Annotated in this window: 108 protein-coding genes, 3 pseudogenes and 2 riboswitches (2 of these 113 cut by a window edge); of the genes and pseudogenes, 32 read left to right on the top strand and 79 right to left on the bottom strand. The window is 47.4% G+C overall.

Annotation, left to right across the window (positions count from 1 at the left end; translation table 11 throughout):
* A protein-coding gene (locus AC6EJC_RS07135) for an exo-alpha-sialidase (protein WP_444953351.1) crosses the window boundary here: on the bottom strand, positions 1-457 show its beginning. The gene continues 785 nt to the left of window position 1, outside the view; the window shows 457 of its 1,242 coding nt (coding positions 1-457); it begins with the start codon at positions 455-457; its stop codon lies beyond the left edge, outside the window.
* A gap of 173 nt (positions 458-630) precedes the next feature.
* Between AC6EJC_RS07135 and AC6EJC_RS07130 the strand changes: the two genes are divergently transcribed.
* Entirely contained in the window at positions 631-1,008 is a 378-nt protein-coding gene (locus AC6EJC_RS07130) for a hypothetical protein (RefSeq protein WP_444953350.1), read from the top strand.
* Here the strand turns inward: AC6EJC_RS07130 and AC6EJC_RS07125 are convergent.
* The 18 genes from AC6EJC_RS07125 to AC6EJC_RS07040 form a co-directional block, all read right to left on the bottom strand.
* Complete coding sequence (locus tag AC6EJC_RS07125) at positions 1,005-2,204, bottom strand: glycosyltransferase (protein WP_444953349.1); 1,200 nt, start codon at positions 2,202-2,204, stop codon at positions 1,005-1,007. The genes AC6EJC_RS07130 and AC6EJC_RS07125 overlap by 4 nt on opposite strands.
* 28 nt (positions 2,205-2,232) lie before the next feature.
* Complete coding sequence (locus tag AC6EJC_RS07120; RefSeq protein ID WP_444953348.1) at positions 2,233-2,949, bottom strand: glycosyltransferase; 717 nt, start codon at positions 2,947-2,949, stop codon at positions 2,233-2,235.
* A complete protein-coding gene (locus AC6EJC_RS07115) occupies positions 2,946-3,944 on the bottom strand; it encodes an NAD-dependent epimerase/dehydratase family protein (protein WP_444953347.1) in 999 nt (332 codons plus the stop codon). Before AC6EJC_RS07115 ends, AC6EJC_RS07120 begins: the two co-directional genes overlap by 4 nt.
* Entirely contained in the window at positions 3,905-4,759 is an 855-nt protein-coding gene (locus tag AC6EJC_RS07110) for a dTDP-4-dehydrorhamnose reductase family protein (protein ID WP_444953346.1), read from the bottom strand. The genes AC6EJC_RS07115 and AC6EJC_RS07110 overlap by 40 nt, the downstream gene beginning before the upstream one ends.
* Positions 4,756-5,742, bottom strand: a complete 987-nt coding sequence (locus AC6EJC_RS07105) for a polysaccharide biosynthesis protein (RefSeq protein WP_444953345.1) — start codon at positions 5,740-5,742, stop codon at positions 4,756-4,758. Before AC6EJC_RS07105 ends, AC6EJC_RS07110 begins: the two co-directional genes overlap by 4 nt.
* Positions 5,735-6,826, bottom strand: a complete 1,092-nt coding sequence (gene wecB / locus AC6EJC_RS07100; RefSeq protein ID WP_444953344.1) for a non-hydrolyzing UDP-N-acetylglucosamine 2-epimerase — start codon at positions 6,824-6,826, stop codon at positions 5,735-5,737. The genes AC6EJC_RS07105 and wecB overlap by 8 nt, the downstream gene beginning before the upstream one ends.
* A 121-nt stretch (positions 6,827-6,947) precedes the next feature.
* Entirely contained in the window at positions 6,948-8,606 is a 1,659-nt protein-coding gene (locus tag AC6EJC_RS07095) for a glycosyltransferase (protein ID WP_444953343.1), read from the bottom strand.
* Between the two features lie 60 nt (positions 8,607-8,666).
* Positions 8,667-9,800 (bottom strand): CgeB family protein, encoded by a 1,134-nt coding sequence (locus AC6EJC_RS07090; protein WP_444953342.1) that lies wholly within the window; start codon positions 9,798-9,800, stop codon positions 8,667-8,669.
* 33 nt (positions 9,801-9,833) lie between these two features.
* On the bottom strand, positions 9,834-10,925 hold the full coding sequence (locus AC6EJC_RS07085) for a CgeB family protein (RefSeq protein WP_444953341.1): 1,092 nt from the start codon (positions 10,923-10,925) through the stop codon (positions 9,834-9,836).
* Positions 10,926-11,106: 181 nt separating this feature from the next.
* Entirely contained in the window at positions 11,107-11,466 is a 360-nt protein-coding gene (locus AC6EJC_RS07080) for a FliH/SctL family protein (RefSeq protein ID WP_444953340.1), read from the bottom strand.
* On the bottom strand, positions 11,414-11,764 hold the full coding sequence (locus AC6EJC_RS07075) for a hypothetical protein (protein ID WP_444953339.1): 351 nt from the start codon (positions 11,762-11,764) through the stop codon (positions 11,414-11,416). The genes AC6EJC_RS07080 and AC6EJC_RS07075 overlap by 53 nt, the downstream gene beginning before the upstream one ends.
* Positions 11,764-12,093 (bottom strand): alpha-helical endospore appendage domain-containing protein, encoded by a 330-nt coding sequence (locus AC6EJC_RS07070; protein ID WP_444953338.1) that lies wholly within the window; start codon positions 12,091-12,093, stop codon positions 11,764-11,766. The genes AC6EJC_RS07075 and AC6EJC_RS07070 overlap by 1 nt, the downstream gene beginning before the upstream one ends.
* Before the next feature lie 29 nt (positions 12,094-12,122).
* The gene (locus tag AC6EJC_RS07065; protein WP_444953337.1) at positions 12,123-12,410 is read right to left on the bottom strand and encodes a nucleoside-diphosphate sugar epimerase; all 288 of its coding nucleotides are present in this window, start codon (positions 12,408-12,410) and stop codon (positions 12,123-12,125) included.
* Between the two features lie 116 nt (positions 12,411-12,526).
* Positions 12,527-13,987 carry a glycosyltransferase family 2 protein gene (locus tag AC6EJC_RS07060; protein WP_444953336.1) on the bottom strand — a complete coding sequence of 487 codons (1,461 nt, stop codon included), beginning with the start codon at positions 13,985-13,987 and terminating at the stop codon, positions 12,527-12,529.
* 72 nt (positions 13,988-14,059) lie between these two features.
* A complete protein-coding gene (locus AC6EJC_RS07055) occupies positions 14,060-14,791 on the bottom strand; it encodes a sugar phosphate nucleotidyltransferase (protein ID WP_444953335.1) in 732 nt (243 codons plus the stop codon).
* Positions 14,788-15,588: a glycosyltransferase family 2 protein gene (locus tag AC6EJC_RS07050; protein ID WP_444953334.1), complete on the bottom strand. Its 801-nt coding sequence runs from the start codon at positions 15,586-15,588 to the stop codon at positions 14,788-14,790. Before AC6EJC_RS07050 ends, AC6EJC_RS07055 begins: the two co-directional genes overlap by 4 nt.
* A complete protein-coding gene (locus tag AC6EJC_RS07045) occupies positions 15,585-16,520 on the bottom strand; it encodes a glycosyltransferase family 2 protein (RefSeq protein ID WP_444953333.1) in 936 nt (311 codons plus the stop codon). Before AC6EJC_RS07045 ends, AC6EJC_RS07050 begins: the two co-directional genes overlap by 4 nt.
* Positions 16,517-17,455 carry a glycosyltransferase family 2 protein gene (locus tag AC6EJC_RS07040; protein WP_444953332.1) on the bottom strand — a complete coding sequence of 313 codons (939 nt, stop codon included), beginning with the start codon at positions 17,453-17,455 and terminating at the stop codon, positions 16,517-16,519. The genes AC6EJC_RS07045 and AC6EJC_RS07040 overlap by 4 nt, the downstream gene beginning before the upstream one ends.
* A gap of 557 nt (positions 17,456-18,012) precedes the next feature.
* On the opposite strand from AC6EJC_RS07040, the gene AC6EJC_RS07035 reads away from it, so the two are divergent.
* Positions 18,013-19,791 (top strand): M4 family metallopeptidase, encoded by a 1,779-nt coding sequence (locus AC6EJC_RS07035; protein ID WP_444953331.1) that lies wholly within the window; start codon positions 18,013-18,015, stop codon positions 19,789-19,791.
* A 264-nt stretch (positions 19,792-20,055) separates the two neighbouring features.
* Here AC6EJC_RS07035 and AC6EJC_RS07030 read toward each other — a convergent pair whose 3' ends face one another.
* Both AC6EJC_RS07030 and AC6EJC_RS07025 read right to left on the bottom strand, forming a co-directional pair.
* Positions 20,056-21,846 (bottom strand): response regulator, encoded by a 1,791-nt coding sequence (locus AC6EJC_RS07030; protein WP_444953330.1) that lies wholly within the window; start codon positions 21,844-21,846, stop codon positions 20,056-20,058.
* 4 nt (positions 21,847-21,850) lie between these two features.
* On the bottom strand, positions 21,851-22,441 hold the full coding sequence (locus AC6EJC_RS07025; protein WP_444953329.1) for a sensor domain-containing protein: 591 nt from the start codon (positions 22,439-22,441) through the stop codon (positions 21,851-21,853).
* A gap of 290 nt (positions 22,442-22,731) precedes the next feature.
* Here AC6EJC_RS07025 and AC6EJC_RS07020 point away from each other — a divergent pair.
* Positions 22,732-24,740 (top strand): annotated as a pseudogene (locus tag AC6EJC_RS07020) (serine hydrolase domain-containing protein).
* A gap of 457 nt (positions 24,741-25,197) precedes the next feature.
* A complete protein-coding gene (locus tag AC6EJC_RS07015; protein WP_444953328.1) occupies positions 25,198-26,997 on the top strand; it encodes a M4 family metallopeptidase in 1,800 nt (599 codons plus the stop codon).
* Positions 26,998-27,121: 124 nt separating this feature from the next.
* Here AC6EJC_RS07015 and AC6EJC_RS07010 read toward each other — a convergent pair whose 3' ends face one another.
* Positions 27,122-27,904: a WIAG-tail domain gene (locus AC6EJC_RS07010; protein WP_444953327.1), complete on the bottom strand. Its 783-nt coding sequence runs from the start codon at positions 27,902-27,904 to the stop codon at positions 27,122-27,124.
* 113 nt (positions 27,905-28,017) lie between these two features.
* Positions 28,018-29,181, bottom strand: a complete 1,164-nt coding sequence (locus AC6EJC_RS07005) for a glycosyltransferase family 4 protein (RefSeq protein WP_444953326.1) — start codon at positions 29,179-29,181, stop codon at positions 28,018-28,020.
* Between the two features lie 205 nt (positions 29,182-29,386).
* Between AC6EJC_RS07005 and AC6EJC_RS07000 the strand changes: the two genes are divergently transcribed.
* Together AC6EJC_RS07000 and asd are read left to right on the top strand one after the other, a co-directional pair.
* On the top strand, positions 29,387-30,514 hold the full coding sequence (locus tag AC6EJC_RS07000) for a YheC/YheD family endospore coat-associated protein (RefSeq protein WP_444953325.1): 1,128 nt from the start codon (positions 29,387-29,389) through the stop codon (positions 30,512-30,514).
* A gap of 88 nt (positions 30,515-30,602) precedes the next feature.
* Positions 30,603-31,400 carry an archaetidylserine decarboxylase gene (gene asd / locus AC6EJC_RS06995; RefSeq protein WP_444953324.1) on the top strand — a complete coding sequence of 266 codons (798 nt, stop codon included), beginning with the start codon at positions 30,603-30,605 and terminating at the stop codon, positions 31,398-31,400.
* Between the two features lie 185 nt (positions 31,401-31,585).
* On the opposite strand, the gene AC6EJC_RS06990 is transcribed toward asd, so the two are convergent.
* Positions 31,586-32,371, bottom strand: a complete 786-nt coding sequence (locus tag AC6EJC_RS06990) for a helix-turn-helix domain-containing protein (RefSeq protein WP_444953323.1) — start codon at positions 32,369-32,371, stop codon at positions 31,586-31,588.
* 179 nt (positions 32,372-32,550) lie between these two features.
* Between AC6EJC_RS06990 and AC6EJC_RS06985 the strand changes: the two genes are divergently transcribed.
* The gene (locus tag AC6EJC_RS06985; protein ID WP_444953322.1) at positions 32,551-33,849 is read left to right on the top strand and encodes an aminotransferase class I/II-fold pyridoxal phosphate-dependent enzyme; all 1,299 of its coding nucleotides are present in this window, start codon (positions 32,551-32,553) and stop codon (positions 33,847-33,849) included.
* A gap of 102 nt (positions 33,850-33,951) precedes the next feature.
* Here AC6EJC_RS06985 and AC6EJC_RS06980 read toward each other — a convergent pair whose 3' ends face one another.
* A complete protein-coding gene (locus AC6EJC_RS06980; protein WP_444953321.1) occupies positions 33,952-35,229 on the bottom strand; it encodes a sensor histidine kinase in 1,278 nt (425 codons plus the stop codon).
* Between the two features lie 206 nt (positions 35,230-35,435).
* Between AC6EJC_RS06980 and AC6EJC_RS06975 the strand changes: the two genes are divergently transcribed.
* Complete coding sequence (locus AC6EJC_RS06975; RefSeq protein WP_013372853.1) at positions 35,436-35,552, top strand: hypothetical protein; 117 nt, start codon at positions 35,436-35,438, stop codon at positions 35,550-35,552.
* Positions 35,553-35,670: 118 nt separating this feature from the next.
* Here AC6EJC_RS06975 and AC6EJC_RS06970 read toward each other — a convergent pair whose 3' ends face one another.
* The 5 genes from AC6EJC_RS06970 to AC6EJC_RS06950 all read right to left on the bottom strand — a co-directional run bounded on the left by AC6EJC_RS06970 (position 35,671) and on the right by AC6EJC_RS06950 (position 40,453).
* Positions 35,671-36,894, bottom strand: coding sequence for an ABC transporter permease (locus AC6EJC_RS06970; protein WP_444953320.1), 1,224 nt, complete (start codon positions 36,892-36,894; stop codon positions 35,671-35,673).
* A gap of 2 nt (positions 36,895-36,896) precedes the next feature.
* On the bottom strand, positions 36,897-37,643 hold the full coding sequence (locus tag AC6EJC_RS06965) for an ABC transporter ATP-binding protein (protein ID WP_013311782.1): 747 nt from the start codon (positions 37,641-37,643) through the stop codon (positions 36,897-36,899).
* Positions 37,644-37,661: 18 nt separating this feature from the next.
* Positions 37,662-39,053 carry a DEAD/DEAH box helicase gene (locus AC6EJC_RS06960; protein WP_444953319.1) on the bottom strand — a complete coding sequence of 464 codons (1,392 nt, stop codon included), beginning with the start codon at positions 39,051-39,053 and terminating at the stop codon, positions 37,662-37,664.
* 122 nt (positions 39,054-39,175) lie between these two features.
* The gene (locus AC6EJC_RS06955; protein WP_444953318.1) at positions 39,176-39,955 is read right to left on the bottom strand and encodes an SDR family NAD(P)-dependent oxidoreductase; all 780 of its coding nucleotides are present in this window, start codon (positions 39,953-39,955) and stop codon (positions 39,176-39,178) included.
* Between the two features lie 39 nt (positions 39,956-39,994).
* Positions 39,995-40,453, bottom strand: a complete 459-nt coding sequence (locus AC6EJC_RS06950; RefSeq protein ID WP_444953317.1) for a chemotaxis protein CheX — start codon at positions 40,451-40,453, stop codon at positions 39,995-39,997.
* A 428-nt stretch (positions 40,454-40,881) separates the two neighbouring features.
* Here AC6EJC_RS06950 and AC6EJC_RS06945 point away from each other — a divergent pair, with 428 nt between their 5' ends.
* From AC6EJC_RS06945 to AC6EJC_RS06935, 3 genes are all read left to right on the top strand, one after another.
* Entirely contained in the window at positions 40,882-41,784 is a 903-nt protein-coding gene (locus AC6EJC_RS06945; RefSeq protein WP_023990132.1) for a LysR family transcriptional regulator, read from the top strand.
* Positions 41,785-41,844: 60 nt separating this feature from the next.
* Positions 41,845-42,654: a histidinol-phosphatase gene (locus AC6EJC_RS06940; protein WP_444953316.1), complete on the top strand. Its 810-nt coding sequence runs from the start codon at positions 41,845-41,847 to the stop codon at positions 42,652-42,654.
* A gap of 224 nt (positions 42,655-42,878) precedes the next feature.
* Positions 42,879-43,619 carry a GTP pyrophosphokinase gene (locus AC6EJC_RS06935; protein WP_444953315.1) on the top strand — a complete coding sequence of 247 codons (741 nt, stop codon included), beginning with the start codon at positions 42,879-42,881 and terminating at the stop codon, positions 43,617-43,619.
* Between the two features lie 120 nt (positions 43,620-43,739).
* Here the strand turns inward: AC6EJC_RS06935 and AC6EJC_RS06930 are convergent, their stop codons facing one another.
* Entirely contained in the window at positions 43,740-44,549 is an 810-nt protein-coding gene (locus tag AC6EJC_RS06930; protein WP_444953314.1) for a Cof-type HAD-IIB family hydrolase, read from the bottom strand.
* Positions 44,546-45,322 (bottom strand): DeoR/GlpR family DNA-binding transcription regulator, encoded by a 777-nt coding sequence (locus AC6EJC_RS06925; RefSeq protein WP_444953313.1) that lies wholly within the window; start codon positions 45,320-45,322, stop codon positions 44,546-44,548. Before AC6EJC_RS06925 ends, AC6EJC_RS06930 begins: the two co-directional genes overlap by 4 nt.
* 192 nt (positions 45,323-45,514) lie before the next feature.
* On the opposite strand from AC6EJC_RS06925, the gene AC6EJC_RS06920 reads away from it, so the two are divergent.
* The gene (locus AC6EJC_RS06920; RefSeq protein WP_444953312.1) at positions 45,515-46,402 is read left to right on the top strand and encodes an NAD-dependent epimerase/dehydratase family protein; all 888 of its coding nucleotides are present in this window, start codon (positions 45,515-45,517) and stop codon (positions 46,400-46,402) included.
* Between the two features lie 197 nt (positions 46,403-46,599).
* Here AC6EJC_RS06920 and AC6EJC_RS06915 read toward each other — a convergent pair whose 3' ends face one another.
* The 7 genes from AC6EJC_RS06915 to AC6EJC_RS06885 form a co-directional block, all read right to left on the bottom strand.
* Positions 46,600-47,208: a GNAT family N-acetyltransferase gene (locus AC6EJC_RS06915; protein WP_444953311.1), complete on the bottom strand. Its 609-nt coding sequence runs from the start codon at positions 47,206-47,208 to the stop codon at positions 46,600-46,602.
* Positions 47,209-47,259: 51 nt separating this feature from the next.
* Positions 47,260-48,000 (bottom strand): metallophosphoesterase family protein, encoded by a 741-nt coding sequence (locus tag AC6EJC_RS06910; protein ID WP_444953310.1) that lies wholly within the window; start codon positions 47,998-48,000, stop codon positions 47,260-47,262.
* A gap of 105 nt (positions 48,001-48,105) precedes the next feature.
* Positions 48,106-49,050: a metallophosphoesterase gene (locus AC6EJC_RS06905; RefSeq protein ID WP_444953309.1), complete on the bottom strand. Its 945-nt coding sequence runs from the start codon at positions 49,048-49,050 to the stop codon at positions 48,106-48,108.
* Between the two features lie 63 nt (positions 49,051-49,113).
* On the bottom strand, positions 49,114-49,923 hold the full coding sequence (locus AC6EJC_RS06900) for an AAC(3) family N-acetyltransferase (RefSeq protein ID WP_444953308.1): 810 nt from the start codon (positions 49,921-49,923) through the stop codon (positions 49,114-49,116).
* A gap of 172 nt (positions 49,924-50,095) precedes the next feature.
* On the bottom strand, positions 50,096-50,863 hold the full coding sequence (gene sdhB, locus AC6EJC_RS06895; RefSeq protein ID WP_444953307.1) for a succinate dehydrogenase iron-sulfur subunit: 768 nt from the start codon (positions 50,861-50,863) through the stop codon (positions 50,096-50,098).
* Between the two features lie 20 nt (positions 50,864-50,883).
* Complete coding sequence (gene sdhA / locus AC6EJC_RS06890; RefSeq protein WP_444953306.1) at positions 50,884-52,629, bottom strand: succinate dehydrogenase flavoprotein subunit; 1,746 nt, start codon at positions 52,627-52,629, stop codon at positions 50,884-50,886.
* Positions 52,630-52,722: 93 nt separating this feature from the next.
* Complete coding sequence (locus AC6EJC_RS06885) at positions 52,723-53,397, bottom strand: succinate dehydrogenase cytochrome b558 subunit (RefSeq protein ID WP_103050010.1); 675 nt, start codon at positions 53,395-53,397, stop codon at positions 52,723-52,725.
* A 226-nt stretch (positions 53,398-53,623) separates the two neighbouring features.
* Here AC6EJC_RS06885 and AC6EJC_RS06880 point away from each other — a divergent pair, with 226 nt between their 5' ends.
* Positions 53,624-54,529, top strand: coding sequence for a LysR family transcriptional regulator (locus AC6EJC_RS06880; protein WP_444953305.1), 906 nt, complete (start codon positions 53,624-53,626; stop codon positions 54,527-54,529).
* Positions 54,530-54,534: 5 nt separating this feature from the next.
* On the opposite strand, the gene AC6EJC_RS06875 is transcribed toward AC6EJC_RS06880, so the two are convergent.
* A complete protein-coding gene (locus AC6EJC_RS06875) occupies positions 54,535-55,212 on the bottom strand; it encodes a potassium channel family protein (protein WP_444953304.1) in 678 nt (225 codons plus the stop codon).
* A gap of 140 nt (positions 55,213-55,352) precedes the next feature.
* Positions 55,353-56,693 carry a TrkH family potassium uptake protein gene (locus AC6EJC_RS06870; RefSeq protein WP_444953303.1) on the bottom strand — a complete coding sequence of 447 codons (1,341 nt, stop codon included), beginning with the start codon at positions 56,691-56,693 and terminating at the stop codon, positions 55,353-55,355.
* Between the two features lie 321 nt (positions 56,694-57,014).
* Positions 57,015-57,165: riboswitch (cyclic di-AMP (ydaO/yuaA leader) on the bottom strand.
* Positions 57,166-57,427: 262 nt separating this feature from the next.
* Between AC6EJC_RS06870 and AC6EJC_RS06865 the strand changes: the two genes are divergently transcribed.
* Positions 57,428-59,158 carry a CPBP family intramembrane glutamic endopeptidase gene (locus tag AC6EJC_RS06865; RefSeq protein ID WP_444953302.1) on the top strand — a complete coding sequence of 577 codons (1,731 nt, stop codon included), beginning with the start codon at positions 57,428-57,430 and terminating at the stop codon, positions 59,156-59,158.
* Here the strand turns inward: AC6EJC_RS06865 and uvrC are convergent.
* The 4 genes from uvrC to AC6EJC_RS06845 all read right to left on the bottom strand — a co-directional run bounded on the left by uvrC (position 59,127) and on the right by AC6EJC_RS06845 (position 64,528).
* Positions 59,127-61,211: an excinuclease ABC subunit UvrC gene (gene uvrC, locus AC6EJC_RS06860; protein ID WP_444953301.1), complete on the bottom strand. Its 2,085-nt coding sequence runs from the start codon at positions 61,209-61,211 to the stop codon at positions 59,127-59,129. The two genes, AC6EJC_RS06865 and uvrC, sit on opposite strands and share 32 nt — an antisense overlap.
* 160 nt (positions 61,212-61,371) lie before the next feature.
* A complete protein-coding gene (gene trxA, locus AC6EJC_RS06855) occupies positions 61,372-61,689 on the bottom strand; it encodes a thioredoxin (protein WP_010347861.1) in 318 nt (105 codons plus the stop codon).
* 125 nt (positions 61,690-61,814) lie between these two features.
* Complete coding sequence (dnaI, locus tag AC6EJC_RS06850; protein ID WP_444953300.1) at positions 61,815-62,762, bottom strand: primosomal protein DnaI; 948 nt, start codon at positions 62,760-62,762, stop codon at positions 61,815-61,817.
* Positions 62,763-63,010: 248 nt separating this feature from the next.
* On the bottom strand, positions 63,011-64,528 hold the full coding sequence (locus AC6EJC_RS06845) for a replication initiation and membrane attachment family protein (protein WP_444953299.1): 1,518 nt from the start codon (positions 64,526-64,528) through the stop codon (positions 63,011-63,013).
* A 346-nt stretch (positions 64,529-64,874) separates the two neighbouring features.
* On the opposite strand from AC6EJC_RS06845, the gene hemQ reads away from it, so the two are divergent.
* A complete protein-coding gene (gene hemQ, locus AC6EJC_RS06840) occupies positions 64,875-65,654 on the top strand; it encodes a hydrogen peroxide-dependent heme synthase (protein ID WP_444953298.1) in 780 nt (259 codons plus the stop codon).
* A gap of 189 nt (positions 65,655-65,843) precedes the next feature.
* Here hemQ and AC6EJC_RS06835 read toward each other — a convergent pair.
* Positions 65,844-66,227: pseudogene (locus tag AC6EJC_RS06835) on the bottom strand (ABC transporter permease); the annotation flags it as partial.
* Positions 66,228-66,294: 67 nt separating this feature from the next.
* The gene (locus tag AC6EJC_RS06830) at positions 66,295-67,485 is read right to left on the bottom strand and encodes an NAD(P)/FAD-dependent oxidoreductase (RefSeq protein WP_444953297.1); all 1,191 of its coding nucleotides are present in this window, start codon (positions 67,483-67,485) and stop codon (positions 66,295-66,297) included.
* 233 nt (positions 67,486-67,718) lie between these two features.
* Here AC6EJC_RS06830 and AC6EJC_RS06825 point away from each other — a divergent pair, with 233 nt between their 5' ends.
* Complete coding sequence (locus AC6EJC_RS06825; RefSeq protein ID WP_444953296.1) at positions 67,719-68,723, top strand: NAD(P)/FAD-dependent oxidoreductase; 1,005 nt, start codon at positions 67,719-67,721, stop codon at positions 68,721-68,723.
* A 160-nt stretch (positions 68,724-68,883) separates the two neighbouring features.
* Here AC6EJC_RS06825 and AC6EJC_RS06820 read toward each other — a convergent pair whose 3' ends face one another.
* Both AC6EJC_RS06820 and AC6EJC_RS06815 read right to left on the bottom strand, forming a co-directional pair.
* Positions 68,884-69,027 (bottom strand): sporulation histidine kinase inhibitor Sda, encoded by a 144-nt coding sequence (locus AC6EJC_RS06820; RefSeq protein ID WP_007431918.1) that lies wholly within the window; start codon positions 69,025-69,027, stop codon positions 68,884-68,886.
* Positions 69,028-69,309: 282 nt separating this feature from the next.
* The gene (locus tag AC6EJC_RS06815) at positions 69,310-69,966 is read right to left on the bottom strand and encodes a YheC/YheD family protein (RefSeq protein ID WP_444953295.1); all 657 of its coding nucleotides are present in this window, start codon (positions 69,964-69,966) and stop codon (positions 69,310-69,312) included.
* Positions 69,967-70,182: 216 nt separating this feature from the next.
* Between AC6EJC_RS06815 and AC6EJC_RS06810 the strand changes: the two genes are divergently transcribed.
* The gene (locus AC6EJC_RS06810; protein ID WP_444953294.1) at positions 70,183-71,718 is read left to right on the top strand and encodes a Ppx/GppA phosphatase family protein; all 1,536 of its coding nucleotides are present in this window, start codon (positions 70,183-70,185) and stop codon (positions 71,716-71,718) included.
* Here the strand turns inward: AC6EJC_RS06810 and ppk1 are convergent.
* Complete coding sequence (gene ppk1 / locus AC6EJC_RS06805) at positions 71,678-73,786, bottom strand: polyphosphate kinase 1 (RefSeq protein WP_025724043.1); 2,109 nt, start codon at positions 73,784-73,786, stop codon at positions 71,678-71,680. The genes AC6EJC_RS06810 and ppk1 overlap by 41 nt on opposite strands.
* A gap of 307 nt (positions 73,787-74,093) precedes the next feature.
* Here ppk1 and AC6EJC_RS06800 point away from each other — a divergent pair, with 307 nt between their 5' ends.
* The 3 genes from AC6EJC_RS06800 (at position 74,094) to AC6EJC_RS06790 (ending at position 76,057) form a co-directional block, all read left to right on the top strand.
* Positions 74,094-74,339, top strand: coding sequence for a hypothetical protein (locus AC6EJC_RS06800; RefSeq protein WP_007431922.1), 246 nt, complete (start codon positions 74,094-74,096; stop codon positions 74,337-74,339).
* A 203-nt stretch (positions 74,340-74,542) separates the two neighbouring features.
* Positions 74,543-75,202 carry a futalosine hydrolase gene (locus tag AC6EJC_RS06795; protein ID WP_444953293.1) on the top strand — a complete coding sequence of 220 codons (660 nt, stop codon included), beginning with the start codon at positions 74,543-74,545 and terminating at the stop codon, positions 75,200-75,202.
* Complete coding sequence (locus tag AC6EJC_RS06790; RefSeq protein ID WP_444953292.1) at positions 75,203-76,057, top strand: 1,4-dihydroxy-6-naphtoate synthase; 855 nt, start codon at positions 75,203-75,205, stop codon at positions 76,055-76,057.
* 151 nt (positions 76,058-76,208) lie between these two features.
* Here the strand turns inward: AC6EJC_RS06790 and AC6EJC_RS06785 are convergent, their stop codons facing one another.
* The 6 genes from AC6EJC_RS06785 to AC6EJC_RS06760 all read right to left on the bottom strand — a co-directional run bounded on the left by AC6EJC_RS06785 (position 76,209) and on the right by AC6EJC_RS06760 (position 79,490).
* Positions 76,209-76,529 carry a hypothetical protein gene (locus tag AC6EJC_RS06785; RefSeq protein WP_014277849.1) on the bottom strand — a complete coding sequence of 107 codons (321 nt, stop codon included), beginning with the start codon at positions 76,527-76,529 and terminating at the stop codon, positions 76,209-76,211.
* A 312-nt stretch (positions 76,530-76,841) separates the two neighbouring features.
* Positions 76,842-77,132: a hypothetical protein gene (locus AC6EJC_RS06780; RefSeq protein WP_444953291.1), complete on the bottom strand. Its 291-nt coding sequence runs from the start codon at positions 77,130-77,132 to the stop codon at positions 76,842-76,844.
* 18 nt (positions 77,133-77,150) lie between these two features.
* Positions 77,151-77,477 (bottom strand): hypothetical protein, encoded by a 327-nt coding sequence (locus AC6EJC_RS06775; protein ID WP_444953290.1) that lies wholly within the window; start codon positions 77,475-77,477, stop codon positions 77,151-77,153.
* Positions 77,478-77,507: 30 nt separating this feature from the next.
* Positions 77,508-77,852 carry a YkvA family protein gene (locus AC6EJC_RS06770; RefSeq protein WP_235308429.1) on the bottom strand — a complete coding sequence of 115 codons (345 nt, stop codon included), beginning with the start codon at positions 77,850-77,852 and terminating at the stop codon, positions 77,508-77,510.
* A 9-nt stretch (positions 77,853-77,861) separates the two neighbouring features.
* A complete protein-coding gene (locus tag AC6EJC_RS06765) occupies positions 77,862-78,476 on the bottom strand; it encodes a hypothetical protein (protein WP_254326714.1) in 615 nt (204 codons plus the stop codon).
* Positions 78,477-78,560: 84 nt separating this feature from the next.
* The gene (locus AC6EJC_RS06760) at positions 78,561-79,490 is read right to left on the bottom strand and encodes a DMT family transporter (RefSeq protein ID WP_444953289.1); all 930 of its coding nucleotides are present in this window, start codon (positions 79,488-79,490) and stop codon (positions 78,561-78,563) included.
* Positions 79,491-79,638: 148 nt separating this feature from the next.
* Between AC6EJC_RS06760 and AC6EJC_RS06755 the strand changes: the two genes are divergently transcribed.
* Positions 79,639-80,517: a LysR family transcriptional regulator gene (locus AC6EJC_RS06755; RefSeq protein ID WP_444953288.1), complete on the top strand. Its 879-nt coding sequence runs from the start codon at positions 79,639-79,641 to the stop codon at positions 80,515-80,517.
* Positions 80,518-80,756: 239 nt separating this feature from the next.
* Here the strand turns inward: AC6EJC_RS06755 and AC6EJC_RS06750 are convergent, their stop codons facing one another.
* Positions 80,757-82,331 carry a sigma-70 family RNA polymerase sigma factor gene (locus tag AC6EJC_RS06750; RefSeq protein WP_444953287.1) on the bottom strand — a complete coding sequence of 525 codons (1,575 nt, stop codon included), beginning with the start codon at positions 82,329-82,331 and terminating at the stop codon, positions 80,757-80,759.
* Positions 82,332-82,524: 193 nt separating this feature from the next.
* Positions 82,525-82,891, bottom strand: a pseudogene (locus AC6EJC_RS06745) (hypothetical protein).
* A gap of 213 nt (positions 82,892-83,104) precedes the next feature.
* On the opposite strand from AC6EJC_RS06745, the gene AC6EJC_RS06740 reads away from it, so the two are divergent.
* The gene (locus AC6EJC_RS06740; RefSeq protein WP_103049988.1) at positions 83,105-83,341 is read left to right on the top strand and encodes a helix-turn-helix domain-containing protein; all 237 of its coding nucleotides are present in this window, start codon (positions 83,105-83,107) and stop codon (positions 83,339-83,341) included.
* A 667-nt stretch (positions 83,342-84,008) separates the two neighbouring features.
* Here the strand turns inward: AC6EJC_RS06740 and AC6EJC_RS06735 are convergent.
* A complete protein-coding gene (locus AC6EJC_RS06735; RefSeq protein WP_444953286.1) occupies positions 84,009-84,779 on the bottom strand; it encodes an S-layer homology domain-containing protein in 771 nt (256 codons plus the stop codon).
* A 240-nt stretch (positions 84,780-85,019) separates the two neighbouring features.
* Positions 85,020-85,379, bottom strand: coding sequence for a HesB/IscA family protein (locus tag AC6EJC_RS06730; protein ID WP_014277861.1), 360 nt, complete (start codon positions 85,377-85,379; stop codon positions 85,020-85,022).
* Between the two features lie 373 nt (positions 85,380-85,752).
* Between AC6EJC_RS06730 and mqnE the strand changes: the two genes are divergently transcribed.
* Together mqnE and AC6EJC_RS06720 are read left to right on the top strand one after the other, a co-directional pair.
* The gene (gene mqnE / locus AC6EJC_RS06725) at positions 85,753-86,859 is read left to right on the top strand and encodes an aminofutalosine synthase MqnE (RefSeq protein ID WP_254326707.1); all 1,107 of its coding nucleotides are present in this window, start codon (positions 85,753-85,755) and stop codon (positions 86,857-86,859) included.
* A 204-nt stretch (positions 86,860-87,063) separates the two neighbouring features.
* Positions 87,064-88,131 carry an NAD(P)/FAD-dependent oxidoreductase gene (locus AC6EJC_RS06720; RefSeq protein WP_444953285.1) on the top strand — a complete coding sequence of 356 codons (1,068 nt, stop codon included), beginning with the start codon at positions 87,064-87,066 and terminating at the stop codon, positions 88,129-88,131.
* A gap of 85 nt (positions 88,132-88,216) precedes the next feature.
* On the opposite strand, the gene AC6EJC_RS06715 is transcribed toward AC6EJC_RS06720, so the two are convergent.
* Positions 88,217-88,474 (bottom strand): YuzB family protein, encoded by a 258-nt coding sequence (locus AC6EJC_RS06715; protein ID WP_322156962.1) that lies wholly within the window; start codon positions 88,472-88,474, stop codon positions 88,217-88,219.
* An 87-nt stretch (positions 88,475-88,561) separates the two neighbouring features.
* Between AC6EJC_RS06715 and AC6EJC_RS06710 the strand changes: the two genes are divergently transcribed.
* Positions 88,562-88,807: a NifU family protein gene (locus AC6EJC_RS06710; protein WP_025684715.1), complete on the top strand. Its 246-nt coding sequence runs from the start codon at positions 88,562-88,564 to the stop codon at positions 88,805-88,807.
* A 92-nt stretch (positions 88,808-88,899) separates the two neighbouring features.
* Here AC6EJC_RS06710 and AC6EJC_RS06705 read toward each other — a convergent pair whose 3' ends face one another.
* From AC6EJC_RS06705 to AC6EJC_RS06670, 8 genes are all read right to left on the bottom strand, one after another.
* Complete coding sequence (locus tag AC6EJC_RS06705) at positions 88,900-89,664, bottom strand: SDR family oxidoreductase (RefSeq protein WP_444953284.1); 765 nt, start codon at positions 89,662-89,664, stop codon at positions 88,900-88,902.
* Positions 89,665-89,805: 141 nt separating this feature from the next.
* Positions 89,806-90,648: a MetQ/NlpA family ABC transporter substrate-binding protein gene (locus tag AC6EJC_RS06700; RefSeq protein WP_444953283.1), complete on the bottom strand. Its 843-nt coding sequence runs from the start codon at positions 90,646-90,648 to the stop codon at positions 89,806-89,808.
* A gap of 74 nt (positions 90,649-90,722) precedes the next feature.
* Entirely contained in the window at positions 90,723-91,391 is a 669-nt protein-coding gene (locus AC6EJC_RS06695) for a methionine ABC transporter permease (RefSeq protein WP_190297916.1), read from the bottom strand.
* Positions 91,388-92,410 carry a methionine ABC transporter ATP-binding protein gene (locus AC6EJC_RS06690; protein WP_444953282.1) on the bottom strand — a complete coding sequence of 341 codons (1,023 nt, stop codon included), beginning with the start codon at positions 92,408-92,410 and terminating at the stop codon, positions 91,388-91,390. Before AC6EJC_RS06690 ends, AC6EJC_RS06695 begins: the two co-directional genes overlap by 4 nt.
* 136 nt (positions 92,411-92,546) lie before the next feature.
* Positions 92,547-92,686, bottom strand: a riboswitch (SAM riboswitch).
* A gap of 131 nt (positions 92,687-92,817) precedes the next feature.
* The gene (locus AC6EJC_RS06685) at positions 92,818-93,537 is read right to left on the bottom strand and encodes a Cthe_2314 family HEPN domain-containing protein (RefSeq protein WP_444953281.1); all 720 of its coding nucleotides are present in this window, start codon (positions 93,535-93,537) and stop codon (positions 92,818-92,820) included.
* Between the two features lie 51 nt (positions 93,538-93,588).
* A complete protein-coding gene (locus AC6EJC_RS06680) occupies positions 93,589-95,355 on the bottom strand; it encodes a UbiD family decarboxylase (protein WP_444953280.1) in 1,767 nt (588 codons plus the stop codon).
* A 130-nt stretch (positions 95,356-95,485) separates the two neighbouring features.
* Entirely contained in the window at positions 95,486-96,418 is a 933-nt protein-coding gene (locus AC6EJC_RS06675) for a COX15/CtaA family protein (RefSeq protein ID WP_444953279.1), read from the bottom strand.
* A 216-nt stretch (positions 96,419-96,634) separates the two neighbouring features.
* A complete protein-coding gene (locus AC6EJC_RS06670) occupies positions 96,635-96,979 on the bottom strand; it encodes a thioredoxin family protein (protein WP_444953278.1) in 345 nt (114 codons plus the stop codon).
* Between the two features lie 236 nt (positions 96,980-97,215).
* On the opposite strand from AC6EJC_RS06670, the gene AC6EJC_RS06665 reads away from it, so the two are divergent.
* Positions 97,216-98,505: a DUF2515 family protein gene (locus AC6EJC_RS06665; protein WP_444953277.1), complete on the top strand. Its 1,290-nt coding sequence runs from the start codon at positions 97,216-97,218 to the stop codon at positions 98,503-98,505.
* Positions 98,506-98,522: 17 nt separating this feature from the next.
* On the opposite strand, the gene AC6EJC_RS06660 is transcribed toward AC6EJC_RS06665, so the two are convergent.
* The 7 genes from AC6EJC_RS06660 to AC6EJC_RS06630 form a co-directional block, all read right to left on the bottom strand.
* Positions 98,523-100,157: a putative polysaccharide biosynthesis protein gene (locus tag AC6EJC_RS06660; protein WP_444953276.1), complete on the bottom strand. Its 1,635-nt coding sequence runs from the start codon at positions 100,155-100,157 to the stop codon at positions 98,523-98,525.
* 132 nt (positions 100,158-100,289) lie between these two features.
* Positions 100,290-100,769, bottom strand: a complete 480-nt coding sequence (locus AC6EJC_RS06655) for a DUF456 domain-containing protein (protein WP_061829850.1) — start codon at positions 100,767-100,769, stop codon at positions 100,290-100,292.
* 50 nt (positions 100,770-100,819) lie between these two features.
* Complete coding sequence (locus AC6EJC_RS06650) at positions 100,820-101,569, bottom strand: Cof-type HAD-IIB family hydrolase (protein WP_444953275.1); 750 nt, start codon at positions 101,567-101,569, stop codon at positions 100,820-100,822.
* A gap of 80 nt (positions 101,570-101,649) precedes the next feature.
* Positions 101,650-103,728: a peptidoglycan D,D-transpeptidase FtsI family protein gene (locus tag AC6EJC_RS06645; RefSeq protein ID WP_444953274.1), complete on the bottom strand. Its 2,079-nt coding sequence runs from the start codon at positions 103,726-103,728 to the stop codon at positions 101,650-101,652.
* Positions 103,729-103,911: 183 nt separating this feature from the next.
* Complete coding sequence (locus AC6EJC_RS06640) at positions 103,912-105,993, bottom strand: peptidoglycan D,D-transpeptidase FtsI family protein (protein ID WP_444953273.1); 2,082 nt, start codon at positions 105,991-105,993, stop codon at positions 103,912-103,914.
* A gap of 20 nt (positions 105,994-106,013) precedes the next feature.
* Positions 106,014-107,165 carry a transglutaminase domain-containing protein gene (locus AC6EJC_RS06635; RefSeq protein WP_444953272.1) on the bottom strand — a complete coding sequence of 384 codons (1,152 nt, stop codon included), beginning with the start codon at positions 107,163-107,165 and terminating at the stop codon, positions 106,014-106,016.
* A gap of 16 nt (positions 107,166-107,181) precedes the next feature.
* Positions 107,182-107,664, bottom strand: coding sequence for a hypothetical protein (locus AC6EJC_RS06630; protein WP_444953271.1), 483 nt, complete (start codon positions 107,662-107,664; stop codon positions 107,182-107,184).
* Between the two features lie 223 nt (positions 107,665-107,887).
* Here AC6EJC_RS06630 and AC6EJC_RS06625 point away from each other — a divergent pair, with 223 nt between their 5' ends.
* A complete protein-coding gene (locus AC6EJC_RS06625; RefSeq protein ID WP_444953270.1) occupies positions 107,888-109,057 on the top strand; it encodes an MFS transporter in 1,170 nt (389 codons plus the stop codon).
* A gap of 402 nt (positions 109,058-109,459) precedes the next feature.
* Positions 109,460-109,804, top strand: a complete 345-nt coding sequence (locus AC6EJC_RS06620; RefSeq protein WP_444953269.1) for a toprim domain-containing protein — start codon at positions 109,460-109,462, stop codon at positions 109,802-109,804.
* 94 nt (positions 109,805-109,898) lie between these two features.
* Here AC6EJC_RS06620 and cyoE read toward each other — a convergent pair whose 3' ends face one another.
* Complete coding sequence (gene cyoE / locus AC6EJC_RS06615; protein ID WP_444953268.1) at positions 109,899-110,843, bottom strand: heme o synthase; 945 nt, start codon at positions 110,841-110,843, stop codon at positions 109,899-109,901.
* Between the two features lie 203 nt (positions 110,844-111,046).
* Here cyoE and AC6EJC_RS06610 point away from each other — a divergent pair, with 203 nt between their 5' ends.
* Complete coding sequence (locus AC6EJC_RS06610; protein ID WP_444953267.1) at positions 111,047-112,030, top strand: metal-dependent hydrolase; 984 nt, start codon at positions 111,047-111,049, stop codon at positions 112,028-112,030.
* Between the two features lie 252 nt (positions 112,031-112,282).
* On the opposite strand, the gene AC6EJC_RS06605 is transcribed toward AC6EJC_RS06610, so the two are convergent.
* Positions 112,283-112,504, bottom strand: a complete 222-nt coding sequence (locus AC6EJC_RS06605; protein WP_226001721.1) for an alpha/beta-type small acid-soluble spore protein — start codon at positions 112,502-112,504, stop codon at positions 112,283-112,285.
* A gap of 121 nt (positions 112,505-112,625) precedes the next feature.
* On the opposite strand from AC6EJC_RS06605, the gene AC6EJC_RS06600 reads away from it, so the two are divergent.
* A complete protein-coding gene (locus AC6EJC_RS06600; RefSeq protein WP_016324694.1) occupies positions 112,626-112,793 on the top strand; it encodes a hypothetical protein in 168 nt (55 codons plus the stop codon).
* A 28-nt stretch (positions 112,794-112,821) separates the two neighbouring features.
* Here AC6EJC_RS06600 and trpS read toward each other — a convergent pair whose 3' ends face one another.
* The gene (trpS, locus tag AC6EJC_RS06595) at positions 112,822-113,811 is read right to left on the bottom strand and encodes a tryptophan--tRNA ligase (RefSeq protein WP_444953266.1); all 990 of its coding nucleotides are present in this window, start codon (positions 113,809-113,811) and stop codon (positions 112,822-112,824) included.
* 453 nt (positions 113,812-114,264) lie between these two features.
* Here trpS and AC6EJC_RS06590 point away from each other — a divergent pair, with 453 nt between their 5' ends.
* Both AC6EJC_RS06590 and AC6EJC_RS06585 read left to right on the top strand, forming a co-directional pair.
* Positions 114,265-115,230 carry an aldose 1-epimerase gene (locus tag AC6EJC_RS06590; RefSeq protein WP_444953265.1) on the top strand — a complete coding sequence of 322 codons (966 nt, stop codon included), beginning with the start codon at positions 114,265-114,267 and terminating at the stop codon, positions 115,228-115,230.
* A gap of 90 nt (positions 115,231-115,320) precedes the next feature.
* Positions 115,321-115,343: the 5' end (the start) of an alpha/beta-type small acid-soluble spore protein gene (locus AC6EJC_RS06585; protein WP_444953264.1), read on the top strand. The gene runs 214 nt beyond the window's last position; the window shows 23 of its 237 coding nt (coding positions 1-23); its start codon is at positions 115,321-115,323; the stop codon falls past the right edge of the window.

Here is a 115,343-nt window from a genome sequence, read left to right as displayed (position 1 = left end):
TGTATTGACGGTTATACGTGACATAGACATGCCCAAGATAGGGACTTGCCCCTGCATTATCCGTCGTAATATTGGTCCAGTCATTATTAATGTAATCTCCAAAGCCCGAATTAATGACCACCGGAGGATCAAAGGTTGCTCCATCGTCCGTAGAACGGTAGATCGCGACAGCCCCGTTCTCATTTCCCGGAAACACATGTGCCGATATGATAAAAATATTGGGGAAGAGATAAGCAACCATTCCTGCCTCGGCCCCTGTATATCCTGGTGGAATCGGCAGTAAAGAATTAGTCCAGTTCGCTCCAGCGTCCAATGAACGATACAGTCCAATGAGCGGGGGCCCGCTACTAAAGTCAACAGCGACAGCCACAACAATATTCGGATTCAACAAATTAACAGCGACACTGGGCTCAAATTTGGGCAAACCGCTGGGTGTTACCTGAAAATTAAAGGGCATCGTGAGCATTCCCTTCATTAGAAAATGAATATATCCAAAGTGTTTCTATTAAAATGTACCTTTTTCGGCATACCTTACCGACAAGCATACAAGCTTTCTTTTCAATAGATTCATAGTATAGAAGCATCCCTTCAGGGGTTTTCCAATATTCTGTTTTTGAGAGGATGGTTCGATTGGCTTTTACAACCGGCTATATGACCAACACCAGAGATTTTGGTACAGCCTGCTCCAATGTTGTTGTGAATGTGGTCAATGAGGATACGGTGAACGCAGCAACCGTGACGGTACAAATTTTTTTCTCGCTCGTACCGGATACCAAGATCCCCTTGTACGTGACATCGATTAACGTACCTGCAAACTCCATTGCCCGACGTACCTTCTTTATACAAGGGGTACTTGCCTATGAGGTTCAATACAACGTAGTCTCCGCTGTACCTTCCAATGTTGTGCTTTCGAACTTTGGTTTGGACCAGTTTGGTAATGTTGTACAGGAGCATCGTGTTCTTCAGTCGGAGCTGACCACAATTCCGGCGCTGTCTCCTGTCAGCTAAAAACAGCCCTGCTCCAGGGCCTGATGCAATCTGTGCGTGTAATATACGTAATTCCATTCCGGCGGTACCGACTGCACTCCTAGACCGCTGCCGATGTTTGAATGATCATCTGTATAGTAGGAAAAGGCATGTGTATCCTGTTGTGGACGCAGCAAATCCGTCAGATATAGCAAATCGGTCACGGCAATATAAGGTTTGACACCAAAGCATACAACAAAGCGGGTCGTCGTTTCACCAATGGCCTGAATCAGTGCTTCCTTGATAGAATAATGCGGCCTCGGCGTTACCATTAGCCGAGGATCAGGCATCATCGACAGGAAAGAGGCAGCCCTCTGTTCCGGCGTTAAATCCAGCAAACGTACCACAGAGTTGCTGTAGTGCTGCTCCAGCAGGTTATCCAGCAACGGCTCAGCTTGAGTCATGTCCATGACAGGCATTAAAATGGTCATCTCAAGCGGGATCCCCCGGCGCGCTCTCGCCTCATGCTTGGCGATTTGAAATGCGTGCCGCCAGCGTCGATGTTCCATTTGGCTGTGCAAGCTGGCCGATACACTAAAAGCAGAATTCACCCGGTAATCCATCAGGATCTCCGGGATGAATTTCATGCTGCACGTCTCGGTCAGCCGCAGCCAATAATCATAATCCTCCACAGGTTGTAGCCGATAACTCCCAATCTGACGGGCATATTGGCTTTTGTACATAAATGAAACCCCAACAATGCTGGCGTTCAGCAATTCGTGATCCGGCTGACTTTGGTAACGGATCAACGCTTGTTGATGCTGCTCGTCGTACAACGGGTTACCCGCAGCGTCAATCTGGCGGAAGGTGGAGAATACAAGCCCGAGCGAATCTGGCCCCTGCTCCAGCTCCCACCGTAATCGTTCGATAAAGGATGAATTATAAACATTGTCGCTGGATACCCAGGTCACATACGTGATCGCCGGATCTTTAAACAACTCGTCGAATCCCCGGTTAAGAGCATGGGATACTCCTTTGTTCTGAGGGAGTGTAACCAACTGAACGCGCGGGTCCCCCATTGCTGCGTTGAGCGCCGGCCCTACCATTTCCGGCGCTCCGTCAATAACAATGATAAAGCGAAATGCCCTGTAGCTCTGGGCTAGTACGGATGAGATCGCAGCTTGTAGATAACCGATATCCTGTTTGTACAGCGGCATAACAATCCCCGTATCTACCATATCAATCCCCCCTGACAAACTTCCGGCTTCATGAGGATAAACCGCTCAACAGCTGACTGAAGCGATCTTGATAACGTGCTTGGGTTATGTTGTACTCCCGTTCAACAGCGGGCCAATGTTTTTTGGTTCCCATTTCATCATGCCAGCGGTAGTTAACCAAGGATTCGTTCAGAAAAGGAAATGGATATCCCGCCAGCATCACTCTGTACCACATATCCAGATCATGTGTGTACGGCAGCAGTTCATCGAACAAACCGATATGTGTGAACAGTTCCTTTTTAAACATAACCGTGCATCCATTGACCGGATTTCCCTGCTGGAAAAAGCGGTAAAACTCCGCCATAGACGGGAATACTGCCGCTGCCTGGTAGCTTGTGATTTGGCTGTATTGATTGATGAAATTGAAATTGGTGTGGGAGATGTACGCTCCATTTTCCACCATAAAAGAAACCTGATTATTAATTTTGTCTGTATGGTAGGTATCATCGGAGCTGAGCCACGCAATGTATTCGCCGCTGGCATGCCGGATACCGTGATTCAGTGCGCTGGCTGTTCCGCCATTGGATTTGCCCAAATAATGTATATATGGACGATAGGGCTGAAGCATTTCGACATGTGTCGTGGACCCGTCATCGACGACAATAATCTCAAGGGGCCCATAAGTCTGCTCCAATGCACTTTGCAAAGCCTGGTCCACGTATGCACAGTTATAAAAGGGAATGACGATCGTTACTTTCGGTCTCATATCGTTCCTTCCTTTCCAGCTCGGCGGTATTGAATCATATCCTCCAGAGATTGCCCCAGCTGTATGGTCGGCTTCCAGCCCATGTCCTCCAGCTCCTTTGCCCGATATGCCTCGGTGGACGCTGGCTCTGCCACATCCCCCCATTGTATGGGAATAGATATTTTCGCCAGCGCAACCATACGTTCCACGATATTGCCCAGTTCCACAATGCGGCCTGTGCAGACCGAGTAAACCCGGCCTGGCACCCCCTGTTCCAATAGCACACCATAGGCGCGTACAGCATCGCGAACGTCGAGAAAATCACGTTGCGCATGTCGGGAAGATACCCGGAACGGGGCAGCTTCAGTTGCGGACTGCCCTTTCATGCATTCCGTCCGAACGATATACCCCGCGAGTAATGCACAAAAGCCGGTGGATGGACCCGGGCCGATCAAGTTGCAAGGCTCTGCCATCATGACGGATTGTTCGAACAGTGCGCCCCACGAGAGCGCGACTGCCTCTTGAAGGCTTTTGCTAAGGCTGTACGGATGCGTTGGATGATACGGAGCCTGCAAAGCCGTCTTTAGCCGAGAACCTGCCACGACAATTCGTGCTTTGGGGAAAGGGCGCAATACATCCAGCAGATACAGGGTGGATAGTACATTGGATTCCATGTACAGCAATGGACTCTGCCAGGATTCAGGTACCGAATTTTTACCGCCCAGGTGAAGTACATAATCCGGAGCAATCTGGCGAATCACCTCGCCTAGACGTTTCTTGTCGAGCAAGTCGCACACATAAGGCGTAATACAGCCACGGGTGTCCACATCCGGGCTGAGGTTCTCATCATCGCGAGCCAGTAAGGTCAGTTCTGAGACGGAAGCGGCAGTGCGAGTCAGCGCCGCTACCTCCCAACCGAGCTTTGCAAAATGGCGACAGGCATGCATCCCGGTATAGCCCGCCGCTCCGGTAATTACTATGACTGGACGACGTTGTTCCGCTGTGCTTCTGTCCATTCCAGCAGCTCCTTCAGCATGATGCTGTAGTGAGGAACATCGTAGAGCAGATCGGCCCGGGTAGAACGAAGCGTCCGGTCCTGCACCGGCTCATCTTTCGGCACGATCCGAATATCCTCTCTCTTCCAGATGTCTTTGAACAGCAGCAGCAAATCATGCTTGCTGATCGGTTCAGGGTGAACCAGATGAATGAGTCCGTCCAGCGGCTCATTCATCAGCACCTGTATCGCTTTCGCTAATTCCAGTGTCGTGACCCCGTTCCAAAAGACACGGCGATATCCGTCAACGTCTCCGCTTTGCTGCAAGAACCAGTGCAGCAGACCAATGCCTCCCGGCCGAATCTCCGGCCCGATAATGGAGGTACGGATGGTCAGATGCCCTGTCGCCTTTACTTCTCCGAGTATTTTCGTCAAAGCATAGGCACTTGTCCCATCCGGTTGATCCGTCTCCTTATATAAACCAGGTACCCGCTTTCCTTCGAATACGCAATCCGTGCTGATATGAATGAATCGGGCACCGATACTGTCCGCCGTCCGCCGGAGAAGATGCGGCAGCAATCCATTGATTTGGTATGCTGCAATCTGATCCTCCCCGGCATGCTGATTCAGTACGCCTACCGCGTTAATAATTACGTCTGGCCGTACACTCCGTACCAGCTGCTCCACCATAAAGCTATCCTTTACATCCAGCAGCAGACCGCCATTATTTTCAGGATCACGGGTGGTGTAGAACACGTTATACCCGCTCTGGTTTTGGAAATAATCAACCAGAACATGGCCTGCCATGCCGTTACCACCCAAAATAAGCAGCTTCATTTGATGAACCCCCCGCTCTGGAGAATGCTTCGAATCTCCTCTTTCGACATCAGATTGAACTCTGAACTAAAGCTGCTGAACGACACCGGAGGGCACTGATTATAGCGGTCCTTTAATTGAGGAATGTTCAGTGTTGGGAGAATGACCAAATATTGCTCGTCATATACAACCGTCGTCAGGCTTTCAAAGTCACTCATCAAAATCTCATGAATTTTCTCGCCGGGACGGACACCCTTTTCTACAATTTCTACGTTTTCCACGCCCGAGTCCTCAATGAGCACCTCAGCCAAATCCAGAATACGGCAGGTTGGCATGGTCATGATAAAAATTTCCCCACCCACACTTTCCACGGAGGCTTTGAACAGGAGACTGATCGCATCACGCAGGGTCAGGAAAAAGCGAGTCATGTTCATATCTGTGATAGAAACCTTGCCCTTTTGGCGAATCTGGCTTTGGAACAGATGCACCACGCTTCCGTTTGTGCCCAAAACATTACCGCCGCGCACCGTCACAAAACGTGTATCGCTATTCAGCAGATTGGCGTAAACAATCAGTTTTTCTCCAATCGCTTTCGTCATGCCGTAAAAATTGGACGGATTCGCGGCCTTGTCAGTCGATATATAAATGACTTTCTTTACCTGATTAGCGACAGCAGCCTCGATCACATTTTGGGTGCCTACGACATTGGTTTTGAGTGCCTCATAGGGCTGATCCTCACAGACAGGCACGTGCTTGAGAGCCGCCAAATGAAACACATAGTCCACACCCTGACAAGCGGTAGTCAGCGCTTCCTTATCCCGAATATCTCCAATACAGAAGCTGAGTCGTTCATCCTCAAACTGCCTGTTCATTGCAACCTGACTCGATTCTCCGCGTGAAAAGATAATGACCTCTTTGGGGTTACGCGGCAGTAACTGGGTAACCAGCTCATGTCCCCAGGAGCCGGTACCGCCGGTAACCAAGATACGTTGGTTTTCAAACATGCCGTTTCCCTCCAAGCAGAAATTTAACTACCTTATCCGACACATCTTCCGCCAGATAACCTGTGGGACATTGCCACTTGTGGGTCATCCCGGTCATTAAGGCTACCGCGTTCGCTATAACCTCGCCATCAAGACCAGATACGATATTGCTTCCGCAATCTACCGTTTCCGGCCGTTCGGTCGTCCGGCGCATCGTGACCGTCGGCACCCCCATGACACAGCATTCTTCCTGTACGGTACCGCTGTCCGTCAAAGCGCAGCGCGCATGCCGCTCCAGCAGAACGAAGTCAAAAAAACCGAACGGTTCGTGAAATTCCACCAGCGGATCCAGCTGGATCGGCGGGTGGCTTGCGATCCGGGCGGCGGTGCGGGGATGAATACTGCAAATGACCCGCTGCCCGAACTGCTGGGCTACCCGGTTAAGACCATCCAAAATAGCCAGCAAATGCGGCGGATGGTCGACATTTTCAGCTCTGTGGGCAGTGACCAGGAAATATTCCCCAGGCGACAGTCCCAACTTTTTCAAAATTCCACTGCCGGATACCTCTTTCTCATAGTGCTGCATCACTTCGTAGATCGGATTTCCAGTCAGTATAATTCGTTGGCTCGGAAAACCTTCGCGCAGTAGGTGCTGCTTGCTTTGCTCCGTATAAGGCATATTAATGGTAGAAATCGCATCAATGACGCGCCGATTCTTTTCCTCCGGCACATCCAGATCATAACAGCGGTTCCCCGCCTCCATATGCACGACGGGGTAACCCATACGTTCCGCAAGCAAGGCACATAAGGCGCTGTTCGTATCACCGAGCAACAGCACATGATCAGGGCGTTCCTTGTTTAAAATGTCCTCCATCTGCGAGTACATGGCAGACAGCTGTTTACCCAGTGTCCCCGCTTTCTCCTGAAGTACATAATCCGGGGCACGCAGTCCCAGTTCACGGAAGAATTGCCCGCTCAGGCTTTCCGTGTAGTTTTGGCCCGTATGCACAAGCACATGCTCATCTGCATGGCGGTCCAGCTTCGGAATAATCAGGCTGAGCCGTATAATCTCCGGTCTTGTGCCGAGCACGGTTAATATTTTCATGGTTTTGGAACCCACCTTTGCTGTCGTTGTTTCATTAAACTATGGAGTTCAATGAATGATAGCCATCCAGCAGACTGGCTGTGCTCCAGCTTAGCGTTCATCTCAACGGTCCGGTGTACGTTCACCCGGACCGTTGTCTTGTATGCTGTCCAGCCTTGAGCGTGACTCGCTTCTGCTTGCGCGCGTGTTGTCGCCGTGACTGGTTCTTGATTTTCCGCTTAAGCTTCTGTCTGGACTTGGATCTCGGATAAAGTCCCGGCGACATCGGGAACCTGTGAATTTTCTTGCGACGGCTCCTGCTACTTCTCTTAGACCTGTGATTACGCAGTCTGGTATGCTTCCGGCCCTTCGGCCATCTCGCCCGAATACTACGCTTGCTGCGGGGCAATTCGGATTGTGACTCAGGTAAAGGGGGAGCTGGTTGTGGCAGACCCTGAATGGCTGCATATTCGATTGGCGGCAGACCCAGCACAGGCAGTTGACAAACCACCGATTCGGGAAATTCTCGAATGGTGCTGGTATAAGCCTCCGGTATATCGGTGACCTGACGCAGCCCTTCGCCTTCCCTCATCCATACAGGTCCACCTGGCTGCTGAATCAGCGGGAACCAATGCGGATGATAATATAGCCATTGACTGACCATAACGTGCAGACTGCTTCGGTAGGAATCAGGTCCGTATACACGCGTAGCCGCACTGTTGTTACGCACACCAATTCGTTCCACTTCTTCGGGATGATCGAGCAGATAACCCACTTTTTGCGCCAGCATGTCGCTGTTTCCCGGCTCTACCAAAAAATCTGTATTTCCGGTCGCCTCCATCAATTCCACCAGTCCGCCCTGCGCAAAGGCTACCACGGGCTTGCCGTAAACCAGACCCTCCAGGGCCGTCATACCAAAGCCTTCCTCCACCATACTGGGGATCACAACAATATCCATTGCGCTATAGGCAGTTGACACGGATTCCTCGAATGAATTGAACTGGAAGCGGCGGCTATAAGGGGATTGGCGGATTAAAGAGACACATTTTAAGTAATATTCCGAGTCCACCGAGCTGCCGATGATCCAGAAACGACACCGCGAATTGGTTTCACACAGCTTTAGAGCCATTTGGACAAAAGGCAACAGCCCTTTGGCTTCGTAGATAAAGGAAGAAATATAACCAATGCAAATATGAAAATCCCGCAGTCCAAGCTTTTCACGTTTCTTTTTTCGTTCCAGCGCATGCTCTTTGGGAGGTGGCATATCCATATCCCGGCAAGGAGACAACACCGTATGCGGACGTGTTAGTCCCCCGCCATGCAAAGGGCGCATAACGGCTTGCGAAATGCCGATGACCCATTGGCTATAACGCTCAATGATGGAAACAGAGACTGGCGTATGCTCATTCTGGTTAATGACCTCGGTTATTTTCCAGATCACCGGAATATTAAGCTCCTGGGCAGCTATTGCAGGCATAACGTTCACACAGGTATTGACCAGCACCACATCAGGCCGAGCTTGCCGGAGCATCTGGAGCAACGGTCCATACGCGACATGGTTCCGCAAATTCTCCGCATCCTGCGCCAATCCCTCATACGGGGTGTACATGCCATGCAGCATGAACAGGTTCTGAATATGAACAGTGATCCCACGCTTGCGGGCCATTGAGGTTAGCCGTCCTTCACCAGGCGTTACCAAAATGCAATCGAAGTACGTACGAATATCTAAACAAAATTGCAGTAGCAGCTTCTCCGCTCCCGTAATACTGCGGACGTTGCTGACATGGCTGAATAGCATCATTTTCGGCTTGATCGGAGTTCACCTCCTTTAAAATAGCAACCATCGGACGTGTGAATCGCATTATGGAGATATGATCGACAGCAGTTGGTCAATTCGGTGACCATACGTGTGCTCCCGCAAGGTTCGTTCCAGAGCACGCAGGGCAATCTCACGGCGCTCCTTTTCATGCGTCAAATAAAACTCAATCTTCTCCAGCAGTTCCTGCTGAGAGCTGTAAGTCTCAATCTCTTCCCCCGGCTTATAAAAACGTGCCAGATCATCCCTTGTATCCGTCAGTTGCAACGTGCCGCTGGCAGAAATTTCGAATGTGCGCGGATTCGGCGAAGCCCCCGGAATTTTCAGCATGTTGTTGTTCACCGAATCATCCTGATGCGAACGATGAAGATTAATTACGATTTTGCTGCCGTTATACGAATCATTCGTCTCGACCGGAGACATCCAGCGGCCCAGCTCAATTTTGTCACCATACGACTGATAATCCGGGAGACGATCCCACCAGATACCGTTGATTTTAATGTTACGTGCCATGAGCTGCGGCATAATCGGATTGAAGAAATAGATGCGATTCCAGTAGGCTGAACCTGTAAATCCAATCTCACGTCTTACTGAAGCGGGCGAGCTAAGCGGGAAATAGTGAGTCAAAAATGCCCCAAAGGGCAAATAGTGCACAGACGAGCAACCCAACTGACGGTACAGTTCCATGCAATTCATTTCCAGCGTGAACACATAATCATAATTCGTAACAATTTTGGTCGTCGTGTCGGTGTAATAAGGATCGTCCGTTAACCAGATGGCGGTGGGAATGCCCAACTGGCGTACCGCAGTAACCTGCTCCAGCGGAAGATCCATTCCATCCAGTGCCAGCATCAGGTTCGGACGGAGCTGAGCGGCAATATCTCCTATCGGCTGGCGCGGGTCTGTTACGGTAACCTGAGCCGTCATGCTTTGCAACGTGGTAATGACCGCCTCATCCAGCGGAGAATACGGAAGGCCTTTGCCCGAGACGACATACAGTACATGGATTTGTCGAAAAGGGAAAACTGCTTTCGTTCGGGCAACAATCGCGTTAGCACGTCCGCGCAGATATCCTTCGTCGTATCCGTCATGGACTCCCGCAGCTCTCCCCTTTTCCCAGGAGGCTGCCGCCGCCTGGTGAACAGCCGGGTCATACGGTCCTGTCGTAGATATCGTCATCACTTTCACTCCTCACTGTTTTTGGTGTTAACTTTAGGCCATCGCCTTGTCCAGCAATTCTTCCATACGATTCGAGTACATATGCTTTTGCATGGTCGTGTGCAGTGCGCGCCAAGCCATGCGTTCGCGTTCCCAGTCATGCTTGAGATAGTAGTCCAGCTTAACTTTCAGTTCCTCTGCTCCCGAGAAGGTTTCAATGTCATAGCCTGGTCGGTAATAACGGTTCAGATCCTTCCGAACATCCGTCATTTGAAGTGTGCCGCAAGCAGAAATTTCGTATGTCCGAGGATTGATGGACTCCGCTGAAAGCTGATGTGTATTCCGGTTATCCAGTCCGGGGTCTGTCGGGCGGTGCATATTGATGACAATTTTGGAGCCGTTATAGTATTGAGCGGTCTCCTCCGGCTCCATAAAACCCGGACGGATAAAGCGTTCCAGCACATCCCGTCGGGTCAGCCGATCCCAGTGCCCACCTACGATCAGCACTCTTTTGTCCGCCAAGAAGGGAGCGAGGTGGTCAAACAGCTTCACACGGTTCCAGAAGGCATTTCCAATGAAGCAAATATCATGCTGATGCTCCCGCTCTACCCGCCGGGGATAAAAGATACGGGCTGACGCAGCAAGCGGCAAATAGTGTACCCTCGTTACTCCCCGATCGCGATAAAACGACAGGCAAGAAATTTCGTGCGTAAATACGACATCGTAGGATTGACAGATCAACGCCGTATCCTCCGTAAAGTAAGGATCATCTACAAACCATATGGCCGTCCGAATGCCTAGGGCTCGTATTTGTTGCACCTGCTCCAGATGATCCGCCGGAAAAACATGCAGTCCGTTCATGACCAGCACGAGATCTGGACGGTGAGCCTCGGCGTCAGCCAGCATTGTGGCAGGAGTACCGATGGCGTATGAGCTGCATATTTGGCTTAATGCCTCTTGCACCCCTGTGTCTATAGCTGCGAAACCTTGCGGAATATACAACACTTTTAAATGGCGAACAGCAGGCTGTATGGCCACGACCTGTGACAGAGCAGCCGTGCAACCACCCATTCTGCGTCCTTCCCGATAGCCGCATCGGTATGCTTCGCGTTCATTTCCACTTCGTTGATCGTTCACATCCTTCACCCTGTCCTGTTGTAGGATAAACTTCTGTCACTCCTAAACTATATGCGGAGGGGTCAAACGCATCATGGACGACTGCCACTGCCCGGACAAAATTGGCGTTTGCCCGTCCAACTGCCGAACCGCAAATAACCCCGAAGCTGTTAGCTTCGGGGGATGAGCAGTAATAGATAATTTGCACAGTTTACTGAGCCTTGTAAGCGACCTGGTGGCCATCTTCATAACCTTTGGCAAAGCCTGAATTGAAACCCTCGTTGTAAGCTGCATCATAACCTTGCTGAAATGCCTGCGGATCATGCTCCAATGCAACAGGCTCTGGCTGTGGATTCTCCGTAAAAGGGGCTGCCTCCGGGATAGCTTGAGGTTTTTTCCGCCGCCGCAGATGAGGATGTCTTCTACGTGCAGAATGAAGTCCCCTTTTACGGCGTTTTAGAGCAAGCAGACGTCTTCTTCTCCGTTTTAATCTGCGAATGCTGGAACGCCGGGCATCCTTACGTCTTTTGCGGGCTTTGTCCCGAGTGGTGCGTTCCCACCTTGTACTCATTTTCATTCCTCCTTTGCTTTCTCGTAATGGTTTCATTTTTCTGAACAGGGACATGGAGCCACGGCTTAGTCGGTTTCCCGTATACCTGCCGTCTTAATGGAATACCCGCCAACATTTGCGTGATTTCTCCCTGGTAGTTGCTGAGTATACGAATGGTCTCTTCCAGACGGGTAGCCGACATATCCGCATGGGGCGTCAAGTCCGCAAGACTGGTCAGCATCCGGGCAACGGCTTGCTGGCTGGCAGCAATAGACTCCATTATATCCAGCTTGATCTCACGTTCACGCCTCATGCTCATTAGTTCATATCTCCCGAGCCCATTCCTCCCATCATCCCTTCCATTCCGCCACCCTGCTCATCCTGATCCAGTAATGCTTTAAGATTGCTGCAAAGTCCAGTCTGAAGCCGAGTTAGTCCCTCCAACATTTCCACCATCTGCTCGTGAACTTCCAAAGGCCGTCCCAGCTGCTCTTCATCGGTATCAAATGCGTTGGGCTCCAGATGGTTCAGCGCCCAATTACGCATCTTTTCCGCTTCGACCGCCTTGGCTTCCAGGATCATGGACACGTTCCGTTGCATTTTGGAAGCTGCATCCAGCATATGAATCATTGCTTTTTCCCTACTCATGTGTTCACTCCCTACCCTCGGTTGATACGTTACTCCTCTTCTGGGTATGCCGTCTCTTTCACGACACGAACGAGCATTTCAGCCATTGCTTCCTGAAGATCGGCAATACCGTTCAAGTAGGCAACAATGCTTTTGTTTACTTGTCCCGAGCTTTCCAGAATGCCCGGAATTCCGTCAAAACGTGGCTCCTCATCCGGCAGTTCATTAATGATCTGCGCCATACGCACGACCACCTGCCGTTCCGCATCCAGCAGCCTTGACATTTGCTGCTGCGAATGCGAAATATGAATTAGCAAATCATCTACCTCGTTATGCATAAGCCCCTCCTTTATGTGCTCCGCCTTGCGGAACCCACGAATACTACGGGCTTTCCGCTACTACAGCGTATGCCGCAGCGAGTAGTCGGTTCCGCCTAAAAGCGCCTATTCGATCATTACAGATGCCCTTGCAGCATCGGTGGAGCAATAATAGGCCGCTGCTCCACCAAAGCCGACAAATCTCCAGGGGACAAAAACTGAATTCGGTAGTCCTCCGCCCGCCAGCTCATCGCAGCGTAGAGGGTAAGGAACGGCCTTTTCCAGCCGTTCCCGATTTGATACAGTTGCTCGCCTTCAGCATACAGTACCTCGATCCATCGTTTGCGTTGAGCCGGGATATTAAGTGTGGGCAGCATGGACATGTTCTCCAGCTCAGGAGCCGCCAGCACAGGAATGGATTCCTCTGGCGCCACAGCTACAGATGCGTCAATGCCACCGGAAACCGTGGCCTCCGGCTTTCCTACCAAGGGAAGCGCCAATAAATCAAGCTGAGACACTCTAACGGGGCGCACGTATTCACCTCCCGCAGCACTGACCCCATGCAGCAACCGCCTACTTCCCGGCTCTAACCGAAATATTGCACCGGACGGTCCCTGAACAAGCGCTCCAACGGGATAAAAGCTTGCCACTGATACGTGTGTTTCCTTACTTGGTGATACCTGGCCGTCCGGCTCTGCTGTACTGAGTTTCAAGCTCTGGAACAGCTTATCCGCGTCCCCCCACTTTTGGACAAAAAAGGATCGGTTCCGGCTGCTTTCCTCCATTGAACCGCTTTTTTCGGCCGTTTGAGGAAAACCATAAACCGTATCCCGATCACTTTCTTCATAATGGATAAAAGCATCTCCGGCAATTGCCATACATTTCCCCAGCAAGCGCACACGCAGCAGCCAATCTGCATGGGCTTCCTGACTACTGTGGCAGCCTTCGTCCCAGTATCCCGTCTTTTCCAAAGTTTCTCTGCGCAGTAGTAAACAAAATCCGCCCAGGCTTTCGGTCTCCCGCCATGCATCCGGGTTGGAGATATTATAGGTCATGGCAAATTGACGTGCTCCATTTTCGTCCATATAAGGAACCTCAACCTGCTGTTCTCCGAATGGACCATTCGTTACAGGCCCGACAACACCAATACGCGGATCGCTGTATAAACACTCCAGCAACCGATCCAGCCAGCCGGAGGTCACCATGGAATTTTGATCCAGTACCGCTATAGTCGTGCCTTTTGCCATCATCAGCCCCTGATTCAGACTGCCTATCATATGAACATCCTTTTTTAACAGCGCATAACGCACAGCGATGCTTTTACGGAGCAAATAGGTGGGTGTCCCGTCCGTCGAGCCGCAGTCCACCACAATAATTTCGTGAGGATGGCTCGTATTCTCCTCAATACGGTGAATACATGCACGGAGTTGTTGAAGCTGATTGCAGGACGGAATGATAATACTTACGCCTTCAAAAACCTTGCCGAACGAAGCCTGACCCAACCTGCTGCCTTGCTCCTGGCCCCTTTTATATCCTGACCAATAGCCTTTCTTTCCGAGCCGCTTGCTGTGTTTCCTTTGTATACTCAGGCGTTTCATGCCGTTCACTCCTCCGGGTGGCATTATGCCTATACTATATGCCTGGCCCGGCCGGATGGTGTTTCATTGAGATTAGGGTAGAAGTCCCTTCATTTTCACTCCAGCTTCCTGAAGGGAATCGAAGGTTCCTGCGTCGCTCCAATAGCGCCGTAAAATATCATATTCCAGCTTGCCTTCAGCGGCATAACAGTTGTTAACATCCGTGATCTCAAGCTCACCGCGTGCCGAAGGCGTAATTTGCCGGATCTTATCGAACACGGCAGTATCGTACATATAGATACCAGTAACGCAATATTTGGACTGGGGATGCTGCGGCTTTTCTTCAATCCGCGTAATGCTCTCTGGACGCTCGGGATCAAACACGGGTACCCCGTAGCGACGGGCATCTGCCACCTTTTTCAACAACACTCTGGCGCTCCCGGGGGGCTGTTGCTTGAACCGTTCGATGACAGGTCCCAAGTCTTCCTTGAACAAATTATCACCTAACAAAACAGTGAATTTCTCTTCTGACTGCATATAGCTTTTTGCCAGTTCGAGTGCTTCCGCAATGCCGCCCGCTTTTTCTTGAATCCGGTATGTCAGTTGGACACCATAATCACTACCGCTGCCCAAAAAATCGGTGTACATTCCGGCCGATTGTTTACCAATAATAATAAGCATATCAGTAATCCCCGCCTGTCGCAGCCTTTCGATACCATATACGATCATGGGATACTTGCCGACCGGAAGCAGATGCTTGTTGAGTAATGTAGTCAACGGATGAAGGCGCGACCCAGTTCCTCCTGCGAGAATAACCCCTTTCATATCTTCCTTCCTCCTTCGACAGCATATTCAGTGCATGCAACCCCAGCGTTTCCAGTTTCGATAAACATTCTGGGATCTATGCTCCATTTCTCTATAAACAAACGATAGTTCCGTTCGATCAGCTCTTCGTTCCAGGAAGTGTCTTCGCGTGAGAAGCTGGCATTTCCCTGGTGATAAACAAAACAGTCATTACACATCAGCAGCTTGTAGCCATGCACGCGTGCGCGCAGGCAATAATCGTCATCCTCATAATGTCCGGGACTGAACCGTTCATCCAGCAATCCGATCCGTTCCATCAGCTCGCGCCGGAACAACAAACAAAACCCGACCAACCGCTTGACCTCCTGCCATCTGGAGGGATTACTTGCATTATTCTGCTCCGCATATCTCAGACAGCTGGCCAAATCTCCTTCTAATCCGTGAATCTGCTGAATACCGCTGACGTAATTCGTCACCGGTCCCACCAGTCCCACTATGCTTTCGCTCTGCAATGCAGCCAACATATTCGATAGCCATCCCCGCGTAACCGTCACATCATTGTTTAAAATGACGAGCTGGTCACCCGAAGCCAGCCGGAGCCCCATATTACAAGCTGCTGGAAAGCCCCTGTTTTCAGGAAGACGTATGCTGATCAGCCGCTCGGATGCGCAAAAATCATCCGTTCCGTCATTCGAAGCGTTGTCCACAACAATGATTTCATACGGTACATCTATCGTATGTGTCCGAATCGCCTCAATGCACGGCTTCAACAGATGCAGGCCGTTATAAGTCGGAATAATGATGCTCGTCAGACTCATCGTGCATTCCTCCCTTTGGCAACGTCTACCCGTGTTGGAACAGGTCCGAACGGGGAATACCCGGCTACCTGAAACACCGCCGTCAGCGCCTCCGCATGATCGCCGACGATCAACTGCTCCATAGCGTTCCCTTTGCCGACATTGAAGGTCCGCTTACGGTTTGCTTTAATGACATCGACAGCATGTACTGCCGCCACGATCATGCCATGCATTATCGCCATGGCGTGGGCTTTCGGCGGGACTGCAAGTATAGCTGGGCCAAGCTGATCCAGTGAACGCCGTGATAATGCATGCGGTACAGCGGTCAATGAGCTTGCTCCAAGATCCGGCCTGCGCAGTACGCGGTTCAGGAATCCTTTGCACCGTGTCACGCTGTCTTGTTGGGCATAGGGTGGCAAATGTCTGCCCAGATCATTAAGCGCCACATCCGTTCCCTGATCCACCGCTTGGAGAAAAGGCAGCAAATCAGACGCTGGAATCGGCAAATCTCCGTCCACGAACAGCACGATATCAGCCTGCGTCATACGCGCGCCTACCGCACGGCCAACATCATGCCCAAGCCGATCCGGCACGTTGACGAGAGTCACACTGGGATGATCTTTTGCTACGGTGGAGCGCGTGCCGTCCGTACAGCCGTTCAATACGACAATGATATCCGTAAGCGGAAGTTTTTCCAGCTCGCCCAGTACCCGGTCTATCGTAGACTCCTCATTACAGGCGCTGACCACGGCCGCTGCAGTTCCCTGTAACAGAATATCCCTCGGAATTTCGCGTTCCTCAGGCGGATTCACTTCAGTCATTTCTTTCGCCCGAGGTGTGGGCTTTCTCACCCTGCGGCTATGCATCGAAGTCGTCGTTCCTCGTTTTCGCTGAACGCGTCTTATCCCCCAGTTCGGGTCTTCACGTTTCCCTCTGCGATACTCTCTACTCACGGTTTCACCTCGTCTCTGATCCGTCTGCGCTCCAAATCCGTATATCCCGCACGCGTTCCCAGACGTGATGTAAGCCAGGCAATGGCATCCAGGTGATCCTGAACGATTACATCCACCAGCGGGTCCTTGCCGTTCTGTTTTTTACGTGTCGCATTCATTTTACCGACAGCTATTCCATATACAGTCACCACTCGTAACCCGGAGACAATGGACATAGCCTGAAATAACGGAGGTTTTTCCAAGGACTTTAGACCTATTTTTTTTAGAGCCTTTTGACTTATGGCGTGTGGAATGCCAGTCATGGACGCTCCTCCTAAATCAGCACGATTCGACAAAATATTCAATACATGCTTTGCCTCAACTACAGGATGTACGGGCGTACGATTCACAGGTCCATGGTAATCATTCAGCACCACATCCGCTCCCGCACATACAGCCTGTATAAACGGCCGGAGTCTGACGCAGGGAATGACGATATCACCATCCAGAAAAAGCAGGATCTGTCCGGATGCCGCCTCCGCTCCAATACGACGGCCAACATCATGGCCCAACGGTTCCGAGAAGGAAAGTACACGTGCCCCCGCCGCTACTGCCACCTTCGCCGTTTTGTCGTGTGATCCGTTCTCAACCACGATAACCTCAGTATGTGGATGGACACGGCGCGCTTCACGAACCACAGCTCCGATTGTTTTTTGCTCATTCATGGCCGGAATAATGACAGATACGAGCAACTTTCCCACCGATGACGGTTCAGATGGCCGGTCTTCGCCAATCTGTGCCCCTCTCTCCGTATCGAGTGCCTCCCTGATGGCAGGGGCTATCGGGTTCTTAAGCACGTTCGGCATGCGTAACGGCAGCCACATCTTGGAATGATGGTAAGCGCCGGAATGCCGCCTCCGATTGATCTTTAATCCAGCTCTTCCCTGCTTCTTCATGCTCCCGTCTCACCTCCCTTGCTGCTGTATAGATGGACAGCATGATTAGGACAGTTCAACATAACCTATGCGGTCCAAAAGCCGTGTGTAACGGCAAGCGTGGAGCCTTTTCAACAAAGCAATTTTCGACTTTATTTTACAAAACTCATTAATCCTATTAAATAAATGAGTTATTAGGGTCTAAAGAATCATTTTGGATAAATTTGTGACATACATCTTCTCGTCCGTCATTCTCTGTGCTAATATCAGAGCCAGATGATGGGAGTTCAAAAAATCAACATTTGTTTTTTTTGCATAAGGAAACCTTTTTCCATTATCCGCCATTTTTCCACTTTCTTTTTATACGACAGGAAAGGAGGAGTTTGTCACCTTTTAGGCTACATGCTTCACATGCAGTACCCTCATTTCACGTACACTTCATGAAAAACACTTCGGTATTTCTCTTCACGTTCCATTTTCTTCTATTCCAGACGACAACACGACCTACATAAATGGCGCAATGCCTATTCAAGACAGGATGATTCATCCTGACATTAATCGGGGAGAGTGAATTTTTAATGAAAAAAGTATGGGTTTCGCTTCTTGGAGGAGCTATGTTATTAGGGTCTGTCGCGTCTGGTGCATCAGCGGAGAGTTCCGTTTCGGAGCCAACTCAGCTTACACCGACCTTCCACGCCGAGCAATGGAAAGCCCCTTCATCGGTATCGGGGGACGACATCGTATGGAGCTATTTGAATCGGCAAAAGAAAACGTTGCTGGGTGCGGACAGCACCAGTGTACGTGAACAATTCCGAATCGTTGATCGCACAAGCGACAAGTCCGGTGTGAGCCATTATCGGCTAAAGCAGTATGTAAACGGGATTCCCGTATATGGAGCTGAACAGACTATTCATGTGGGCAAATCTGGTGAGGTCACCTCTTATCTAGGAGCGGTGATTACTGAGGATCAGCAAGAAGAAGCTACGCAAGGTACAACTCCAAAAATCAGCGCTTCTGAAGCGGTCTACACCGCATATCAGGAAGCAGCTGCACGGATTCAAGCCCTCCCTACCTCCGACGATACAATTTCTAAAGATGCTGAGGAGCAAAGCAGTGTAAGTAAAGACACTTACGCCGAAGCAGCTAACAACGACATTACGACTCCTGTCGATAAGGACGAGCTTAGTCTTGATAAAGCTTCTGCCCTGAAAGATAGCAAAATTGAAGCGGTGGAGACAGAGCAAAGTTCCATTGCCAAAATCGCTAATCTGCAGCCTGAAGTAGATCCTAAAGCCGATCTGTACTTCTATCCTAATGGGGATGCCCTGCAGCTGGTTTATGTGACAGAAGTCAATGTGTTAGAGCCTGCGCCACTGCGCACTCGCTACATCATTGATGCCAATGATGGCAAAATCGTATTCCAATATGACATCATTAATGAAGCAACAGGCACAGGTAAAGGCGTGCTTGGTGATACCAAGTCGTTCACCACTACCGCTTCCGGTAGTAGCTATCAGTTAAGAGATACAACTCGCGGTAACGGTATCGTGACCTACACGGCCTCCAACCGTCAAACCATTCCAGGCTCAATTCTGACGGATGCTGATAACGCATGGAATGATCCAGCCGGAGTGGATGCCCATGCGTATGCCGCAAAAACGTATGACTATTATAAAGACAAATTCGGACGCAACAGCATTGACGGACGCGGCCTGCAACTCCGTTCGACGGTCCATTACGGTAGCCGCTACAATAACGCCTTCTGGAACGGCAGCCAAATGACTTATGGAGATGGGGACGGTAGCACATTTATTGCATTCAGCGGGGACCCCGATGTGGTAGGGCATGAACTTACTCACGGTGTCACAGAGTATACTTCGAATTTGGAATATTACGGAGAATCCGGTGCATTGAACGAGGCTTTCTCGGACATCATCGGCAATGACATTCAGCGTAAAAACTGGCTTGTAGGCGATGATATTTATACGCCAAGCATCGCGGGCGATGCACTTCGCTCTATGTCCAATCCTACTCTATACGATCAACCAGATCACTATTCAAACTTGTATAAAGGCAGCTCCGATAACGGTGGCGTTCATACGAACAGCGGTATTATCAATAAAGCCTACTATCTGTTGGCACAAGGTGGTACTTTCCATGGCGTAACTGTAAATGGAATTGGCCGCGATGCAGCGGTCCAAATTTACTATAGTGCCTTTACGAACTACCTGACTTCTTCTTCCGACTTCTCCAACGCACGCGCTGCTGTTATCCAAGCGGCAAAAGATCTCTACGGTGCGAGCTCAGCACAAGCAACTGCAGCTGCCAAATCTTTTGACGCTGTAGGTGTTAACTAAATCATATACGCTATCCTCCTCAATATTCTCGTCCATAGACCTTTGCCGTTGTGCAACTGTCATGTGGCCCTGGCTCATTCAATGGACGAATAATAGGGGTGCAGTATACAAGTCTGCGCCCCTCCCCCCCTTATTTATGGCGTCCCCTCAAAGGGACGCCCTTTTCTTGTTCATTGAGTCCCTCAAAAAAAGAAAATATGTGAACGATTCGGGGAATGAAGGCCAATCTGGAAATTAAATCCACAAACAAAGATTAAACAGCTCTTACAAAAGTAATCCTATATCTCTTGCTTTTTGCACGGCTTCTTCTCGATTGTTGACTCCCAGCTTGTCATAGAGAGTGGAGGCGTAATTTCTTACTGTGCCGTTTGATAAGTAAAGTTTCGAAGAAATTGTTTTATAACGGATTCCTTGAGACAAAAGATTCAAAACCTCTAATTCGCGTTTCGTTAAGCCATACTCTTTTCCAACTGACTTCGATCCGACTGACTCTTCTTCATCATTTTCGTTCCACATTCTTCGGAACAAATCTTGGTCAATTATCGTGCCTCCCCGATAGACGAGGCGAACCGTTTCAGCCAGTTCACGCGACTCTATGGATTTCAGCAAATAGCCGTCAGCACCGCTTCGCATGATTTCCTTCACCCTCTCTGTATCCTGAAACGTTGACAGGATGAGGACACGAATGTCAGGCCATGTTTCCTTGATTATTTTGGTCGCACGAATCCCATCCTGATTGGGCATCTCCAAATCCATTAATATCAAATCTGGATTCAGGCTTCCGCACAATTCCACAGCTTGTTCTCCATCTTCAGCCACCCCCACTACCTGCAAGTCCTCCTGTCCGTCCAGGATTGTATGGAGACTGTCTCGAATAAACGATTGATCATCGACGATACACAAGCGGATTCGTTCATCAGACAATTGTACCAGTCTGGGTAACACACATGAGATGAACGTCCCTTCGCCTTTTTCGGAGTATACAGTGACTCTCCCTTGTAACTGTGTCGCACGTTCTTTCATCGTAGTTAATCCGAAGCCATCCTTCCACTCCTCCACTCCGCCGCCATTATCCTGCACATCCAATCTCGTCTGTTGCGGCTCAAAATGCAGTGACACAATGATTTCGGTGGATTGTCCGTGGCGCACGGCATTAGTCAGCGATTCCTGCAAGCTCCGATAAAGCGTCATTTTCGCTTGTTTGGAGACCATGTACTCTTCCCCTATTATTCGAGTGCGTACATTTACTTTTGCATGTTTCTGGAACTCCTCTGCTAATTGTTGCAAAGTAACAGTCAAGGGAAGCGATTCTTGTGGTGAATCTATTTGATGCAAATAGGCTCTCACTTCCTCCATACTGTTACGGGCCAATTGCAATAATGAGTCGAGTTTTTGCTCTCCATCTTTTGTCGCTAATTCCGTACGCAATATTTCCATCCCCATAATGATCGAGGTATAGGAATGCCCCATCGTATCATGCAAATCTTTGGAGAGTCTATCGCGCTCCTCTAACAAAGTAATCCGCTCAATCTGAGATAGGTACTGTTCCAACACAAGCTTCTGATTGCGAATAATTTCATTTTGGCGATAATTAAAAACTAGTAAATGAAAGGAAAATCCTATCGCAAAAGCCAGACCGATTTGTAGGATAATCGCCCATAGATCTATTCCGGGGGAAAATATTGCAATGAGCAACGGAAACAAAACAATTGTGATAGAACCCGACCAACGGAATGATTTATGAGCACTATTTGCCGCGATCATGAAAGTCGGCATTAAAAATGCAAGATACGCCGCCGGAAATAATAAGGTTAGGTAGAAGCACACTCCGCCAAACAAAACCATCTCAGTAAACAGATAGTAGCGATAACTGAACATTAAACAAATCCAAGGTACTGAAAATGAGGCGACTTCCCAAAGAATGATGATCCAAAGGGGCACAGTTAAATGGTCTTGGTGTTGGATAGTAGTTAACATCAATGAGAGCCAGATGACAAAACGTATACAAAGCAATACCCAGTCATACCAGAGCCATTGTTTCAAGGTTGTAAACAAATTATCACCCCTTAATAGCTTTGAACATGGAACGCGTGTACATTCCAACTATTTGAACTAAGCTGTTTCCAATACGAGTACGTATCCAGACGAGAAAACACCCAGCAATCATAACACATATAGCCTTTTCCCAAGAATTAACATAAAATCCTAATAAGTATATCTTAAGATATTGAAAAAGTATTGGTGTAACGATAAATGCGAGCGGAGCTACGTACAATATAACCGCACATATGAGGCTAATCACCCCAATAAAAAATTTCTGCATGAGCCAAAAAACGGCCCTCCAATTGCTACTATTAAGAATTGCTTCTCTCGCTTTAATCCATTTATCCCTTCCACCTTTTGTCCTTGTCAGGATTGGCTCTATCGATATATCCGTATAAACCTTCGTCTGAATGCGTTCATACTGGACAAACGTGTGAGTTGTTCGCAACACACTCGCCAACAAGGGAATACCTACGAAGATAACCGTCATCACCAACGCAAATGTAATGCTGGCCAAATAGAAGCAAAAGTAAAACAGTCCAGATCCGAAGGTAAACAACAAAAAGTAGAAATCTTGTAACCTTTTTCGAGCTGATTCTTTCGTCATTTGATTCTCTCCTACTCTTTCTTTTCTTTGCTAATACGTTATGCGATTCTAACTTTTTGTCTATCACATACGGTAGTGTCAAAGTGTCATGATTTGTAGGTCATGGCTATAAAATCAGACGTACTTCGCTCTATTTTTTAATGTCATGCATTAGAAGACAAAAGGTCACTAGCTACTATGACTTGCCGCTTGCTACACTCGGTTCATACACTGGTGAGCCGACAACTCGGTGTGCTGACAACTCGGTGTGCTGACAAGAAAATTTCAGTCAAAAAAAGGAGAGTTCGAAAATGAAAAAAGTAATGAATAAAGTAAGCCTCGCAATTCTGCTCATTTCTACTAGCATGATTTCTGCGTGTTCCCAACAATCATTAGAAGTTGGAGAATCAAAACCATCGACATCCACGACCAATATTTAAATGACGAAAGCTCCCAATAACGCAAAAGAAGTAGAATCTTTTGCTGATCCGTTATTTGCGGAAAAAATGAAGAAGTACAATGTGAACGGTTCAAGTTTTGTCGTCGTCCATGATGGAAAGGTCGTCGTCAATAAAGGGTACGGTTATGCAGATAAAGAAAAGAAGATTTCCGTCAATAAGGACACGGTCTTCCAAATCGCTTCAGTCTCGAAAACTTTTACCGCCTTGGCCGTGATGCAACAAGTCGATAAAGGAAAGCTTAAACTAGATCAAGATGTACAACGGTATCTCGGTGGATTGAAAATACCCAATAAAACAGGAAAAACCTCACCCTGTTTGATATGTTGACCTATACCAGCGGTGTAGATTTTCCCGATATCACCACGATAACCGGACCCGAATACGTTAATCAAAATATATCGATGAAGGAGTTTATTCCTAAACATATGCCGACAGTAGTACGGCCGCCCGGTGAAGCTTATACGTATGACAACTTCTCATTTTTACTCGCAGGATATGCAGTGGAGAATGTTACGGGCATACCTTTCTCACGATATATGGAAAAGAATATCTTTAAACCATTAGGCATGAAATCTACCAGTGTGCGCTTTACGTCTGACCTTCTCAAGAGAATGGCTACACATTACGGTCCCACTGGCGATCCTCATCCAACATATGGGCACGCTCCAACTGATGGACCACAAGGAAGCATTTTGTCTACTGGAGAAGACATGTCAAAGTACATGATTATGCAGCTACAGAATGGAAAGTTTGGAGGTAAAGAAATCGTAAGTAAAAAAAGCATGGATATGATGCATGCCTACCAAGTTTTCGCAGATAAGACGATTCCTATTGCGACAGTTGGATTTGAGACGTATTTCAACGACTTTGCCAACGGTCAACACGTGGTATTAAAAGGCGGAAACATGCCGGGACATTCTTCGTTGATGGTTTTGGTGCCTGAACAAAAAACCGCATTTTTCATGTCTTACAATAATGATTCCATGATGAGTCTAGAGGTGTACGATGCGTTCATGAATCATTATTTCCCTCGAGCTATCACTGTGAAGAAACCAACGTACCACCAGTTAGAGGAAAAAGAAGCGCAAAAGTACGTGGGTCTGTATCAAAATACACGTGTATTCGCGATTCGTACCCACTTTTCCTATGAGAATGGGGCGTTGGTCATGGAAGATGAAACTGCTGGAAAACAAGTACTCAAAATGATTCACCCATTGTTGTTTGAAGATGCAGAAGGGAACAAGCTCGCTTTCCAGAAAAACAGGACTGGAGAAATCACGTATTTTTATTACACCAGCCCTAAAGGCCTAGGCGTTGTTGCTCAATCTCAGAAAATCAATATAAAACCATCTTTTGCAGACGTCCCGCAAAAGAGTAACTATAGAAGCCATATAGACAATCTTCATGCTTTAGACATCATGAATGCTAAAACAGGTAATCTATTTAATCCAATGGGCACGATGACACAAGGGGAATTTGCTGACGCCTTGTTGCTTGCACACGGAGGGTACATTTTCCCAGACGAAACCGAAAAAATCAAGAAGCAATTCATAGTAGGCATACCGGGATATGACCGTGCGACTCCGATTACCAGACAAGTCGCAGCAACCATGATTCAAAACTTGAAGCAGATTCAACCTGACCAAGCCACTCAGGTGAAATTGCTCGACGCTGCGGATACCTGGGCGGTCCAGTCCATTCAAGCCCTTGCCTCACAAGGAATCGTAGACCCGGATACCATCATCAATACTGATGGCTCCTTTACCTTCCGTCCAAAGAATTTATTGCTGCGTCAAGAAGCGAGCGCCTTGCTCGATTTGGCTTTTGGCTATCATGCTCTGCCTATTAAACAGAAGTAAGCATCCATCCAACATAAATCATGGCAAACATTAGGGATCGTGTTCCATCAGCATCAAGCTAAAGCAAAATGGCATCCATAAAACGAAAAAACACGCTGTTCTTTCTGTATAATTATAGGAAAGAATGGCGTTTTTTTATCCCTGTTTCAGCCTCTGAGGTGTTCTAACATTTCCCTAAACATAACAGCTGTTATTTCTCCACTCATACATTTTTGAATGAGGTTCTTCTATATATTTCGACTAGATACGACAATCTCATTAATATTTTGGGACTAAAGATTCATTTTGGAGTATTTTGTAAAATTAACCTTCTCGTTCGACAACCTCTGTGCTAATATCAGAGCCGAGACGATGAAATTGCAAAAAGATAGAGCAACAAGACATACATACATGACGCAACGCTTCTTCAAACAGGGTGTTTTTTATCCTGACATTAACTAGGGAGAGTGAGTATGAATTGAAAAAAGTATGGGTTTCACTTCTAGGAGGAGCTATGTTATTAGGATCTATAGCGCCCGGGGCTTCCGCAGCTGAAAATTCTGTTCCCGATCCGACTCAGTTTACGCCAACATTCCAGACGGTAAACTGGAAGTCTCCTTCAACGGTAACAGGCGACAATCTGGTCTGGAGCTTTTTAAATCGACAACAGAAAACATTAATAAGTCTGGACGATACCAACAGCGGCACCAATATCCGTGAGCAATTTCGTATCGTGGATCGAACTAGTGACAAATTTGGTACGAAGCATTATCGGTTAAAGCAATATGTAGACGGAATTCCCGTATTTGGAGCCGAACAGACCATCCATGTAAACAAGTCTGGTCAAATCACCTCTTATTTGGGAGCGGTCATTTCAGAAGATCAGCAAGCCGATGCTAAAGAAAATACAACTCCAAAAATCAGCGCTACTGAGGCTGTATATACCGCGTATGAAGATGCAGCTATACGGATTCAATCTCTTTCTTCCTCCGTCCATATCGTTTCTGAACCTTCCGAGGATACAAGTAGTGTAAGTAAAGACACTTACAAAAAATCATCTAACAACGAATTATCGATTTCTACCGATAAGGATTCCTTGGATTTGGATAAAGAAGCTGAACTGAAGAACAGCAAATTGGAAGTGGTAGAGTCTGCTTCCTCTATCGCCAAGATCGCCAATTTGGAACCAAGCGTGGACCCTAAAGCAGAACTGTATATCTATCCCGATGGAGACACAACACGTCTAGTCTATGTAACCGAAGTTAATATTTTGCAGCCTACTCTGCTGCGCACACGTTACTTTATTGACGCTAATGACGGAAAAATCGTATTCAAATATGACATCCTCAACGAGGTAATCGGGACAGGGCGCGGCGTATTTGGGGATACTAAAACGTTCGAAACGACAGCTTCCGGTAAAAAGTATCAATTAAAAGACACGACTCGCGGTAAAGGCATCTTAACTTATAACGTTCATAATACCGAGACGCTTCCGGGCACTCTGTATACAGATTCAGATAACATATGGGAAGATCCGGCTGCGGTGGATGCCCATGCTTACGCCATTCGCACCTATGATTATTATAAAGAAAAATTTGGACGCGATAGCATTGACGGACACGGCATGACTATTGCTTCGGCAGTCCATTATGGCGATAAGAATCTCAACAATGCATACTGGGGCGGCACCCATATGCTCTATGGAGACGGAGACGGCACCTTGTTTGCTCCATTCAGCAGTGACCTTGAAATTGTTGCTCATGAGCTGACGCACGGCGTGACTGAGCATTCATCTGGTCTGGTGTATTTCGCTGAATCCGGTGCATTAAGTGAAGCCATCTCAGATATTATAGGTAACGACATTGAGCGTACCAATTGGGATTTTGGCAAAGTCGCTTATACGCCTAATATTAAGGGCGACGCAATCCGCTCCCTTTCCGATCCTGTCAAATATGGTCAAGTCGATCACTACAGCAATCTCTTTCCTGACCCTAACAATGAGGATTTCGGTGGAGCCCACATTAATAGCGGTATTATTAATAAAGCCTACTATCTACTGGCACAAGGAGGTACCTTCCATGGTGTCAAGGTAGATGGAATCGGACGTGATGCAGCTGTATATATTTATTATAATGCCTTCACCAATTATCTGACCTCCACGTCTAACTTCTCCACCGCGCGTGCCGCTGTTATCCAAGCGGCCAAAGATAGCTATGGTGAGAATTCAATAGCGGTAACCTCTGCTATTAAGTCTTTTGACGCTGTAGGTGTGAAATAAGTCAAATCATACACACTTCCCCGATATTACAAGTTTACCCCCTACCCTCTTATGTATACGGCGTCCCACTATGGGACGCCTTTTTCTAGTATGAAGTTGATTTGCAACTTACATTCCTGGCTTCTTATGAATGCCCCAGCGCAATCCAAAAGACCACCCCCTCACATGTCGGACCCGAGTGTATGCGTTCCACAGTAAGCACTGCCGAATACCTCTGATGTTGTGTGACGGATACCATCACTCCTGGTACGCTCGCATTGGCGGTGATTGCATATTGTGTGTCTATAAAAGGCTTCTCAAATATAACGCTCACTTCACCCCTATCCACTTGTGCAGGAAGGTGAAAAGAAATGCTGCCAAATTGAGGTGAAGTCACTTCATCGTCAGAAGTCTCGTCACCAATCGTCGCTCTGTCGTGAATGGCATTCAAGCCTAATTCTTTGTCCGTATGGAAAGCTAGATCGGTATCTTGCTCGGGCAAGACCACCCGCTGCTTGGGGCGACGTCTTCCTTCCGCAATGTGAATACTGGTTATGGAACAATCCAATAACGAATCTTGCTGTGCCTGACCTTCCGATGTGATAGAGGGTATGTCGTTATCCGTCCTGTATTCCGTATCTGACTCAGGCACAGACAACAGCAGCACAGATGCTCGATTCATCTGCATCGCTTCCTCTAGCGTTTTGGGAAGCTTATGCTTTTTCCATGCCGCTTCCTCTATGGCTTGAACCGGGGTATCCTTCTCTACGGGGGCAGGTACAGTTGCCGTTCCACGCTGGATCGGTCTATGACTGCCAGAAGTCGAAGTCGTTTTCTCCTTGTTTACACGGGGGGAGGGAACCGCATTGGAAGGGTTGCGCCGCGCTGTTCTTTTATCCTTAGGGCTATGGTTCGTACGATGGTTCATGGTGACCGCTCCTTTGGCACAGGAGTGAACCAGCGGTCGCTCCGCTTCATTCACCCGGCTGGGAATCATGGCTAATGCCTATAAGATAGCCTATGCGTGTAACAGCGCCCACGTCACTCGGTTGCGCAATCCGTTATGATTTGTGCCCAGCGTTGTGCTGAGTGCTGCCATAAAAATTGTCTCCGTACCTCGCCAAGCCCAGCTTCCCCCATCTGTCGCCGCAAGCCAGGTTGCTGGAGCAACCTGATGATGGCATCGGCCATTTCTTGCTCATCGGGAGACGGATAAACGAGCCAGCCTGTCTCGCCGTGTTGTACAACCTCTGGAATACCACCGATTCGTGAAGCGACCACAGGCACTCCTGCCGCCATGGCTTCCAGATTGACCAGCCCGAAGGCCTCATCCTCCACCGAAGGAACAACAGTCACATCAGCTAGCTGATATAGCGAGGCCAATGCTGGATGCGGAACATAGTCCAGGAATTGCACGTGCTTCTCCAACCTTAGTTTACGCATCTGCCGACGCAACGACGCCGTGTACGGCGTGAGGCGGTCATGACCGTAATAGGCACTACCTGCAATGAGCAGCAGTACGTCCGGGCAGGCACGGACGACACGCCGCAGGGCCTTGAGCAGCCGGTGAACGCCCTTCCCTGGCATCAGTCTGCCCGCGTATAACACGATTTGGCGGCCTGACCAGCCGAAATCGTCTAATCGCGCCGACCTGACCGCTTCTGCTGCCGGAGTCCACCGTGGCAGGAAATCGCCGGGATGGATACCCAGCTTGTTTATAACGATGCGTTCTCTGACCGCGTCTGGACTGTCAGAGGCTACGATTGCTCCCAAATACGCACTGTTCACGATAATGCGATCCATCGACAACAGCAGTCGGCCCAGGTCCTCCCGTTTGAGGTGGGGCTCCCGGATGAATGTGGTCGAATGCAAAGTCAGCACAACTCGGCTATCGGGCAAAGCCTCGCGAATTGCATACGCAACAGCCGGACGGTTGTGTACATCTACTACCGCAGGTAACCATCTCTTCAAATCAGCAATCACCTCGGAAATATAACCCGCTCCCCGCGTATAACGCATGCAGGGAACTCCATCGACATCACCATGATCCGGTGCCTCTGCTCCCCTTATGCCATAGATCTGTGCTTGAAGCTCATGACTGGCCAACGGTACCATGCGGGCAATTACCCGCTCCACAGAACTGCTGCGGGGCGAAGGTATAACAAAGGAGCCCGGTGTAACGACAGCTACCTTCGGCCTCTGCATCACCTCACCTACTTTCTCACCTTATTCCCATACCCTTCAACACTCATCTTGTATCATATCGTCTTCCCCCCTGAAAGGTGCCTGGCTTCTAACTTTAGGCTTACCGCAAGGCTAGCGTCCATGCCTGGCCGATCTTTGATACATATGATGGACTAGAATCACAGTATGATCAGTTGGAGTGACTACAAGGAGGGCGGACATACTCATGTTGCATGTCGGCGTCATGCTCAACCCGGCAACCTACCGGGGCATTCCCGCCATGAGGACGCGATATGAATCCATCGCCAATTACGAGGACGCCGGGTTAAGCTACGAGCTAATCCCCTGCTTTCTTCGTCTGGGTGATATTCATATATCGACCGGAACATGCCGGGCTTTTGTTAAACACGGCAACGAGTATCGGCAGATGACTCTTCCGTTGCCGCCGGTCATCCACAATCGGACTCTCTATCGGCAAAATGAAAATGCTAGCGACATCAACAGACTGGCAAAAAAGGGATTCTATATTTTTAATGAACAAAACCGTTTCGGCAAAGACCATATACATGCAATTTTGCAGGAAGACCCTTTGTTACGTATCCACCTCCCCAAAACATTGCAAGGCAACCTGTCCTCTATCCATACCTTGATGGAGCAAACCGGGGATATTGTAATTAAGCCCAGTAGCGGTAGCGTTGGTAGAGGAATTATGCGTCTGCGGCATTCACACGGAAGCTGGACTTTGCAATGTGCTCATCCTGCTATACCTGAGCGTTGGTCCACACTACGTTTGAAGGTCGGGCAACTACCTTTATTTCTGCACAAGCGACTGCTGCGTGTGCCTCATATCGTACAGGAAACCATACCGCTTGCTTTGTACAACAATCGTCCGTTTGATGTCCGTGTGTCGGTTCAGCGCGGATATGGCGGTATCTGGGGTGTGACAGGCATGTATGCTAAAATTGCTCCTTCTCACACCTTCGTCTCCAATGTGGCACAGGGCGGTACGGCTCGTTCCTTACTGGAGGTATTATCACAAACAGAGACGGTTCAGACTTCTAACGTAGCCCGGCTGATGAATGAACTAGAGAGACTCTCGTTACAAATCGTCCACCGACTGGCACAAAGCCTTCCCCGTCTCGCCGACGTAGGTCTGGATCTGGGAATTACCCATGAAGGCAAGATTGTTTTTATCGAATGCAACGGTCGTGACCAGCGCTACGGCTTCAGTCAGGCCGGCATGAACAATGTCTGGAAAGAAACGTACACTCAGCCGATGGCTTACGCTCGTTGGCTTCTCGAACGAATGCCTTCGTCAGACACCGAACGTTCACTCGACCGTCCACTGTATTGATTTACGTCACATTCTGTGTCAATATAGTTCAGAGCGGCCGGACAGGTTCCGGCCAAGACGGCTCGGAAATGAACAAGGGGGATCTGTAATGGCAAAACAGTGGCTGCGGCTTATGACGGAGCTATCATCGCGCAAGTGGGTGTGCCGGATTGTGGGCTCCTTCGCGCAAAGCGGTGCAAGCCGATTTTTTATCCCCACCTTTATACGTACGTACCAGATCCAGACGCATGAGGCGGAACAGGAATGGAAGGAATACCGTTCCCTGAACGCCTATTTTACACGCAAATTAAAAGCGGGCATGCGCCCGATTGATACGAACGCCGAGGTGATGACCAGTCCGGTGGATGCACGGATTACTTTCACTGGTCCAATTACGTCCGGCACTCTTTTGAACGTCAAAGGGCAGGACTATACGCTGGAAGAGCTTCTTAACCGCTCTCCGCGTCTTGAGAAGTACACACACGGCTATGCTTTTGTGCTCTATCTCAGCCCGACGGATTATCATCGCATTCATGCACCGGTATCCGGTACGCTGGTAGAAAAGGAGCATCTGCGCGGCAAGGTATACCCAGTGAATGACTTCGGCTTGCAGCATATGCGAGCAGTTCTTAGTCGCAATGAACGACAGATTACGTACATTGCCCACGAATATGGCGAGGTGGCGGTCGTCAAGGTTGGGGCAATGAACGTGAGTAGCATCAAATATACGGATGATAAAGCCGTCTCATGGACAAAAGGTGACGATCTCGCATATTTCGAATTTGGCTCAACCGTCGTTTTGCTGACTGAAAACGGCACATTTGAGCCAGACCCCGCATTGAAGCCGGGGGATGCGGTGAAAATGGGACAACGTCTCGGTTGCTTTCGACACGATTCCAAAGCATAAGTGAATTTACCGTTACAACATTATATCTACACATATGAGCATTGGGATCGAATGATGCAAAATGATCATATGAAAAAGGACCCGGCGTAACTGCTCGGGTCCTTCTTTGACTTTATCCTTTATATTCGTCATACGTTAATCCCATTACGCCAAAATCCGAAACAGCTTGTCCACCGTCCATAGCTTTACCGGATCTCAGACGGACTTTTTCCCGTATACTGCTTGAATTGGCGGCTGAAGAAAAAGATATCACGGTATCCCAAAGCCTCTGCCACCTCGGTCACATTCATTCCGGCATGTAGCAATAGATGCTGTGCGCGCTCAATCCGCATGCTGATAATATGAGATTGCGCGGAAACACCCAGCAGCTCCTTGAATTTGATCGAAAAATAACGCGGTGACAGCCCCGCCCGTGCTGCCAAATCCTCGACGCGATGAGGAAGTCCCGGATGCTGACGCACGTAGTTGGCCGTTTCCCGAATGACCTCGGTGAGCTGATTACTGGCCTGTTGCTCCTGCGGCTCCTTACGGTCAGCACGCAGCAGATGAATCATCAGTTGTTTCAAGATCAGCTTGCCTTCCTCGTCAGCTCCGTAAGCACGCTCCAGGCGCAGTCGGACATATCTGGCAAGCATATGCTCCACCTCGAACGTTTCTTCCAGTATACGATAGCTTGCAGGGATTAGCTTTGGTTGTTCGGTGAGATCAAAATGAATATAGGTAAGTATGAGCGGCTTTTGCGGGTTATGTGTGGCACGGGTATCATCCCCCGGCTTGAACAGGAAGCAACTCCCCTTGCTCACAGAATACGATTTCCCGTTTAAGACAACCGTTCCTTCTCCGCTCCATACATAAAATAAATCATAGTTTGGCATCGGCTTCTCGCGCACCTGCCATTTCCAGCCCGGCTCGCACACAATTTTGGCAAAGGCCGGCAACAGGATAAACGAGGACGCAGATGTATCCAGCAAAATCTGCACCTCCTTTTGTTAATCTTTGGTTGTCCTCTATCCCGTTAATTTATAATATAAGCGCAGCGCCGCCATTAAGCAAAAAAATGCGCTTTTTGTTCCCGGATGCTTTTGCGTGACGCTTACCGTGTGTAATGCTATAATATGTAATCAAAATGACTTGGAAGGATGAAACGGGAATGAATCCACTGGCAGCACAGTTAAACCAAAACATTCAGACAGGCAACGAGCATGTATATCAAATGCTTTCTCTTTTAGGTAAAGAAATCTATTTTCCAAAAGAAGGAATTTTGAGTCAATCGGCAGAGGCAGGGAAACTTGCTAAAAAGTATAACGCTACGATTGGTATTGCTACTGAAGGCAATGGTCCTATGCATTTGGAGGTTATTCAGGAGAAGCTGTCCGCTTACAGTCCCAAGGATTTATACCCTTACGCTCCCCCTGCGGGCAAGCCTGAACTTCGCAGCGTATGGCGTGACAAAATGCTGAAGGAAAACCCTTCGCTGGCTGGAAAAAGCTACGGCCTTCCCGTAGTTACGAACGCGCTAACTCACGGTTTGAGCATCGTTGCCGACCTGTTTACGGATGAAGGGGATGCTGTCATTTATCCGGACAAAAACTGGGAAAACTATGAGCTGACTTTCGGTATTCGCCGTCATGGACGCTTGGTGAATTTCCCGTTGTTCACAGAGGATCAACGTTTTAATAGTGAAGGGTTACGCGAGGCATTATTGGCGCAGAAAGAATACGGCAAAGCGATCGTTGTACTGAACTTCCCGAACAACCCGACGGGCTACACACCGGGTATTGAAGAGGGTAAAGCGATTGTCGCCGCCATTCAGGAAGCTGCGGAAGCAGGCATCAACGTCGTAGTTGTCACAGATGACGCTTATTTTGGTCTGTTCTTCGAGGACTCCCTGCATGAATCACTATTCGGCCAGTTAGCTGGACTTCATCCGAGAATTCTACCAGTCAAAATTGACGGAGCTACCAAAGAAGAATTCGTTTGGGGCTTCCGTGTCGGATTTATTACCTTTGCTTCGGAACATCAGGATGTATTGAGCGCACTGGAACAAAAAACATTAGGGATTATCCGGGCAACGATTTCGAGCGGTCCTCACCCATCTCAAACCTTCGTACTGGATGCCCTCAAATCAACGGATTTTGAACAACAGAAGAACGAAAAGTTCCAAATTATGAAGGGGCGAGCTAATAAAGTCAAAGCGTTGCTCGATAGTGGAAAATACGGAGATGTATGGAGCTACTATCCTTTCAATTCGGGTTATTTTATGTGCCTCAAGCTGAACGGCTTATCCGCTGAACGACTGCGCACACATTTGCTGGAACAATATGGGGTAGGAACGATTGCGCTGGGTGAATATGACCTCCGAATCGCGTTCTCATGTATCGAGGAAGAGTATCTGGAAGACCTGTATGACATTGTTTACCGTGGCGCACAAGATTTGTTGAACGCCTAATATGTAATAGTTAAATATATAGCATAATTAGCGGTATGCCGGATGTTGCGGCATACCGCTTTTTGATTGGCTGAACCATTGTTAATTACACTTCAGGACAGATTATCCTTCAGCAGCGAGCAAAGATTCCCGTGCGAGTGGCAGCAGGATGACTACCTCCGTCCCGACTCCGGGCTCACTGTCATAGTGTATACTCCCGTTCATTGCTTCAATGATTCGAAAGGAGACGACCGTTCCCAGTCCCGTTCCTACCTCTTTGGTTGAAAAAAACAAAGTACCCACTCGCTCCAGATGCTCCTGGCTCATGCCTTTTCCAGTATCCCTAATATTCAGACATGCCTTCTCTTCCTGAATCCCCAGCTTTATGTACACCCTACCTCCATCTTCCGCAGCCTCGATCGCATTTTTCGTCACATGTATTAACGCCTGTAACAGCTGGTTACGATCCGTATGTACGTATATTTCCTTCCCTAGCTCTGTATGCAATCTTACGCCTTGTTTAGTCGCCATCGGCTTCAAAAGCAAAACGATCTGTTGAACCATGCCAGACAGATCCATCAGTTCTGTGTTTCCAATCTGCGGTCTGGATAAGTTCAGATAGTCGCTAATAATTCTTTCGGCCCGTTCTACTTCTGCCAGTGCCAAAGCAATATATCTGCGATTTTTCCCTTCTAACCCTGATTGAACCATTTGCAGGAACCCTTTAACAACGGTCAACGGATTCCGTACTTCATGAGCCATAGAGGCAGCCAGTTCACCTAACGTATTCAGACGCTCGGCATATTTAATCTTTCTTCTCATCTCTTCCCGTTCCAAACTAAACTCCATCCAGAAAGAGGAGGCTCCAATACTTAGGAATTGAATCACACCGAACCAGAGAATTGCCCGGATCAGCTCGATCTCATCCTTATCCAGCCTGCCATTGGCCCAGGAATGTATTAAAAGAAAGATCAGCATGACAACATTGGTCCATATACTCATTAGCATATTCATGCCCACCCGAAGTAACATACTTTTGAGCTGCATAAACTTTTTTCTCACCAAAAGAGGCCCTAAATAACACAACATCATGCTGGGAAGGCCTACCACCAAAGACTCAGGACCTACATACATACGAGCCATCACCATCAGCGTTATATTCAGCAGCCCTGCCTTAGGACCAAAATATAAAACAGAAAGGATCAGAGGAACATATCGGAGATCCCAATATAATCCATACCAGATGTACGAAAACATAAGGCAAAGCACAGAAGACACACCCAGCACCCCTCCCATAAGCAACGGGGTATGTTTCATATGCCGATGATCTGACAAAGCGCTATATACTAATAACGGTACAAACACAAGAAATATGTTCACGAGCAGCTTATCTACCAGCATCTCGTCTTTCCCACTTTCCAAGTGATAATGATTGCGTACTTCTTCTATTCTCGATAATACGTGTCTTTTCCTCTCTCCTCCCCTACATCTGATGAAAAATATAAGGCGATTCGGCAACACACCTGAGCATTGGCCCACGCAATCTGAAAATCCACTTCATAAGATACGATGTATCCTTTATCACAATGACCGAGAGGAGAATGAGCATGGGAGCAGAAGAAACAAGAGGCGGTTACGGTGGTTACGGCGCATTCACAAGCACAGGAACAATTCTGGTACTGTTCATTTTATTAGTTATCATCAGCAAAACGATCTTCGTATAAGCAGACGGATATCTGCACCCACGGCTGACGATAGCAGCAAACGTACGAAAAAAGGCTAATTCGCAGACAGCTCTTGCTGCTTGCGAATTAGCCTTTACTTTATCCATACAGATACAGATCACACTTCTTCTTCATCCTGTCCGTCCAAACGCCATTTTTTCGCTTGAGCGCCTCGGAGCAGGAACACTACAACAACTCCCCCCACCAGCGTGAGCAGTGTAGACAGTAGATCTTCCGTCCCTTTTGCCAAAAAAGGAAGCCACAGGACCACAGCAGCCGGCAACGTCAACCGAACAACAAAGTCGAGAAAAGACGCACGACGACTATGCGCAGGAATTGGATATAACTGAAGCCACAACGAATCCTTGTGATACTGCCTTAGTGAAGTAACCTGTACACCAATGAGGAATATGAAAAATAAATATACCGCGATACCAATCCAGCTAGCATGGGTGATATATATAATTAACAAACCCAGAATACCAAGCCGAATGACAATACCTGCTGGCTCTGTACGCAAGAACGTCTTAAACAGCAGGTAACGATACGCTCCCCTTCTGTTCCAAGGTATGTTACCACCCAGCCAGGACAGCCAGCGGCGCGGCGTCACTCTCTGCGTAAGGGCAGGCACATCGACGAACCAACCCAAAGTGCGCATCACTCGAGCGGCCTGCATGCCCTCTGTGCGGATCAGCTTTTCCCAAGCGACTAGCAGCTTGACCGGAAAACGCAGGACAAGCACGTATACCACGCTGACCAATACGATAAATGGCAAGCTGCGTAACGGAGGCTGCCATAGCCATGCGGCTACCATCAGCACAGCCAACACCCACCGCAGCAGACGATAGCCTACACTCCCGCCAACCGATACCATGCGAAGCTCTTGCCAGCCGCCGTAGCTGAATAGCAGCTTCAGCAGCACGAACAGCAGCAGGGTCAGTAGCAGCGGCTTAGGCGCGGCATCACTGCGGATATACAGCGGCCACACGATAATAGACAGCAACAGCAGACCAAATATTTTATACACCACGCCCCGAATCCGACTGGCCTTAAAATAATGGTGCATCGCGTGCTCCTGCGGACGGAGAAAGACAATATCCGCCGCATTCAAATACGTACGAAAGCTCGCATGAGCAATCGGAATAGCTACAATAAGCATGATCCAGCGGATGGGCAAATCCGGCGGAGTATGCATCAGCAGCGACGTGTACCATGCGGCAAAGGCAATCAGCGCAAAGCCGAAAACCACCGCCAGGCCGCTCTGAATGACATAGCCCAGATAAGGCAGCACCTGTCCCCAGAACGCTACACGTCTTTCTTTATGCAAACGTTGCAAATCCATGCTCATTCCCTGCCCTGTACCAGCTCATAAAATGCATCTTCCAGCGGCATGCCCGGCTTACCCGCCTGTGCTGTCACTTCGTCCAGTGTACCCTGTGCAATGATGGCACCCTGATGAAGCACAATGAAACGATCACAATAATTTTCAATCGTGGACAAAATATGAGAGCTGAGCAAAATGGACGAACCCGAACGCTTCATCTCCAACATAAAGTCAAGCAGGGAACGAATACCGAGCGGGTCCAAACCCAAAAAAGGCTCATCTATGACATACAACGGCGGTCCCGCTAAAAATGCGCACATAATCATCACTTTCTGACGCATCCCTTTGGAGAGATGCATCGACATACTTCCGCTCTTATCCCGCATACGGAACAAGTCCAGCATTTGATCACTGCGCGTGCGGAAATCTGCTTCGCTGACTCCGTACGCTCTGGCCGTGAACTCCATATGTTCCATTACCGTCATTTCAGGATACAGTTCTGGAGATTCGGGTACAAAAGCAATGGCTCCCTGATACTCCTCGGGATTCTCATCCTGCTTATGCCCTTGCACGCGAATTTCTCCGGCCTGCGGTGTCATTAGACCCAAAATATGCTTCATGGTCGTGCTTTTCCCGGCCCCGTTCAGACCGATCAGTCCCACCATTTCGCCCGGCTTCACATCCAGCGAAATCTGATGCAGCACCGGGCGCTTGGCGCTGTATCCGCCGGTCAGTCCGTTAATTTGCAACACAGGCTGTTGTTCCATGGCTTCCCCTCTTCTCCCTTACTCGTTCGGTTTTGATCCTTTTTCCTTCAGCCATCTTGGCGCACCCTTGTTTTTACGATCACGCTCGCGCTGTGCTTTTCCTGCTTTGGACAAGGCTGCTCCTTTGCTCTTGCCTGGAGCTGAACCGTTCGCGGAATTCCGACCAGGACGTCCGTTTTCGGCACGAACAGGTGCCTTACGGTTTTCCGCCGATGCTCCGTCAGAAATAGATCTGGCCTCGGCTGGCCTTACAGGTGCCCGCTTGGCATCCGCCGGACGTGGCACGACAACTCGACCTCCATGCAACGCACGCTCTGCGATGTCGATGCCCAGTTCGCGGGAGAACTTACGCATGATGAACGTTTCGCGGTCGGTGACAACCGACGCCACCAATCCTTTGCGTCCCATCCGTCCTGTCCGTCCTGCACGGTGAACATAAGCTTGACTATCCGTAGCCGGGTCAAAATGAATGACCATTTCAAGTCCCTCAATATCCAGACCACGGGCTGCCACATCGGAAGCGACCAGCACTTTGAGCTTGTCCTCACGGAATCGGGCCAACACGTTGCTGCGTGTAACTTTATCCGCATCTCCATACAAGGATGCCGTAGTCAGCCCCATATGCTTGAGCTTGGCCTCAATCTCCCCGATGGCATTCGTTGTATTCACGAACACCAGCGCTTTTCTCGGATTAAAATGACGTACCAGACGGCGCAGCATATCCACCTTATCCCGTTCTTCGGATACAAAGTAATAGTGTTCCAGTCCACTGGCCGTCTTCTGGTCGGGATCAATCCCGATTTCTACGTAATCATGCATCTCCCGTTTCGCCAGCGACTGAATCTCATCGTTCAGCGTTGCGGACAGGAATACCAATTGACGATCACGTTGGGCGGTGCCCAATATGTTTGTCACATCGCCTGCTCCGCCGAGCTGGAACATCTGATCCACCTCATCGATGACAATGGCTGTAATATTGTGCATTTTCAACTTTTTCGAAGCGATGAGTTCCCGTACACGTCCTGGTGTGCCCACGACAAGCTGTGGATGATCCTTTAGCTTTTCGATTTGACGTTTGATTGCCGCTCCACCAATCAGACCGAGCACACGGATTCCGCGATGCTCTCCATAGCGCTGACCCTCACGTACAATTTGCATTGCCAGCTCCTGGCTTGGAGCCAGTATCAGCTTTTGCGTAGCCTTTTTCTGTGGGTCAATCGCTTGCAACAGTGGAAGCAAATAAGCCAGTGTCTTACCTGTGCCAGTTTGCGAGCGCGCCAATACATGCTTTCCCTTCATTATTTCCGGTATAGCCTCTGCCTGAACCGGCGAAGGCTGTGTAATTTCATGCTCAGCCAGTTTGTTCAACAGATCTTGTTCAACGCCGAGCGATTCAAAATTCAATGTCATGAAAAGGTCCAACCCCTATACGTAAATTCGTTACTCTCCATTATATGCGAAAATAGCCCTGTTACCAAATCACAAAAATAAAAGATGTCCCTCACCATGCCTAATGGCTTACGGGACATCTTTTATTTCTTATTCATCACACCATGACCCAGCCTGTCGGTTAGTCTGGGAGCTAACTGATAAAGCTTGAGAAAAGGAGATACCCATCGTGGCAGATTGACCTCCTCCTTACGAAGCTCCATCGCTCTTACGATATGTTGTGCTACCTTATCTGGTTTTAGCATAAACCAGCCTACATTCCGAACATACCCTCCTGAAGGATCTGCAAGATCAAAAAACGGCGTGTCGATCGGCCCGGGGTTAATCGTCGTTACAGTCACTCCACTCCCGCGCAGCTCTTGCCGGAGCGCATTGCTGAAACCGAGCAACGCATGCTTTGTTGCCGTGTAGGAAGCCGATTTGGCTGTCCCGATTTTCCCGGCCATCGATGCTACATTAACAATCTGTCCATGGCCCCGCTCTGTCATTTGCGGTAGAAACGCCTTGATGCAGCGAACAACCCCCAAGTAGTTCACGTCCATCATTTGTTCAAATTCCGTCAGGTCGGTTTCATGAAAATACTCAAACTTTCCGTAGCCCGCATTGTTGAGCAATATATCGACCCGTCCGTACTGTTCCAATACACGTGCAGCAACAGCCTCTACCTGTTCCTGGCGGGTGACGTCCAGTGGGATAAGCTCATGCCTGCCGCTAATTCCCGCAGATACTTGCTTCAGTCGCTCCTGCGAGCGTGCTGTTAAAATAGGAATCGCACCCTTTTCGCTCAACAACTGTGCGCAAAGGGCGCCAATCCCACTGGATGCACCTGTAATCACAACTACCTTATCCTGCAATATACTCACGGTCATCCCTCCACATTAAAGAAACTTGCTCCTTTAATATTATGAGATCATCACCTGAATATCCAGCTCACCGATTCCTTCCACCGTAAGCGGAATATAAAGGGCACGCTGTGGCACAAAAGTGGTCAAGTTTTCTGATTTCATGACCTGCGGAGGCGTAATATCCACGACAATTCCCTGACTGGACAAAATCGTACTGGCATTACCACTAATCATATTGCCCAATTCCGAAATTGCGCTTTTTCCCATCTCATCAATTTCAGTCAACACAAATCCGCCCATCATCGCTGATACCATACGTAGCGCCACCTGTTCATTTAGGCCGAACACAATATTTCCGCTAAGCTGTCCGGTCATCCCGATCATAATCCAGATGTAGTCGTCCACCAGCTCGACATTTTTCACACCGAGATTTCCGGGTGAGGGAGATACTTGGATCAATTGTTCAATGACCCGTCGCGCCGACTCCAAAAAAGGATTTATCACTTCTGCCTTCACGATCAAAGCGCCCCTTTACGATGGGCTTTTAGACATACAACAAAAGTCCCATTTAAATTAGAATTTTTTAATTAATATTACTGTAAAACGAAACGATCCTCAATAAAATGCTCTCTCTATCACTTATCGACAGCTGCCCGGTAATTTTTTATAGCTAAACCACAAAAAATGTGAATAATGTCCTATATCTTTACTTCTTACCGGTTTTAGATTGATTATTTTTGAAGTATATCAGGACTTTAGTCTTTATTTCCCAATATACCACACTTTAAGGTGCTCTGCTTCGATTCATTGCCCTTCCTGCCCGAATAACCTATAATTTAATGAAATAAAGCATAACGACGGTTTTACATATGAACATGTGGATTGGCTAAAAATACTCAGTCTATATAGCTGCGATAAAATTAAGAAAAGAGAGGAGGAACTTCATGAACATCAGTCAACTTGAAACGCTTATCATGATTTCCAAAACGATGAGCTTCCGCAAAGCCGGAGAACTTCTCAATTTGACGCAGCCGGCGGTGTCCGCCCAAATCAAAAGTTTGGAGGATGAGTTCAAAACCATTCTGATTGACCGCAACCAGCCTGTCACCCTGACCGACCGGGGAGCTGTTTTTTTGGAGCACGCCGAGCGCATATTAGAGGTTGTTGAGGAATTAAGACAGAAATTGTACGATCTAAACGAAACACCGCAGGGTCATATTGCGCTGGGTACCACAACATCCATCGCCATTCAAATTTTACCACGCGTGCTTTCCTACTTTCAGGATCAGTTCCCTCTCATCAAAACCTCCATTCAATCCATGGCTTCCTCGATGATCTATCAGCAGGTGGAGAACGGACTTATTGATGTTGGCATCGGCTATCTGATCGAACGTAATCCCAATTTAAGCACTTCGGTCCTGTATTACGATTCCTTTGAGCTTGTCGTGTCCCCTACTCATCCGCTGGCTTCGCAACCACATGCTACCATTGAAGCCCTTCGGGAAATTCCGCTCATTCTGCTCTCTCCCGATACGGTAGGGCGAAAATTCGTGGACGATGTATTTAAAAAGCACCAAATTGTGCCCCATGTCGTAATCGAGTTGTCCAGCAGTGAGGAAGTCAAACGGATGGTCGAAATTAATCTCGGTGCTGCCATTATTTCCAGACTATCGGTCACTTCTGAACTGCGTGCAGGCACATTAAAAATGATCCATATTCCCGAGCTGGAAGTTAGTCATCCGGTAGGAGTGATTTATAAATCCGGCCGATATCTAAACTCAGCCATGCAACAATTTTTAAGTGATCTGAAGGGGATGCCGGAGACGAATTTTACCAGTTCTGAATAACGTAATTCGCTATGAACACCATACGAAATATAAACCTTGATTACGAAAGGAAGACAGGCGATGAAATTTGATCTGCACACCCATCATTTCCGCTGCGGTCATGCAGACGGAAACATTCGAGATTACATTGAAGCAGGCATTCAGTCGGGCTTACAAGCGATTGGTATTTCGGACCATTCCCCTTTCCTGGGCAGCGAACAGGATCAGGCTTTTCCGAAAATTTATATGGCAAAATCCCAGCTTGCCGAGTACGTAGAAGAGGTACAACAGCTTAAAAAGGAATACGAAGGCCGCATTGATGTGCTGCTCGGATTGGAGACGGATTATTTTCCTGATTATGCGGAACTGTATCGTTTCACTCTGGCTCCTTATCCATTTGATTACCTCATTGGGTCGATTCACAATGTCGAAGGGGACAGCATTTTTAACCGTAACCGTTGGAAAAAATTAAGTGACGCTCGTAAAATCGAGGTCAAGCAAGCCTACTATTCGCTCATTCAGGAATCTGCACGAAGCGGCATGTTTCAGATCTTAGGCCATATTGACGCAATGAAGGGGAATTTCCCTGCCTTTTCAGACATCCCTGCCGATGAAGCCATTGACGAAACCTTGCGGGTGATTGCGGAATCCAATGTGGCGATTGAAATTAACACTTCGGGTAAAACCAAGCTGAGTGGCGGATGGTACCCGTCTGCTTCTATTTTAGAAAGAGCGCACCATTTTGGTGTGGAGGTCACTTTTGGTTCGGATGCCCATAAGCCTTCGCGAGTAGGCGATGATTGGGAAGAAGTAAAAGCGATGCTGAAGGATATCGGCTTCCGGGAATGGGTTTATTTTAAAGAAAAACGTAGAATTCCGGTGACACTTTAAAATTTATTTAGGGTGTGAATTGCCGCTCCGCAAATCATTTGATCTTACGATCGCTGTTGCAATGGGATTCTTCGAAATTGTAAATTATAAGGTAATAATCCCATTGCAAAGGCGAACGCTAGCGCTTCTCCAGATTCAAATCCTTCGCTCCGCTACCAACCATCTTAAACCGTACAGCTCCATTATTTTAAATTAACGACATCTATGTGTGAGGAGAATTACATATGCATTTGGAAGATCCTATGGACAAGTTCAAAAAGCTAAAGCATGACATCACGCGATTTATGCTAATCTATAAATTTGCGCTCGACGAAATGGAAACCAAGATTGAAATATTAAAGCAGGAATTTCAAGCGTTACATGATTACAGCCCTATTGAGCACACCAAATCACGCCTTAAATCCCCTGAGAGCATCATGAACAAAATGGTTCGTAAAAATAGCGAGTTATCCCTGGATGCTGTCAAAGATCATATTAAGGATATCGCGGGCTTGCGTATTACTTGCTCTTTTATATCTGATATTTATGATGTCAGTAACATGCTTCAGAGACAGAGTGACTTAAAGGTGCTGGAAATCAAGGATTACATCAAGAATCCCAAGCCGAACGGTTACCAGAGTCTACACTTGCTGGTTCAAGTTCCAGTATTCATGTCGAACTGTGAGGAGCTAGTCTGCGTGGAGGTGCAAATTCGGACCATTGCGATGGATTTCTGGGCAAGCCTGGAGCATAAAATCTTTTATAAATACAACCAGTCTGTTCCCGAAAGCCTGACACGTGAATTAAAGAACGCAGCGGATTCCGCTAATGCGCTCGATCTCCAAATGGAACGGCTGCATCGTGAAATCAAGGAGATTAAAGACGCCCGAGGTGAAGAAGACTCCATGGAAGAGCTTCGGAAGATTATGATTAATAATCAGCAAATTACGGTGCCAGCCAATTTCTTGAAGCTTCTCGGAGAGTAAGATTAGGCAGTGATCTACCGCTATGTGAATGATTTCATCTTATGATCGCTGTTGCAACGGGATTCTCTGGATTGTATAAGCCCTTTAAAGGGTAGAATCCCATTGCAAAGGCGAACGCCTTTAGGTGATGACGTTCTCTTCTAAACTCAAACTTAATCCTTCTTCATCATTGCTGTATGTCACTTGGTTCGCATACTTTTTAACTTCGTCAGGCGCATTCCCCATTGCGATGCCTAGCCCTGCAAATTTCAGCATATCAATATCATTGAAATTATCACCGATTGCCATGATTTCTTCCTTTTTGAAATTATAATGGCTGATTATCTGCTGAATGGCTTTAGATTTAGATGCATCTCCAGACATAATTTCCAGATAAGTGTCTTTTGATTTGTAGATGGTTAGAGCGGCGTTGTCTTTCTTTAATACTTCTTCAAGCTCTTCGATTTGTTCAGTCGGACCTATACAGAGGATTTTATGCACTTCAGGGTTTGTGTTTATGAAGGTTTTAAGGTTCGCCTGAGTAGGCTGAGCCCCTGTGATATCTTGCTCTTGAACAATCCATTCGTTTTGTGGATTTTCAACAACCCATTGATCATGGCTGTAGATGTTAATATGAATGTTTGAGAATTTGCTTTTTACAGCCTCATAAATGCCAATAACATTCTCTTGAGGTAAGCTTTTGCTGAAAATAGTGGTATTGCTCCTACAATCTATTACCAGAGAACCACTGTAGCAAATAATCGGTGAATCGATTTCTAATTCTTTTTGGAGTGGCAAGATTCCACTTGGCATTCTAGCAGAAACAAGGACAAATGGTACACCCAGGTTGGTTGCTTTTTGGACTGCAAGCTTTGTTTTCTCGGTTATAACATGATTAGAATTAATTAAAGTCCCGTCTATGTCACTGAAAACTGCTTTTATCTTTGTCATATTAGCCCCCCTCGAAGTAATCTTTGACTGCCTTTCCCTCCATTAATAAGTCTGATCTCAATGTTATTTTCCTCAAAATGCTTTCTAAAGCTATCTGGTGGCTTTTCATTGGTAATGATCATGTCAATATCACTAAAATTAACACCTTTATAGGAGCTGATTTGATTAAATTTCCGTGAATCTGTCAACAGAATAACCTCTTTTGATCGTTTTGCTACTAAATCTTTGATGACCGCATCTTCAAAGTTTGAAAAATAGATGCCATCCTTTAAAATACCAGCTGCACCAAGAAAAACTTTATCAAAGTAAATATCATTTAACTGAGATGCCACATTAACATCGAAAAAAAAGCGATTTTCAGGATTAAACTTTCCACCTAGCAGGCATATATCGACCTCATTGTTGTTAGATAGTGCTTCTGCATTATCAAGGGAATGAGTATAAACGGTAGAGCTTGTATTGAGATGATCACAAAGAAATTTTACTGTCGTTGAGACGTCCAGAAAACAAAGGTCACCTTTGTTGATATAAGAGGCAGCTATTTTTCCAATTTTATATTTATCTTCAGAAGAAGCATTGACTCTTTCCTTATATGCTTTTATTTTGTCCTTAAACTGAGGTAAAGCAATACCTCCATGGGTTCGTATCGCAGCACCTTCATCCACTAATTTAATAAAATCCCGCCGGGCAGTGTCTCTGGAAATACCGAGCATATCGCATATCTCCTGATTCGAAATCATCTTTTCTTCCTGAAGCCTCTCAAGAATTTTCACTAACCTTTCTTCTTGATAAATAAGTACCACCTCCATAAATCAATTATAAGCATTATTGCACGATTTGTTAAGTGATATTAAGTATTTATTGTAAGTAGTATGTACTTATCTATTTATCGCATCGTATCCTTTGCATCCTTATTTACGTCTACCCTATATAATGAAAACCAGTTCATAAGGAGTGATTAAAGAATGAGAAAAGTACTGGTACTGGGTGGAACGCGTTTTTTTGGCAAAAGACTGGTGGAACGTCTGTTGGAGAATTCCAAAAACTCCGTTACGATCCTCACACGAGGCCAAACAAAAGATTCGTTTGGTGACCGTGTTCAACGGATCTGCGCAGACCGTACCGATTCGCAAGCGCTGGCAGAGGCAGTAGGGGAGCAAGTGTGGGATGTCGTTTATGATAATATTTGCTTTTCTCCAAATGAAGCCAGCGAAGCCTGTCGCATTTTTGATGCTAAAGCCAAGAGGTATATTCTGACCTCCAGTCTATCCGTCTATGATTCGAGCCCGGAAGTTCTGACAGAGAGCATCTTTGACCCTCAGGCTTACCCGGTTCGCAAGGGCGGAAAGGACGATTTTACATATCAGGAGGCTAAACGGCAGGCAGAAGCAGTTTTTATGCAACAAGCTACGTTCCCTGTAGTCGCTGTTCGTTTTCCGATTGTATTGGGGACAGATGATTATACGAAAAGACTTCATTTTCATATCGAACATATTCGTGAAGGAAAAGAAATCGGAGTACCTAATTCTGCAGCACATATCTCATTTATTCGTTCCGATGAAGCCGCAGATTTTCTGCTTTGGCTCGGTCACGCTCATTTGACAGGCCCTGTAAATGCTTGCTCCGACGGTACAGTAAGGATTGGAGATATCATTTCGATCATTGAGCAGACAACGGGAAAACAAGCTGTGATGAAAGAAAAAACAGCAGACGAGCACATGTCTCCATTCGGTATTACACAATCGTGGTACATAGATACGTCCAAAGCCCAATCAGAGGGGTACTCATTTCTCTCCCTAAACGAATGGCTTCCAGAGCTGGTAATCAGCCTGAACCGTTCCTATGAATCATAACAATAACCTGTAATCGTAAATAGCTATAATTGTAAGTAACTGCAATAGAAACAAGACAAAAAAAGAGGACCCGAAGCTTCGGGTCCCAGCAACATATATTATTCAAAAGGGGGTCATGTCTGTATTGTACCCGTCCTGTGTTAGAGTTGTTTTGCAGTTATATTTCATCTTTGTAACAAAATATTCCATTGCCATTTCTAAGCATAATCCCCTTGGGTCATCGAAAACACCAATACACTCGGCACCTTTCCTGAGTGATCATAGGCACCGATTGTACGTAGCAGGCGCATCTTATTTTTAATAAGCACGCGCACGGAAGCCTGATTATCCTCTTGGCAACGACTTTCGATCCGCCTGAGCTTCAAAGACCCGAAACCAAATTTCAGCATTTCTCCCACGACTTCTGTAGCCAGTCCCTGTCCCCAGAAAGGACGATCTAGAATATAGCCCAGTTGCGCCTCACCTGTTCTTTCATTCCATTGCTGAAAAGAAACGATGCCGAGCAACGGCGAGGAGGTAAGTTCGTTGGATTCACCAAGTAGATTGCTTTCTCCTGTATTTCTCCGATGCCATTCCACCGCAAAATGCAGGGAATCCAGTGAATCAGCAGATATTTTAATTTGCGCAACCAGACGCCGCATTCGTGCATAGACTGGCTTGCGAATTCGATTCACATATTGGATCACCAATGGATCGGATAGGATCCGTTCCAGCGCGGGATAATCCTCCGCTCTTAGCTGGCGCAATCGGACTCGGTGAGCGTAAAGCTCCGGCAGCCCGAGACGAAGCATTTCTCTGGTCAGCACAATGTTCCCTCCTGCGGATGGATTGGCTTTTAGAAATGAATGTTTCCATACTTAATCCAGGTCCTGAATTCCCCGGTAAATTCCTGTACGCAGCTCTCGAATATAATACGGCAAAGAAGGCACAGCAGCTTCCTCCGCTTGTTTTACCGCCAGTTCTATATCATAAGGTACACGTACAAAATGAATGGAGAAGGACGTAGGCTGCTCCTCTCCCATCTCCCCCTCTAAAATGCAGTAGGAAGCCTGCGTAACATCCAACGGATTCCCGACACTCCCGACGTTAAAAAGTGTTTTCCCCTGAAAATGCTGGATAAAAGCATTGTGCACATCACCATATCCCACGACATCTGGAGCAAAAGCAACTTTTCCATTCTCTTCTGCTAACGGATCGAACATGGCAAGTCTTTTTTCCGGCTCATCCCATGGCTGCACGCGGTGATACACACTTTGCGGCGAGGCATGCACCAAGCGGATACGGCGTCCGCTCATTCTGAAATCATAATGAAACGGTAACTGTGCCAAATACTGCACTCGTTCTGCACCCAAGCGTTCGGCTTGCCAGCTAAAATTGAGATCATCCGTCATACTAACCAACTCATCCCAATTCCCCCGCACGACCACTTCACAATGTTGACGGACAGCATCCAGAACCTCGCATGGGCTAGGCCCTTTGCCGATCAGATCCCCCAAACAAAACACACGGCTAATGCCTCGGGAAGCAATATCCTCCAGCACCGCCTCACAGGCAGGCCAATTGCCATGAATATCTGAAATGACAGCAATACGATCCATCTGAACCTCACTCCTTTGTCCGAAACGACTACGTCCCTACTACACTACATTCAGCCATCTTTATGTAGTTCCAAAATATGATGAAGATGAAAAAAAGATCATGACCTATTGGCCGGAGATTAGCGTAATGACACTAATCTCCGGTCTGCACAGCACGCGAATCGGCAGATGTGTCATGCCAATGCCTCGGCTGACATACAGCGGCATTCTCTCCGTTCCCACATGAAATAATCCCTGGATGTACTTGCGTCCACCCGGAGGCGGCATCGGCGCTCCGATGACAGGCAAACGGACCTGTCCTCCATGCGTATGTCCCGACAGTTGAAGATCAAAGGACATTCGCGCCGCCACATCTGCATAATCCGGCTCATGCATCAGCAGCAGCTTGCACATCTCATCAGGTAATCCATGGATGGCACGCTGCGGATTGGGCTTGCCCATGATGTTATCCTCTAACCCGACAATGGCCACACGCTGTCCCGCACGCTCCACAATCGCATGCTCGTTTCTCAGCAACGTAAATCCAGTTTTCGGATATAATTCCTGGACGCCGGCTGGTAAACCTCTATAATCATGATTGCCCAGAATGGCAAATTTGCCAAGTGTGGCGTGCATGGAAGCCATAACTGGAACAGCAGCCTTCATGGATACCGCATAGTCATCCACAATATCGCCTGTAAAACAGAGCAAATCTGGCTCCAGACCTGCGATCCGGTCGGCAAGCTCGCGCAGATCCTGCTCATCCATGTGAAAGCCCAAGTGCACATCACTGAAATGTACGACCCTGATTCCGTCAAAAGCAGACGGAAGACGAGGGAGAGACAAGTTGAAGCGTGTAATCTCCAAATGATTAGGCTCCCATAAGGAAGCATATCCTCCAGCCAGAAGCGCGGTTCCTGCTGTAGCTAAAGCTGCTTTTTTCAAAAAATGGCGGCGCGAAGGATTGGCTGGTTCATTTGAAATGGAACGCCGCGAAGAACCGGGAGGGATAGCGGCCCCCTGATGCGGGCCATCCTGACTCTCGCGGCGGGTTTGCGGCGTCTTCTCCATATGCGTTCCCCCTTGCGATCTATTCCTCTATCTCACTTTTTAGAAATTCTTTGTCCAGAAGCTTTAGCGATTGGTGGACAACCACTGCTCCGCATAATCTACCAAATCACGTTGCCTCGCGAAAAAACATGAAGCCTCTCCGATGTTCACCCGCGTGAAGGCTGAGGGACAGTCCCGTTCAAAATCAAGTCCCAGCTTCTCAAAATCATCTGAGGTAATATTAAAATCCTGAAAAGATACCCACGCTTTTGCCCCGTCCACCATCATAGGGGCTTGATGCATGATCACTTCACGTCCATGATAGGGTGTTCGATATTCCGCCAAATGCAAGGACGTGTTGCTGTCATGTCCGCAGCCCAACAGCAGTACATAGGCATCTGCCTCGTACAGCTTCGCCAAGGGCGATTGCTCACCCAGCCCAAAATCAAGCTCATGTGCTTCCAGCAAGCCTGAAGCAGCAGGTCCACGTGCCGCCAGAGAAACGTGCGGATGCCCGCTGCGCTCTGTTCCCGGCAGGCCACGGAACGTTTCCACAATGATGCCCATCCCCCCGGTCAGCGTCCAGGCCGGATCATAAGCGGGCATTTCCTCGCGTACCAGTTCCCACCATGACTCATCCAGAGGCGGGTTCATCCAGGTGGACGGATCAGTTAAGTCATGAGACTGTGTCGGCATCACCAGCGTCCCTTCCGGGCCAATCGCTTCGGTTAATGCCGTAAGAATGGCCGAGGCCCCGCCCGGAACATAATTCCCGAAGCTACGCATCGACGAGTGCACAAGCAACGTCATGCCTTCCCGAACTCCTAGCTCCTTTAATCCATTCATTACATCCGACCTGCTAACAGGTCGACTCGTTATCGGTTGTACAGTCACCTGTCCAGCCCCCCTTTCTCCAAAAACGATACACAATACCGTAATTATACCATAACTGCTACCCCGCGCTCCTTCCTCCATGTTACCTTCCAGCTTTCCTGAGCGCAAAAAAACAGGCTTTCTCCGGTTTAGGAAAAAGCCTGTTTTGGTATAACCTATCCGCTGGCTAGTGCTATACAGTTAGCCAGCGCTTGAACATGTGCTTGGTCGTTTCCTTGTTCATTTCGGCAATGGAAGTTGTCAACGGAATGCCTTTCGGGCAAGAACGTACGCAGTTTTGCGAGTTCCCGCAGCCTTCCAGTCCATCATCCTGCATTAATGCATCCAGACGTTCCTCCTGGTTCATTTCCCCTGTCGGATGGCTGTTAAACAAGCGAACCTGAGATATCGCCGCAGGTCCAATGAACGTCGTTTTCTCGTTGACATTCGGGCAAGCTTCCAGACAGACACCGCAGGTCATGCACTTGGACAGCTCATACGCCCATTGACGCTTTTTCTCTGCCATTCTAGGACCAGGACCCAGATCGTAGGTACCGTCAATCGGAATCCACGCCTTGACCTTCTTGAGCGCGTTAAACATCCGGCTGCGATCAATGACCAAATCCCGTACTACCGGGAATGTGCTCATCGGCGCGATCGTAATCGGCTGCTCCAGCTTATCGACGAGCGCTGCACAGGCCTGACGCGGCTTGCCGTTAATCACCATAGAGCATGCTCCGCATACTTCCTCCAGGCAATTCGACTCCCAGCACACCGGAGCCGTCTCTTTACCGTTGCTGTCCACCGGGTTACGCTGAATTTCCATCAGCGCACTAATCACATTCATCCCCGGACGATAAGCCAATTCGAATTCTTCCGTATAGGGACTGGCTTTAGGATCAGCTTGACGGGTCACAACGAACTTCACTATTTTATTCGATTTCATTGCTTGCTCCGACATCTAAATAACACTCCCTTCTGTTATTTGCTCTTGGAATAATCCCGAATGCGCGGCTTGATCAGCGAAACGTCCACCGCTTCATACGAGATTTGTGGTCCTTCCGGTGTCCAGTCCGCAATCGTCGTTTTCAGGAAATCCTCATCGTTGCGATCCGGGAAGTCCGGTTTGTAATGGGCCCCGCGGCTTTCGTTGCGCAGTAGCGCCCCTTTGGTCATCGCTTCGGCCAGCTCCATCATATTCCACAGTTGCCGTGTAAACGCCGCACCTGCATTATTCCAACGCGAAGCGTCATTGATGTTAATGTTGGAATAACGCTCCTTCAGCTCCTTGATCTTGTGGATCGTAGCTTCCAGCTTGTCATTATAACGAACCACGGTCATGTTGTTTGTCATCCACTCGCCCAGCTCTTTATGAAGAACATAGGCATTTTCTTTACCGTCCATATGCAAAATACGCTCATACTTCTCCGTCTGCTGATTGACCGCCCCATCAAATATGGAGGAAGCTACATCCTGTGCAGATTTTTTCAAGCCTTTGATATATTCCACAGCCTTCGGTCCAGCCACCATCCCGCCGTAAATGGCTGACAGCAACGAGTTCGCGCCAAGACGGTTCGCTCCGTGATACTGGAATTCACATTCACCAGCAGCGAACAGACCCGGTATATTCGTCATCTGATTGTAATCGACCCACATGCCACCCATTGAATAATGCACAGCCGGGAATATTTTCATTGGGATTTTACGCGGATCGTCACCGACGAATTTTTCATAAATTTCAATAATGCCGCCCAGCTTTACATCCAGCTCTTTCGGGTCCTTGTGGGACAGATCGAGGTACACCATGTTCTCGCCATTAATACCCAGTCCATCATCAACGCATACACTGAATATTTCACGTGTCGCAATATCGCGAGGGACCAGATTTCCGTAAGCCGGATACTTTTCTTCGAGGAAATACCACGGCTTGCCGTCCTTGTACGTCCAAATACGACCGCCCTCTCCCCGTGCCGACTCGGACATGAGACGCAGCTTGTCATCACCTGGAATAGCCGTCGGATGAATCTGGATAAACTCACCGTTCGCATAGCGTACGCCCTGCTGATACACCGCACCGGCAGCCGTGCCCGTATTAATGACGGAATTCGTGGTTTTACCGAAAATAATCCCGGGACCACCGGATGCCAGAATAACTGCATCGGCCGCAAAAGTTTTCACTTCCATCGTACGCAAATCCTGCCCGCAAATCCCTCGACAAATGCCTTCATCATCCAGTACAGCCTGTAAAAATTCCCAGTTCTCATACTTGGTCACCAAACCTGCAGATTCCCAGCGCCGCACCTGCTCGTCAAGTGCGTACAGGAGCTGCTGCCCTGTCGTCGCTCCAGCAAAGGCTGTCCGATGATGCTGAGTACCACCGAAGCGGCGGAAATCCAGCAGTCCTTCCGGTGTCCGGTTAAACATGACGCCCATGCGGTCCATGAGATGGATGATCCCCGGAGCCGCTTCGCACATCGCTTTTACCGGCGGTTGGTTTGCCAGAAAGTCGCCACCATAGACTGAATCGTCAAAGTGAATCCAGGGTGAGTCTCCCTCACCCTTGGTATTTACCGCACCGTTGATGCCGCCTTGAGCACAAACGGAGTGGGACCTTTTGACCGGAACCAAAGAAAATAAATGAACATGAACTCCCGCCTCAGCCGCCTTGATCGTAGCCATTAGACCTGCCAGACCGCCGCCCACGACAATAATGTTGGATGCTGCCATTTCTGCTCACTCCTTTTTTTCAGGGTTTTAACCTAATCCCCTTTTACGATTAAAAATAGAATCTAAACACGATGTATAATTTATATGACTCGTTTACAGTAGCTGTTTAAAGGCGCTGCATTGCACCAAGGCAGTTGCCGTTTCCTGAAATTCCGCGCTGCGGAATGCAAGCAGGGAAGCGATGAAGCCGATAGACACCACTACGAACAGGGTCATACAGATATAGGAAGATACTTTTTGCGCACGTGGCCCCACTGTAATCCCCCAACTGACCATAAATGCCCACAGTCCGTTAGCAAAGTGAAATGATGCCGAAACGACGCTGATTAAATACAGAATGAAATAAACCGGGTTCGTCACAATGCCATGCATTACGCCGCCTAGTTCCTCATGTGTTACATTACCCAGGGCCACCTGAAAGCGTGTGTCGTATACGTGCCAGATAATAAATACAAACGTAATGACGCCGGAAATACGCTGGAACAGAAAGCGCCAGTTACGCGAATAGCCAAACCTTTTGACATTTGGATCAGCCTGATAAGCGATATACAAGCCATAGATTCCGTGGAACAGTAATGGCAAGTAGATGAATAACGTTTCTAGTACAATAACCAGCGGCAAACCATTCAGGAAGGCCACGCTGCGATTAAATCCTTCCTTGCCGCCCTCCACCGCTGTGAAGTTCGTCACCAAATGCTCAACAAAAAATAGAGCCAACGGAATGACGCCAAGAAGTGAATGCAGCTTTCTGGAATAAAATCCTCTCATCTAGGTCATGCTCCCTTCTCCCGATAATAGCGTTTTCAATAGTAATATAACATATAAAATGACAGTTCCCGACAGGAAATGTCCAACAAGGTGTCCCTTAAAAGGAAAAACAAAAGTGTGAACATCTTGTGTCGCTTTCATGTTACTCCTTTTCGGCTTATAATGGAATTGCAATATACGTATTAATTCTTATGTCTTTTTTGCATATAGAGAGGAAGTGGATGATTTGTTTGAGGATTTGAACGCTTTTGCCGTCATTGTCGAGCAGTCCAGCCTGAATAAAGCTTCCAAACTGCTTAATCTGTCCCAACCCGCCCTGTCTCGCAAAATTGCCAAGCTGGAGGAAGAGCTGGGTGTGAATCTCTTTGATCGTCGGGGCAAACGGCTCGAAATTACGTCGACTGGCCGATTTGTTTATACTTTCGCGCTGGAGCAACGGCAACGACAGCTTCGCTTCTTACAAAAGCTGTCCCAGCACAAAAATGAAGCCCAGAGTATGCTTACACTGGGCGCAAGTCTCACGACACTCCAAACGACGCTGCCTACCCTCGTCGAAGCTTTTATGAGCAAGCATCCTCAAACCGAACTGAAGCTACTCACCGGCAAAACTCATGAAATCGTCGCCTTTGTACGCGACAAAAAAGCAGACGCCGGTGTTGTCGGGTCTGCCATTCATGAAGCCGGATTGCGTTGCATTCCGCTATTTGACGATCATTTGGAGTTAGTCGTTCCGATCGGACATGAATTAACGGTCAAGACAGAAACAGCCTCGATGAAAGACCTGCAAGGATTGCCGATGATCATTTTCTCCAAAGGAACCTGGTACCGCAGTCTGACGGACGACTTGTTCCAGCGCAGCGGCATCATGCCGGATATCCGCATGGAAATCGACTCCTTCGAGGCGATTGTACGCCTGCTTCCAACCTGTAAGGCTTCCGCATTGCTGCCCAAATCCTATTTGCGCAGCGAACTGCTGCGGGATAATGGACTAACAGCATTGTACTTGCCCGATTTGAAGGAGACACGCCGAACGACCTCCCTCATTTACTCGGAGACGACCGATCTTGGCCCGACTGCGCGACGCTGGATTAGCGAGATACGTGCGTCGTTTGCAGGCTACCGTATGGTGTAGAGGGTTTATCCCTCTTCATTGACATTAACAACCTCATCCTCAAAGCGGCCGATATTGTCATTGGAACCGATGATGACCATAATATCGTCTGCTTTTAGCCGATCCATAGCCGTCGGTGCGATCAGAATACCGTTCGCCGTATGAAGCGCCACGACACTGCAACCAAAGCGAGTACGGGCATTTAGCTCTGCTAACGTTTTGCCATTCAGACATGCAGGTACATTGAGTTCCACAATGCTGTATTCCTTGGATAACTCCAAATAATCGAGCAAATTAGGCGTGACTAGCTGATGAGCCACCCGGATACCCATATCTCGTTCTGGATAAATGATCCGGTCCACACCGAGCTTCTCTAACGCACGCCCGTGCAGCACAGATATGGCTTTGGCTACGACTTTTCTGACACCCAGCTCTTTCAGCAAAATGGCAGTCAGAATGCTCACCTGAATATCATCGCCAATCGCAACAATGCCACAATCGAAATTGCGGATGCCCAGTGATCGCAACGAGTCCTCATCGGTAGCGTCCGCTACGACGGTATGCGTCAACAACTCGCTCATGCTGTCGACGACATCCTCATTACGGTCGATACCCAGTACCTCGCACCCCATATCTACCAATTGTAAAGCCAGGCTTGAGCCAAACCGCCCCAAGCCAATAACTACAAACTGCTGCGTTTTCATATCTACTCGAAAACTCCCTTATCTGAATCAATTTCATAAATGATTAAACCAACGAAATGTATACTGCATATAGACAAATCAAACCATTTTGATCTATATGCACTCTTTATTAAAGCTACTGAGGGTATTATGAAATTGATTCATCCTATAATCATTTTGCCTTCCGGATGACGATATAATTCCTTACCCTTTTTCGGCCCCAGTGCATAAGCCAGCGTGAGTGGGCCCAGTCTACCTGCAAACATCGTTAGGGTAATCACCAGCTTGCCTATGACTGTCAAATCAGGTGTAAGCCCCATCGACAGCCCAACCGTACCGAAAGCAGACACCGTCTCGAACAAGATCATCAGAAAATGATGATCTTCAGTTGCCGACAAAATCATCGTCACCCCGATCACGAACAGCAACCCCAGCAGTGTAATGGTCAAAGCCTTGTAAATTCGTCCCTGCGCAAGTCGGTACTTGAACAGCACAATATCTTCCCGCCCCCGCAGCATCGAAATCACCGCTCCAATGAGCAGGGCAAATGTTGTGGTCTTAATCCCGCCTCCAGTGGAGCCAGGGGAAGCCCCAATAAACATGAGTATGATGATAAAAAACTGCGTAGCCTGCCGCAAGCCTGCGATGTCCAGCGTATTGGCACCTGCGGTACGGGGGGTAACGGACTGGAATAAAGATCCCAGCAGCTTACCACCCCAATCAAGCGAACCGAGAGTCTTCGGATTCGTAAACTCAAATACAAAAATCACGAGCGTGCCGACTACAATCATAGCGACCGTCATGCTGAGTACCACCTTGGTATGCAAGGACAGTCTCTTGCGCTTGCGATATTCTGCCAGGTCTGACATCACTACAAAGCCAATGCCGCCAGAAATAATCAGAAACATTGCGGTAAAATTAACAATCGGATCATATACATAACCTGTCAAGCTGCGAAATTCACCGAATAAATCAAAACCAGCATTGTTAAACATGGAGATGGCATGCCAGATTCCAAAATAAATCGCCCTGCCTACGGGCATATCAAAGGACCAGCGAACCGAGAATATCGTAGCGCATACGCCTTCAATAACCAGTGAGTACAGTAATACCTTACGGATTAACCCGACAATTCCCTCTACAGAAGTCTGATTCATCGCTTCCTGCAAAATGAGTCGCTCCCGCAAGGAAATACGACGCTTGAACACCAGTGCAATCAAGGTAGCCATGGTCATAAAGCCAAGACCGCCGATCTGGATCAGCGCAACGATGACAACTTGACCAAAAGTGGTAAAAAAGATGCCGGTATCCTTTACGACAAGCCCGGTTACACAGGTCGCAGAGGCGGCAGTAAACAAAGCGTCTATAAACCCAAGCGGCTTTCCTGTTGTATTGGAAATCGGCAGCATTAACAATAAACTACCTGTTAGAATGATAATGGCAAAGCCCACAACGAATATCTGCGGTGGAGAAAGCCGAAGCCAGCTTGCATTGGGATTCATCTATTCATCACTTCTCTCCTAATCCTTAAAACTATAAAAACAGTGATTTAATACGGTGTAAGCCCACTACGCGTTCCATTTGATCTTCCGATCGCTGTTACCGCCTTAAAAACACTCATTTTATCGTAAGGGTACCAAAGTAACTATAATTAGCATTCCCTGAATACAGGAAGAATGCATGTCAAGCACTATTCGGTCCCCCTGTGTTAATGGTGGGCAGCAGCGAAGGGGGCAGAATTGTTCTGAAAAAGCGAAGCGATCTAACTAATCCATACACTTTTATTCGCACAAAAAAAGACACCGGAAAACCGAGTGCCTGACTTGGTTCCTGCTCACAGCCTACGAGGTTAGCTGACGGATTCGGGCAGCACAGTATGCCCTATTTACACTTCCGGTCTAAGGACCGGCTGTAAAATTCACCCCAGTAACATGGTTCCCCCGTTTTCTCATAGAAATTCGGCTCAAATGTATATCATTACCTATTGTATTTCATAGGCATTGCCTCAAGATTATAATCCTTCTATATCTAGATCACAAAACCGATTTCGTCGAAAAAACGTGAAATTGGCTTTATTTTACGAATGGACGTCGTTTAATCACAGCTTATCTTATTTTATTGGAACTTTAAAGTGCTTTCACTCCATTTTCATGAATATCGCAGGTCTGTTGGCGGGAACCTGTGCAGTATGATATCTTTAATGGATGTTCTTATTTACAGATTAAGGAGGAAACTCATGAATCCTATCGGGAAACCGGTCGTGCTCACGGCCAACTTCAAAAAATTAGGCTTGCTGGGCGGGATTGGCCTGATTTGCTTTTTTATCTTTCAATTGCTTATTCCCTCGCTTAGCAATCCGAATCCGGAATCATTGATGAACGCAAAGGTCATCAGCAAACAAGAAGCGGTCATACACGCGTTGGACTTTGCCCGCTCCGAGCTGGGCTATACTGAATCACAGCCAGAAAAGCCCGTCGTGACCTATCAGGCCGAAACAGATTTGTACGGTTATTTATCCAGAGAAAAACTGCTTCAACAGTACGACCGTACATGGAAAAAAAGTTACCCTTACGAAACCTTTCGGGTCGATCTGCCTGAACCCTCTGCAAAGAGCAAACTGCAAATTCATGTGGATTTATCCACAGGGAAAGTCGTTAGCTTTAAACGGATCACCTCCAGCACCAATTACACACAGGCTGATATTTCTACGGATGAACAAGCACGTAACAGGCTTGTACGTGTGGCTGAGGACGGCATGACGCTCGAAGCCAAGGAGCAGGCGGCAGCAGTATGGGTCAAACGCTTTGGCTTCAAGCCGTCGGACTTAAAGCTCGCGACCACTGAAGGAGAAGGTGGATTAAAGTATACCGTGGACGATAAAAAAATCGGCGCCTCGGTACTTACACTGGCTTTTACTTTTGAAGACGGGAATGTTCGCTCGTTCACCCAAAGCTTTTCGGCCCCGTCGTCCTATACCGATTATGTCGAAAAGCAAACATTCTGGGCGAATTGGATGACCTATGCGGGTTATGGCCTATTTAGCTTAGTACTGGGTGTACTTGCCATTGTGTATGCGTCACTCACCCGACGACATACTTCATTTGTACGCGGCATTGTTCTGTCCGTTGTATACTTTGTTGCTAGTATAGCAGGGACAATGAACATGCTACCTTTATTGCAAGCAGAAGCAGGCAGTCAGGGCATGCTTATATTTCTTATGGTTTTCCAGGTTGGCATTACCTTCGTCATGGCTGTAGCTCTCTACTTCTCCTTGGTCGGCGGTGACGGGCTTATGCGTCAGGTTGGACTGAATGCATGGCCACGTGCGAAAGAGCCGGGATACGGGCTGTATGTGCTTCGCAGTATGTATGTTGGCTACTTGTGGGCCTTTATCTTACTCGGGGTACAATCCATTTTGTTCTTTGTTCTGGAGCGCACATTTAATACGTTCTCCACAACAGATGCCACACAATCCCCTTACAATATGGCTTATCCATGGCTACTGCCGATTATGGCCTGGATGGCAGGTATTGGAGAAGAGACTGTCTACCGCCTGTTTGGTATTCCGATGGTAAAAAAAATAGTAAGAAATACTTTTGTTGCCTGTCTGATCACCACGCTTATTTGGGCACTGGGACATACGCTTTATCCGATCTATCCGGTGATTTCCAGACCTATTGAGCTGACTTTTCTTGGATTGCTGTTCAGTTTTGTGTTCCTGCGTTACGGCTTTATTGCCGCCATGTTCAGCCACGTTATTTTTGACAGCATTCTAATGGGGCTTAGTGTGATGAGTCTAGGTGACACCGTGAATTTGAGCGCTGGTCTATTCTGGATCTTACTTCCAGCCATTGTGGGTTACATCATTTACTGGTTTAGTCCTAAAAAGCCAAATCGAATTATGTTTGAACCTGTAAAAAAAGAGGAGCCGTATTCTACGACTCCTCCTCCCGAAGGGCAGCTATAATCTGACGCGCAAGCTTATCCCCAATAGAGAGAGGCCGGAAGTCTTCGACGCTGGCCTCTCTTATTTTTTTGAGCGATCCAAAATGCTTAAGCAGCAACTTACGCCGTTTCTCGCCGATTCCGGGAATAGAGTCCAGCCGGGAAGTTACCATAGATTTGCCGCGTTGCTCGCGGTGGAACGTAATAGCAAAACGGTGAACCTCGTCCTGAATCCGTTGCAGCAAATAAAATTCTTCGCTATTGCGTGCAAGTGTCACGGCCTCAGAGGATTCTCCCACTAATAGTTGGGAAGTTCTATGTTTGGCATCCTTCACCAGACCACACACAGGAATGAACAAACCCAGCTCATTTTGCAATACATCGGTCGCCGCCTTAATCTGTCCACGTCCACCATCGACAACGATCAAGTCGGGACGTTCCAAATTTTCCTTAAGCACACGTTCATATCTACGTCGGATAACCTCACGCATCGTTTCATAATCATCGGGTCCCTGCACAGAACGGATCTTATATTTTCGATACTCCTTCTTGGCAGGCTTGCCATCAATAAACACGATCATGGCTGAGACTGGATCGGAACCCTGGATGTTGGAGTTATCAAACGCCTCCACCCGGTGCAAGCTATCCAGCCCAATGGCACGTCCGAGATTGCTTGCAGCTTTGGATGTCCGTTCCTCATCCCGCTCGATCAGCTTAAACTTCTCATCCAAAGCAACACGTGCATTTTCCGTCGCCATGCCTGTCATTTGCTTTTTCAGTCCACGCTGCGGTACAAGTACCTTTACATCCAACCATTCAGCCAGAGCGAGGGCCGCCGTACTCGGGTCCTCCAGTCCACCGGATAGTTGGCTTTCTGTTTCCTTTACTCCGGTATCTTGGTCACCAACTTGATCTTGATTTGTTGCTGCTGCATAAGTTGCCCGTTCTTCAACCACCAGCAATGAGTCAGCAGAATGCTCTGTCTCCGTTTGTATCGCTTTCTCATCTGTCTGTCCGGTAGCATCGGTTGTAGCTGCACTGTGGAGTACAGTTTCTGCCGCAACCGATTGATCGACATTGACCTGTTCTGCCTGCATCAGCTTAGGAGAATCCGGCAGCAATATTTCCTGTGGCACTGCCGGGTTGTCACTATAATATTGCGTCACATAGGACATAAAATCACTGTAAGCCTCACCGTAGAAAGGAAAAGTCGACATATGACGCTCGATCATTTTACCTTTGCGGACATATAGGATCTGTACACACATCCAGCCCTTATCTACTGAAAAACCGAATACATCTCGATCCTTCGCATCCGATGTGGTGATTTTCTGCTTTTCCATCATCGCGTCGATGCTGATAATCTGATCTCGCAGCTCCTTGGCCCGCTCAAAGTACAATTCCTCTGCGGCCTCCTGCATTTTACGCTGAAGATCCTTTTTAATTTCCTCATGTCCCCCGCTTAAAAAGGACCCAATCTCCTGACCAATCTGGTCATACGTTTCCTTCTCGACCTCTTTCACACAAGGCCCCAAACATTGATGCATGTGATAATACAGACACACTTCCTTGGGCATTACACCACACTTGCGTAACGGATACATACGATCCAGCAGCTTCTTCGTCTGATGTGCCGCGTAGGAATTGGGGTACGGTCCAAAATATTTTGCTTTATCTTTCAGAACGCGACGGGTCACCTCCAGCTTGGGGTGTGCCTCGTTCGTAATTTTCAAATACGGAAAGGTTTTATCATCCTTCAATAGCACGTTATAACGCGGCTGGTACTTTTTAATGAGGTTGCACTCCAAAATGAGCGCCTCCATATTACTACCTGTAACGATATATTCAAAATCACGGATATCGGAAACCAGTCGCTGCGTCTTGCCGTTATGGCTACCTGTAAAATAGGAACGGACCCGGTTTTTCAACACTTTGGCCTTGCCGACATAAATAATAGTGCCTTCGTTATTCTTCATCAGGTAACAGCCTGATGCATCCGGCAGTAACGCTAATTTGTGCCGTATGTTCTCCAGCGCCTTCTCCTGATTCTGCAAGTCCTCCGCATAAGGTTTCATTCGCCCGGTTCCTCCTTCCATTCTTAATGATTACTCAACTAACTATTTATAATATATAGGAATAGTACACAAAAACGCCCCCGGTATTTACAACCGGAGGCATTGACCTTTCATGGCCGCTCCACCAAGCCCCCGCAGGAGCATGGGTCACATGCGATGATTATTGGTGTTTGGTAAGCATGCTTTTCAGCGCTTCTTTGGAGTTCAGACCTACCACTTTATCAACAGGCTGTCCGTCTTTGAAGACGATCAGGGTAGGAATACTCATCACGCCGAAACGGGAAGCAGACTCTGGATTTTCATCCACGTTCACCTTCGCGATTTTGACGCTGTCGCCAACTTCTGTGGACAGATCCTCCAGAATAGGAGCGATCATTTTGCAAGGACCGCACCATGGCGCCCAAAAATCAACCAAAACGGTTCCTGTGCCTTCGACTTCTGCGTTGAAGGATTGATCGGACACGTTAACAATTGCCATTGTATGTTCCTCCTTTATAGAAAAGTCAAGATTATTATAACCTGTAATGTCTGTTTCGACACCTTTTAATTATATCACAATAGTTTTTTAATTGTAAGATATCGAAATAGCAGACTGATGAACGCTTACCCACGCTGATTTTTTCCCTTTACGGTAATGACATCTACAAAAGGACGAATCCGGTCCATCAATCGTTGTCCCTTGTACATTTCCTCTCCGTCCTTGCTCGTAAAGCTGAGATGCTTCTCCAGCCCCTGCAACGAGTAATTGGAAGTATAAAAGGTCGGTTTGCGGTTCATTCGGTAATTCAAAATGGAGCCCATCACATGGTCCCGTACCCATGGGCTCAAATTTTCGGCACCAATATCGTCAAATACGAGCAGATCACAATTTTTGAGCATTTCGGTCGTTTCCTTCAGCTTCTGACCATCCTGAATCATGGACTTTAAGTCCTCCACAAAATCAGGCATATACACGATCACACCGTTCAGACCCCACAGGGCCAGCTCATGCAACAGATAGCCCATTAAGAAGGTTTTGCCCGTACCAAACGTGCCTTCCAGATACAGTCCTTTTTTGGACAGACCCTGACTTTTCGTTTCTTCAATGTAACGGAATAGCTGTGTGACAGCAGGCATACGCTGTGAATCCTTCCGCGCAATTTCAAGGGCATTATATCCCTCCAGAAGTGCGCGTTCATCCACATAAAAGCTTTTAATTCGCTGACGCACCCGTTGTTCATGTTGGGAAGCAACCAACTTCGCGCATGGGGTCCGAATGTCCACGATTTCGGCTGTTCCATTCGGATATTCCACGCCCAGCTTGCAAAAGTGGCCCTGAAAATCGTTAGGACACCGTTCCAGCCCCGGACAATTGTCGCAATTTCGACGATCCCGGGCATACTGAAAGAGCATGCTCATGTTGAGTCGCAATTGCGTTTCGTCCACATCAGGATGCGCAGCGCAAAATTCCTGCACCAGCGGATCATTTAGAACCTGATCGGCTACATTGCGAGTGCGCTGGCGAAACGAAGGGTTCTTCATCTGCTGTAGCAAATCGCCCAGTGATTCCAAGAACGCTCCTCCTTTCTTAAAATGTGCAGAGTTATGGGGGGAGACGCTTCGCGGATGGATCATTCTTATGATCGCTGTTGCCACCAGATTTTTTCTATCGTAATAGAAATTAAAGGTGAAAATCTGGTGGCAAAGGCGAACGCTATCGCTTCTCCAGAACGATTCCATCCGCTCCGCTACTGACCGCCATAAAGTCGACACATTATTGAATTGGCTTCGCTTAATAGTTTTATAAAACCTAAAATCCACTAGACCTTTTTCTGTTTACCGGATTGCATTCGTTCGGCCAGACGCAGCAGTTCATCCAGTTCTTCCTCAGATACGGATTCCTCGGAAGGCTGATCCTGTACGATCGGAATGGATGGCTTGGCGGGTCCGTTGTTTTTGGCATACGCGCGGGATCGGCCGCCGGAAGGAGAAGCAGTGGACTGTTTTCCTTTTACCTTGGCTTGATCCCTTATATATTGAACGGCTTTTTCGTAAGTGTTTACCTGCTTTAGCAGCATGTTGGAAGCAACGGCCTCGACAAAGTTACGATTAATCCGCTGATCGCTTCCCGATACAAGCAGTGACATCAAATAATGAATCAGCACGTTGATGACTTCACCGGGCAGCTTATAGCTGATATCAATCTTCTCAAATATATCCAGCAGGTTACCGGGAACCGTGCCAGGGAAAAAGGTTTGCAGCAAACGGCGATAAGGCTCGTTGCGCAACATCATATTATATTGGTGAATGTCACACTTGGCTGTGAATTGTGGTGGGACCTCCACATAAAATTCCATTTCAACAGCCTGCTCTGCGGGCGGTTCTTCAGGTGTGGACGTTTCCCTTTGGCGCAAAGCGACCACCTTGGCGGCTTGCACCTGCTGCTCCTCCTGACGCTTACGATCCTGTCTGGAGTGCTGGCTAGCCCGAAGCTGTAGCTCGTCGAGCAACAAGTCGCCTGCTTCGGTAAAAATACCGTCCTCATCCAGCAAGCGGCTGATATCCTGTACAGAGAGGTCAAATTTGCGGACAACGTAATTGACCATACCTAACTGCTCATGCTCAAACCGAAGACGCTCCACGTGCTTGCGATTGGCGGATTCACGTGGAAAACGGAGAATAATGTCTGCATAGTTCAACGCTTCCTCCGACTCTGACGCTAGTGCCCCAGTCTGACGGCTAGTGGACACCTCGGAAAGCGCCTGCTCCAGTTCATAATCTATAACATGGGTGTTCAGTTCAAATAACTCATAGAATGGAATAGATATATTCTCTTTATTATAGGAAGATTGCGACCACCCCGCAGATTCACTGCTCCACAACGATTCTCTCAGAGAAAGCACCGCAAACTTGCCAATTTTGTCTCTCAACAAAAGGGTAAGATGCTGTGTTCTAAAAAAATCGGCAGGTGCGAGCGGCGGCTGCATTTCATATTCATACATATAGTCGTCCGTTTCGGGTGCATACAACCTGGACGTCTGTAACAGACCGACGGCCTCCAGCTTGGAGGTCTGTTCAATCAAATACTTGCGTCCCTTCTCACTCGGCTCGAGTCCCAGTGTCAGAAAAAGGCGACGCTGCTGTTCCAACGGCGAATAACCGATTTGTCCGACTGGCACATGCTGGAACAACAGTCGATACAGACTGACCGCAAATGCGCCTACCATCGGCTGATAGACGCTGCCCAGCATCAATTCATCCAGTGCGCTCAAGCCAAATTCCCGATAAACGCAGTAGCGGTGGTTCTCAGTATAGTGCAGCAGGTTTTTCATCCGCATTCCAACATTCTTCCTTTCCTGACATAACGGTCTCCAAGATGTTTTTCTATTCTATCATACTTGCCCTCTGGTGGGACCAACAAAATAAGGGCAATTGTCCTCCTTTTTGGCAGCCGTATTCGTCTGAGTTCTCCTTTTTTCGAGAATACTAACTATTTTATGACTTTGTGACCTACATCACGGAAAAAATAAAATTCTTCACACTTCTTTCATTGGTGAAAAGCTTTAATTTGAGCTACAATATAATGGTTAAACATCACGTATTGGGTACAGGAATGATATACGGAAGTACACATATTTCGGCTAAGCCCGATTATCATTTACAGATCGTAAAGGAGTGTAGATCGTGAATCAACATCAACCTCAACAAACCCCAGCAACACCCAACGAAGTAGCCTCCACACTGGAAGGCTGGTATGCGCTTCACGATTTCCGGTCCATCAACTGGACGGCATGGAAAACCGCAGACGATGAGGAACGCGCCGGAGCGCTGGACGAGCTTCAAGAGTTTATGAAGGAATGGAACGTTACCGAGGAAGCGGGTCTGGGCAGCTCGGCCGTCTATACTGTAGTTGGACAAAAGGCTGATTTCGTCATGCTGCACCTGCGCGAAACGCTGGAAGACCTCAATAAACTGGAAAATGATTTTAACAAAACAACCTTCGCCAAATATACAACTAAAACCTACTCTTATGTGAGTGTGGTGGAACTGAGTAATTATTTGAGCAAGGATGAAGATCCTATGCAAAATCCGCAAATTGTCGCACGCCTGAAGCCTGTATTAAACAAGGCTCGTTATATTTGTTTCTATCCAATGAACAAAAAACGTGATCTAAACGACAACTGGTACATGCTTTCGATGGACGAGCGCCGCACCTTGATGCGCAGCCACGGTTTAATTGGACGCAGCTATGCTGGCAAAGTGAAGCAAATCATTTCCGGTTCCGTCGGCTTCGACGATTGGGAATGGGGCGTAACCCTGTTCTCCGATGATGCACTTCAATTCAAGAAGCTAATCTACGAAATGCGTTTTGATGAAGTCAGTGCCCGTTATGGTGAATTCGGCTCCTTCTATGTCGGCAGCGTGTTGAACGAAGAATCATTTGAAGACATGCTGAAGCTGTAAGACGCAAATATCAGAACCCTTTACAGGATAAGACCAAGGATTTCGTGAACTCCCACTTTCGGGACTACGGAATCCTTTTTTATATACCTCAATGCTATGATAAAAGAGAAAAGGCCCCCTCACGGGCGCCTGATAAAATCGTTATTTTTTTGATTGCCCAGGTAATAAAGCAAGGGATGACATCTCTAATTATTGCAGCACAGGCTCCACCACTATAGGTGTATCCTCGCTTTTCGCCAGCTTTCTTTTCTCCAAAGCGATCAGAATAAAGATAAGAAGCAACAAACCACTTAGCAAGATCAAAAAGCCTCCCAACTCGGGAATAAAATACTTTAAGCTCCCACCCATAGCCACTGGCAATTGAGCGCCGCTCAGTAAAAACGAAGGCAGTATAATCAGTATGAGGCGTGGGGAAGCTTTTCCTGGATTCGCCGCATTCCACCCTAAAGCCATCGCAAACAAACTCAACGTAATCGTGTACAGTAGAAATGGAATACTGAGTTGCCATACATTCGCTTGAAAGCGTAGTCCGCCGATTTGCTTAAGTAAACCAATGGTCAGGTAAAAGGACACCTTTTTTTGTTCACCGCAAAAAAAGGTCTCCAAGCTCCGGTCTAGGAGTCATGGAAACCTTTCTGTCTTAGAAAAACCGCCCTTTTTTCAGCACCAGTGGAATCCCGCCAATGATGAACAGGTAGCGGAGATCCACAATTTTTTTCAATTGTGCGGCCACCCAACCTTTTATTTTGCGTTTGCCCACCACGGCGACGGCTTCGCCTTTTCCAAGAGAAGCAACCGTACCTTTGTTGGAAAATACGAATTTGTGCAACTCCTTTTTGCGAAGGGTAGCGGCCAGATTCTTCGCACAAAGTACCCCTTGCTGCATCGCAATTTGGGCGGTCGGCGGGTATGGGCGTCCTTCGGGATTAAACATCAGGGAGCTGTCCCCGATAATGAAAATGTCATCGTGGCCCGGTGCACGCAGAAAATCGTCGATTTTCACCCTTCCACGCATCACTTCAAATCCGGCTTTCTCGATTAATCCGTTTCCACGGATCCCTCCCGTCCAGACCACCGTGCAGGCTTCGATTTTCTCACCCTCACCTACGATTACACCATCCTGCAGGCATTCCTTAATCGGGATTCCAATGCGGAAGGTAACTCCTTTACGCTTAAGGACATCCATCGCATACTCCACCAGTTCAGGATCAAACCCTGGTAACGCTGTAGGAGCAGCCTCGACGTTAATGATTTGAATCCGGTTAAAATCGATGTCGTAAGCTCTAGCCAGCTGTGGCAGACGATCCGCCAACTCCGCTACGAACTCAATGCCGCTAAAACCAGCGCCCCCTACGACGAAATTTAGGCGACCTGGCTTACCGTCATTTTTATACAAGGCCAGCTGGTATTCAATATGCTCACGAATCAGGCGAACGGAGTTAATACTGCGAATCGTCAGCGCAAACTTATCCATCCCCGGAATACCGAATGTTTCTGGCTCCCCGCCTAGTCCGATGACCAAATAATCGTAGGACAGCGACCCATCCTCCAGCACGATTTTTTTCTCCTTTGGTATGATTTCCTTTACCGTTCCTTTGATTAAATCCACCTTGAACTCATCTATTAGCTGCGCAATTGGAATCCGTGAATGCTCAATCGTATCCGTACCTGCCGCAGGCATATGGAGATGTGTCGTAATATAGTGGTAATCATGACGGTTGATCAGTGTGACGTCCGCCTCATTGTGCTTGAGCTCCTTTTGCAATTGCTGAGCCGTCAATATACCGCCATACCCGGCGCCCACAATAACAATTTTGGGAATACTGCTCATGCTTCTACCCCTTCCGATATACATATCATTAATTATTCACACTTTTCTCTCAAAATGGTTAATTTACACACACACAAAGTCTTCATCAAATATTAATAGCTTTAACTTTGCAAGCGGAACCCAGCAGTTTATAATGATAAACAGTGAATCATGCGTTCGGCGGCTATCTGAACCTCTATGCGGCTGATTCAATATTTACAATCCATACTATCCCTTTCGGAGGTGTTTTTAGAGTGACAGCTCAATCCACAGGTGCGGAAATCCGCGATCTGATTATTATCGGGGGCGGTCCAGCCGGTATTTTCGCCGCTTTCTACGGAGGAATGCGTCAGGCATCCGTCACCTTAATTGAAAGTATGCCCCAACTGGGCGGCCAGCTTGCAGCTCTTTATCCTGAAAAATATATTTATGACGTCGCTGGCTTTCCTAAAGTGACTGCACAGGAACTGGTCAACAATTTGGTTCAGCAGATGAACCACTTTAATCCAGAGGTGCAGCTAGAAGAGAAAGTCGTATCGTTAGAGAAAAAGGAAGAACGTCACTTCATCGTAAAAACAGACAAAGGTGGCGAGTATCATGGTAAAGCGGTCATCATTACCGCTGGCGTCGGTGCTTTTGAGCCGCGCAGACTGGAACTGCCAGGTGCCGAACGTTTTGAACAAACGAACCTGCATTACTTTGTCAGCGACCTGAGCAAATTTGCAGGCCGAAAAGTGCTAATCAGCGGCGGCGGTGACTCTGCCGTAGACTGGGCGCTCATGCTGGAACCGATTGCAGAACAGGTTACATTGATTCACCGCCGCGACAAATTCCGTGCGCATGAACACAGTGTCGAAAACCTCCTCGCTTCCAAAGTAAACGTTATTACACCAACGGAAATTACAGAATTGCATGGAGAAGACACGATAACGAAGGTCACTCTTGCTCATGTGAAAACCAAAGAAACTCAGGAAATCGAAGTGGACGATGTGATCGTTAACTTTGGATTTGTATCCACACTTGGTCCGATTGCTGAATGGGGAATTGAAATCGAAAGTAACTCCATCGTGGTCGATTCTCGCCAGGAAACGAATATTCCCGGCATTTTCGCCGCAGGGGACATTACGACCTATCCAGGCAAGCTCAAGCTGATTGCGGTCGGCTTTGGTGAAGCCCCTACGGCAGTCAACAACGCCAAGGTCTATGTAGATCCAGACGCCAAGTTGTCTCCCGGTCACAGCAGTAACATGAAAATGTAGTTTAGTTTAGACTATGACAAAAAAGGGTATTTTACTCCAAATTTGAATCTTTGGAGTGAAATACCCTTTTTTACGGTGTGCCTATTCGTTGCAGTGATTGTCCGTAAAGTCATTCGAACCCAGAATGACTTCACAGTCGCAGTACGAGAGCTTGTCCGGTCTAATGAAGGACTACGGCTGTATTCATCTCTAGATTTCTTTTGTGAATCTCAGCCAGCAACAGTGCAATGAAGTCACATTCAAGTTTAAGCTCGATTGCCATCTGATAGGAATCCAAAAGCATCTCATCCGTCAGCATAGCCATCCTCGACACAACCTTTCCTTTTATTTCAAAATCTATTCTATCAAAATACCAAAAACGGAACAAGCGTTCTGTTATCCACAGTCAATTGTGGAAATCCTGTGTATAAATTGTTGGTAAGTGTCGTTAACCCTTATATGTGACAGGGGATAATGTGGACAATATTTATACACAGAATTTTGACGCTTAAATACAAAAAAAATATTTTTATTGTTTATACAAATATATTATATTTAGCGTCTTGTTAATAGATTAAAGTGGAAATTTTTTAAAGAAAACATAAATTTATTGAGGTCTTGTGTTTACCTCTAAAATCCATACCCGTCCATTCTGATCAAGCCCGTAATCAAATCCCAGTTGTCCGATCCCAGGAAATCTTCTTTCCAGTACAGGAATACAGCGCTGTGTAAGATCAATGATTTCTCGCCGCTTTCGCGTAGCTAGCCGCCGGGGATATATCATCCGAAGCGCCTCTGTTCCCTTCAGCAAAGTTCCCCCTTTGCACAGATTTGTGATGACCAGTCCGGGACGAGCATGACGTGCAACCACCGCACGAAAACCCCATCTCTGCCCTTCCTTCACGACTTTGACTCGATAGTCGACTGGTCTACCTTGAATACTTGCCAGTTGAATGCCTTGCTGAATGAGATACGGACGTTGGATTCGGAGCTTATTGATTCCGATCACAAGCGCTCTAAAATGACTGAACCGGTGCGTGTGCTCCATATGCGTACAAGTGTATCCCCTACGATCCTTTGCCACCCGCATGACCCCGATTCCTCCGCCTCCCTTCACGGGTTTTATGAATACAAAAGCATGCCGCCGCAGCATCATGCGCAATTGATCTTCACTATATAGACAGGTTTCCGGTATATAAACGGCGGTATGTGGATGTTGGAGCAGCGCCTTCGTCTTTAGCCATTTGCTTGCAAGTTGTCTCATCTAACCCTCTCCTTTCGCCGTCAGGTATACTTATACATACTCAACAGGGATGTGCTATTCTTGGATGATTGTCCGGGGCATGTGTCTATTTCGACAAGATTATGCGAACGGTAGCATGCACCGGACATCACTGGTACAATGACAATAATCTACTACCATTTGCACGGAGCAGCGGAAATTACCGGCAAATCGTTTTTTCAACAAGGAGGTCAACTCATGAATAGCAAAATTGGCATCATGGACATTGGCTCAAACTCCATACGTCTGGTGATCTATGAAATGACAGAGACAGGAGCCTATCGAATTGTACAGGAATGCAAAGAAGCTGCCCGACTGAGCGAAAAGGTTGGGGCCAACGGCCGTATGGAACGGGAGGCGATCCGAAGCATCGCTCCATTGTTACGCCAATTTATGGCGGTATGCCATATGCACGGGGTTGTCCGTATGCGTGCAGCAGCAACAGCAGCTATCCGCAATGCCACGAATTCGGACGAAATCGTCCAATGGATTGCGGAGGAGACAAATTTAACACTGGAAATACTGAGCGGAGAGCAAGAAGGCTATGCCGGTTTTCTGGGCGTAGTGAACACTATGAATGTAAGTGACGGAATCATTATTGACATCGGGGGTGGCAGTACCGAAATTACGCTGTTCCGTGATCGAAAGCGACTGCATACTATTTCATTCCCCTTTGGCGCGGTCAATATGAATTGGCGCTTTGGACGTGAGGTCAAGAATGGCGAATGGTCTCCTCAGCAAATTGAGGAAATGGAGAGCTTTGTCCGTTCTTCACTGCAAAATCATGATTGGATCTTCTCCAATCCGGGTCTACCATTCATCGGGCTAGGTGGGACCCTGCGTACTTTGGCTAAAATTAATCAGAAGCGGCAGGATTACTCACTTCCTGTGACACACCATTACGAAATGACGACAGAAGATGTCGATTACTTCTATGGCAGTCTGCCCCATCTTCCCTATGAAAAACGCAAAAAAACAGCCGGCCTGTCCAAGGACAGAGCCGACATCATTGTACCGGGTCTTATTATATTGAAAACGATATTTGAAGCTGCTCAAGGTTCCGCGTATTTGGTCAGTGGGGCGGGTCTGCGAGACGGCCTATTTCATGAGCTGGTCAACGCTGAACAGCCCGTGGTAGCTAATCCGCTTATCACATCCATTCGCAATATCCTTTCGTTTGCTGTCCCGGTTAGCGAAGCGCATGTCAAGCGGGTTAACGAGTACGCCGTCCGGCTCTATGACACATTGGCTAGCGGAACCTCAGCCGCTATGGACAAGCGCTTGTTACTGACCGCAGCAACTCTTTACAAAACGGGAGCTGCCTTGAATTACTATCATTTCCGCCAGAATTCGGTGTTCTGGATTTTACATGCAGGCATTGGCGGTCTATCCCATAGGGAAACGGTGCTAGCCGCGTTGATCGCGGATTACCATCCCAAGAACCGAACCCCCCGTTTGCTACGCACACATGCGGACATTTTGGAGCCTTCCGATGAGGAACGTGTACATCGGCTAGGTTCCCTGCTCCAGCTCGCGATTGGCATGGATCGGAGTGAGTCCGGAATGATTACCAGCATCAATCCCACTGCAGGGGATGACGCACTGCATCTTCGTCTGGAAAGCAAGAATGAACCCATATTAGAACAACGGGAGCTAGAAGCCGTTGCCAAGGATTTCCAAAAGGCGTGGAACCTTACATTGTCGTGGTCCATTCTACCTTCTTCCAATTTCTAACCTTCATCGCTTCAGATTGGCTCCTGATGGGAGCCTCTTTGTCGTTTCTGGACACAAATTGATAGCTGCCATTAGGCAAAAGCTGGCGTGCCTTCACATTATCCCTTAACGATAAATGCAGAATATCTGCCAGCATTTCTTTGATCCCGTCATCATAAATCGGGCACATCAGTTCAATTCGGCGGGTCAAATTGCGCGTCATCCAATCCGCACTGGACAGAAATAACTCGGAATTCCCTCCATTTTCAAAATAAAACAATCTGGAATGCTCCAGGAAGCGGTCTACAATACTGATGACACGTATGTTCTCGCTGAATCCTTCCACACCGGGACGCAAACAACAAACCCCTCTAATGATAAGATCAATCTTCACACCTGCCTGGGAAGCCGCATATAGTTCATCGATCATCTCCTGATTGGATAAGGAGTTGATCTTGGCAATAATCCGGGCGGGCTTACCTGCCAATGCTTGCTCAGCTTCCCTACGGATGAGTTCAAACAGCTTGTTCTTCATTCCCGTTGGAGCCACCGTAAAAGCTTGCAAAGTCTTGAGCGCAGAGAATCCCGTGATTTCATTAAACAGTTCGGAGGCATCCTCGCCAAGTACCGGATCCGACGTAAACAATCCGATATCCGTATACACGCGCGCCGTGCTTTCATTATAATTGCCTGTACCTACATGCACATATCGTTTGAGTGCGTTGCGCTCATGACGTATGACAAGAATGATTTTGGCGTGCGTCTTCAAGCCAACCAACCCATACACTACATGACAACCTGCTTTTTCAAGCGTACGCGCCCAGGCAATATTACGTTCCTCGTCAAAACGGGCTTTCAGCTCGACCACCACCGTCACCTGCTTGCCCGATTCGGCCGCACGTGCCAATGCCGGAATCAGCTTCGATTCCCCGTTGACACGGTACAGGGTCATTTTGATTGCCATCACATCCGGGTCCTCTGACGCCTCAATGATAAAATCAGTTACCGCATCGAATGATTCATACGGATGGTACACGAGCACGTCCCGTTTGCGAAGTACGTTGAAAATATCCTCTTGCGGAGGCAGTTCTTCGGGATACAATGGTTTGATTGCCGGAAATTTCAGATGCGAATACCCCTCCAAATGATCGGCAAAAGACGACAAAAACGTCAGATCCAACGGCCCGTCCATCTCAAACACATGATCGAACAACTTGAATTCACGTTGAAGCTCCATCAGGGCATAGGGATGAATCCCTTTCTCCACTTCCAGTCTTACCGGGGCCCCCCGTCGTCTTCGACGCAGCTCTTTTTCAATCTCTTCGAGCAAATCTTCGATCTCTTCTTCATTAATGGACAAATCGGAGTTGCGTGTAACACGAAAGGCATGAACCGCTTCCGGAACATATCCGGTGAAGAGCGTTTGTATATGATGTTTAATCAGTTCTTCAATTAAAATAAATGATTTCTTCTTACTGTTGGAACGCAGCGGCACCGTAACAACACGTGGAATATTGGAAGGCACCTGCACAATGGCAAAAAGCGGTTTATCCTCCTCTGTATCCCCCGGACGTCTCAACACGACCGCTAAATATACGTATTTATTGTGAACCAGTGGAAAAGGACGGCTCTGATCAACTGCCATCGGCGTGAGCACCGGAAAAATAATTTCATGAAAATATGCATCCAGCGACTTTCGCTGTGTCGTATTTAAGTCTTCATATTCGAGCAGTAAAAGCCCTTTTTTCGTCAATAGGCGAGAAATATCACGATAGGTCCGATATTGTTCGGATACCATCGAGACGGTACGCTTGATCAGCCGTTTGTACAAACCGGAGGGGGTATATCCCGTAAAATCCTTTTGCATAAAACCGGCCTTGATCTTCTCGCGCGTCTCTGCAACACGAACGGCCATAAACTCATCCAAATTGCTGGACACAATCGCCAAAAATTTGGCTCTCTCCAGCAACGGTGTATCTGCATCCTGAGCTTCCTGAAGCACACGGCGATTAAATTCAATCCAGCTTAAATCCCGATTAAAGTAACGTTCTGACCCGGCTTTATCCTTATTCTGACTCTCTATCAACATATGGCCTCCATCAATTCATGCAGTATAGTTACCCTTTATTGTACTATTAGATGAAACGCGCTAGCATCACAGCAGTGTAAACGCAATGTAAAATGTGTGTAAACACAAACTGGATGTTTGAAAAGGTCAATCGGATGCTTTACAAAAATAGCATTAAGCGGTACAGTGTTTACGTCTGTTTCATAGAGTAGATTGACGAACCGTTCCTTTTCCAGTTGTTTATGTTCATTATGATGTGTAGTAACCACTTAGTAGCCACGTTCAATTGCTGATTTTCAAATGGCATGATATAGGGAGGATTTACGTTATGGAACCCAAGAAAACGCCACGCGTACTGCAAAAAAACATCGAATTTTTCACCGCGGCGCTGTCTCAACACCTCGTTTCGGTCTGGCAAGAGGACCCTACAGGCGTATACTGTGAGATTGGCTGTGGATATATCGAGTTGTTCAGCAGCGAGATGATTCGAGTTCGCAATCAGGATGGGACCCCAAGCCATTATGACCGCAATATCACGATGTTTCAGTTAATCACGAAGGATCAACCGATATAATTATTATATGCTATGCCTGCGCTGTTCTTCCAGATTAGAATTGTTTTATGTTTAAAACGACCGATTTTCATATCTGCTGAATCTTGCAGTTTTTCCGAAAAGCGCCACAGAGCGCTTTTTTTGTCGACTTTTTTTGAACATCGTTTCGAAAAGCAGTATGATAAGGGAACATATTACCTAAATTTAAAGGGGAGAATCAACCGATGGAGCATACAACATCAGATGGGCGCATCCTGGTCATGACCGCGGTTGAAGGCGAACGGGAAGCCGTGCTGCGCGGCCTGAGAGGCGACACCCGCTTTGTGGTCGAGCTGGCTGGTGTAGGTGCTCCGTCCGCAGCGGCTTCAACCGCGTTGGCGCTGGCGGCTGGCGACTACCGTCTGATCATCAGCGCCGGAATTGGTGGCGGCTTCGCAGAGGTCGCTGCACTGGAGAGCGTCGTTGTCGCTGACGCGATCATTGCCGCCGACCTGGGGGCCGAGACGGCAGAGGGCTTCAGCAGCGTGGACGAGCTGGGTTTCGGTTCCAGCCGAATTGCCGTGAACGCTGCCACCGCGCAGCGATTCGTTCAGGCGTTGCGCGCCGCTGGACAGACTGCTGTCGCGGGGCCGATCCTGACTGTCTCGACGGCCACCGGCACGGCGGCAACAGCGGAACGGCTGGTCAAGCGCGTTCCCGGAGCTGCTGCCGAAGCGATGGAGGGTTACGGCGTAGCCGTGGCGGCTAACAGGCTGGAACTGCCGATGATGGAAATCCGTACGATTTCCAATGCTGTCGGTCCGCGTGACCGTGCAGCCTGGCGAATCAAAGAGGCTTTGCAAGCTTTGGAAGCCGCATTTTCTACATTAACGGAGGTTATATAGATGCAAATTGCTTTTTCACCTTGTCCCAACGACACTTTTGTCTTCCATGCCCTGGCGCATGGATTGATTCCCGGCGCACCCGCGCTGGACATTACATTTGCCGATATCGACATCACCAACAATCTGGCGATAACACCAGACGGACTCGATATCATGAAAATTTCGTATGCTGCACTCCCTTGGGTGCTGGATGAATATGCCCTGTTGCCTTGTGGAGGCGCACTGGGCCGGGGTTGTGGCCCGCTCGTGCTGACCAAGGAAGGTTCCACGATCGAAGGCCCGGAAGCCCTGTCTGGCAAGCGTGTAGCCGTTCCAAGTGAACGTTCCACCGCCTATCTGCTGTTCCGCCTGTGGGCGGCCAAGCATGTGCCGGGGGGTGTCGGCGAGATCGTCGTAATGCCGTTCGACCAAATCATGCCTGCTGTCCGTGACGGGCAGATGGATGCCGGACTGGTTATTCATGAAGCACGTTTCACGTATCCGTCCTATGGACTTAGCAAGCAAGTCGATCTAGGTAACTGGTGGGAAGAAGATACAGGTCTCCCGATCCCGCTCGGAGCCATTATTGCCCGCCGTACACTGGATCTGGATGCTATTACAAACTGGATACGCGCTTCTGTCGAATACGCCTGGAATCATCCCGAAGCTTCACGTGAATATGTATTGTCCCATGCACAAGAGCTTTCACCGGATGTCGCCCAATCGCATATCGACCTGTACGTAAACGATTTTACCGCCAATCTGGGCGATAGCGGATATGCCGCCATCGAAGCATTGCTCGGTCGTGCCGCGCAGGAAGGACTTGTGCCTTCGTTTGATTTAGCCAAGCTGCGCCTTGCGTCCACAATCCGCTAATGAACCGACATTGCATGTTTTCCTGCTGAATAGAGTAGTTTAAACATATAAAACCTCCCGAACGAGCACATTGCCTAGCCATGCGCCCCATTCGGGAGGTTTTATGATTTCATATGGCGAATCCCCATTCGGACTCGCTTGATCCTTATTCTTAGTTCTGTTCCTGCTCCACAACCTCGGTCTTAAACACGTTATCCAATTTGGTACCCAATCTTTTGACCAGTGGTACCTTGATATCCCGGCTCAGCTCCTTGAAAAAAGCGTCCATGTCACAATTAATCTTATCCAACACGACCTTTACGGTGCCCTCTGCCAAGATCTGCTCATTCAGATCTTCCGGTACGGTAACCGAGATATCATACTTCTTGCTTAACGTTTTAATGTAGCGGGTAAAGATTTCGATAAGCTCCTCATTGTTGAACTTCTCGACTGCAACTTGCCCTTTGTTCGTAAATTTTAAATTCACTCTCACGTTAGCATTTCCCCTTTTCCTTTTGACCATTTATTTTGGATAAACGTTGAACCTTACGAGGCTCTTCAAAGAAAGGGCCTTACCGGTCGTTTTAGACTCTTGTCCTTTGATATACTAAGTATAACACATTAAGTCCGTTTTCATTTCCCAACTTGTCGTTTTATGATAAAAAATGATACAATTTGCGCATTTTCAGCATAAATTCTTTCTTTTCATGCCAATCATTAGGAATAGTTTATACACAAATACACAAAAAAACGCCTATCTCGCAAAAGAAAGACGTTTCCGTATAGAAGCTGAAGTGGTATGCATTTACAAAGGTTTTGTACATTCCCAACCATGTGAACGATACTCACGTACCGCATCCCGTACATCCTCGATATCATCGGTATGCAGCAGAACAGCAGGTAAAATCACCCAGTATTCGTTCTCTGCCAGATCAATAAACACGTCCTCGACGTCATAATATTGCATATCGCCAAATGCCGTATCCCTGATTTTCTGTCCAACCAAAGGCGTAAACTGGGAATCAAATGTTTTCATCACCTTCGTATATTCCTTCACGCCCGTTGCCGAGATCTGCTGTGAAATAATGACGCTCAATGCTGTTACCTCCCTGACCTAATAATGCTCATTATAACCTTCTCTCAGACCTTCTACAAAACCCTGCGCAAAAAAAATCATAAAAATCAATAGCCCAATGCCAATAGCAACGGAGCTGATTACGATTATGAAGACGCCCTGCGTGCTTCTCTGCTCCATTTGTTTCGTCAAAATTCCGAAAACCAAACCTAAGACACCCAACAATCCTCCAAAGACAAAAAAACTAAATATGAACCCCAAACCTGCAAAAATCCAGCCAAAGAAAGCGAGCACCCAGCCCTGCGGCTGCGGCTCACTCTGTTTCATCTGCCAGCGTTCCCTCGCTGTAGGTGTGTATCTGTCCATTCCCTAGCTCCCCCGCTCATCTTGCAATCCTTATGAAAAAAATTCGCTCGCCTTCTCCCGATGGGCAGGCTTGATATGCATATCCAACACTTTCAAAGCTGCTAGCACAACCCCCGCATCATCCGTGAACCCCAGCATCGGAATAACATCCGAAATCACATCCAATGGTGAAATAAAATACGCCAAGGCTCCGAATGCTACCCCTTTGGCATAAAGAGGCGTTTCAGGATCTATTGCACAATAATACATGGCTACAGCATCCTTCAAAAAGGGTACTTTTCCAGCCGTGGACTTTACCTTTTTGAAAAATCCCTTTTTCACCTGTTCTTCCTGTTTTGGGTCATACTTGGCTTTGGTTACGTCAAAATCCTTCATAGGTTCCTCCTATTGCTGACCGGTGAGTTTGAAAGTGCCGCCTTCCCGCTTACCAAGCGGATAATTTTGAACCGTCATTTCCACCTTCGTATTCTTATCCCATACCGGAAGCTTGTCAGATGTACCGTACTCTTTCATAGCTATATTTATGACTTCCTCCGCCTTCTTCGTCAAAGTAGCAGAAGCCATATTATATTTACCATAACCTTGATAGGCACCGCCAAAACCAAGATTTGGTTGATTATTCACATTTAAAAGCACACCCTGCAACGTACCGTTCTCTGCTACATCAAAGGTCACTTTTTCCAATACAAAATCATCAGTAACGACAGATGTCTGTTCCAATTGATGCGATATAGATGACAGGTTGGCTGCTAATCTAACCCGTTGCAGCAGCGCCTCTGTATCGTTTTGTTGCTTCGCCAATGCTTGTGTTGTCTTATTTAGTGATGCGTTCGCTATAGTTAAAGTATTTACCTTCGTATTCAGATTATAATTCCATACCGTCAAGGCTATACATCCTAGTACCGCTACTCCTGAAATGACTGTTGCTACAACTGCGAGCTTACGAACAGAATGTGGTTGCGGCTCCACAGACTGAGTATGACTGCTTAATTCTCCCATACCAAACTTCCTCTCTACTTATATAGTCATATTTTACTATTCTCCTCTCTGTTAATCTAGTATATTTTTCCTAATCCCATATTTCTATGCATTTGTACAGGAATTCGTTTCATCAGCCTTGGAGCTTCGGTTCCTCCGTTTTCCGGGAGATGCTGTATTTACCAGATACACACTACCTGCAATCAGCACCAGCCCCACAACAAACGTCAAAGTAAGTGATTCCTTGAGCATTACCATACTAAAGACCGTGGATAGCACCGGAATCATAAACGTATATGAGCCGACGGTTCCCGCATCTCCGTTGTCGATCAGTTTAAAATAAATCATCCAGCCCATTGCAATTACAAATATCGAAATAAACAATAAAATCGCGATAAAAGAGGTCGTCCAGTGAATATCGCTCCATTTCTCGGTCGTAAATCCAATCCCATTGAGTATGATCCCCCCAAAAATGAGCTGCATCGTCACCGCCCAAATGGAGTCCAACTGCTGGCTTTTTTTCTTCATATAAATCGTTCCGAGCGCCCAGCACAGTCCTGAAGCTAGCCCCAACGCAATGCCCAGTACCGATAAATGCCCTGCCATTCCACCAGAGCTAATCACGATCACCCCACCAAAACCCAGTACCAGTCCAATGACCTTCAGGGGAAACATGCGCTCCCCCAACCACATCCAGGAGAATAATCCCAACAGGATAGGCTGAAGGAATACTAAAGTGGAAAATAACCCAGCAGGCAAATAACGCAGCCCTACCGTCTGCAAGCCATAGTAGCCTGCAATATTAAATATGGCCAGCACAAGATAAGTCCACCCATTCTGTCTAAGGCGCAAGGTTTCCCGGCGACGCATAGCGAACAACAGTAGAATCACACCACCCAACAGGGTGCGGATTCCTGAAAAAAATATCGGCGGCGTATCTGGCAAAGCCAGCTTGGTCAACGGCCAGTTGATCCCCCATACCATTACTAATATCAAGACAAGCCACAGCGTGGCTTTAGGTGTTAATTTTTTCATAGATGTCTTCTCTCCCTTAGATTTTCATCGTTCATTGCTTACGACTAAAATATGAATAGCCGTTTGCAAAGTTTTGCTTTACTAGCGTATACTGTGGTCACTAATAAATAAAATGAATGTTTTCAATGAGGGAGATAACTTTTCACTTATGACCATTACTCAAATTATGATCTTCGTTCGTGTAGCTGAAACGCTAAACTTCACCCAAACTGCCCATGAGCTGCATATGACGCAGCCCGCGGTCAGCCATGCCATCGCAAGCATCGAAAATGAGCTGGATGTTCAGCTATTGCTGCGCGACCGAAAAAAAGGAGTGCTGCTGACCGATATCGGGCACAAGGTACTGCTGCAATTCCGCATGATGCTGCAAAGCATGGAAAAGGTACAGCAGCAAGTGGCTGCTGAAAAAGGTCTAGACGTTGGCACGATCACGATCGGTGCCTTTCCTTCTGCCTCAGCCTATTTTCTGCCCCCGATTATTCATCATATTCGTCAGCATTATCCGAACCTTGTTTTCGATCTACATGAAGGCTCCACGAATGAAGTCAAGGAGTGGGTGCATACCCGTGAAATCGAGGCGGGTATCATCCTGTTGCCAGACCCTCAGGTAGATGTCATCCCTTTATGTCAGGATGACATGGTTATTCTCCTGCCAGACGGTCACCCTTTGCAATCGCACAATAAAATCGCCATTCGTGACTTGAATCAGCAGGATATGATCTTTTGCAAAGGTGGACATGAGGTCGCCATTATGGAAGGTTTTGAACGCGAGCAAAGTCAGTTGCAGGCACAGTTCATTACTCATAATATCAGCACCTTGGTCAGCATGGTTCGACAGGGACTAGGTATGGGTATTGTCTCTTCACTCGCCTTGTCCACGTTCCCCCATGATCTGACCGTCAAGGAGACTTCACCTCTGATCACACGCCAAATCGGTATCGCTGTACCATCTCTGCATAATGCTTCTCTGGCTGTACAGTTATTTGTGCGTACCGCGCAGGAGCTGTTTACGGATTTGAAGCAGTAGAAGCATTGGTAACGAGATTTTGGCAGGTGTATAATGTTTCCTAAAATTACTTGAATCATTATCCTAAGGGGAGTCTATTCATATACAGGAAACTCAATTCATTTGACCGGATAGCTAAGTTCCTAACCTATTAACAGTAGTTTTTCTTGTCTTAATATGTTGTACTTAAAAAATAAAAAGGAGTTTTCCATAAACGGAAAACTCTTTCGCACTTTAAGCTATCTACTTCTATAGTTTCTTCAATGCCGGACCAAACCTCCCGCCAAATCATCCCAGCGCCAAGAAACCTCATGTCCTTGGAGATGCAGCCCCCCAAACCACTCGTCGATCCCCTGAACTGCAATACGGTCCGCTGATCCAATCAATACCTCATTACCCAACTCAGTCAGAATTACCGGGCGGTTTAGAAACTCTGGGATTTGCCTGAAATCTAAGCCGGCCTCAGCCCCGTCAATAATCAGCAAAGGATGTTCACCTTGCACCAAAGCACGAATAACTTTCCAGTATTCGAGATCGCCCATGCCGAGCACATGCAGGACTTCAGTTACCTGACGGAACAATTCCAATGGCGTATCCACTCCATTACGAACGGCCTGAAGCGTGGTCTGTTCCACAATGCCAAGACCATTCCGCTCCGAGGGCAACCGCTTGAGATGCGCTGTGAAGGCTTCATAGGCAAAAGGCAGGCCGGATGCTGCCAGTTCTGTCTTCTTGTTTTCCAGCAGATCAGCCATTGGAACAGGATCAGGAGAAGCATACGCCTGCCAAAGCTCGCTTCCGAGCTCCATTTCTTGCCGCCCAATGGTACGCCAGGTCCCGGATAATGTCTGAAGCTGTGCGGGAGTGAGCTGTCCCAGACCATGAAACCGTTCGATTCCCGGAAACTCCCCAATACAGAGCAGGCTCAGCTTCGTGCGGCCCAGTTTCTGTCTTTTGAACCAGTGGAGCAGATAGGCGAGCATGCTCTGATCAAACAGATCATGCTCAAACCACAACACGACTTCATCGTAATTGATAAATTCACGAAGTTTCTGCTCTTGTTCCTCACAGCCCGTTATATATTCGCTGGCCGGAATACCCATCGTTTCTTCCAGAACCCGGGCCCGCAGTGCCCGTTCTTCAGCCCCCGCTGGATTTGCAAATATCGGCCCTGATGGATATACCTCTCTCCATACAAGCACATCACCCTGTACAACGCCCTGCTTCAACATCTCACCTACAACATCACCGTTAACAATATGCAGCATGTTTTGGCCTCCCTCATACAAATGATTGAACACGGAAACGAGGTTGGCTACCGGGAGTGTACCTTTCAGCTTTTGGCGGGCGTCGTGCAGCCGCTTCTTGAGCGTCGGGACCGAAGTGCCCAGATAATCGGAAATCTCCTGAAGAGAGTAGCCGTAAAAATAAAACAGCCGCAGAGGCACGCGCAGCTTGGCAGACAGCGCCTCCACCGATTGTTGCAGAACTTGGCTCTCCTCCCTACGCTCCGCAATTTCCGCCACACCCGGTACTTCTCCCGACACCTGCACAGCTTCATCCAGAGGAAGCATCGAATGATGCTTGCGCCGCAGCGTCCGCTGGCACTGTCTTACGACAATAGTCTTGAACCAGCCTGGAAAAGCGGACGGCTTCTGCAGCTTCTCCAGATTCTGATAAGCCTCCATGAACGCATCCTGAACGGCATCTTCCGCGAGATGAACATCCTTCAGCATGTCATAGGACACCGCGTATGCCATCCCTCGAAAATGCAGCATCAGCTGCCCGAACGCTTCTGCATCCCCTTGCCGCGCCTTTTCAACCCACTGCCTCATACGTCCCTAGCCTCTTTTCTTTCGTGTTCTTAATCTTAAGTGCCGGCTCAGTGGGGGAAGGTTACAAATCATGTTGATGGAAAAATGAAATGATTGATAAATAGCGTCACTGAACACAGCAACCATATTAACAGATTCTTTCTCAAAAGAAGCATAATGTAGCTACAGGTTGTTGGTTTTCAACAGAAATATATTATCCTTTATTTTTCACGAGGTTAAGTTCAATATGACTTCGACCTTGTAGCCATAGCAGTTCATCCAGTAAAAATGCTAATCCATCCTTACTACGCAAACGCTCGATCAGCTCTGTGGCGACCTCCATGATCTCACGTTGCACATTCTCCGCTAATTGTAGCCCCCCCACTTTCACCATCCACATAAAGATGCGGATGATCAGGTTGTTCTACCTTTCGTACATGTCGCAGACACAATCTCCCATGTTCAATATAAAAGAAATAGCTACGATCATACAGAACCCCCTCAAATATCTCATACATATGAGGATCATCATCAGGTCCATATACCATGGCAACTCTTTTCAATTCAACCGATTCGCTCATAAATAATTCCTCTCCTTCTGGATTGATTAATTTTTTGTCAAATAAAGAACAAAAATTATGTTTATATGTATTTAATGTACGACTTCTTATACATATAATACACTTTCACATGTGTACTTTCAAGACTTATCGAATAAAATGTACGCATGATTGTAATTTAAGTTTGACTTCTCTAAGATTTAAGTACATATAATAAGTTAAGGGGGATTGCTCATGGGATTGAAACCAAGTTATAAACCAATGGAAATCACTCTAATTAAACGAGATAAAACACGAACTTACCTTCGCACTCAATTAGGAATATCACCATCTACTTTAGCGAAAATGTCTAATGGGGAATTTGTAGCTATGAGTGTCATTGCACGCATTTGCGAGGAATTAGACTGCAGAATTGAAGAGGTTGTAGAGTTTATAGAGGAGCAACCATTAGATACAGAAAAAGAGCGCTAGCCTTTTTGAAGAGGATAGCGCTCTTCCTTTTTATTAACTATATTTTCCTATTGTTAATCTACCTGCTGCATAAGGAACCGATCAATTAGTTCTATTTTTTGCTATATAGTAAGAAATGTACATGAAAAACGGAGAAGACGGAATGGTGCTGTACAAGCGAAGCGGTCGCTTTTGTCCCCGGATTTCTACCCAATTATAAGCTTTATTTAAGAAATCCGGGGGCGGTGGCGATGGGAAGCACCATCCGTCTGCGGAGTGGCACTAAAGTAACTTTTAAGTTCCATTTATATATTCGATCTTTTGATAGGTTGCTCCATTGCTTTATAAGTCATGCCAGAGTAATCACTTATAATAAAATGGAGAGTGATACAATGCACTTTATAAAATCGATGTACACAAAACAAAACATAAATACCTCAGTACTCTTTTTTGCATGTTTAGTTCTATATAGTGTTTTTTCTGAGATTGAAATTAAACCCGTAGCACTCTTACTTTTTACAGTTGTATTTGCCTTTTTTAATGCCCTGAGTAAATTTGTCCAATCCACACGTAGTGATAATGATCATTAAACACATTCAAAAAGGCCTCCTTAGCAATATAGTACGCGACTATACCGCTATAGAGGCCTTCATTTATAGTTGGATCTTTTCTTGCTTTCGTCTGATCATCACTTCGATTGCTTTGTGGCTTCGTACAAACGCTGTAAAATGGTAACCGCTTCAGCCCGTGTGACTAGCGCTTTGGGGTGAAGGTATCCATCATTGGCGGTAAGGACGCCCATATTAGTCAGGGTGTAGAATGCTTCTGCCTTTTGAGTTTGGGAATCTTCATAAAAGGGCTCCTCTTGAGTCGTGTCGATGTATATTACTGGATAGCTGAACGAGTAATTGTCATTGTAATTCGCCTGACGAATTTTTATATCCTTATACTGCGCAGCTGCAGAGATTACTTCCTTGATCTCAGGATGAAGAGTCTGATTCGTATAATCCGTCCGAACGGAAGCAATCATCATAACATCCCAGCGGGTCAGCGGTTTGTCGGGATTGATATAGAATTGATAGTTTGGATATTTGCCTCCTACTCTTTCAGTGAAGCCCCAAACATAATCCCCATTGAATAATGCTGCAAAATCTTTATTCGCCCAGTGCTTACGCGCATCAACAAATTCTGAAGCTTTTCCAGACGAATGATTGATCTCTGGAAAAAGCTTGTGAAACATATTTACAAATTCCGCTTTCGTTATGGTTTTGCCTGGCTTGAAGGTGCCATCCGCATAGCCCTTGACAACACCTTTGTCGACCATCGAACGAATAGATTCAGCAGCCCACTCATATTTTGTCCCGTTCACATCAGTAAACGTATTTGCCGCGAATGCGGATTGACTAAAAAACAGTGCCACCGCAACCAGCGGAGTGATAAGCCATTTCTTTTTCAACATCTCTTTCCACTTCCTTCAGGTAAAATTTATGTAGAAAATAGTTCTCCAGAACTCCATGTTATATCGGCATCTCAAAAGCAAATGATGATAATAAACAGAAAAAAAACAACACAAATAAGACCTCCGCAACGAGTAAAATCCCGTCACAAAGGCCGTTATCCGCAACCTAAACGCATGTTTTTAGGGACCATCCTGACATTTAGGCTTCTATAATTCAGACCACCACTCGAAAAACATTAATTAACAAGGCTCTTCGTTCGGCTTCCCTGCATCCGTAGCTGTACGGAAGCTTGAACCGCAACCACAGGTAGCGATTGCATTCGGATTATGAATCGTAAAACCGCCTGACATTCCGGACTCTTCAAAGTCGATTTCCAGTCCGTCCAGGTAGCGAATGCTTTCTTTTTCCACTACAATCTTCATATCCTGTACATTCATATATATATCCTGATCCGTCTCGTTGTCGTCAAAACCCATCGCATACGAGAATCCGGTGCAACCACCCGGCGTAACGCCCAAACGCAAAAACATATTCGGCGTTTCCTGCTGCTCCAGCATATCTTTCAAGCGTTCAGCAGCGGAATCGGTGATGTTAATCATAGCTCCATCCTCCTCTTTTACTTCATGTTCTCCTTCAGTATACTCCACAATTTGCAGGTGCTCAAGTCATGGAATGTCCTTCCCTTACAGGCTTAAAGACCTGTTTTTCTATTCGTTTGTATTGAACACCGGTGGTGTGAGGTTTATAATAGGTGAAGAGTGTGTAAAAGAAACTGTCGGAAATTTGTCATTTCAAAGGCGATGTTTTGAGACATCCGTCATTGTAGCCTGGCATTGTAACATTTTTCACATATCGTATATCCGCGCTGCCGGATTCTCACCGACGGAACGGGACATCCTGTGCGCATCCAAGCGCTTGTGTCGCTGATTTGGCGGACAGCCTCGCACAGAGCAACTTGAAGGAGGAATAGGCATGTCCACATTAGTTACACCCTTTACAGACCGCAGAATGGCGGAAATTGTAGAAAAGGTACAGAACGGTATTCGTTTGAACCTTGAAGACGGTATATATTTGTATGAAACTGACGACATTCTCACACTGGGTCAGTTGGCTAACGAAGCTAATTTACGCAAGAACGGAAAAAAGGTTTATTTTATTGAAAACATGAGCCTGTACTTCACCAATGTATGCGAAGCGCGCTGCGCGTTCTGCAATTTCCGCAAGGATCAGGGGGAGGACGGCTCTTATACGTTGTCCGGGCAGGAAATGATTGATTATGTAGAGCAACACATTCATCCAGGGGTAAGAGAATTCCATATCGTCGGCGGTCATAATAATCATGTACCTTTCCAATACTATGTAGATTCATTGAAGGCGCTGAATGAAAAGTATCCCCACGTTACACTGAAAGCATACACTGCAGCGGAAATAGACTTTTTCACACGCATTAGCGGCTTGAGTATTAAAGAAGTGCTTCAGGAACTGCAAAACGCTGGACTTCAATCCCTGACTGGCGGTGGCGCGGAAATCTTGTCCGACGAATATCGGAAGAAGATGCGTGTCACGAAAGCCAACGTGGACCGCTATCTCGAAGTACATCGCACGGCCCACAATCTCGGCATGAAAACTCATACGACCATGCTGTACGGTTCGGTCGAATCGTATCAGGATCGTATTGAACATATGCTGCAAATTCGTGAATTGCAGGACGAAACGAACGGATTTATGGTATTTATTCCACTGTCCATGCAGCCGAAAAGCAAAAACGCCAACATCATGCGCCGTAACTCCGCTTACGAGGATCTCAAAACCATTGCGATCAGCCGCCTGATGCTGGACAATATCGACCATGTCAAAGCTTACTTCATTAATATTGGCCCGCAATTGACGCAGGTCGCTCTCACCTTTGGCGCATCAGACGTCCATGGCACAATTGTGCGTGAGCAAATCAGCCATGCCGCAGGTGCGTTGACCCCTGCCGGATTGACCCGTAAAGAGCTGATCTGGCTGGTCAAAGGTGCAGGACGCATACCTGTAGAACGGGACACCTTCTATAACGAAATCGAAGTTTTCGAATAAATGTCATATCGGATTCAGATTTCCCGCGAGCATTTCATCCCCATTACTCACACCATGCAGCGTCAAGCTGCCCCGGAATACGCCGGTCTGTCTGCCAAAGGCAGGCCCGATCCCGGGTTTTATAACAGCAAAAAACTTGTGTTAGATCGATGAGACACCAGACCATTTGCCGGGGACACGGTAGCGAAAGGACGGCGGATTTTGATGAAAAATTTCGTTATTCTGGGGGGCGGCTATGGCGGCCTTACCATTGCCAAAGAATTGCTGGATAAACACATTCCCGACGATGTTCAAGTTATTTTAGTGGATCGGATGCCCTTTCAGGGGTTGAAAACAGAATACTATGCCCTCGCGGCTGGTACGGTTTCTGATTTTGATTTACGGGTGCATTTTCCAGATGAACAACGTCTTATTCGCAAATATGGAGAAGTCACTTCGATGGATCTTGAGAATAAAATAGTCCATTTTCAAGACGGTGAGCCTTTGTCCTATTACCAGCTTGTCATTGCGTTGGGTTGTACCGATCGCTTTCATAATACACCAGGGGCAGAAGAATATAGCTGTACGATCCAGTCCTTTAATCATACCCGCCAAACCTATCTGCGCTTGAACGAAATCAAGCCTTATGGACATGTCCATATTGTAGGTGGCGGTCTGAGCGGTGTTGAGATTGCTGCGGAGTTACGTGAAAGCCGCACGGATTTAAATATTACCATTATGGATCGGGGCGAGCGGGTGCTGTCGGCATTCCCGCAACGTTTGTCTGCCTATGTACATGCTTGGTTCAAGGAACATCAAGTTAATGCACTGAATCATGTTGCGGTTTCGCGTATTGAGCCAGGGGCCATCTACAACCGTGATGAGCAAATTATGACGGATGCAGTGGTATGGACAGCGGGGATTCAGCCGGTAAAAATTGTGCAGGATTTAGCCGTTCCTAAAGACCCTCAGGGCCGCATCGTGCTCAACGAATATTATCAAATACCGGACCATCCTGAGGTGTATGTGGTCGGAGACTGTGCGAGCCTTCCCTACTCTCCAAGCGCTCAAGCGGCAGAAGTGCAAGGGGAGCAGATCGCACACATTGTACGCGATCTGTGGAAAGGCCAAACGCCTCACCCGCATCCTTTAAAGCTGCGTGGTACATTAGGCGCACTTGGCAAGAAGGCCGGGTTCGGCTATGGCTTTATGGGCAGTACTTCATTGCGTGGACGAGTACCACGCCTGCTTAAAAGCGGTGTGCTCTGGAAGTCCAAACGCCATTTTGGCTGATCAGATGCTCAATAAACAAAGAAGACCGGCTCCCAGAGCAAGTCTTCTTTGTTTGTTGCATGTATGGCTGACGGATCATTACATTTCAATCCAAATCTAGGTTATCCCATGCTTCAGCTTCCTTAATTTTGTTCATAATCACTTCGTACAGAAGCTCTGCTGAATCTGCGGATACAATCTCACCGTTGACCATCGCATAGGGTTCCGCGTTACACTGACCGCAATTGCTTAGGCAGCCGTATTCGATCACATCATAATCCGGATTCTGTTCCAGTTTGGACATGATTTCATCGGTACCAAAATGCATATTACTTGTGCAAAATTCAATAATAGGCCTTAACATTTTTTCACCTGCTTTGGATGACGGACATTTTAATTTGGCCCGCTTTGTAATATAATAATAAAGGTATAGGAAAGGAGTTGAATTCTAATGAGCGAAACACAAAGCATTCCAATGTATGATGAAGTATCCGAAGTATTGGATAAGCTTCGTCCGTTCCTGCAACGCGATGGTGGCGACGTTGAGCTGGTTGATGTAGAAGACGGCATCGTTAAGCTGAAGCTGGTAGGCGCTTGCGGCAGTTGCCCAAGTTCCACAATCACGCTGAAAGCAGGGATTGAACGCGCTCTTCTCGAAGAAGTCGACGGCGTCCAAGAAGTGGTACAAGTATTCTAATGCTTGATGCATAATGATCATGAGAGTCTTGACTTCGGTAACGAAGCTCAAGACTCTTTTTTGTGTTACAGCGTCTGAGGGATCACTCGAGCTTATATGGTCGGCCGAATGGGGTCCAATCCTCCCGACACATCCATAATATTACCTGTGATAAAATCCGAATGCTCCTCACACAAATAGGCAATCACTCGCGCAATGTCCTCTCCGCTCCCCGGACGTCCACGCGGTGTCTCTTTATCCTGCATGCCGATGACATCGGCGATTGACATTTCCTTATTTGCTCCTCGGATATCCCCGGGACAGATCATATTGACCGTGATGCCATAAGGAGCTTCCTCCACAGCCAGTGACTTCGTAAAAGACACCAGCCCCACCTTGGCGGCTGCGTAGACGGCGCGATGAGGCCAAGCCCTCGCTTCTCCAGCATGACCAAAGCCAAAATGAATAATACGTCCCCATTGCTGGCTCCGCATGTGGGGCAATACCAAATGATCCAGCAACATGGTACCGACCAGATTCCCCTGTATCATGGCATGAATCTCAGCTACACTATAATCCGCAAACAGACGGCGTTCCCGGATGAACGGTCCAGCATTGTTCACCATAATATCGACTCCGCCCAGCCGATCCTGTACTTCACCGATCAGCCTTGTGATATCTTCCTGAACAGAGATATCTCCTTGTAAAGACAGGCAGCGTACTCCCTTAGACTCAATTACCCGCTTAAGCGCTTCGGCTTCAGCTTGGCTATGCACATAATTCAGCGCAATATCACAGCCTTCATCCGCCAGACGCAGAGCGGTCATTTTACCTAAACCTTTGGCACTGCCCGTTATGAGTGCGACTTTGTCTCTCAACAATTTTCCTCCTCTTCACAGAGAACGGTCACCCCCAAGTATAAAATATTTAAGCTTCCCCTACAACTCCAGCCAAAAAGAAACCCCAGTCCTCTTGTTCAAGAGAATCTGGGGTTTGCGTTCAACGCGTCCCGTTACCGCTTAAAATGCCGGGATAATCGCGCCTTGGTATTTATCTTCGATGAATTTTTTAGTTTCTGGAGATTGCAAAGCTTTGATCAGCTTTTGAATCGCTTCGGAATCTTTATTATCAGGACGTGCTACCAGAACGTTAGCATATGGAGAATCCTTGTCTTCCAGTGCCAATGCATCCTTCGTCGGGTTCAGTTTCGCTTCCAGAGCATAGTTCGTGTTGATCAACGCAATGTCCACTTCAGGCAACTGACGTGGCAGCATAGCCGCTTCCAGCTCCTTGAATTTCAGGTTTTTCTTATTTTCAGTAATATCTTTTACGGTAGCTTCAATGTTGCTTGCATCTTTCAGCTTGATCAGACCTTGTTTCTCCAACAACAGCAATGCACGGCCTCCGTTTGTCGCATCGTTCGGAATGGCTACACTTGCGCCATCCGGGATTTCATCAAGCTTTTTATATTTTTGGGAGTAGATACCGAATGGCTCCAAATGAACTGCGCCCACAGAAACCAAATCCATTTTGCGCTCTTTGTTCATCACATTCAGGTAAGGTACATGTTGATAGAAGTTAGCATCCAGTTGCTTGTCAAACAATTGTACGTTCGGCTGTACATAGTCGTTAAACTGAACGACTTGGAGACGAACCCCTTCTTTTTCCAATTGAGGCTTGATCGCTTCCAAAATTTCCGCATGCGGCACAGGAGAAGCTCCCACTTTCAGTTCCACTTCACGTGGTGACCCGCCTGTATTTTCGGCCGCATTGTTTGCATCTGATGTTGTGCTCTTTGTACCGCAAGCAGCCAGCACCGCAATTAATGTCAAGCTTAGTACAGCCAATACCCATTTCTTCATGTTATTACCCCTCCAATAATTTGTAATATTCAGGATCAGACGTCCTGATCAATAAGGATATCTATATAGTTTCCCTATTTTCGAGTATAATGCCGCACGAGGCGATCTCCCGCCATTTGCAGCAATTGTACCAGTACGACCATCAGCACGACTGCAACGATCATTACAGCCGTTTCATAACGATAATAGCCGTAGTTGATAGCCAGCGTACCCAGTCCACCGCCCCCGATCATACCGGACATTGCCGTGTAGGATACGAGTGTAACGACGGTAATGGTTAATGCGGCGAGCAGACCCGGAAGTGCCTCACGCAACAGCACTCGCCGGATAATTTGCCCTGTCGAGGCACCCATCGCTTGTGCGGCCTCAATGACACCCTTGTCCACTTCACGCAGAGACGTTTCCACGAGCCGGGCGAAGAAAGGCGCAGCCCCAATGACCAATGGCGGTATGGTACCCAGCACCCCGGTAGAGGTACCTACCAGTGATCGCGTAAAAGGAATGAGTGCAACGATCAATATGATAAAGGGTACGGAACGCAAAATGTTAACAATAAAGGAAAGTATAACGTAAATCACTTTCATCAGACTCCACGAGGAACGACTCGCCAAAAACAATAATATACCGAGCGGCAAACCAATAATGAGGGTGAACAACGCGGATGCCCCAAGCATCTGAAGGGTTTCCAGAGTAGAATTCCCTAGTTCTTCCCAACTCACTTGTGAAAAATCAAGTTCGCTCATTGTCCGATCACCTCCACATCAAGTCCTTGTCCAGACACTTCGCGCAGCGTATGCTCTATATCCTCATGGTTTCCTTCAAAACGAACGATCAACTGTCCATACGGTACGTTTTTAATGGTAGATATGGTCCCCTGCAAGATCGCGAAATCAACACCAGTACTACGAGCCGTACGCGACAGAATCGCATCGTATGTTTTGCTCCCCAAGAAGGAAATTCGTACCACCTGCGCCGATTCGCCGCCACCTGCTGCCGCAATTGCTGCTTGCAGCTCCTCGGGATGCTCAGACTCCCGCTGGATAAAATCCTTGGTCACCTGATGCTGTGGCTTCAGAAATACTTCCGCCACCGGGCCCTGCTCCACGATGTCGCCCTGATGAATAACGCCGACTCGATCACAGATGCTTTGAATGACATGCATTTCATGTGTAATCATCACGATGGTCAATTGAAAGCGCTGGTTAATGTCCAACAGCAATTTCAGAATAGACCCTGTCGTCTGCGGATCAAGCGCAGAAGTCGCTTCGTCACACAGCAATACTTGAGGATCACTGGCCAGCGCCCGTGCAATACCTACCCGCTGCTTCTGTCCACCTGAGAGCTGTGACGGATATTTTCCACTGTGTTCTTCCAGACCCACCAATTCCAGCAGTTCACGAACTTTCTTGTCCAGTTTCTGCTTGGGCGTGTTTACCAGACGCAATGGAAATGCAATATTGTCATACACCGTCGCCGAGGACAACAAATTAAAGTGCTGAAAAATCATTCCGATTTTTCGACGTTGCTTCTGTAACTGGGATTGACTCACAGTAACGAGGTTTACCCCATCCACCCATACTTCGCCTGAAGTAGGGCGTTCCAATAAATTAATACAACGGATCAATGTACTTTTCCCCGCCCCGGAGTGACCAATGACTCCGAATATTTCTCCACGCTTTATAGAAAGGTTCAACCCGGACAGCGCATTAACGCGTCGGTTGCCTTTACCATAATGCTTAGTTAACTGCTTAAGCTCTATCAACGTGCTGCGACCCCCTTCACTTCTTCCTTACCCTTTTAACCAGTTTTCATCTCTCAGGATTGTATGATCTCGCTATTTATTTATACAAAAAAGAGCCCCTTTCACAGAATGAAAAGGGCCCCACCATGCGAACCTTTTCTCATCTGCCAAAATCGCTATAACTCTAGCGGTTTTGTAGGAATTAGCACCATCATGTTCCCTCCCAGTGTATTACACCGGGAAAGAACGGGTTGCCGGGCTTCATCGGGCCAGTCCCTCCACCTCTCTGGATAAGAAAAATATGTTAAACTCCAGCTTTAGCTGTCCGTTAAGTTTATAAAAAGAAACATAATTCAAGCATTTTTCTGAAACTAGGTTTCAGTATAGATAGTTTACATAGCTTTGTCAAAGGATATTTTCTAACATAATTATGGACGCACTGCCCGCTTCTCCCATTGTTTCACAGTATAAGAAAAGGCATTCGATAGCGACTGGCACACCATTTCCAATCCCTGGTGCAAATCCTCCAGATGATGATCCAGGTCCTCCAGTTGTATTTTGCCGTACAATGCACGATGCCGTTGCCAAAGGTCATCCTGCATCTCCGTATTCATATAGTGTATTTCCGTGTTCCGACGCTTACGCAGCCGATTGATAGAATCGGTGTATGAGTCCTTAATATCATTCAAGTTGTCAGTCATTACAGGATGCATTTTTAAATACCTGAGTTGCCGCAATACTGTAAAATACGAATAATGCGCCTTATACTGTCCTGTTTTTAAATCATACAGATCATTCAGCCAGTTACCGAGCTTATCCAAAATGGAAAATACCCTCACAAACCCATCTTTATAAAAGAAAACATACAGCGCATAATCGGATTTTTCATCCTCGCTCATATCTTCAGCGTATCCAGCCTTCACTTTTGTGCGAAAAAAGGCGGCAGCATGATGGCTCTGCTCCAGTTCATCCAAAGATGACATCAGACCACGTGTCAAAATATCCGCCTTCCGAAAATCGTGGGTCGGATCTCCACCGGCCTGAATTTGCCGCTCCAGCAGTTTTAACATATCTGACATGCTATTCATGGCATCCAGCAGGATGCCCTTGTTCACACGTGGCGGCTCACCCAGTAGCTTGCGTATCATGCTTACGCCTCCTTATAAATGTAAAATCCGGCTGTAGGTTTAATTAGGGCGTCAAGCGAAATAACTCGTCCATCGTTGATCTACAAGCTTAACAATATCCTCACGCGGCAACACCTCATCCGGATACCCCGGCTTCATACGCGCATCCACTACAATCGGCAGCTTATAGTTCAGATGATGCAAACGCACTTCGCTGTCCGCGTACATATCCGTAGCCGGGTTAAAGCGTGTGAATACCGTCCACAGGAACGAGGCTTGAGAGCGAACGACTTCTTTGGCATCGTCCACAATAAAGACGAGCGGCCACTCTTGCTCACCCGCAGCTAATCGCTCCAATACACGTGCAGCCAGTTCAGGCTCTTGCTCAAAGGACGCACCTGATACGACGAGGCAACCTCCGCAATACGGCTCTATTTCGCGAATACCCGGCAGATCGCCTCCCTCATAAGCGCGAGGCAGTTCACGCACAGGCTCACCTACGCCCATCAAAATCGCTTTACTGCCATGATTCAGCTTACGGCCCGTGTAATCCAGTGTATCGTGAGACGTATGATTGAAAATAAATAAATCCCTTGCTGGATTAAATCGCTCCAGAATGGTTTCCAGCAGCAGGTTAAAGTCAGATAAATCAATCACCCGATCCGTCAGCATCAGGAATTTGGTCAATGACAATTGGCCTTGACCCAAAATGGTAAAGCCGGATACAAGCGCTTCACGGGAGTAGCTTTCACGCACGACTGCCGCTGCCAGCGCATGTACGCCGGTTTCCGCATACGCCCACAGCGACTTGACGGAAGGCATCACAAGCGGATAGGCGGGCGACAACAGACGTTGCAAAAACTCGCCGAGATAGTAATCTTCCTGTCGTGGCTTACCTACAATAGTTGCCGGATAAATGGCATCCTTGCGGTGGTACATATGTTTAACATGAAATACAGGGAAATCATGCTGTAATGAGTAGTATCCAAAATGATCGCCAAACGGTCCTTCCGGGCGGCGTTCATGAGGCGGCACATAACCGCTGATCGCAAATTCGGCTTCTGCCGGAATGCGATGACCCCCAAGTGGGTCTTCTGTCATTGGCAGCTTGCCTCCCATAATAAGCGAAGCCAGCAACAGCTCTGGCAAGTTTTCCGGTGCTGGAGCAATTGCAGACGCAATCAAGGCAGGAGGGCCACCGATGATTACCGTCGTAGGCAACGGCTCATTACGCAACTCCGCTTCATGATAATGAAAGCCGCCGCCTTTATGAATTTGCCAGTGAATCCCCGTCGTCTGATCATCATAAATCTGAATGCGGTACATTCCCAGATTATGATCCTTCGACTGACCTGGCTTCTCGGTATACACGAGCGGAAGTGTAATGAACGGCCCCCCGTCCTCATGCCAACTGGTCACTCTAGGCAGTGGAGCCAGCGGAGCATCTGTACGACGAACTCCCAACACAGGAGCCTCGCTATGAGATACTGTTTTTAGCCCTACTTTTAGCATGTCCTTAATCAGGCCACGTTCATTCCACAATGCTTTGGGTGTAGGTGGAAGCAATGTTTTGCTTGCTCCTACAATCGCATTCATCAGTTGCTCTGGACGAGGACCAAAAGCCATGTCCACACGGCGATTCGTGCCAAACAGATTACTCGCTACAGGAAAGGGGGTGCCTTTTACATTCGTGAATAGCAGTGCCGGGCCTTCTTCCTCAATGACTCTGCGATGAATCTCAGCCAGTTCCAAATAAGGATCGACAGGTGCCTCTATAATTTTAAGAAGATTTTCTTTACGTAGCGCTTCAATAAATTGGCGCAAATTCTGGTAGATCAACTGGACGATTCCTCCTAAGCAAATCAAGCCCTCGAGAAACTCGTGGGCCTAGTTTGTTTCTTATATGCTATTATACGTGTTTGAGCGCCTCTTGGGCAAAATATCCGTTTCACTATGATCAATGAAATGCTTAGGTACGTTGTGTTTGAGTCGAAACAAGGTTGCGATCCGGCGACAATTGCCATACACGATAGCTCAAATAACACAAAATGGAGAACAATGTGGCAATCACCAGCATATGTCCCAACACAACAAACATGTAAATTTCAGGTCTGGTGAAATACAGCAAGCTAATTCCAATAAGTACCTGAAGCATGATTAACACTACCGAAACGACACCCAATACACGAATATCTCGATGCTTTGGATGATAACGGTACGAGTAGTGGCCTACAGCCAGGATAATGATAAATAATAGTCCAGACGAAAGCTGATGCAGCAGCAGCGGAGATATAATGCCGCCGAGATTTACAACCTTCTGGATGACTGAGTGACTGAGAAGCGCACCCGAGTAAACAGCAATATACGTATAAATCGTCGATAGCCATATAAAGTTGCGATAGCCCCGGCTGACAGGTTCAGCGACCAATCGCGGAGTATAACGTGAATCCGCATGCTCCTTCCACGCCCCCAGCGTCATCATGGTCGCACTGGCAAAAGCAATAAGCGCAAAGCCGAAATGCAACCCCATGACTGCAGCCGATTGGGAAAACAAAACAGCCAACGCCCCCATCGCTCCTTGTATTATGACAAACAATAGAGTGAGCAGCGAGAATAACTGTAAATCCTTCCGATGCTTCATAAACAGCAAAAAGCCGACAAAGGAGGCGACAGAAAGCAGCCCGGCCATAGCGCTGACAGAGCGGTGCGTAAATTCAATGATGGATGCGATCGTATGTGCCGGAACCAACTTACCATTACAAAGCGGAAATTCCCGTCCACAGCCGAGACCAGAATCCGTCCGCGTCACGACACCTCCACCGAAGGTAGCCAAAAACATAACAATACATGTTACGAGTGCCAACCATTTTAATATTCTGATTTTGTTGTTCAAAGAATTCACCCGTATCCTTCCAAATATAATATTTATTCACTTTATATGTTGTGAAATGATCACTTAAAGTAATTATAACTGATATATGGTTCCTTGACATACGAGCTTTGTTGACAAAATGTGAACGTGTCCGTGAGAAAGCCGCCCCCTTTAGAAGGAAGCGGCTTTCTGAATGTCTTGATGTTTAAGATTCACTTCAGAACCATCATGCATGAACAGCATCCATTATTTTGCCAAGCTAGCGTGGACTTCAACAGCCCGATCCAAAAATTGCTCAATTTCCTCGCGGGATTTGCGCAGTCTGTTCACCAGACGCACCAGCTCGCGCCCTTCACTGTATGCGATAAAGCTGGGAATACCCAAAACGTTTTGCTCTTGGCTGACACTTTCAGCCTGCTCTACATCAATCTCAATTAATGTAAGCTTGTTTGCATATTGTTGTTCCACATCAGGCATGAACGGATCAATAAAATGGCAATCCCCACACCAGTCCGCCTTAAACACAGCCACCGTTACGCCGGGAGTGGATATTGCCTTATTAAAGTCTTCATGAGAGACGATTTTTTGCATGGATAATTCCTCCTTCATTTCTTTTTGTGCAGAAGAGATTGTACTTTCTATTGTAACGCCAAGTGAAGCTTTTGCACACTCCCCTATTCTGCTCACATGCCGATTGGAAGCCCTCCCATTGAGGCATACTAAAGATATACTTAAGAATCCACATAAGCGACGACACCCTAACAGCATGCCCAACATACTTGGCAGGATACGGGGATGCTTCCACTTGGAAAGGAGGTTATTTAAACATGTCTCTCACCGAATGGCTCCATGTAGCATCACGACAGCTTCAGGGAGGGCTAAAGTTACTGGGTTCCGTTCCGCGTGTTGCGGAGGAGGTTTGGGAGGGCAAACGGGCGGCCTGGACTGAATCCCGCAAATTACGCTATCCCCTGCGTGAATTACCGTGGGATTATCATACAGCACAGGCCGCAATGGATGAAGCCGAAGCGTTAATGCTGGTTAATAGACCCGCTACGCGTCCCTCTTCTCTGAATATGCCCTTATGCGAAACAGACTGTGAGCTGCTGGAGCGGATCAAGAACGATACAGCACAGGAGAATCGCAGCAACGTCACCCGCACTGCCGCTTACCTTGAATGCTATCGTGGCTACCCGGAGTTACACTGGGCACTACTGGCCCACCTGGTTTCTCGTAATGGCGGCTATAATATGACTGATCTGAAAGGTGGCCTGATCGGCAACCTGTTCGGTGAACAGGAAAAGGAATGGCTGTATCGGCTACTGGAGCGCTGTAACGCCCTTATTTTTCAGGACGCTTATCCGCAGCTGCAACTTTACATGCACAGCCGTCATTTGGGTCGGAGTTGCTTTCATTTGTTGCCTTATTTTCACGTTTCGCCATTCATGAAGCCCTTTTGGGAACGTTTCTGGGCTTGGCGGGATAGCTCTCTGTTGACTGTGGCGCTCATCATTAATGAACAAAACTATATTGAAGGACGTGTGGTGAAAGATCCGTATTTTCAAAAATTTGTGACACACAAGCCGGGCTTTTATTTGCATGACTGGCTCCAGCTTAATCAGGTTATATTTCCACTTGGGCTAAACGGTGGACTTGCCGGACTTGTGATGGAGCGTTTCGGCCATCTGGACGAGCGGATCGGGTTTGGCAAAAGTCTCTACGCTATGCTCTTCGGCCATCAGCAGGTGCTGGACCAGGTATCAGCATTCGCTAACAGTGTGCCGCATACGGGTTCACGCAGCGACTATTGGCCCGGATTGTTCACCCCGAATGAACAAAAAGCGCTGCGCTCTCCAGAAGAGAGTGCAACGCTTTTAGCACATGAATGGCTACCGCCAGGACAACGTCTGTACAGCCCGGAGCTGAACACCGTCTGGTCAGATACGGCTTATGATCCGATCCCCCGTTATGACTGGTTTCAGGACGGTTCCACGCTTGGGCATCTCAGCGAACCAAGGCGACCGCTGTTATTTGCCATGCGCCATGAGCATCGCCATGGCATCCAAAAAACAGCAATGGCCCACGATGCCCATAACAGCTTGCAGCCTTTCCACTGAAAAGCTGGAGAACTCTTTTAGCCTCGTTGTCCTGTGGACTCACGCTGTAGGCGCATTAGCGGACGCAGTACCTTTTGCAACACACGCGGGTAGTTGCCCAGCTCGTCCCTACGCAATACGCGCAGTACAACCAGCAATACCAAGTAGCATACCAGTACAGCCGCTCCGGCAATGCAGCACGCGATCAAGAAGGCCACACGCGCAGGCATCAGGTGCACCAGCAGAATACAGGCTTCATTTACACCGTATCCGATAGCTCCCGAGACGACGACTGCGGTTAGGAAACCTGCCCAGCGACGGCCCATGATTGAGAAGGAGACGATCCCTTTAAGCACACGCAAATTCAGCAACGTAATCACGAGGAAACATAATCCGGTTGCGGCAATGATCCCGTAAATCCCAAGCCAACCAGCCAGTAGCCAGCTTGCTGCAAACTTGACGACGATACCGACCATGACATTAACCATTGAAATACGCGGCTTGCCCATACCGATCAGTATCGAGTTAGAGGTCATCATCGTAATCTGGAATATCGTTCCGAGTGTCAGAACAGCGATAATACCACTGCCTCCAAGCGAGCTGAACAGTAAACCATTAATAGAATAGGCGGTTACACATAAAGCCAGCACAATCGGCATTCCAGTCAAAATAGAGATACGCAAGGCCAGCGTCATCTGATTTTGTAAATGCTGCTCATCCTTACGGGCAAAAGCCGCCGAAATGATCGGAATGAGCGATTGGCTGAGCGCTATTGCCAAAATCGGCGGAATCCCCGCCACACTCTGTGCCCGAGAGCCCAGATAACCCAACTGAGTAGTCGCCTGATCCAATCCCACTTGACCGGACAGCAGTCTAACCACAATCGACGTATCAATAAAGTTGACCGCCGGAACGGTCAGAGACGACAATACAATGGGAATGGAAAGCTTGAAAATATCTTTGTAAATACGCATCATCGGTAGCGCGGAGCTTTCCTCTTGGAATTGCTCTTGACGATCCTGTCGATCCTGGCGACGCAATTTCACCGTGTAGTACAACATGACCGCCAGAGCGCCAATGCTTCCCATGACACCTCCAAAGGAGGCCCCGGCTGCAACCTCACGATCTCCATAACCAAGCTTCAAGATAATAAAGGCGAGCAAAATTGCGGTTGCCACCCGTGCGATCTGCTCCACAATTTGTGAAATACCGCCTGCGGTCATATTACCGCGCCCTTGGAAGTACCCGCGCATCATGGCAATGGCAGGAAACAGCAGTAAAGCTGGTGCCAAAGCCTGAATGGCCAAAGCGGATTGCGGAACCCCTGCTACATGCTCAGCAAAATAAGGCGCTCCAAAATACAGCAGCGCTGTAATGATAATGCCTGCCGCGGCCGCGAATATCAAAGCCGCATGATACACACGTCGCGCTTCCGATGGCCGATTCAGCGCATAACGTTCCGAAACCATTTTGCTCAATGTGCTTGGAATGCCGGCCGTAGCGACCGTGAGCAGCATCAAATAAGCGTTGTTCGCGATTGTAAACGAGGCGTTCCCGACGGAACCGAGCAGATGCTCCAATGGAACGCGCTGTACCAGACCTAGCACTCTTGCCACCAAGGCGGCAGCGGCTAAAATAAGCGTACCTTTAAGGAATGTTTCTTTATTGGACAAAATGCGTTCCCTTCTTTCTTGCTGTTCACACGCATGCAAAAGCCCCGCAAAAACAGTCATGGCCTGAGCCATCACCGGTGCGGAGCCGCATGTCGATTCTGTCTCTGCAAATCATAATAAACGAACCTCGGGTTATAACACCCAAATCAAGAATACAATAATCATGGCAAGCTGCAAAATCACTTTCATCACGGTGCTGGTAAAGAGGCCCAAGACAGAGCCGAAGCCCACTTTTATAGCTCGATCCAGTGGGGCTTTGCCAATCAGCTCACCCAGTACAGCGCCGATAAATGGTCCCAAAATCAGACCGAATGCCGGAATAACAAAGGGACCAATAATAATCCCGACAGTGCTGAGGATTGCTGACAGACGCGAGCCACCAAATCGCTTGACTCCCCACGCATTCACAGCATAATCCGCAACAAAAAGTGCAACGACGATTAGTGTTTGTATAATCCAAAACAATGCATTGTATGGAGCAAACGAGAAAAACCAGCCGTATACAAAAAATGCAAAATAGATGGCGAGCGCCCCCGGCAATACGGGATATACCGCCCCAGCCATGCCAACAATGAAAAGTACAATGACAACAATCCAGCCTACAACGTCCATGGGCCTCCTCCTTCTCGTCCATTCATCCTGCTTGCTGCATCATTCATTTATTACACAAGCACATAATCGCGGATCACTTCTACAATACCGTCCTCATTATTCGACGCCACGACCAAATCAGCCGCTTCTTTTACCGTATCCTGAGCATTCCCCATCGCTACGCCCAGTCCAGCCGCTTGAATCACAGCCAGATCATTCAAACTGTCACCAACGGCAACCACCTGCTCCATAGTAATGCCAAGCAGGTCGCACACTTCAGCGATTCCACTGGCTTTGGATATACCAGCCGGGTTAATTTCCAGATTCGTCATCGAAGAATTGGAAATTTCAAGTCCCCCCATGTCCTGAAGCTTAAGCAAAATTTGGTGGCGAATTTCGTCATTTTCCGTATTATAACCGAATTTAAGCCATTCCTGTGTGTCCAATGTATCCGGCCAACGATCTCTGTTATATAATTCCTCTGTTGAGTAAGCCCAGAACCATGAGCCTGTTTCTACAGCAATCTGGTGCATCTTGCGAACAAGCTCCTTATCAAGTAAATAGCGGCGCCACAACTCGTGGGGTGATTTCCACACCTCACTGCCGTTTACTGTTACCATTGGGGTCTCCAGGCCGAGTTGCTGACCGTAGGGCAGAGCATGCATCGCTGCCCGTCCGGTGGACAAGCATACATGAATTCCTTCCTGAATCGCCTTGTTAATCCAGTTAATCGTATCCAAGGTAATTTCATGATTATCGTTCAGTAAAGTTCCATCCATGTCGAGCGCAAGCAGTTTGTATTTATATTGGTTTTCTCCCATAGTCTCTTCCTCCTGTATGTCCCTTATGTCCAACGACATTTTACCATGAAAAAGAGAAGCCCACAAAAGAATTCAAGTCCTCATTTCGCTGCCAGAGGCTTTTTAGGGGTACCATCTAGCCCATATACTTCGTCATACGCATCAAATATTTTACGCGCAACCGGTCCCGCGCTCGTCGCACCAAAGCCCCCTTCAGGAATAATGACCGCTACAGCCAGCTTCGGATTTTGACGCGGAGCAAAAGCAATGAACACCCCGTTGTCTTTAACCGTACGTCCCACTACCTGCTGAGAAGTCCCCGTTTTACGGGCATAATCATAAGGAAATCCGTTAAATGCTTTAACATCCGTAGCCATGCCGCGAATCACTGTATTCCAGTACGTATCTGAAAAAGCGACCTCATTCAGCACCTTCGGCTTAAATTCACGTACGCGATTCCCCTGATCATCCACAATTTTGCTGACCAAATGAGGCTGCATACGCTTGCCCTTTGTTGCCAGCACAGTCGTATACTGGGCCAGCTGCATCGCCGTATATTTCCCCTGTTGACCAAACGATGCCTGTACTAAACGTGTCAGCGCACTTTCATGCTTGCTCGTATACTCAAGTCTGCCTGCCCACTCGCCCGGCAGATCGACTTCGGTCGGTACGCCTAATCCAAATTCTTTCATATACTTGTCCCATACATCAATCCCCTGATGCACCCCTGCATTACTTCCATATTTGGCATACAACGGCTTGCCGATCATATCCACCATGAAAGTATTCGACGAGAACTCAATTGCCCTGCTAGGTGTCAGAGGACCATACACATGTCCGCCCGAATTACCGACCCGGCTGGAGCGATTTTTGCCGTAGTATGCGCTTCCCGTATCCTGATAAGTTTGTCCAGGAGAAAACAAGTTTTCCTTTAACCCGATCAGCACGGTTAGAGGTTTAATGGTTGAACCCAGCAGCACCGAGGATTCCGGGTGCGGACCCGCTTTTCCGCTAGGTACGGATTTAATCGTTCCATTCCCCATTTTATGCTGAATTTCGTCATATACCGAAGGCGATGTACTTCCCGTTTTCCATACATTAGAATCATAATCCGGCATACTGGCCATTGCCACAACATTTCCGGTCTCTACCTCCATCGCTACAGCGAAGCCAGTGGTTGCATCTTGATGGAGTTTCCCCGATACGGCATGAGTATGAAGCCAGCGAAGCTGATCCATAATCGCTTGCTCGGTTTTTTGCTGAATTTCCTTGTTGATGGTGGAATACAGATGATGTCCTTTGTGCGGAGGAGTAATCGATTCAACGCCCTCCGGCATGCTGCGCGGATTGACTTCTACCGTTTTATAGCCGTTTTTTCCTCTCAGCTCGTCCTGGTATTGCAGCTCCAGGCCATCATATCCAACCGTTTCACTTTCCAGGTAAACCTGTTCTGGTCTTAGAACCTCCGAATTAGCTTGGTACAGCTCTTTATATTTGGTTCGGTTCGCACGGGCTCCTTTGAACTTGTACATATATCCAATCGCTTGGACCGCTACCCGATCCGGGTCATAATGGCGGACACTTTCTTCTACTACCTCCACGCCAGGAAACTCTGTCCGATGCTCCAGAAAATAAGCGATTTCCTCCTGACTCAGGTCGGATTTGACCAAACGTGGGGTAAACCCCCTATATTGATTATAGTCCGGGTCCAGTCGCTTTTTAATTTCCTCTGCATCAAGCTGCTCTCCTTCGATACGCCCCAGTTCGTTTAATTTGGCAGCAAGCTTGGCAGCAAAAGCATTGAGCTCAGGGAGCAGCTTTTCCCCCGGCTTGCGGTTTTTCTCCGTACGCTTGCTATAATCCTTGGATAAGGTTACATACAGGGACTGTATTGGAGTCGAATACGCCAGCTTAACCGTACCTGTGGAGTCATAAATCGTGCCGCGACTCGGGGCTAACGGGACATTTTTCGTATTCACGGATTGCTGCTCCCCCTTCAGCTCTTCCGATTGTACAAACTGCAATACAGCTAGTCTGGTAATAATAAGGGCAAACAGCACAAAAGCACTAAAAAACAGTAAGTTGGTTCGTAAAACCGTCCGCTTTTTTCGTGACTCTTCATTCTCTTCATGATTTTTCTTTTTGAATGAAAACTTTTTATCCAAACTTCTTCTGTCCATATTCTCTGGTCATTACTCCTTCCGATTAGGTTTTCATATTCCTGATCCTACCATATCCAAAGCAATAAACGATGAATTCTAAGATGACAATTTTGTAAGAAAACGTAGAAAAAGCATAAAAAAGCTTCCCTCAACACAAAGGCTGAGGAAAGCTTTATAAAATAAATTTGGTGTATGAATTAATTATGGCTGTTTGACTGTATTGGGATCAGTTGCCGCGGCATCCTTTTTCTTAGGCACTCCGTCCAATCCATAAACTTCGTCGTAAGCATCAAAAATTTTGCGTGCCACAGGCCCGGCGCTCCATGCCCCGAAGCCCCCTTCAGGAATGACAACTGCTACAGCCAGTTTGGGATTCTGACGTGGTGCAAAGGCGATAAATACCCCGTTATCTTTTAGTTCTCTGCCTACACTTTGCTGCGATGTCCCCGTTTTGCGAGCAAAGTCATACGGAAAGCCGTTAAATGCGCTGACGTCAGTCGCCATCCCGCGAATCACCTCGTTCCAGTAAGCATCAGGGAAATTCACTTCATTCAACACCTTCGGCTTAATCGTTTGGACTACATTGCCGTTAGTGTCTTTAATTTGACTGACCAAATGCGGCTCCATCCGTTTGCCCTTGGTAGCAATCATTGTTGTGTACTGGGCAAGTTGCATTGGAGTATACTTGCCTTGCTGGCCAAAAGAAGCATATGCCAGTCTGGAAAGAGCTGACTCGTCTTTCTTCGTATATTCTAAAAGCCCCTTGAACTCACCAGGCAGGTCAACTCCTGTAGATACACCCAATCCAAATTGTTTCATATATTTATCCCAAACACTTATGCCCTGCTCAACTGATGCATTATTTTTATACTTGTTATATAAACGTTCTCCAACCATATCTACCATAAAGGCATTGGAGGAATGGCGAATTGCGGTAGCCGGGTCCATTGAACCGTATACATGGCCAGATGAGTTGCGCACCCGTGAGGAGTTGTTACGTCCAAAATAAGCCGCTCCCGTGTCTTGATAGTACGTATTTGTTGTAAACAGTCCTTCTTCCAATCCAATAAGAACAGACAGCGGCTTAATAGTTGATCCGAGAAGCACGGTAGAATCTGGGTGCTGTCCAGGTTGGCCAGAGCCAACGTTCTTAATTGTACCGTTTTGATAAACATGTTCAATCTCTTTATATTTTTCTGTCGAAATTGTACCGGTTTGCCAGTAATTCGCATCATAATCCGGCATGCTCGCCATGGCTACAACATTACCGGTATCCACTTCCATGGCCACAGCGAATCCCGTTTTGGCATAAGGATGAGTCCTGCCAGATACAGCGTGTGTATGGAGCCATCTTAATTGATCCTTAATGGCTTCTTCCGTTTTAACCTGAATCTCTTTATTAATCGTGGAATAAATATTGTTTCCCTTTTGCGGAGGAGTAACGGAATCTACACCTTCCGGCATGTTGCGCGGATCTATCGGGACGGTTTTATAGCCATTTTTTCCCCGTAACTGTTCCTGATACTGTAGTTCCAGTCCATCAAAGCCAACAGATTCGTTATCCATATAGATGAGGCCCGGATCATTTTCAGCTGACATGGATTTTTGAATATTCTTATATTTAGGCAACGTTTCACGCGCACTTTTGTAGCTTTTAATATAACCGACCGCTTGAACAGCCACCGTATCAGGATCGTAATGACGTACCGTTTCTTCTACGACATCTACGCCCGGAAACTCACTCTTATGCTCCATAAAATAAGCGACTTCGTCCGGAGTAAGATTGGTTTTAATCAGACGCGGCGTAAAACCACTAAATCGTTGATAGTTCCGGTCCATAGCGTCCATAATTTGCGCTGCCGTCATTTTTGGCTCATCTTTGTTACCATATTGAGCAAACCGATTTGCCAGCTTTTGTGTCATCTTTTCCAGCTCAGGCAACAGCTTTTTATCTGGATTACGCTTTTCTTCCAAGCTGTCACTATAATTCTTGGAGAGCGTGATATACAGCGATTGTACAGGTGTAGAATACGCCAGTCTGTTTTGCCCGGTTGAATCGTAAATCGTTCCGCGAATCGGCGTAAGCGGTACATTTTTGGTAACATTACTGGCCTCCTGCTGCTTAAGCTGAGGGCCTTCCACAAATTGAAGTATCGCCAGTCTTACAATAATGACCGTAAATATAATGAACGAGCTGAAAAAGAACAGATTGATCCGGAAGCTGAATCTTTTTCGATCGGACGTCTCATTGTCTTTTCCCTGCTCGTTGTCCATCTTTCTCATGTGCTCTTTTCCACTCCTTTTTAAATCACTTTATCCTTGATATGTGTTTGGGCAAAACCAGGTGGATTAAACCAGTCCCCACTTTGCGCCCAGGTTGGGTCTAGAGGTACCCACTGATCCTGTCCGCTCAAATACACTTCATTCCAAGCATGGGAACCGTAGCCTCCCTGTCCGTTGTAACCAAGCCCTGTTACCACCTTGACCTGTAGTCCCTGCGAACGAGCCATCATCGCATACAGGCGGGCATAATCAATGCAGACTCCTTTACGTGTATCAAACGTATCTCTGGGGGTCTGTTCATGCCAGTCACCACGTCGCTCATAGGCTTCTACCTTACCGTAATCATAGCTAATGCGGGTGCCTACCCATTCATACAACGCTCTGGCTTTTTGTTCATCACCGCTAATCCCCTGTGTAATCTTGGCCGCAGCCTGACCGATATCGTTCGGAATGTCCCGGTCGATTATTTCGTATTTGCGCTGCATGATACCATTTAATTCCTTGGTAACGGCCTGCGTGAATACGGGCAGCTTATCCTTAATCAGAGTACCGGACAACGGCTCAATGACCGATTGTGCCCCTTGCTTATAAATCGGTGAAGCTTGTACGTAGCTGCTAAACCCACTGTCCGGGTACAGACTTACCCCTATGAACAGCAGGGCGATGACCATGATGGCGCGTGCTCCACCGATAAGAGTACCTATTCCGGCCCCAGCCACTCTGCTGAAAAAGCCTGATTTTTTTTCTTGCTCACGGAGAGAAGAATCTGACTTGCCACCTACCATCAATACATAAATTGCACGTAATACAAACTGGGCGATAGCGTAACTGAGCATGAACAATACGGCAAACCGCAGCAGCGGAAAACCCTCTAACCCCGCCACAAGCGTATAATAAAATTGCTCAATCCCACTTAGTTCCCGCTGCGGCAAATGCTCCATATAAGCAGCCAGCCATTGCTGCACCTTCGGTGAAAGCCACATGGCTAACCCGAGCGAGCACAAAATACCCGCCACAGTCAGTATGCCATCCACAATGAGACTGAACAGCGCCCCTACAGATCTGGAAGCTCCTCGCCTCCAGCCCTGAATTAACGACAACAGTACAATGGCGATCAAAAACACCGTCACACCATTCCAATGAAGAATAGGCTCCAGCCAGGATGGTTTCATTGTGTTCCTCCTGTCTCTACGGCGACTGTGGCGACTGTGTTACAGTCGAGCCTTTCGCACCTTCAATATATTTCTTGACGGTATCGCCCATACTCCACTCGCCCAGCGACATCCCCTGAAACCATACCTTGACCTTGTCACCATCAAACGGACCTTTCACTTCCAGATTGGAACTCGTTACCGAAAACGTACCATCCGCGTTGGATGTGTATTTGGCATCCCGTCCCTCCTTGATCATCATGTTCAAGGCCTCACTCTGAACCTTGTTAATCGCATCATCCTTTGCCTGAGTAACAACCTTGCCGACCTGTTCAAAGGAAATACCGCTGTAGATTAGCAAGCCTGCAATCACGACAATGACAATCAGCCATTTTATGAGAGTTCTTACAACCTTCAATATGACTAACAATAGGACAAGCCCAATCAATATATACAGCCAGTTATCCTGAATGATCTGCCAATTATGTTCCAAAAACTCTGTCCAGACGCCCTTATCCATTTCGCTACACTCCCGTTTTAACTACATGATTCAAATTGCAAAATTGTCTCTGTAATTATACATGATTACGTGATGCCCTGTCAGCTTAGCTCTTTTACACACCTTGTCATTCAATTCTTGTCCATACAAAGTGGTCTATGTTCGTCCACTCCAGCGTACAACTTAGGAAGGGCCGATACGCAGGGCAACATGAAAGTTTACATTAGGGAAGGGGGTTATCCACTTGAAAACAGCCCTCTGGCTGTATCTCTTTTTGTTCATTGCCTTTTTCGATCTGCATGCACAATACCCTATTTTGACACCATTCGCTATCTCTCTGGGTGCAGCACCTACCTTTATCGGCTGGATGATGGGGATTTACTCACTGACTCACCTGCCTGGTAATTTGATGGCCGGCCCCAAGGTCGACAAACACGGCAGCCGCCGATATATTATGTTCAGCCTAACAGCCGCAGGCATCATCCTTATCATTCAATCGTACATTCACACACCGTGGGAATTACTTTTTCTTCGTGCGATTAGCGGTTTTGTGTTGGCCTTTTTATCTCCGGCCTGTCTGGCCATGTTGGCGCAGCTGTCCGATCATCCAGTTACGCAGGGCAAATATATGTCGGGACACGGTGTCGTTCACACGTTGGCCTCCGTCCTGTCTCCAGCCGCAGGCGCATTTATCGTAGCCAGTTTCGGCTTTAGTGAGACGTTTAGTTCCCTTGGCATCATTCTCGTAGTCACGGGACTAATGGCTTATTTCACCTTGCCCAAAACAGTACCCGCTCCGCAGGCCCAATTATCTGATGGTCATGCAACACCTGCTCCACTATTCGGGGCACAGACGCGTTTACCATTCAATTGGCGCTACCTGATCCTGCCTTTTGTTTTGGCGTGTGCACAAGGCATTTTATTTTATGAAATCCCATTACGGAATAACGGTTCTGCGTCCATGATGTCCACCGGATTGCTCTTTTCCATCATCAGTTTGGGAGCACTCTGTACACTTAGTCTGCTTTTTCTGAACAAATATTCACCGATGGTGCGACTACTTTGTGGCATTATTCTGATGTCACTAAGCTTCTACGCACTCGCCACCACGCCTGAAGCGACGATTGGCATCATACTTTTTATTCTGGGAACAGCCAAAGGCATCATTTTTCCAGCACTGGCCTCCCTCTTTATACGAATTGGAGGTGCGCGATTGGGCAAAACCTTTGCTCTACAGTCTATTGCAACATCTATCGGCTCCTTTGCCGGACCTGTACTGGCAGGTCAGCTACCCGATCACATTTCTCCTTTTTTTATCGCATTTCTGATTCTGATGACTGGTCTGCTATTCATTCCCGTTAAGCGCATATCTCCGACACCACCACTGTCTGCCTCAGGGCCTTATCATTCCTAGCTAAACTGAGGAGGTTGCTAATATGCTACCTTTAAAGCCCAAAATGCCATTTCAGAGGGCAAATGCACAGTACACTATCCCCCTATCCACATAGACTATTTTGACTGAACATTCACTAACAAAGGGAGGTGCAGCCTGTGAGCCACTGTCATCCTTGCCCTATTGGAACTTCAACTGGCACCATTCTTGTTCTTTATATTTTGCTCGTCATCATTCTCCGTACTTGCTGGATTTAATGTCTGAATTGCCCTAACATGTTGCCCCTTGTACCCATGCCTGCCACTTCTGGCAGGCTGTTTTGTTGTTTTTTGCATGAGAACCCCATTTGGAGCTACACTATACACATATTCTTTCATTTCCCGGGGAATTTCGCGCACAGGCATCAAGCAGGGGGTGAGCAAGATGACGATAACCGTGATCGTCGAAGGGAAAAATGACCGCAGTAAACTTCGCCGATTGCTTGACCCGGAGGTTAACATTTTATGCACCTTCGGCACACTAAACTCTATAAAACTGGAATCCCTCCGCAAACGGGCCAAGCACGACGAAATATTTTTATTTATGGACAATGACAGCTCAGGAAAAAAAATAAGGGGCGTTCTTGCAGACTCTTTTCCGGATGCATTTCATATGTATACACGCAAAGGCTATGCTGGCGTAGAAGGCACTCCTGACGAATATGTGATCGCTCAATTGGAAAAAGCAGGGTTGGAAGAATACATTATATACCCGCCACCTGTTCTTTAGTCTCGAAAATAACAAAAAAAGCTGTCCTTAGGCCGCTTTCATGCCTGTTGGACAGCTCTATGGTGCACCATAACAAATGCCTCTAAGAATGATATTAGAACTTATGAACCGTATCGACGATCATCAGCAAGAAGCTGAGTGTCAGATGGTTAATGGAAAAGAAAAATACTTTTTTGGCCCAGGAATCCGTTTCTTCTTCCTTAATCGTAAAACCTTTAAAGGCATAGAACGCCCACAGCACGGACAGTAACACGGACACGATCATAAAAATCATACCGGCATATCCATAAGCATACATAAGGATGGGTACCGGAATCAGCAACACAATATAAGGAATCATCTGGATTTTGGTCCGATGGATGCCCTTCACGACCGGCAACAACGGAAAACCTGCTGCGCGATATTCCTCGACTCTGCGAATTGCAAGTGCCCAGAAGTGAGGCGGCTGCCATAAGAACAGTAGAGCGAATAAGAGCCAAGCGCCCATGTCAATACGACCCGAAGCGGCCACATAACCAATCACAGGAGGCATTGCACCAGAAATACCGCCGATAGATGTACTCCATGTAGACGAACGTTTCAACCAAAGTGTGTAAATGCCGACGTAGACGAACATACCAAGTAGTCCCAGTAATCCTGCCTTCACACCAGAGAAAGAGAATAGAACAGCCAACCCGACGACGCCCAAAATAATAGCGTATGACAACACCGTTGTAGGGGTCAGACGCCCTGTTGGCAGTGAGCGATTACGTGTACGCTCCATCTTTAAATCCAGTTCACGATCAAAATAGTTGTTAAAGACACAAGAAGACGCCATAACCAGCATTGTACCTAAAAGTGTAAGAATTAGCTTTATATAGTCAACGTCCCATTGCGATGCTAACCAAAAACCACCAAAGGCTGCAACCAGATTGGTACGAAGGATGCCCGGCTTTGTGACTGTAATAAAATCTTTCCAAGTGCCCGCCTTGCCGGGCGGTTTAGATTTTACAGAATAAGTAGCCGCATCCGAAGAAGTCTTATAACCAATATTATCCATTGTGAGTAACTCCCCCTTAGAGATGTATGAATTCGGGAGTAAGTTGAACTCCGATATAAATTTTATCATATACAAACCTTAAAAAGTTTGACAGAAAACGCACAAAACGTTCACAATTCCGATGGCAAATCGACCCTGCTGATCGTTTACAGTAAATTTGGGTAGTAATAAGTACAGGAAACAATACAAAAGGAGCGACAGATATGGATACAGCCACACACTTTGTCATGGGAATCGGATTGGCCGGGCTAGCCTACACTGATCCTGTTGTCGCCGGAGATCCAAAGTTGGCCGCAGTCGTACTGCTCGCTACAGTCGTAGGGTCACAAGCTCCGGATTTTGACACCTTGCTTCGGTTGAAAAATAATGCAGCCTACATTCGCAATCACCGTGGACTGTCGCATTCAATTCCCTTCTGGTTGATATGGATCTTGTCCATAACAGGACTGATTTGCCTTATCTTCAGGGATGTGCCCCCGGGTCATGTAGCACTATGGGTAACGATTGCCGTCTGCCTGCATGTATTCACAGATTTATTTAATACGTACGGAACACAGGCATTCCGACCGTTTACGAACAAGTGGATATCTTGGAATATCATCCATATTTTCGATCCCTTTATTTTTGGCACCCATGTTGCAGCGATTATGCTGTGGATCACCGGATTGGTTGCGCCCGCCCCCTTATTTATTACGCTGTACGTCATTATTGGCCTGTATTACATTTGGCGAACCTGGAGTCATTTCATGACCAAAAAAGCGGTACGTGATATGGACAATGGGCGCCAGGAAGGCGATAACTATTACATCATTCCCACCGTATCATGGAACCGGTGGCATGTGGTAAAAGCTCATCAGAATGGAAGTTATGACATTGGCGGATTAAATGGCAAACATTTATTTTGGACGAAACATGCAATTCCATCCGAACATCCAGCCGTAGAAGCATCCAAATCCTATCGCGATGTGCAGGCATTTCGCTATTTTTCCTCCTTTGCCGTTGCCGAGGTGGAGGAACTGGAATGGGGTTACATTGTGCGATGGGGAGACGTCAGGTATCGACACCGAAGACAATATCCATTCGTGGCTGTGGTCGCGATGGATAAGCAGTTCGGACTGATCAACAGTTATATTGGATGGCTCAGTGACGAAAAGATGCAAAAACGCCTTTCCCTGCATACGAATTAGAACCTGCATACAAGCTAACAACAAGCCGCATGAACAACAGACAGCAAGTCTCCCTTAATCTGGAGCTTGCTGTTTTTTTGGCCACTCGCAGAAAAAATCGCATCTCATGAAAGCGCCCTCTTGACGAAGCGGACTTGCGTGATTCACAATGGTCATAAGCCATGCGCAAAAAAATCCGGAGCATGATCGCTCCGGATTTTCTTCATCACAGTTGCTCATAATACAGCTTCCAGGATGGAGTGTTTATGTGTATTACTGCAAGCGGCTGTTGCCCGACAAGGATTGCTCTGCTTGTTGGACCAGCTTTTTCGTGATGTATCCCCCAAGAGAACCTGTTTCGCGGGAAACGACATTACCGAAGTAACCGTCCTGAGGGATTGTGATGCCAAGTTCTTGTGCTGCCTCATATTTTAATTGTTCTAAAGCGGCGTTGGCCTGCGGTACTTGCAGGTTGTTTGAACGACGTCTGCTCATATTTGAATCTCCTTTCAGTTCTTTGTGAGTGAGGTTCATTGCAAGCTTGCAAGATTATTATGGCTCGCTTACACCTACTTATTCCTGAAATTCAACATTCGAGCGCTGGAGGTTTTTACCAATGAGCAAAGGTCTATCCCTATGGTTCGCCGTTTCATCCATTGTCCTGCTGACGGCAGCCGCTATATCCATCAGTTATTCCGCATGGCTTGCCATTTTACTGGGGCTTCTATCTGTCGGCAACATCGGCTGGGGCTTTGTGATCAAGGCCCGACAACGCCGCTCCTAAGCCAATTCTATATTGCCTGCAATATGCTTTAGCGTAAACGTGGCAGAAAGCCCATGCGCTCTTTGACCGCAGACAGCGTGACTTCAGCAGCTTCTTGCGCACGCTCTGCGGATTGGGCCAAAATACGTCCAATCTCACCGGATTCCCGGATGTCGCGATAGCGCTGCTGAATCGGTTCAAGCATAGCTACAACCGTCTCTGCCAATTCTTTCTTAAATGTTCCGTACATTTGACCTTCATAGCGATCCTGCACTTCTTGGAGCGACAAACCGGAACACTGGCTGTAAATGCCCATCAGATTACTAATTTCCGGTTTATTGGCCGGATCATATCTAACCTCACTGCCAGAATCGGTAGTAGCGCGGCTGATTTTCTTGCGTATGACTTTCGGTTCGTCCAGCAGAGCAATATAGCTGCCTGCATTCGGATTGCTCTTGCTCATTTTTTTGGATGCATCATCCAGGGACATAATTCTCGCCCCTACTTCAGGGATATACGGTTCAGGAACAGTAAAATAATCTCCATAACGGTGATTAAAGCGGCCCGCCAAATCGCGTGTCAGCTCCAGATGCTGTTTCTGATCGTCACCTACCGGGACAAGATCCGCGTTGTAGAGCAAAATGTCAGCTGCCATCAGCGACGGATATACGAACAGTCCCGCTCCTACGGAGTCCTTGCCAGCCGCTTTGTCCTTAAACTGAGTCATACGTTCCAGCTCGCCCATATTCGTCAGTGTTGTCATCAACCATCCCAGCTCAGCATGCTGAGGAACATGGGATTGTAAAAAGACATTGGATTTCTCCGGGTTAATACCTGCTGCGATAAATAATGCCGCTACCGCCTCCGACTGCTCACGTAATTGAGCCGGTTCCTGCGGTACGGTAATCGCATGAAGGTCTACAACCATAAAGTAACATTGATGATCCTCTTGCAATTTGACAAAGTTTTTCATTGCGCCGATGTAATTGCCCAAAGTAAGTTGTCCGCTAGGCTGAATACCTGAAAGTACAGTTTTCATATTCTTCCTCCTCCGTTTATTTCATAATTAGAACGCAAAAAGGCCCCGCATCCTCAAGGGACGCGAGACCGTGGTACCACCCTTATTCATTGCCGTCAGCTTATTACTTGTCGGAGCTATGCCCCGTGGCCGCATGCAATCTTAAAGCTCCGTTAACGGGGAGCAATCGGCCGTCATACTGAGGAAAGTAGAATCCTGTTCTGTGCGGCACTCCAAGGTCCATTCAGCAGTGCAGGCTCACCGGTTCCCATCCACCACCGGCTTTCTGAAGAGCTTATGCAAAAGCTTACTTGTCCTCATCATCGCGTTATCCATGTCATTACTTTCTAAACTACATTAATGATAATTCCGCATAATGTTATTGTCAAATGACGATTGTGCCCTACGACCAAAAATCTGTTATCATAATGACACGAAGCTTCAACCGATTATAGTGGACAAAGGAGCATGGATATGAAACAAGTGACCAAAGAACACTGGAACGGTTACGACACGTATGTTTTACATAGTAGTGAACTAGAAGTTACGATGATCCCTCGCCTCGGGAATAATATTATCTCAGTGCGTGATCTGAAGCTGGACCGGGATATCGTACGTCGGCCTGGTGAGGAAGAATTGGCTTTCTATTTACAAAAGCCTTATCATTTTGGCTTGCCCATTTTGATCCCTCCAGGCCGAATTCGCAAAGGACAGTTTGAGTTTGACGGTGTTCCATATCAGTTCGACCGAAATACAGCCAACGACAATCATATACACGGTCTGCACCGCAATCAATCCTGGCGTTGCAGTGATATTGAAGAGGATGAAGAAGGTTGCAGTGTAACTACCGAGCTTCTGACAGAAAGTGATCCGCACTGGATGGAACAATTCCCCATTCCTTTGCGTCTGGAGATGACTTATCGCTTGCAGGGTGCTGTATTAAGCCAAACGCTGCGCGTAACGAATCTGGGTGATAAAGCAGCACCATTCGGCTTGGGATATCACACTTGGTTTATGGTGGACGGAGAGCCTGAGCGCTGGCGCCTGAAGCTGCCTGTGAACGGAGTATATGAGCAGGATGCTGAACAGCTACCTACAGGTATCATTACTTCGTTGGATGATTTGGAACAGCTCTCTTCAGGTCTTTCTCTGAAAGGAACAAATCTGGATACGCTGCTGCGGGCAACGGAAGGCCCTGCTGAAGCTCTTTTGACTCGTGATGACGGTTATCAAATCCGCTACACAGCAGATGAGCAATACTTTAAGTATTGGGTGTTATATACCAAAGGTGAATGCGATCAGTATCTTTGCATTGAGCCTTATACCTGGCTGTCTGATGCTCCCAATTTACCTGATCCTGTCGGAAAAGGCGGGCTGATCCGTCTGGAACCTCAGCAATCCATCGACCTCAAAACTCAGATTCATATCATATATCCGTAATTTCCCTATAGTCACTTTTCTTCCTTCGGCGCATATTTTCATAACTCTGTCGCATACTAACCTCATCACAGCCGAAGGAGGTGACTACACATGAATGAAGCAAATCAAGGCAG

The sequence above is a fragment of the Paenibacillus sp. TY11 genome (assembly GCF_059772165.1).
Note: the sequence above shows the minus strand (reverse complement) of the source record. Positions and strands in the feature narration are given on the sequence as shown.

What these genes read in the sequence shown, in the direction of transcription:
- AC6EJC_RS07090 (WP_444953342.1), bottom strand. Translation starts at nt 9,800, where the DNA reads ATGACGATATCTACGACAGGACCGTATGACCCGGCTGTTCACCAGGCG.
- AC6EJC_RS06945 (WP_023990132.1), top strand. Translation starts at nt 40,882, where the DNA reads ATGAACATCAGTCAACTTGAAACGCTTATCATGATTTCCAAAACGATG.
- AC6EJC_RS06610 (WP_444953267.1), top strand. Translation starts at nt 111,047, where the DNA reads ATGGATACAGCCACACACTTTGTCATGGGAATCGGATTGGCCGGGCTA.
- uvrC (WP_444953301.1), bottom strand. Translation starts at nt 61,211, where the DNA reads ATGAAACCTTATGCGGAGGACTTGCAGAATCAGGAGAAGGCGCTGGAG.
- AC6EJC_RS07005 (WP_444953326.1), bottom strand. Translation starts at nt 29,181, where the DNA reads ATGCAGAGGCCGAAGGTAGCTGTCGTTACACCGGGCTCCTTTGTTATA.
- AC6EJC_RS06910 (WP_444953310.1), bottom strand. Translation starts at nt 48,000, where the DNA reads ATGGATCGTATTGCTGTCATTTCAGATATTCATGGCAATTGGCCTGCC.
- AC6EJC_RS06740 (WP_103049988.1), top strand. Translation starts at nt 83,105, where the DNA reads ATGGGATTGAAACCAAGTTATAAACCAATGGAAATCACTCTAATTAAA.
- AC6EJC_RS06665 (WP_444953277.1), top strand. Translation starts at nt 97,216, where the DNA reads ATGTCTCTCACCGAATGGCTCCATGTAGCATCACGACAGCTTCAGGGA.
- AC6EJC_RS06590 (WP_444953265.1), top strand. Translation starts at nt 114,265, where the DNA reads ATGAAACAAGTGACCAAAGAACACTGGAACGGTTACGACACGTATGTT.
- AC6EJC_RS06970 (WP_444953320.1), bottom strand. Translation starts at nt 36,894, where the DNA reads ATGGATTTGCAACGTTTGCATAAAGAAAGACGTGTAGCGTTCTGGGGA.
- asd (WP_444953324.1), top strand. Translation starts at nt 30,603, where the DNA reads ATGGCAAAACAGTGGCTGCGGCTTATGACGGAGCTATCATCGCGCAAG.
- AC6EJC_RS06620 (WP_444953269.1), top strand. Translation starts at nt 109,460, where the DNA reads ATGACGATAACCGTGATCGTCGAAGGGAAAAATGACCGCAGTAAACTT.
- AC6EJC_RS07080 (WP_444953340.1), bottom strand. Translation starts at nt 11,466, where the DNA reads ATGAGTACAAGGTGGGAACGCACCACTCGGGACAAAGCCCGCAAAAGA.
- AC6EJC_RS06930 (WP_444953314.1), bottom strand. Translation starts at nt 44,549, where the DNA reads ATGACAAAGATAAAAGCAGTTTTCAGTGACATAGACGGGACTTTAATT.
- AC6EJC_RS06775 (WP_444953290.1), bottom strand. Translation starts at nt 77,477, where the DNA reads ATGGACAGATACACACCTACAGCGAGGGAACGCTGGCAGATGAAACAG.
- AC6EJC_RS06920 (WP_444953312.1), top strand. Translation starts at nt 45,515, where the DNA reads ATGAGAAAAGTACTGGTACTGGGTGGAACGCGTTTTTTTGGCAAAAGA.
- AC6EJC_RS07075 (WP_444953339.1), bottom strand. Translation starts at nt 11,764, where the DNA reads ATGAGCATGAGGCGTGAACGTGAGATCAAGCTGGATATAATGGAGTCT.
- AC6EJC_RS06655 (WP_061829850.1), bottom strand. Translation starts at nt 100,769, where the DNA reads ATGGACGTTGTAGGCTGGATTGTTGTCATTGTACTTTTCATTGTTGGC.
- AC6EJC_RS06600 (WP_016324694.1), top strand. Translation starts at nt 112,626, where the DNA reads ATGAGCAAAGGTCTATCCCTATGGTTCGCCGTTTCATCCATTGTCCTG.
- AC6EJC_RS06800 (WP_007431922.1), top strand. Translation starts at nt 74,094, where the DNA reads ATGGAACCCAAGAAAACGCCACGCGTACTGCAAAAAAACATCGAATTT.
- AC6EJC_RS06695 (WP_190297916.1), bottom strand. Translation starts at nt 91,391, where the DNA reads ATGAGCGAACTTGATTTTTCACAAGTGAGTTGGGAAGAACTAGGGAAT.
- ppk1 (WP_025724043.1), bottom strand. Translation starts at nt 73,786, where the DNA reads ATGTTGATAGAGAGTCAGAATAAGGATAAAGCCGGGTCAGAACGTTAC.
- AC6EJC_RS06790 (WP_444953292.1), top strand. Translation starts at nt 75,203, where the DNA reads ATGCAAATTGCTTTTTCACCTTGTCCCAACGACACTTTTGTCTTCCAT.
- AC6EJC_RS06940 (WP_444953316.1), top strand. Translation starts at nt 41,845, where the DNA reads ATGAAATTTGATCTGCACACCCATCATTTCCGCTGCGGTCATGCAGAC.
- AC6EJC_RS06755 (WP_444953288.1), top strand. Translation starts at nt 79,639, where the DNA reads ATGACCATTACTCAAATTATGATCTTCGTTCGTGTAGCTGAAACGCTA.
- AC6EJC_RS06630 (WP_444953271.1), bottom strand. Translation starts at nt 107,664, where the DNA reads ATGGATAAGGGCGTCTGGACAGAGTTTTTGGAACATAATTGGCAGATC.
- AC6EJC_RS06730 (WP_014277861.1), bottom strand. Translation starts at nt 85,379, where the DNA reads ATGATTAACATCACCGATTCCGCTGCTGAACGCTTGAAAGATATGCTG.
- AC6EJC_RS06960 (WP_444953319.1), bottom strand. Translation starts at nt 39,053, where the DNA reads ATGACATTGAATTTTGAATCGCTCGGCGTTGAACAAGATCTGTTGAAC.
- AC6EJC_RS06810 (WP_444953294.1), top strand. Translation starts at nt 70,183, where the DNA reads ATGAATAGCAAAATTGGCATCATGGACATTGGCTCAAACTCCATACGT.
- AC6EJC_RS06985 (WP_444953322.1), top strand. Translation starts at nt 32,551, where the DNA reads ATGAATCCACTGGCAGCACAGTTAAACCAAAACATTCAGACAGGCAAC.
- AC6EJC_RS06870 (WP_444953303.1), bottom strand. Translation starts at nt 56,693, where the DNA reads ATGAATCCCAATGCAAGCTGGCTTCGGCTTTCTCCACCGCAGATATTC.
- AC6EJC_RS06700 (WP_444953283.1), bottom strand. Translation starts at nt 90,648, where the DNA reads ATGAAGAAATGGGTATTGGCTGTACTAAGCTTGACATTAATTGCGGTG.
- AC6EJC_RS06935 (WP_444953315.1), top strand. Translation starts at nt 42,879, where the DNA reads ATGCATTTGGAAGATCCTATGGACAAGTTCAAAAAGCTAAAGCATGAC.
- AC6EJC_RS07110 (WP_444953346.1), bottom strand. Translation starts at nt 4,759, where the DNA reads ATGAAGCTGCTTATTTTGGGTGGTAACGGCATGGCAGGCCATGTTCTG.
- AC6EJC_RS06750 (WP_444953287.1), bottom strand. Translation starts at nt 82,331, where the DNA reads ATGAGGCAGTGGGTTGAAAAGGCGCGGCAAGGGGATGCAGAAGCGTTC.
- AC6EJC_RS07120 (WP_444953348.1), bottom strand. Translation starts at nt 2,949, where the DNA reads ATGAGACCGAAAGTAACGATCGTCATTCCCTTTTATAACTGTGCATAC.
- AC6EJC_RS06980 (WP_444953321.1), bottom strand. Translation starts at nt 35,229, where the DNA reads ATGCTGGTAGATAAGCTGCTCGTGAACATATTTCTTGTGTTTGTACCG.
- AC6EJC_RS07105 (WP_444953345.1), bottom strand. Translation starts at nt 5,742, where the DNA reads ATGTTTGAAAACCAACGTATCTTGGTTACCGGCGGTACCGGCTCCTGG.
- AC6EJC_RS07060 (WP_444953336.1), bottom strand. Translation starts at nt 13,987, where the DNA reads ATGAAACGCCTGAGTATACAAAGGAAACACAGCAAGCGGCTCGGAAAG.
- AC6EJC_RS06770 (WP_235308429.1), bottom strand. Translation starts at nt 77,852, where the DNA reads ATGAAGGATTTTGACGTAACCAAAGCCAAGTATGACCCAAAACAGGAA.
- AC6EJC_RS06735 (WP_444953286.1), bottom strand. Translation starts at nt 84,779, where the DNA reads ATGTTGAAAAAGAAATGGCTTATCACTCCGCTGGTTGCGGTGGCACTG.
- AC6EJC_RS07025 (WP_444953329.1), bottom strand. Translation starts at nt 22,441, where the DNA reads ATGACGAAAGAATCAGCTCGAAAAAGGTTACAAGATTTCTACTTTTTG.
- AC6EJC_RS06795 (WP_444953293.1), top strand. Translation starts at nt 74,543, where the DNA reads ATGGAGCATACAACATCAGATGGGCGCATCCTGGTCATGACCGCGGTT.
- AC6EJC_RS07125 (WP_444953349.1), bottom strand. Translation starts at nt 2,204, where the DNA reads ATGGTAGATACGGGGATTGTTATGCCGCTGTACAAACAGGATATCGGT.
- AC6EJC_RS06875 (WP_444953304.1), bottom strand. Translation starts at nt 55,212, where the DNA reads ATGAAAACGCAGCAGTTTGTAGTTATTGGCTTGGGGCGGTTTGGCTCA.
- AC6EJC_RS06720 (WP_444953285.1), top strand. Translation starts at nt 87,064, where the DNA reads ATGAAAAATTTCGTTATTCTGGGGGGCGGCTATGGCGGCCTTACCATT.
- sdhA (WP_444953306.1), bottom strand. Translation starts at nt 52,629, where the DNA reads ATGGCAGCATCCAACATTATTGTCGTGGGCGGCGGTCTGGCAGGTCTA.
- AC6EJC_RS06830 (WP_444953297.1), bottom strand. Translation starts at nt 67,485, where the DNA reads ATGAGCAGTATTCCCAAAATTGTTATTGTGGGCGCCGGGTATGGCGGT.
- mqnE (WP_254326707.1), top strand. Translation starts at nt 85,753, where the DNA reads ATGTCCACATTAGTTACACCCTTTACAGACCGCAGAATGGCGGAAATT.
- trxA (WP_010347861.1), bottom strand. Translation starts at nt 61,689, where the DNA reads ATGGCAATTGTTAACGTGTCCGATCAATCCTTCAACGCAGAAGTCGAA.
- AC6EJC_RS06815 (WP_444953295.1), bottom strand. Translation starts at nt 69,966, where the DNA reads ATGAGACAACTTGCAAGCAAATGGCTAAAGACGAAGGCGCTGCTCCAA.
- AC6EJC_RS07040 (WP_444953332.1), bottom strand. Translation starts at nt 17,455, where the DNA reads ATGAAGAAGCAGGGAAGAGCTGGATTAAAGATCAATCGGAGGCGGCAT.
- AC6EJC_RS06645 (WP_444953274.1), bottom strand. Translation starts at nt 103,728, where the DNA reads ATGGACAGAAGAAGTTTGGATAAAAAGTTTTCATTCAAAAAGAAAAAT.
- AC6EJC_RS06605 (WP_226001721.1), bottom strand. Translation starts at nt 112,504, where the DNA reads ATGAGCAGACGTCGTTCAAACAACCTGCAAGTACCGCAGGCCAACGCC.
- AC6EJC_RS06965 (WP_013311782.1), bottom strand. Translation starts at nt 37,643, where the DNA reads ATGGAACAACAGCCTGTGTTGCAAATTAACGGACTGACCGGCGGATAC.
- AC6EJC_RS06640 (WP_444953273.1), bottom strand. Translation starts at nt 105,993, where the DNA reads ATGAGAAAGATGGACAACGAGCAGGGAAAAGACAATGAGACGTCCGAT.
- AC6EJC_RS06905 (WP_444953309.1), bottom strand. Translation starts at nt 49,050, where the DNA reads ATGGAGAAGACGCCGCAAACCCGCCGCGAGAGTCAGGATGGCCCGCAT.
- AC6EJC_RS07055 (WP_444953335.1), bottom strand. Translation starts at nt 14,791, where the DNA reads ATGAAAGGGGTTATTCTCGCAGGAGGAACTGGGTCGCGCCTTCATCCG.
- AC6EJC_RS06975 (WP_013372853.1), top strand. Translation starts at nt 35,436, where the DNA reads ATGGGAGCAGAAGAAACAAGAGGCGGTTACGGTGGTTACGGCGCATTC.
- AC6EJC_RS07095 (WP_444953343.1), bottom strand. Translation starts at nt 8,606, where the DNA reads ATGATGCTATTCAGCCATGTCAGCAACGTCCGCAGTATTACGGGAGCG.
- AC6EJC_RS06670 (WP_444953278.1), bottom strand. Translation starts at nt 96,979, where the DNA reads ATGCAAAAAATCGTCTCTCATGAAGACTTTAATAAGGCAATATCCACT.
- AC6EJC_RS06845 (WP_444953299.1), bottom strand. Translation starts at nt 64,528, where the DNA reads ATGCGGATGAAAAACCTGCTGCACTATACTGAGAACCACCGCTACTGC.
- AC6EJC_RS06760 (WP_444953289.1), bottom strand. Translation starts at nt 79,490, where the DNA reads ATGAAAAAATTAACACCTAAAGCCACGCTGTGGCTTGTCTTGATATTA.
- AC6EJC_RS06685 (WP_444953281.1), bottom strand. Translation starts at nt 93,537, where the DNA reads ATGATACGCAAGCTACTGGGTGAGCCGCCACGTGTGAACAAGGGCATC.
- AC6EJC_RS07035 (WP_444953331.1), top strand. Translation starts at nt 18,013, where the DNA reads ATGAAAAAAGTATGGGTTTCGCTTCTTGGAGGAGCTATGTTATTAGGG.
- AC6EJC_RS06635 (WP_444953272.1), bottom strand. Translation starts at nt 107,165, where the DNA reads ATGAAACCATCCTGGCTGGAGCCTATTCTTCATTGGAATGGTGTGACG.
- AC6EJC_RS06765 (WP_254326714.1), bottom strand. Translation starts at nt 78,476, where the DNA reads ATGGGAGAATTAAGCAGTCATACTCAGTCTGTGGAGCCGCAACCACAT.
- AC6EJC_RS06865 (WP_444953302.1), top strand. Translation starts at nt 57,428, where the DNA reads ATGAATCCTATCGGGAAACCGGTCGTGCTCACGGCCAACTTCAAAAAA.
- AC6EJC_RS07065 (WP_444953337.1), bottom strand. Translation starts at nt 12,410, where the DNA reads ATGCATAACGAGGTAGATGATTTGCTAATTCATATTTCGCATTCGCAG.
- AC6EJC_RS06650 (WP_444953275.1), bottom strand. Translation starts at nt 101,569, where the DNA reads ATGGGAGAAAACCAATATAAATACAAACTGCTTGCGCTCGACATGGAT.
- trpS (WP_444953266.1), bottom strand. Translation starts at nt 113,811, where the DNA reads ATGAAAACTGTACTTTCAGGTATTCAGCCTAGCGGACAACTTACTTTG.
- wecB (WP_444953344.1), bottom strand. Translation starts at nt 6,826, where the DNA reads ATGAAAATATTAACCGTGCTCGGCACAAGACCGGAGATTATACGGCTC.
- AC6EJC_RS07010 (WP_444953327.1), bottom strand. Translation starts at nt 27,904, where the DNA reads ATGAACCATCGTACGAACCATAGCCCTAAGGATAAAAGAACAGCGCGG.
- AC6EJC_RS07000 (WP_444953325.1), top strand. Translation starts at nt 29,387, where the DNA reads ATGTTGCATGTCGGCGTCATGCTCAACCCGGCAACCTACCGGGGCATT.
- AC6EJC_RS06710 (WP_025684715.1), top strand. Translation starts at nt 88,562, where the DNA reads ATGAGCGAAACACAAAGCATTCCAATGTATGATGAAGTATCCGAAGTA.
- AC6EJC_RS07050 (WP_444953334.1), bottom strand. Translation starts at nt 15,588, where the DNA reads ATGAGTCTGACGAGCATCATTATTCCGACTTATAACGGCCTGCATCTG.
- AC6EJC_RS06885 (WP_103050010.1), bottom strand. Translation starts at nt 53,397, where the DNA reads ATGAGAGGATTTTATTCCAGAAAGCTGCATTCACTTCTTGGCGTCATT.
- cyoE (WP_444953268.1), bottom strand. Translation starts at nt 110,843, where the DNA reads ATGGATAATATTGGTTATAAGACTTCTTCGGATGCGGCTACTTATTCT.
- AC6EJC_RS06820 (WP_007431918.1), bottom strand. Translation starts at nt 69,027, where the DNA reads ATGGCTATGCTGACGGATGAGATGCTTTTGGATTCCTATCAGATGGCA.
- AC6EJC_RS06715 (WP_322156962.1), bottom strand. Translation starts at nt 88,474, where the DNA reads ATGTTAAGGCCTATTATTGAATTTTGCACAAGTAATATGCATTTTGGT.
- AC6EJC_RS07070 (WP_444953338.1), bottom strand. Translation starts at nt 12,093, where the DNA reads ATGAGTAGGGAAAAAGCAATGATTCATATGCTGGATGCAGCTTCCAAA.
- AC6EJC_RS07115 (WP_444953347.1), bottom strand. Translation starts at nt 3,944, where the DNA reads ATGGACAGAAGCACAGCGGAACAACGTCGTCCAGTCATAGTAATTACC.
- sdhB (WP_444953307.1), bottom strand. Translation starts at nt 50,863, where the DNA reads ATGTCGGAGCAAGCAATGAAATCGAATAAAATAGTGAAGTTCGTTGTG.